This is a genomic window from Kitasatospora sp. NPDC008115 (assembly GCF_042957205.1).
Taxonomy (GTDB): Bacteria; Actinomycetota; Actinomycetes; order Streptomycetales; family Streptomycetaceae; genus Kitasatospora.
The window spans coordinates 171,819-285,612 of the sequence record NZ_JBIBHU010000001.1; the positions used below are offsets into that span (position 1 = coordinate 171,819).

A 113,794-nucleotide genomic window follows, 5' to 3' on the forward strand; every position below is an offset into this window, starting at 1 on the left:
CGGCGCCTTCCAGCGGACCGCGGCGTGCGCCAGCAGCGCGAGCACGCCGAGCGCGGCCCCGTACTGGGCAGCGTCGGCGGGCACCGTGCCGTCGACGGCCAGGCCCACCGCGGCGTAGCCGAGCACCGCGGTCAGCACGGCGGCCAGGACGAGCGCCAGTTCGGTGTTGCGCCGGGCCGGCACGGTCCGGCGCGGCCGGCCGGCGGTCCTCGTCACGGGGGGAGTCGCCACGGACCGTCCAGGGGGTCGGGGCTGCGGGGCGTCGTCGGGGTGACGACCGGGGCGGACGGGCGGCGGGCCCGTCCGCCCCGGTGTGAGCGGCTGTACTTCCGGCGGGATCCGGGCTGTCGGAGGAGGCCGGTTTCAGGCGGAGGCCGGGGCGGTGTGCGCCCGGGAGGCCTCGACGGTCGCCTTGAGGTCGGCCTCGGCGGCGGCGGAGAGCGAGGTCTGGATGATCTGGCCGCCGAAGCGGGCCAGCGCCGGGACGACCTTGTCCGCGGTGGCCGTGCGGACCAGCAGGAACACCGCGGCGGTGCCCGGTCGGAGGTGCTGACCGACCTGGCGCATGAAGTCGTCGTCCACCCCGATGTCCGTGGTGGCGCCGACCGCGGCACCGGCCGCGCCGCCGACCGCTGCGCCGAGGAACGGCATGAAGAACAGCAGGCCGATCACCCCGCCCCAGACGGCACCCGACGCGGCCCCGGCGCCGGTGGTGCTGACCTGCTGGTGCAGCTTGATCTTCCCGTCCTCGCGGCGCTCGACGACGACCGCGTCCTCCAGTTCGATCAGCCGCTGCTTCTGCAGGGCGACCGCTTCGTCGCGCACCGCCCTGGCGGTGGCCAGATCCGGATAGGCGATCGCGAAGAGGTTGCTCAACGTACGGGTCCTTCCCCTGAAGCGGACGTCTCTGCCGGGGCGGGCGCCGTACGGCCCCTCTCCCCTGCTCGTCACCCTAACGAGCAAATCCCTATCAATCGACTTTTCACCCGGTGTGTCCCGTATTGCCCGACGGACCGTCGGCCCGGGCGCACCACCGGCGCACCCCGGAGCACCCTCGTTCCGATCACCCACCAGCGCCCGCGAGTTCGCGCCGGAGCCCTGCCCGTTCGTGCACCATCGCACGTTGGCCACGGGGAACTGATGATCCCTAGGATCGGCGGGTGATTAAAGGACGACGACCGAAGGCCAGGCTCGGCAGCCTGCTGGCCGCCCTGGTGATAACGGGCGGGGCGCTGCTCAGCGGCCTGCCCGCCCATGCCGACGAACCATCAGCCGGCGCCGCCGGCCGGGAGGCCCCCCGGGTCGACCTCGTGCTGGATGTCAGCGGCTCCATGCGCGAGGCCGACATCCAGGGCAAGACCCGCATCTCGGTGGCCCAGCAGTCCCTGAACGACGTCATCGACGCGCTGCCCGCGGAGACCGACTTCGGCATCCGCACCCTCGGCGCCAACTACCCCGGCGACGACAAGGCCCAGGGCTGCCTGGACACCAAGCAGCTCTTCCCCGTCGGCAAGACCGACAAGGTGCAGGCCAAGACCGCCGTCGCCACCCTGCGCCCGACCGGGTGGACCCCGATCGGCCTGGCCCTGCGCGGCGCCGCCCAGGACCTCGGCAAGGGCGAGACCACCCGCCGGGTGGTGCTGATCACCGACGGCGAGGACTCCTGCGCCCCGCCGGACCCGTGCGACGTCGCCCGCGAGCTCGCCGCCCAGGGCATCCACCTGGTGATCGACACCCTCGGCCTGGCCCACGACGACAAGACCCGCCAGCAGCTGCTCTGCATCGCCAACGCCACCGGCGGCACCTACACCGACGTGCGCACCCAGGAGCAGCTCACCGAGAAGGTGAAGCAGCTGGTCGACCGCTCCAACGACACCTACGCGGTCGCCCCGGTCAAGACCGCCGGCACGGACAAGTGCGAGTCCGCACCCGTCCTCGCCCCCGGCGTCTACAGCGACCGCGAGAAGTTCTCCGAGCACCGCGTCTACCGCGTCCCGGTCAAGGCCGGCCAGGAGCTGCGCGCCTCGGTCAGCGTCTCGCTGGACCGCGCGGTCGCCCGTGACTACGGCGTCCTGCTGCAGGCCACCAGCACCACCGGCCAGGAGCTGGTCCGCGGCACCGACGCCGGCAGCGGCCGCACCGACGTCGTCTCCACCGGCCTGCGCTGGTCCGCCGACGCCTCCAAGGGCTACGCCACCGCCACCGCGTCCGCCTCCGCCTCGCCGAGCGGCAAGCCGGAGACCGTCGTCTGCCTGGTGGTCTCCAACTCGGCGGCCGGGCAGCCCGGCGTCGCGGCCGACCCCGGCCTGCCGCTGGAGCTGACGGTCGACCTGACCGCCGCCTCCCCCGCCCCGGACGGCCCGGCGATGGGCCTGGGCCGCGGCTGGATCCTGCTGCTCGTGCTCACCCTGGCGGGCCTGGTGACCGGCCTGCTGTTCGGCTGGATCGCCCGCTGGCGCATCGCTGTCTGGCAGGAGAACTGACCATGCGTACGTCCTTCCTCCGCACCGCCGCGGCCGCGCTGGCGCTGCTCCCGGCGCTCGCCCTGACGGCCCCGGCCGCCACCGCCGCCTCGCCCTCGCCGGGCGCTAGCGGCCGCCCGGCCCCGGCCAACAAGGCCGGCACCTCCTTCCTGACCGCCGTCAACCTGGCCCCCGGCCAGGACGCCGCGGTCTCCGTCTCCACCGGCGACTACCTGTACTGGTCGTTCGGCGCGGCCGAGGGCCAGACGCCCAGGCTGGACCTGACGGTCACCCTCGCCCCGTCCGCCGACCGGCACGACCCGCAGTCCTGGAGCGTCGAGGTGTTCGACGGGCTGCGCCGCCGCCAGTCCTGCACCGACGGCGTCCAGAACGCGACCGCCGAGCAGGCCGCCGCCTCGCTGGCGCTCAGCTGCACCCTGCGCGAGGTCCGCTCCTGGGCCGAGCCGTGGTCCGGCGACCCGCTGCCGGGCAGCTACTACGTCCGGCTCTCGGTCGCCGACGCCCCGCAGCCCGACCTCGGCCTGCCCGCCTCGGTGCAGCTGCGGGTGACCGCCAAGGGCGACGCCGACAACGCCCAGCCGGAGGGCGGCGAGCTCAAGGCCCCGCTGGTCCCGCCGGCCGGCGGCGGCGCCGCGACCGCCAAGGCGGCGGCCCCGGAGGAGCCCGAGGAGCACTGGTACAGCGGCTGGTTCTCCGGCTGGAACAGCCGCTGGTTCTGGACCCTGGCCGGCGGCGCCCTGGCCGCCCTGGCCGGCGTCGCGGGCTACACCCTCACCCGGCACCCGCGCGGCCGCCGTCCGGCCCGCTACGGCGCCGTCCCGCCGCAGTCCGGCGCCCCGCAGCCGGGCCCGCACGCGGGCTCCGGCCGGCCCTGACCCGTCCGCCCCGAGGGCCGGCCCCGGAGAACCGCTCCGGGGCCGGCCCCCGGCCGTTCGAACCCCGGTACCTGTGAGGCGCCCCACAACCCGCCGGAACACCCCCGGCTGACCCCCCGTCGGCCGACGCACCCCCACAACGCGAAAGTCCCGCCCGATCAACCGATCGGGCGGGACTTTCATTGGGTGGAGCTGAGGGGATTCGAACCCCTGACCCCCTCGATGCGAACGAGGTGCGCTACCGGACTGCGCCACAGCCCCAACGAGAAGAAACTCTAGCACCTTTCGGAGGGGGTCCGTGACCACCCTCCTGGTGGGGGCCACGGAGGCGGCCCCGGAAAGCGAAGAGGCCCCCGGGGAGGGGGCCTCGAAGCTACTCGTTGGCGGCGCGCGGCCGGGGTTCCGGAGCGGGCGGCTCGGCGTACTGGTCGAACAGCGGGGTCTTGCGGGCCTCGGCCGGGCGGCCGGCGGTCCAGGTGCCGGGGGCCGACAGGTCGAGCCCGCGGTTGACCCGGGGGGCCACCGGTGCCGTCACATAGGTCGGCAGCGGGACGGGCACCGGCTCCCAGGAGTCCGGGCCTGCCGCGCCGCGCTCCCGCATGCCGTCGACCCACTCCTCGTGCTCGGTGGCCTCCGCCACAGCCGAGGCCGAGACGGCGGCGGCGCTCTCGGAGGCGGCCCGGGCCGCGTCGGCCTCGGTGGCGAGCCGCAGGTGCGGGCGTCCGCGCCCGGCGGGCGCCCCGGCCGCCGGCTCGGCGGGCGCCGGGGCGGGCGCGGTGGTCGCGGCGGCGGCCTCCTCCCGGGCGGCCTCGGCGCGCTGCTGCTCGCGCTTGCGCAGCCGTTCGGCGGCCTGGGCCGCGCGGGCCCGGTCCAGCTTCACCGCGTACCGCTGGCGCTCCAGCCGGCGCAGGTGGCCGATGTAGAGGGTGAGCAGGACGGCCGGGAGCGCGGGCACCCAGAGGAAGGCCAGTCCGGCCACCGCCGCGACCACCGCGCCCAGCGCGAAGGCCAGGAAGAGGACGGTCACCATTCGGCGCCGGCGGGCCAGCAGCCGCGCCCGGCGCTCGGCCCCGCCGGCGGGGCCGGGGCGCGCCTCGGTCCGGACCGCGGGACGGGGGGGCACCGGTTCGTCGGCCGGGCCGCCGGGGACGGCCGCGGGGTCGTCTGAGGCGGCCGCGTCCCGCTCGGGGGGGCCGTCCTCACTCTGCTCGTCGTCACGCGGTTCGTCGCCCAGGGCCCGGGACGCCCGCCGCTCCAGCGCCGAACGCCCGGCCAGCAGGCGGATGGCGGTGCTGAAGCGTTCCGTCGGGCGCGCCTCGTTGAGCTCGTCCTGCCTGCGGAGCCACATCGGCACCAGATAGGCGGCCCAGGCCCCTACGATGACGGCGTAGATAAGGCCGCTACTGCTCACGATTCACACCGTACGGGCGTGGAGGAACGGCCGGTAGCAATTTGGTGCGGCGTGTCGTGTGATCAAGCTGATTCTCCGACTATTTTGCCGGCATTTGTGCCCCTCCGTCGCCGGGCCGATGCCATATCGATATTTTATTCGAACATGCATTCAATTCCTCGGACGACGCCCCGAGCTGAGTGAACGCCAGCGCTCCAGCATCCCCTCGGGGACCTCCTCGGCGGTGAGCGCGAACACCAGGTGGTCCCGCCAGTCGCCGTCGATGTGCAGATAACGCGGCCGCATTCCCTCCGAACGGAAGCCGAGCTTTTCCACCACCCGCCGGCTCGGACCGTTCTCCGGCCGGATGCACACCTCGATCCGGTGCAGCCCCAGGGTCGCGAAACAGTGGTCCACCGAGAGCGCCACCGCGGTCGGCATGATGCCCCGGCCGGCCACCCCCTCGTCGATCCAGTAGCCGACGTTGGCCGAGCACATCGAGCCCCAGGTGATCCCGCCGACGGTCAACTGCCCGACCAGCCGGCCCCGGTAGAGCACCACGAAGGGCAGCATCCGGCCGGCCGAGGCCTCGCCGCGCAGGTAGCGCACCATCTGCCGGTAGGTCGGGCGCGGGCCCGCCGCCAGGCCGGCCGGGCCGGGCGGCACGGTGGCCTCCCAGCGCCGCAGCCAGTCCCGGTTGCGGCGGCTGACCTCCTGCCACTCGCGTTGGTCGCGGGCCCGGATCGGGCGCAGCACGACGTCCCCCTCGTGGAGTTCTACCGGCCAGCCGGCGTTCAGTGCGCGCTCCCGGAAGCTGGTGCGTCGGGCCGGGGGTGGTCCCCGCCGCCGAGCTGGTCGACGGCGTGGGCGAGCAGCGGGGCCAGTACGGCCAGACCGTCCCGGACGCCGCCGGTCGAGCCCGGCAGGTTGACGACCAGGGTACGTCCGGCGACCCCGGCCAGCCCGCGGGAGAGCGCGGCGGTCGGGACCTTCTCCCGGCCGTACGCGCGGATCGCCTCGGGGATGCCGGGGATCTCCCGCTCCAGCACCCGGGCGGTCATCTCGGGGGTGAGGTCGGTCGGCGAGACACCGGTCCCGCCGGTGGTCAGCACCACGTCGTAGCCGGCCGCCACGGCCTCGCGCAGCACCGCCTCGACCGGCTCGCCGTCCGGGACGACCCGGGGGCCGTCGGCCGTGAAGCCCATCGCGCGCAGGCCCTCCACCAGCAGCGGGCCGCCCTTGTCGGCGTAGACCCCGGCCGAGGCGCGGTTGGAGACGGTGACCGCCAGCGCCCTCATGCGGTGGCCTCGGGAGCGGTGGCCTCGGCAGCGGTGGCCTCGGGAGCTGCGGCTTCCGGGGCGGTCCAGTCGCCGCTCCTGCCGCCGGTCTTGGCGAGCACCCGGACGGACTCGACGACGGCGCCCTTGTCGACCGCCTTGACCATGTCGATCACGGTCAGCGCGGCCACCGCGACGGCGGTCAGCGCCTCCATCTCGACGCCGGTCCGGTCGGTGGTCCGCACGGTGGCGGTGATCTCCACCGCGTCGTCGGCGACGGTCAGCTCGACCTTGACGCCGGAGACCGCGATCGGGTGGCAGAGCGGGATCAGCTCGGGGGTCCGCTTGGCGCCCATGATCCCGGCGATCCGGGCCACCGCCAGCGCGTCGCCCTTGGGCAGGCCCTCGCCGCGCAGCAGCTCGACCACGCGCGGGGAGACCCTGACCCGGCCGGCCGCGACGGCGGTCCGGGCGGTCACGGCCTTCCCGGAGACGTCGACCATCCGGGCCGCGCCCTGCTCGTCGACGTGGGTGAGGCGGTCGCCGGGGGGTGAGGTGGTCACGGTGGCTCCAGGGGCGCTCAGGTCGAGTACCGCGCTACCGTACCCCCCGGTCCGGCCGTGCGTGGGACGGGCCGCGTCGATGAGACCGCCCGTCCCGGACGGGAGTTCGCCCGGGCGCCCCGGTTGCTCAGCCGCCGAGCAGCACCACGTCGACCTCGCTGCCGGCGGGCAGCTCGGTGACGTCCTCGGGCACGGTGATCAGACAGTCCGCCCGGGCCAGCGCGCCGACCAGGTGCGAGCCCGCGCCGCCGACCGGCTCGACCAGGCCGTCCCGCTCCGAGTAGCGGCCGCGCAGGAACTGCCGGCGCCCGGCGGGCGAGCGCAGCGCCACCGGGCAGTGCGCCCGGACGACCGGGCGGTGGACGTCCTCGGCGCCGAGCATCGCGCGGATCACCGGGCGGACGAACAGCTCGAAGGAGATGTACGCGCTCACCGGGTTGCCGGGCAGGGCCATCAGCGGCACGCCCGCGCCGGGGCCGATCCGGCCGAAGCCCTGCGGCTTGCCGGGCTGCATCCGCAGCCGCCGGAAGTCGACCCCGCCGTACTCGGCGAAGACCTCCTTGACCACGTCGTACGCGCCGACGCTGACGCCGCCGCTGGTGACGACCAGGTCGGCCCGGCCGAGCTGGTCCTCCAGCACGGCGCGCAGCCGGGCCGCGTCGTCGGGGACCCCGCCGACCCGGTAGGCGATCGCTCCGGCGTCCAGGGCCGCGGCGGTGAGGGTGAAGCTGTTGGAGTCGGTGATCTGCCCGGGGCCGACCGGCTCGCCGGGCTGGACCAGCTCGCTGCCGGTGGAGAGCACCACGACCCGCGGGCGCGGGCGGACGGTGACGGTGGCCCGGCCGGTCGCGGCGAGCAGGCCGAGCTGGGCGGGGCCGAGCCGGGTGCCGGCGGCCAGCACCCGGGTGCCGGCGGCGACGTCGCTGCCGCGGCGGCGGATGTGGGCGCCCTCGGCGACCGGGCGCAGCACCCGGACCTCCCCGCCCCCGGCGGCGGCGGTCATCGCGTCGGCGGGGCGGCCCGTGCCGGTGCCGCCGTCGGTCCACTCGACCGGGGCGACGGCCTGGGCGCCGGGCGGGACGGGGGCGCCGGTCATGATCCGGGCGGCCTGGCCGGGGCCCACCACGGGCAGGTCGCCGGCGCCGGCGGCGATGTCGCCGACCACGGCGAGCACCGAGGGGTAGGCGGCGCCGGCGCCGACGGTGTCGGCGGTGCGCAGCGCGTAGCCGTCCATCGAACTGTTGTCGAAGGGCGGCAGGTCGCCGTCGGCGAGGACGTCCTCGGCCAGCCGGCAGCCCTGGGCGTCGAGCAGCTGGAGCTCGATCGCGGGCAGCGGGCCGACGGCGGCCAGGACGTCGGCGAGGTGCTCGTCCACGGTCCACAGACCGTCCGGACGGGCGGCGGAGCGGGCGGCCGGGGCCGGGTCCGCGGAGTCGTCGCAGCAGGCTGCGGGGGTGGTACCGCTCTCCGTGGACCCGGTCATCGGCGCGCTCGCTCTCTGTCGGTGTGTCAGTCCTGCAGCTCGGAGGCGACGAACTCGCGCAGCCAGCTGCGGAAGTCCGGGCCGAGGTCCTCGCGCTCGGAGGCCAGCCGGACGATGGCGCGCAGGTAGTCCGCGCGGTCGCCGGTGTCGTAGCGGCGGCCCTTGAAGAGCACGCCGTGGACCTGGCCGCCGGTGTCGGCCGGGCGGTTGGTCAGCTCGCGCAGGGCGTCGGTGAGCTGGATCTCGCCGCCGCGGCCCGGCTCGGTCTCGCGCAGCACGTCGAAGACGGACGGGTCGAGCACGTAGCGGCCGATGACCGCGTAGTTCGACGGCGCGTCGGCGGTGTCCGGCTTCTCGACCAGGTCGGTGACCTGGAAGACGTCCTCGCCGAAGCCGTTCGGCTTGACGGCGGCGCAGCCGTACAGGTGGATCTGGGAGGGGTCGACCTCCATCAGCGCGACGACGGAGCCGCCGAGCTCCTGCTGGACCTCGATCATGCGGGACAGCAGCGGGTCGCGCGGGTCGATCAGGTCGTCACCGAGGAGGACGGCGAAGGGCTGGCCGGCGACGTGCTGCTCGGCGACCGAGACGGCGTGGCCGAGGCCCTTCGGGTCGCCCTGGCGGACGTAGTGCATGTTGGCGAGCTCGACGGACTCGCGGACCCGGCGCAGCCGGTCCTGGTCGCCCTTGCGGGCGAGCAGCTCCTCCAGCTCGTAGGCGCGGTCGAAGTGGTCCTCCAGAGCGCGCTTGTTGCGGCCGGTGACCATCAGTATGTCGGACAGCCCGGCGGAGGCGGCCTCCTCGACGACGTACTGGATCGCCGGCTTGTCGACGACGGGCAGCATCTCCTTCGGAGTGGCCTTGGTGGCCGGCAGGAATCGGGTACCCAGACCGGCCGCGGGGACCACTGCCTTGGTGACCGGGGTACGGGAGTTCGTCGTCGTCATGCGTTTACCTTACTAAGGCACGTATTTCGCCTGACCGGGCGCAGTTGACCGATGCTTCGGCAGCACGTCGCCGGACCCGGCCGCGATGGCAGGCAGAGGGGACGTGGCGGGTGGGGCGAGGGGGTCCCCTCCGACACAGGGCGACAGACTACCCGCCTTTTCCGAACGGTCATGTTCGGCTGCGAAGACTCCCCCCGGCACCGCGGAACCGGCCCCTTGGACGCCCCCCGGAAGGTCCGCCGGAACGGCCCGGGGAGCCGCCGGGCGCCAGCAGTCGCCGCCGGCCGCGCGGGCCGCCGCGAGCGCCCGGTCCGCGGCCCGCAGCAGCACCGCGGCGTGGGCGCCGTCCTCGGGCAGCACGGCCAGTCCGGCCGCGGCGGTCAGGCCGTTGCCGTACGGGCGGCGGCCCTCCCGGTCCCCGGAGGACCAGTCCAGCAGCAGGTGGCGGCGGACCGACCAGACCAGCCGGTCGGCGACCTGGGCCGCGCCCTCGGCGCCGGTGTCCGGCAGCACCACCAGGAACTCCTCGCCGCTGTAGCGGCCCAGGGTGTCGGAGCGCCGGATCTCCATGCCGAGCCGCTGGGCGAGGTCGCGCAGCACCGTCCCGGCCCGGGCCCGGCCGTGCTCGGCGACCACCGCGTCGAACCCGCTGATCTCCAGCAGCAGGACGGCCAGCGGACGCGGCCCGTCCTGCTGCTCGTGCCGTTCGGCCCGGCGGGCCCGGTCGATCTCCCGGTCCAGGGTGAGCTGGAGGTGCCGGTAGTTCCAGACGCCGGTGACCGGGTCGCAGGAGGCGGTGCGCTCCAGCTCGGCGCAGCGGGACTCCAGCTCGGCGACGCGCTCGCGCAGGGCGCCCTCGCGCCGCGCCGAACGGGCCGAGCCGCGCCGCAGCCGACGGCCGAGGACGGCGGCGCCGGCCAGCGCGGGGGCGCTCAGCACGGCCAGGGCCTGGACCAGCAGCGGGGTGGACATCGGGGGGCGCCTTCCGCGTGTCAGGCTCTGGGCGTCCCGGTCACACGGGCGTCGGGCATCCAGAGCGGTCGTGGTCGGAACGGTCGAGGTCGAGCGGTGGAGGAGCGGTGGACCATCCCATGCACAACGAGAAGAGCGAGCTGAGGACACGGCTGTTGTCCGAACGGCGGGCACTGCCGCCCGGGGCCCGGGAACGGGCCGCCGAGGCGCTGGCCGGGCACGCCGGCGAGCTGGCGGCCGCGGCGGCCACGGTGGCGGCGTACGTCTCGGTGGGCGCCGAGCCGGGCACCCGACCGTTGCTGGACGCGCTGCGGGCGCGCGGGGTGCGGGTGCTGCTGCCGGTGCTGATGGCGGACAACGACCTGGACTGGGCGCCGTACGCGGGGCCCGAGGCGCTGGCCCCGGCCGGGCGCGGGCTGCTGGAGCCGGTCGGCGGACGGCTCGGGCCGCAGGCGGTGACCGAGGCGGGCCTGGTGCTGCTGCCGGGCCTCGCGGTGGACCGCCGGGGGCTGCGGCTGGGGCGCGGCGGCGGCTCGTACGACCGGGTGCTGGCCCGGCTGGAGCGGGCCGGCGCGCGGCCGGTGCTGGCGGTGCTGCTGTACGAGCACGAGCTGCTGGACCGGGTGCCGGCCGAGCCGCACGACCGGCCGGTGGACCTCGCGCTGACCCCCTCGGGCACCCACCGGCTGGGCTGAGGGGGCGGACGCCGACGGCCCCGCGCCCCGGGATTCCGGGGGGCGGGGCCGTCGGGACCGGGCGGCGTCAGCCGTTGGTCAGCGTCAGCTTGTGCTTGGTCGCCTTCTCGACCGCGTCCGGCGAGTAGGCCCAGGTGAGCAGATCACCCTTGAGCCAGACGTCGGTCTGGTCGTTGTAGTTCTCGTGGAACGCGTGCCCCGAGGCGCCGCCGACGTTGACCCAGCGGGAGGCGTCGAGGTCGTTCAGGTCGATCACCATGCGCATCGACGGGATCCAGTCGACCTGGTACCCGGCGGCCGCGTTCCAGCCCGCCGCGTCGACCGCCGCCGAGCCGCCGGAGAGGCGGTACGGGCCGCGGTTGAGCAGCTTGCGGACGGCGCCCGAGGCGATCGAGGAGTCGTCCGAGCCGAGGGTGCGCTCGCGCAGCTCCAGCTTGTGCAGCCGGCCCCAGCTCCAGGTGGTGATGTCCTTGGTGAGCAGCGAGGTGAGCTCCTGGCGGGCGTTGGTCATCGCCTCGCGCAGCAGGTTGTCCAGGCCCTTCTGCTCCTTGTGCTGGGAGTCGATGTACGTCCACCAGGAGCTGTCGGGCTTCTCCAGCTGCTGGCGGACCACCTCGGTCCAGCGGTCGCCGCCGTCCGGCTGGGCGCGGCCCGGGTCGCGGGTGCCGCACTCGGTGACGATCTTCGACTTGCTGTCCGGCTTGGTCGGGTCGGCCTGCTGGCGCACCAGCAGGCAGTTGCCCTCGGCCCGCAGGTCGGCCGGGAACTTCTGGCCGAAGGCGAGGGTGAGCAGCTGGCGCCAGACGCCGTTGTAGTAGGCGGCGGCGGCCGAGTCGGCGTCCTGGTGGTAGTTCCAGTCCTTCAGCAGGTCCTGGGCCTCGCGCACGTAGGGGTCGTCGATCTCGACCTTGAGCAGCATCGGGACCAGCGTCTTGGCCAGGATGCTGGTGTTGTCGAGCTGCATCTCCTGCATGTCGTCCGGCGAGATCTTGCCGTTGTTCTTCAGCCGGGCCTCGATCTGGTCGGTGATCTCCTTGGCCCGGGTGCCGTACTCCCAGTCGCTGGTCAGCGCGTACTTGTACGAGGGGTCGACCACGGCCTGGTTGGCGGTGACGATGTAGCCGCTGGCGGGGTTGAGGCTCCACGGCAGGGCGCTGAACGGGACCGGGTCCTTCTTCCACTGGTAGGCGGAGTCCCAGCCCGGCGCCGGGTAGCGGCCCTTGCCCTCGCCGCGCACCGGGATGTAGCCGGGGGCCTGGTAGCCGATGTTCTTGGCGTCGGCGTAGATGAGGTTCTGGGCCGGGACGGCGAAGTCCGCGGCGGCCTTCCGGAAGTCCTCCCAGCCCTTGGCGCGGTCGAGCGCGAAGACCGCGTCCATGGTCTTGCCCGGGATCAGCGCGGCCCACTGCAGGGCGACGCCGTAGCCGCCGGTGCCGCGGTCCGGGGCGGAGGTGCCGTTGGGCGCGTACTTTCCGACGTTCTGCTGCTCGGTGCTGGGGTCGGAGATCAGCGGGGCGCCGGTCGCCGTGGTGCGCACGGTGATGGTGCGGTCCTCGCCGCCGGCGACCTTGATGGTCTCCTTGCGGAGCTCGAACCGCTCCTCCTTGCCGTCCACCAGGTAGGTCTCCGGGCCGGTCACCTTCTCAAGGAAGAGGTCGGTGACATCGGCGCCGAGGTTGGTGAGGCCCCAGGCGATGTCCTTGTTGTGGCCGATGACCACCCCGGGCATGCCGGCGAAGGTGAAGCCGGAGACGTCGTACTGGCAGGTCGGCGAGACGGTGCGGCAGTGCAGGCCCATCTGGTACCAGACCGAGGGCAGGCCGGGGCCGAGGTGCGGGTCGTTGGCCAGCAGCGGCTTGCCGGTGGTGGTGTGGCTGCCGGCGACCACCCAGGAGTTGGAGCCGATGCCCTGGCCGTTGCGGCCGAGCATCTCGGGCAGCGCGTCGATCCGGTCGGTGACGTCCTTGAGCACCGCCTTGGTGGCGGCAGCGCCCTGGGCGGTGCCGGTACCGGTGCCGGTCGTGCCGGTGCCGCCGCCCGCCGGGGTGGAGCCGTCGGCCGGCTTGTAGGCGGTGCCGTTGACGGTGCCGGTCTTCACGATCGTGCCGTTGCGGGCGAACGGGTAGTCCGGGTACAGCTCGTCGATCTTCTCCGGGCTGAAGTCCTGGGCGAGCAGCGAGCGGTCGATCTCCTCCTGGAGGTTCCCGGAGAGGTCCCAGGCCATCGCCTTGAGCCAGGACACCGAGTCGACCGGGGTCCACTGCTCGGGCTCGTAGTCACCGTTGACGACACCGAGCAGGCCGTACTCCAGCGAGGCGGAGGAGCCGCCCGGGTGCTCGGCCAGCCAGGCGTTGACGCCGTCCGCGTACGCCTGGAGGTTCTTCTTGGTGTCGGCGCTCAGGACGGTGTCGAACTCCTTCTGCGCGACCTGGCGCCAGCCCATGGTGCGGATCATGGCGTCGGTCTCGACCTGGCTGTCGCCGAACATCTCGGAGAGCCGACCCGCGGTGATGTGCCGGCGGACGTCCATCTCCCAGAAGCGGTCCTGTGCCTGGACGTAGCCCTGGGCGCGGAAGAGGTCCTCGGAGGTGTCGGCGTAGAGCTGCGGGATGCCGTTGGCGTCGCGCTTGACGTCGACCGGCGCGCTCAGGCCCGCCAGCTTGACGGTGCCGTCGACCTCCGGGAAGGACGCACGGACCGCGGCCACCCCCCGGTAACCGCCGTAGCCGGCGCCGGCCACCAGCAGCACGACCAGCACGATCACGATCAGACGGGCGCGCCGGAACTTCTTGGAGCGGGGCATCTGGGTCCTTGCGGTCCTCACTGGGGGGCGGGCGGACATGTCAAGAGCACGTAGCCGTGACAGAGCACCACATTAGGCCGCCCCGGCTGGCGGCCGTGCACGGGGGACGCTCACGGTGGGATCGGAGGAGGCCGGAAACGGGAGGTGACGGAGCCGGTGAGAAGCAAACTTAAAGATATGGCAAAATGTTAGACTGAGTAACGATCCGCAAGGGGAGTAATCGGTGCTTCCCCGCGCCGCCCCTGTCGGTACCCCGTCCGCCCCCTGCCACGCCCGAGGTGCCCCTGCGTGAATGTCGACCACCTGAACCAGCTGCTCCTCGAGTTCTCCGTGATCCTGCTGGTCGCGGTGGTCGCCGTGCGGGTGTCCACGAAATCGGGCCTGCCAAGTCTGCTGATCTATCTCGGCATCGGCGTGGCGCTCGGCCAGAACGGCCTGGGCATCTCGTTCAACAACGCCGAGCTCACCCAGGTGCTGGGTTACGCGGCGCTGGTGGTGATCCTGGCCGAGGGCGGCCTCAAGACCAACTGGCGCGAGGCGAGACCGGTGATGCCGGCCGCCACGGTGCTGGCCACCGTCGGCGTCGGGATCAGCGTCGCCGTCACCGCGGCCGGCGCGCACTGGCTCGTCGGCCTGGACTGGCGGACCTCGCTGCTGCTCGGCGCGATCGTCTCCTCCACCGACGCCGCGGCCGTCTTCTCGGTCCTGCGGACGGTGCCGCTGCCGCGCCGGCTGACCGGCCTGCTGGAGGCCGAGTCCGGCTTCAACGACGCGCCCGTGGTCATCCTGGTCGTCGCCTTCGCGACCGTCGGCGCGCACGACTCCTGGTACGTCCTGCTCGGCACAATCGTCGCCGAACTGGCGGTCGGCCTGGCCATCGGCCTCGTGGTCGGAAAGCTGGGCGCGTACGGCGTCAAGCACGTCGCGCTGCCGTCCTCCGGCCTCTACCCGATCGCCGTGATGGCGCTCACCGTGCTCGCCTACGCCGGCGGCGCGCTGCTGCACGGCTCCGGCTTCCTCGCCGTCTACGTCAGCGCGGTGGTCCTCGGCAACGCCAAGCTGCCGCACGGTCCCGCCGTACGCGGCTTCGCCGACGGCCTGGCCTGGATCGGGCAGATCGGCATGTTCGTGCTGCTCGGCCTGCTCTGCACCCCCGAGTCGATGGGCTCGGCCGTGGTGCCCGCCCTGGTGATCGGCGCGGTGCTGGTCTTCCTCGCCCGGCCGCTCTCGGTGGTGCTGACCCTCACGCCGTTCAAGCTGCCGGCCCGCGAGCAGGCGCTGCTCAGCTGGGCCGGACTGCGCGGGGCGGTGCCCATCGTGCTGGCCACCATCCCGCTGGTCTCCGGCGCGCCGCTGGCGCAGGAGGTCTTCAACATCGTCTTCATCCTGGTCGTGGTCTTCACCCTGCTCCAGGGCCCGACCCTGCCCTGGGTCGCCAAGGCGCTGCGGATCGGCGAGGGCTCGATGGGCCAGGACCTCGACATCGAGTCCGCGCCGCTGGAGAAGCTGCACGGGCACCTGCTGTCGGTCGCGCTGGCGCCGGATTCGAGGATGTCCGGCGTCGAGGTCGGCGAGCTGCGGCTGCCGACCGGCGCGGCGGTGACCCTGGTGGTGCGCGAGGGGAGCAGCTTCGTGCCGGACAAGACCACCGTGCTGCGCGGCGGGGACGAGCTGCTGGTGGTGACCACGGACGAGGTCGGCGAGGCGGCCGAGCGGCGGCTGCGGGCCGTCGACAAGGGCGGCAAGCTGGCCGACTGGCTGAACGGGCGCGACGGCTGAGGGCCGCACCCGATGTTCACCCCGGCGTCACGGGACACGTTTGGACCGGTCCTGTAAGGTCGGGGTGAGCGCGTCTTCTACGCGCGTAAATGCTTTCATCGCTGACACACCAACCCCAGCATCTGCCTGATGCAGAGTTGGCGCGACCGCTCGGCGGCCGCGGTCCGGCCCCGGCTCACCGCCGGACCGGCCCGGTATCTACCCCGGTCGACGCGCGAGAGGACGACTCTCGGCGCCGTCGGGGCCACCCCATGCCCTGCCGCGCTACCAGGCAGCAGGAAGGACCGACCGTGACGGCCCGCCGAACGGTCGACGGCGTCCAGGACGCCCGCAGCACCACCGCGCCCGGGGAGGGCGCCGCGCCCGCCGCCGCACCCGTCCGCGTCGGTTACGGGACGCTGCTGCGCACGCCCGGCGCCTGGACGTTCCTGGCCCCCGCGTTCGTCGCGCGACTGCCCTACGCGATGCTCGGGATGGGCATCCTGCTGCTCGTCAAGGACACCCACGGCTCCTACGGCACCGCCAGCACCGTCGCGGCGGTGGCCGCCGTCGCCCAGGCGCTGATCGGCCCGCAGACCGGGCGGCTCGCCGACCGGTACGGCCAGGCCCCGGTGCTCGTCCCCACCGTGGTGGTGCACGCGGTCTCGGTCGGCGCGCTGATCGCGCTCGCGCTCGGGCACGCGCCGGCCTGGAGCCTCTTCCTGGCCGCCGCCCCCGCCGGGGCGAGCGTCCCGCAGATCGGCGCCATGGTCCGGGCCCGCTGGATCGCCACCTTCTCCGCCGAGGGCGCGTCCGCCGGCTCCGCCGCCAGGATGAGCACCGCCTTCGCCTTCGAGTCCGTGACGGACGAGTTCACCTTCGTGATCGGCCCGATCCTGGCCGCCGCCGTCGCCACCTCGGTCAGCCCCTCGGCCGGGCTGGCCGCCGAGGCCGCGCTGACCCTGGTCGGCGGCCTGGCCTTCGCCGCCCAGCGGCGCACCGCGCCCGCCCGGGTGGTGCGCGCGCCCGGCGTCCGGCAGGCCTCCGCGCTCGCCTCGCCCGGCGTCCGGCTGCTGGCCGGCACCTTCCTCGGCGTGGGCGCCGTCTTCGGCGGCCTCCAGGTCTCGGTGAACGCCTTCGCCGACTCGGTCGGGCGGCACGGCGCGGCCGGCACCGTGTACGGCGTCTTCGCGGGCGGCTCGATGGTCGCCGGCGTGCTGTACGGCATGGTCGCCTGGCGGCGCCCCGTCCAGCAGCGGATGATCATCAGCTACGGCCTGCTGGTGCTGGGCTGCTCGACCCTGTGGGCGATGCCGAACCTGGTCGCGCTCTCGGTCGCCGGACTGGTCTGCGGCCTGGCCATCGCGCCGACCCTGATCAGTGGCTACACCCTGGTCGAGACGCTGGTCGAGGACGGCGCCAAGACCGAGGCCTTCACCTGGCTGACCGGCGCCATCGGCCTGGGCCTGGCGACCGGCGCGACGGCGGCCGGGCGGCTGGTCGACGCGCACGGGCCGTCGGTCGGGTTCCTGGTGCCGGTGGCCGGGGCCGGGCTGGGCCTGGTCGCACTGGTCGCGCTGCGCGGGCTGCTGGTCCCCGGGGGCGCGCGCCCGACGCCGGCCGCGGGCTGCGCCGAGCGGGGTGCGCCGGGCCGGCTGGTGGGCGCGGCCGAGGGCTGAGCGCGGTGGCCGGATCGGACACCACGCCGGACTCATCTCACATTCGAGTCGCTGGACTGATCCACCGGAATGCCGCATCATTGACCATCGTTAGCACTCATCAGGCGAGAGTGCCAGGAGGAAGACAAGTGCCCACGTACCAGTACCAGTGCACCGAGTGCGGCAACGGCCTGGAGGCGGTGCAGAAGTTCACCGACGAGCCGCTGACCACGTGCCCCGACTGCCAGGGACGGCTCCGCAAGATCTTCTCGGCGGTGGGCGTGGTCTTCAAGGGCTCCGGCTTCTACCGGACCGACAGCCGCTCCTCCTCCAGCAGCTCGGTGGGCGGGGGCTCGTCCTCGACCTCCTCGTCGTCGGCGTCCGGCTCCTCGTCGTCGTCCTCGTCGGGCTCCTCGACCCCCGCCGCGAGCCCCGCCCCGGCGGCCGGCTGAGCTTCGGCCGGACACCGGCACCGGCTTTCCGAAAGGCCCGTCGTTCCCGCTTCCGAGCGGGTGCGGCGGGCCTTTCGTCGTCTCCGGGGCCCTCGGCTCACCCGTCCGGGTGATGGTCCTCGTCCACAGGCCCGGGTTTTCCACAGGCCGGGAAAAGCGGCTTCCGGCGGGAGCGCGGGCGGCCCAGAGTGTCGGTCACCGGAACCCGAAGCCGATCCCCTGGAGGTGCCCGTGCGCACCGGTTCGCCCGCCCTGTCCCCCCGTCCGCTGCCGCTGCCGATCCCGCCGCTGCCCGCGCCGAGCGTCCCGCCCCGGCAGCCGGTGCCGCCGTTCCCGCCGATCGGCGGCCGGGCGGGTCCGCGCTGCCGCCTCCGGCGGGTGCTGCGCTACCGCGCCCCGGTCCCCGCCGTGCTGCTGCTGGCGGCGGCGGCCGTACTCACCCTCGGCCCTTCCTGGACCGGCCCGCCCGTGCCTGGGGCGGCGCCGCCGGTGGGCCGAACGGGTTGTCCGTCGGAAGGGGGAGAAAATCACCCGTGACCGGCGAACGACTCCGTCGTTCACGCGGCATGAAAGGCTTCAAGGAATTCCTGCTGCGCGGAAACGTCGTCGAGCTGGCGGTCGCCGTGGTCATCGGCGCGGCCTTCACCAACATCGTCAACGCCTTCGTCAAGGGCGTGATCAACCCGATCGTCGGCGCGTTCGGAGCCAAGGACCTCGCGTCCTACAGCTCCTGCCTCAAGGGTCCCTGCGAGGTGTCCGCCACCGGCGAGGTCACGACCGGCATCCTCATCCTCTGGGGCAACGTGCTGAGCGCGGCCCTCCAGTTCCTGATCACCGCGGCCGTCGTCTACTTCTGCCTGATCCTGCCGATGACCAGGTTCACCGCCCGGCGCAAGACGCTGGCCGAGGTCCAGGCGGAGGCCGAGGCCAAGGAGGTGCTGCTGCTCACCGAGATCCGCGACGCCCTGGTCACCCGGGCCGGCTGAGGCCCGGCCGGGCCCGGCCGTCAGTCCCCGTGGTGCGGCGGGCGCTGGCTCAGGTACCAGTCCAGCCCCCGGCCGCCGCTCGCCCCCGTCCCGGGGCGCTCGCCCCAGCCGGCGTCGGTGTCGTCCCGGGACTGCCGCTCCAGCGGGTCGCCGAAGACCAGCCGGGCCTTCGCCGCCCTCTTCGCCCTGTCCGCCGCCGTCCCATCCACCGACTTCTCCTCGGCCGACTTCTCCTCAGCCATCTTCGCCTCCACCGCTCTCGACCTTCCCCCGCCGTCGTTTCCCGCCTGCTGCCACCAGCCTAGAAGGCCGCCCGGCACGACGGCGGGTCCGGTGCGGAGCGCTCCGCACCGGACCCGCCGGCCATCGTCATCCCCGGTTCCGCGTCACGCGGCCTCGAAGCCCGCGTGGTCGGCGATCTTCTTCAGCTCGGCCAGCGCGTGCTTCTCGATCTGGCGGATCCGCTCACGGGTCAGGCCGTGCTGCTTGCCCACCTCGGTCAGGGTGCGCTCGCGGCCGTCCTCCATGCCGTAGCGCGACCGGATGATCGAGGCCGTGCGGTCGTCCAGCCGCCCGATCAGGCCGTCCAGCTCCTCACGGCGCAGCATGACCATCACGGCGTCCTCCGGGGAGGTCGCCCCGGTGTCCTCGACCAGGTCGCCGAACTGGGTCTCGCCCTCGTCGTCGACCGACATGTTCAGGCTGACCGGGTCACGCGCCCAGTCCAGCACGTCCTTGATCCGGGCCTCGGTGGTGTCCAGCTCGGCCGCGATCTCGGCGGGCTCGGGCTCCCGGCCCAGCTCCTTCGACTTCTCCCGCTGCACCCGCCGGATCCGGCCGAGCTCCTCGACCAGGTGGACGGGCAGCCGGATGGTGCGCGACTGGTCGGCGATCGACCGGGTGATGGCCTGGCGGATCCACCACGTCGCGTAGGTGGAGAACTTGAAGCCCTTGGCGTAGTCGAACTTCTCCACCGCCCGGACCAGGCCGGCGTTGCCCTCCTGGATGAGGTCGAGCAGCGGCAGGCCGCTGCGCGGGTAGCGCCGGGCGACGGCGACCACGAGACGGAGGTTGGACCGGATGAAGACGTCCTTGGCGCGCTCGGCGTCCTCGGCTATCGCCTCCAGCTCCTCGCGTCGCACGCCCTCGGGAAGCCCGTCCTCGTCCAGCAGGTGCTGGGCGTACACGCCGGCCTCGATCCGCAGCGAGAGCTCGACCTCCTCGGCGGCATCGAGCAGGGGCGTCCTGGCGATCTCGTCGAGGTACATGCCGACCAGGTCACGGTCGGCCTCAAGGTTGGTCGGGCGGGCCGCGCGAGTCCGGTCGGCCCTGTCGCGAACGACGGCACGGGTGGCCATGCTTGCTCCCTTTGCTGGTGTTGCCGCGGTCTGGCTGCCTGCCCGGAGAGGGCAAGAAGTGCGGGCCCCGCGGGGCTCACACGTAACGATCCAACGAACAGAATCCGGACAACATTCCCAAGTCGCTCAGATTCTTCCGGCGATGCAGTATCCTGCCCGCTCCCGCCCCCGATTCGGACGCTGGGTGACCGCCCGGGGACCGACCGCCCTCACCGGCGCACCCCCGCGCGCGCCCCCGTTCCGCACAACCCCGCCGGGCCCGAGCGCGTTCCCGCGCAGGGCTCGCCCACACCCCGGCGCACGCAGGTCCTCCGCACAAAAGATGCCAAATCGCTATCGCCGCGGCGCACGATCGCCCCGGGCGGCTGGGAAGGTGTCAGCCATGCACCTGACCAACAGCTCGCCCTCCATCACCCCGCGTGATCGCCACCTGCTCCGGCACGCGGCTCTCGCGGTCTGCTGCGCCGTGCTGTTCGCCGTCCTCACGGCTCTGGTGCAGACCGGCTGGCGCCCGCTCTCCCGGCTCGACCACGAGCTGATCGACGACCTGCACCGCTTCGCGGCCGGTCACACCGCGTGGACCGCCTCGGTCCAGCTGTTCTCCGACGTCGGCGGACCGGCCACCATGCGCTCCGTGCTCGGTGCGGCCGCCGTCTGGCTCTGGCTGATCGGCGCCCGGACGCTCGGCGGCTGGGTCGCCGCCCAGACCCTGGTCGGCTGGGGCGGCCAGTGGGTGCTGAAACTGTCCTTCGGCCGTCAGCGCCCCACCTTCTCCGACCCCGTCGCGCACGCCGGCGGCCCGGCCCTCCCCTCCGGCCACGCGATGGCCTCCGCGATCGCCTGCGCCGTCCTGGTCGGCCTGCTCTGGCCCCGGGCCGGGCGGACCGGCCGGATCACCGCCTGCGCGGTCGCCGTGCTGACCGTCCTGGGCATCGGCGCCTCCCGGGTCTTCCTGGGCGTCCACTGGCCCAGCGACGTGATGGCCGGCTGGCTCGCGGCCGGCATGGTCCTCGGCAGCGTCACCGTCCTCGTCGAACTCGCCCGCCCCGGCGCGCTCGCCCGCGACTTCCGCCGGGTGAACTGGCGCACCCGCCCCCGCGTCCAACGGGTCCTGGCCTCCCCGCCCCGCCCGCCCAGGGACCCCGCCGCCCGCACCCCGGACCCCGCCGCCGACCACCCCGACGGCCTGCTGCGCTGACGCCCCCTCACCCCGGTGAGAACGCCGCGGGCCCCCTCGGTCGCAACCGAGGGGGCCCGCATTCACGTCATCCGCCGTGTCCGGCGTTGTGCCCCAGGCAGGATTCGAACCTGCGACACCGGCTTTAGGAGAGCCGTGCTCTATCCCCTGAGCTACTGAGGCGGGGACGACCGCTGACAGCCTAGCGGATCGGGGGCGGAGCGGTGGGCGGTACGGCCCCGGGCGCCCGCCCCGGGCCGGGGGTGCCCGAGTGGGCGAGCGACCGCCGACGGTGGGTCAGGCGGGGCAGGGGCGGGCGGCCCGACCTGAGCGGACGCGGCTAGCCTGGAGGAACGGAGCCCTCGGACCGACGGGCCCGGGGCCCCCGGCAAGGGGAGAGAACGGGGGCGGCAGATGGCGTCGGGTGACCGGTGGGACCGGGGCCCCGTCCGCCTCGCGCGGAAGGCGGCCGGGCCGGTGGTGTGGCTCGCGCCGGCACTGGTCATGCTGGCGGTGGGCGCCTACCGGCTGGGTACGCCCGCGCTGTGGCGGGACGAGGTGGCGAGCTGGGTCTCGGCCACCCGGCCGATCGGCGACCTCCTTCGGATGCTTCAGCACGTCGACGCCAGCAACGGCGCCTACTACGTCCTGCTGCACGGCTGGACCGCCCTGTTCGGCGACTCGGAGATCGCGCTGCGGCTGCCCTCCGTCCTGGCGATGGCGGGGGCGGCGGCGTTCACCGCGCTGACCGCCGAGCGGCTGTTCGGCGGCCGGGTCGCGGGCGTCTGCGCCGGACTGCTGTTCGCGATGGTGCCGCTGGTCTCCCGGTACGCCCAGGAGGCCCGCTCGTACGCCCTGGTGACCTGCGCCGTCGCCGCGGCGACCTGGTTCCTGCTGCGCGCGATGGAGCGGCCGGTGCTGCGCCGGTGGGTGCCGTACGCCCTGGCGATGGCGGTGGCGGGCGCGGCGCACCTGGTCTCGCTGAGCGCCCTGGCCGGCCAGGCGGCGCTGGTCGCGCCGTACCTGTGGCGGGCCACCGGTACGGCGCGGTGGCGACTGCTCGCCCGGCTCGCGCTGGTGCTCGCCGCGCTGGGCGCGGCGGTGCTGCCGGTGGCGCTGCTGGGCCGGGAGCAGTCCGAGCGGCAGCTGGGCTGGCTCGGCCGGCCGACCCTGGACCAGCTGTGGCACTTCGGCGAGCCGCTGTTCGGTTCGGCCCGGGTGTTCCACGTCTTCCTGGTGCTCTCGGCGATGGCCCTGGTACTGCCGGGCCGGCGCGGCCCGGCGCTGCGGCTGCTGCTGCTCGCGGTGCTGCCGGTGCTGGCCGTCTGGGGGTTCTCGTTCGGCCCGACCTCCTACTTCCTCGACCGGTACCTGCTGTTCACGGTGCCCGCCTGGGCCGCGCTGGCCGGCTGCGGGATAGGGGCGGGCTACGCGGCGGTCACCGCGGCGGCCCGCCCCGGCCGGACCCCTCCGGAGGTGCGGGCGGCGGGCCTGCTGCTCGCGGTCGGCGTGGTGGCGGTGGCCGGGGTGACGGCCCTGCCGACGCAGTCCCTGGTGCGCTACGCGGGCTCGCACGCGCAGTCCAAGGAGCCGTACCGGGAGGTGGCCCGGCTGATCGCGGCCGGCTACCGGCCGGGGGACGGGCTGGCCGTACCGCTCGGCAACCAGGCCTGGTCGATGGTCGGCCCCGGCGTCTCCTACTACCTGCCGTCCGGCGTGCGGCCGTATCCACTGTTCGAGGAGACCGACGCGGTCCGGGCCGAGGACCTCTTCCCGGTGCCGTGCCCGCGCCCGGCCGAGTGCACCGGCCAGGGCGGCCGCGTCTGGCTGGTCGTGCTGGGCAACACCCCCGACCCGCTGACCGCGCTGCCGCCCGCCCAGGCGGACGCGCTGCGGGCCCGGTTCGGAACACCGCGGCAGGTGACGCCACTGGGCGGGATGACGCTCTCCCTGCTGGACGGGACCGGCGCCGGGCGCTGAGCCGCCGCTCGGACGGCCCGGTCGTCCGGGGTGCGCCGGGCCGGGGGCCGGGCGACCATGGAGCCCGGCGACCACGGTCGGGAGGACGGCGGGTGAGCGAGCAGCCGGACGACCGGGGTCACCAGGACGACCGGGACCATCGGGACCACCGGGACGACTGGGGCGGCCGGGAGGAGCCGGACGACAACCGGGACGGGCGGCGGGCCACCCGGTGGCGGCACCGGTCGGCCGCCCTGGCCGGCTCCGCCCGCGGACTGCCCGAGCAGGTCCCGCTGGTGGGCCGGGCGCTGCGCCAGCTGCTCCGGGTCAACCTGCTGGACTCCGCGACCCGGCTGGCCGCGCAGGCCTTCCTCAGCGCGCTGCCCGCGCTCTTCGTGGTGGCGGTCTTCACCCCCGCGGCGGTCCGCGACGGCGTGGTGCACTCGCTGCGCAAGGAGCTGGGCCTGGAGGGCCCGGCCGCGCAGTCGGTGCAGCAGATGCTGGGGAGCGGGCACGAGCAGGAGACCGGCTTCGGGGTGGTCGGCGCAGTGGTGACCCTGCTCTCGGCGACGGCGCTCAGCCGGGCGATGCAGCGCGTCTGCGAGCGCTGCTGGGAGCTGCCCAAGGCGGGGACCAGGGTGGCCGCCTGGCGCTGGCTGGTCTGGCTGCTGGTCTGGCTGGTCTGCCTGGTGTTCCAGACCCCGGTCAAGGACGGCTTCGGGCTGGGCGCCTGGCTGGGCCTGCCGCTGACCTTCCTGCTCGCGACGGCGATGTGGTGGTGGACCCAGCACCTGCTGCTGGGCGCCCGGGTGCGCTGGCTGCCCCTGCTGCCCGGCGCGGTGCTCTGCGGCGTGGCGGTGGCGGGGATCGGGGTGGCCTCGCGGGTCTACCTGCCGGGCGCGATGAGCCGCAGCATCGGCCAGTTCGGCCCGTTCGGCGTGGTGTTCACCGGCCTGTCCTGGCTGATCGTGGTGTTCACCGCGCTGACCCTGGCGATCGCGCTGGGCAGGGTGGTCGCCGAGGAGGAGACGGTCGCGCGGCTGCTGGGCTCGCGCACCGCGCCCGGAGTGTGGGGCGGCCCGCGGTTCTGAACGCGGACCGCCCCCACCAGAGCCCAACGGACGGGGCTCAGCGGGCGCGCCTCACAGCGCGCGGGTCAGCCGGGAGGCGATGGACGGCGGGGCCAGGTCCGACTGGAGCACGACCGGCACCTCCACCCGGTTGTCGCCCTCGCCGGTGCGCAGCACGCCGACCTTGGTGCCGGCCGCCACCTGGTGGCCGACCTTCAGCGGGTCCAGCACCAGGGTGCCGGTGATGCCCGGGAAGCCGGCCACCGTGAGGTCCTGGGCGGCGACCACCGGGACGGTGCCGCCGAGGCCGTCCTCGATCCGGCCGACCACGTCGCCCTGCTTGGCCAGGGTCTGCCCGGTGATCCCGTTCTGCGCGGCCTGGATCTGCTTGGCGCTGACGTTCTGCACCATCTTGAGGATGCTCGGCTCGGCGGTGGTCGCCGGCTGGCCCAGGGTGACGCCGAGGATCAGCCGCCGCACACCGGCGATCTCCTTGTACGCGGCCCACATCAGGCAGCCGCCGGCCGGGGTGCTGGAGCCGGTCTTGACGCCGATGATGCCGTTCTTCGGGGAGATCAGGGTGTTGGTGTTGGAGATCTTCTGATTGTTGAAGGTGGTGTCCGGGGTGGAGACGATCTGCCGGAAGATCTCGTCCTCCATGACCTCCCCGGCCAGCTTCAGCTGGTCCTTGGCGGTGCTCTTGGTCTCCGCGTTGAAACCGGCCGGGTCGGTGTAGGTGGTGTTGGCCATCCCGAGCCTGGCGGCGGCGTCGTTCATCTTCCTGACGAACGCCTCCTCCGACCCGGCGTCCCAGCGGGCCAGCAGCCGGGCGACGTTGTTGGCGGAGGGCAGCATCAGCAGCTCCAGTGCCTGGTACTGGCTGATCTGCTGGCCCTCGGTCAGGGTGACCCGGGACTCGTCGACGTTGCCGGACTCCTGGGCGGCCTGCTTGTCGACGGTGATCTTCGGGCCGGCCTCCCCCTTCTTCAGCGGGTGCGCCTGGAGGATGAGGTAGGCGTTCATGACCTTGGTGACGCTGGCGATCGAGGCCGGCGTCTCCGGGCCGGAGCTGCCCAGGCTGCCGATGCCGACCACCTCGGCGGCCGACTGCCCCTTGGCCGGCCAGGCCAGGTCCAGCGGGTCGCCTGCGAAGCCGAAGCCGCCGTTGGCGGTCATCCGCACCTTGGCGTCCGGCAGCGGTCGCAGCAACTGGGCGGTGACCACGGCGCCGAGCACGACGGCGAGGAAGAGCGTCCAGATGGTGATCCGCTTGAGCGCGCGGCGCAGCGGCGAGACCGGCCGGCCGTTGAGCGCGGCCAGCACCTCCATCGCCTCGGAGGTGGATTCCGGGAAGGGCAGCGGCGCGGGCGCCGGGGCCGGCAGCGGCTCGGGCTGCGGCAGCGGGTCGGGCACGGGCAACGGCTCGGGGGCCGGGGCGGGCTTCGGCTTCGGCTTCGGGGCCGGCACGGGCAGCGGCTCCGGGCCGGGGACCGGCTCCGGCTCGGGCAGGGGCTTCGGTTCCGGGTGCGGCTCGGGGGCCGGCTCCGGGACGGTGTCCGTGTCGGGGGCGGCCGCCGCGGCTCCCGTCGCAGCGGCGGCGGGGAGGCGCAGGACGCGGGTCCGTTCGGCGTTCTCCCGCTTCTCGAACTTCTCGGCCCGCGCGGGCGCTTCGCCCTCCACGGCGGGGGCGTCGTCGGGGCCGGCCGGGCCTTCGCCATCGTCCGCGGGGGCTGTCCGGATGGCGAGACGGGGGTCGGGTCCCACGGGGCGGTCCGGCGTGCCGGGCCCGGCCGCGTCGGCGGGCTCGCGCACCTCTTCGGGCAGGCGAAGGGCGGTGGTCGCGTCGTCGGCGGGCACCCGCAGGGTGGTGGTGGCATGTTCGGCCGGCAGCCGCAGTGCGGTCGTCCGGTTGTCCGCATCCCGGACGCGCAGCTGCACGGTGGGCCCGGGGCGGGCCGCCTGCGCCGCCGTCGCGTCGCCGGCCGCGTCACCCGAGCCCTCGTCACCCGAGCCCTCGTCACCCGAGCCCTCGTCGGCGGCGTCCGCGGCGGCCTCGTTCGCGGGGCCCGAGGCGTCCGCCGGCTCCTCGCCGGCCGGGCCCGCGCCCGGGTCACCGGCGTCGGCGGCCACCCGGTCCTGCCCGGGCTCCCCCGCCCCCGAGTCCGCCACCGGGGCCTCCGACGGGACCGCCACCGGGACCGCCGACGGCGCGGCCGTCTCCTCGGCCGCCGGGGCGGCACCGGCCCGTTCGCCGTCCCGCTCCCGCGCCCGATCGCCGTCCCGCAGCACCCTGTCGGGGGACTCGCCCACGTAACCCAGCCTCCTCAACGCCCGGCGGGGCACCGGCCAACCCGTATTTCGGGAAGCCGGCACCCCGCCCCGTGTACCTGTACAGTCTCCGCCACCGGCGACCGGATCCGGTCGCCCACACCCCGCCCGACCGGCGGTTATTGCCGCGGCACGGCCGCACCGCGGCCTGTTCAACGGTCAGACGCCGGGCCCGGCACGGCCGGTTCCCCCGCCCGATCGCAAGGTCACGATTCGGAGGCGTACTCGACAAGCCCGTGTGAGAGGCGTCACGCTGTTTCCCATCCACGCGGGGAGGCTTGGATGGGCAAGAGCCGCAGAACTGTTCCCGAGGAGCTCTTGCTGCTCGCTTTGGACCCGGCCACGGGTACCACCGCGCAGCCGCAGACCCTCGACCTCGGACTCGCCGGGGCGCAGCTCGTCGAGCTGTCCCTGGCCGGACGGATCATTCCGGAGGGCGACCGGATCGCCGTGGTGCTGCCACGGCCGACGGGCGACCCGACACTCGACCACGCGCTGGAACTGCTGCGACGACGCGGCAGCCCGGTTCGCGCGGCGCACTGGATCGGCGGGCCCCGGCTGGGGCTGCGGCAGACCTACCTGGCGCACCTGGAGCGGTGCGGCATGGTCACCGCCGTGCCCGGCCAGGTGTGCGGGGTGCTGCCGACGACGCGCTACCAGGCGTCGGACGACTGCACCAACGCCGCGATCAAGCAACGGCTGGACACCGCGATCCGCACCGGCGTGCCGCCGGACCCGCGGACGGCGGCGCTCGCCGCGCTGGCGCACTCGGTCGGGCTGGGCAAGCACCTCTACCCGGGCAACGAGGGCCGTTCCTCGCGCTCCCGGCTGCGCGACCTGATCCGGTACGACCCGCTGGGCGGGATGGTCGCGCACGCCGTGATGGATGTGCAGAACGGCCTGCCGAGCCAGCAGAACCGTTCCGCCCAGGCCGGACCGGCCGCGCCGGGCGCGGGCGGTCGGGCCGGACAGCGCGCGGCGGCCGGGCGCGGCAGCGGCGGCGGACGGGTCGCGGCGTCCCGCGTCGGAGTCCGCTGACGGCTCCGCGGCCCCGCGGCCGACGGGACCGCGCGGCGCGCGGGACCCCGGGGCTCCGGGGCCGACGGGCCGGACGAAGCACTCCCGTACGCCGGGCGCGGACCGGCGCGCACAGCAGCGCACACCACACTGCTCGCGCCCTACGGCGGCGCCGAGCAACCGGCAGCACCCGGCAGTGAGAAGGGGCGGTCGCCCGCGACGGAAGTCGCCGGGCGACCGCCCCTCCGCCGTCCCCCAGCCGGTCCGGCCCCACCCGGACCCCCGGCCGCATACCGCCCCCGCACGTGCCACCAGCACCTGCGCGGTCCCGGGGCCGCACTCGCACCACATCCGTCACACCGCCGCACCACCACCGGACAGAATCGTGGCGCCTCTACCACTCGGGGGCGCTCGCTGTCTCACCGAAGCGCTTTTCCGATGATCTGTTCTACTGCGCTCCCGTGATTTCCCGGCGCCGACCTGATCCGGGGTGACATGCTGCTCACCATCAGGGGGTTGATCCAGATTTCCACCGTGTTCCGAGGACTTCCGTTCCGACGATCACCAGAGGTCCGACCGGAGGCCGACGTGTCCGCGAACATCAATCCCACGGTGCGCCGGCGCCGCCTCGGCGCGGAACTGCGCAGGCTCCGCGACCAGGCCGGGATGACCGCGGAGGAGGTGGCCGGCCGGCTGATGGTCTCCCAGTCCAAGATCAGCCGACTGGAGAACGGCCGCCGCAGCATCAGCCAGCGGGACGTCCGGGACCTCTGCGACGTCTACAACGTCGCCGACGAGGCGATGCGGGCCAGCCTGATGGAGATGGCCCGGGAGTCCCGGCAGCGCGGCTGGTGGCACGACTTCAACGACATGCCCACGCCCTACAGCGTGTACATCGGCCTGGAGGCCGAGGCCTCCTCGATCCGCGCCTACGAGTCCTCCTTCGTGCCCGGGCTGCTGCAGACCGAGCAGTACGCGCAGGCCGTGGTCGAGGGCACCCAGCCGGACACCGACGCGCTCGCCGTCCAGCGCCGCGTCCAGGTCCGGATGAAGCGTCAGGACCGGGTCAACGGCGACAGCCAGCTCGGCAGCCTGTGGACCGTGATAGACGAGGCGGTGCTCCGCCGGGAGGTCGGGAGCAAGGAGGTGATGGCCCACCAGCTGAAGCACATGCTGGAGCTGAGTCAGCGCCCCAACATCACCATCCAGGTCATCCCGTTCTCGCACGGCGCCCACCCCGGTATGACCGGGACATTCTCCCTGCTGGAGTTCCCCGAGTCAGCCGATTCCACAGTTGTCTACTTCGAAGGGGTGACGAGCGATCTCTACCTGGAGAAAGAGGCCGACGTGCGCCGCTATACCAGTCTCTACGACCACCTGCGGGCAGCCGCGCTCGGGGTGGCCGAGACCCGGACACTGATAGCCGACATTGAAGAGGGATACCACGGATGAGCACCACCTTCGAGAACGGGACGAGCTGGCGCAAGAGCAGTCACAGCGGCGGCAACGGCGCCTGTGTGGAGATCCGCGTGCCGGCCGCCGACCTGGTGGCGGTCCGCGACTCCAAGGACCCACAGGGTCCGCAACTGCGCTTCTCCGCCGAAGCCTGGAACGCGTTCGCCGCCGACGCGGGCACCGGGGTGTTCGGCGGGTTCTGATCCGCTCCGTACCGCTTCTCGGCCAGGTGCCCGTAGCGGTGTCCACCGCCCTTTCCGGGCGGCGGCCACCGCTACGGGCATCTTCGCGCCCATGGGCATGCCCACGTCAACAGAGTCTCAGCCGAGCACCGGGTAGCGGGCCGCCCAGGCCGCGCCCTCCGCGCTGTCGGCGCTGTGCAGCTCGGGCCCGTGCATCAGCTCCAGGACGAAGTCGTCCGCCAGTTCCAGCAGTGCCCCGCGCCCTTCGAGACCCGCCACCAGACCGGGCGGCAGCGCGGTGTCGCCGTGCAGCACCCCCAGCAGGTTCCCGCAGATCGCGCCGGTGGAGTCGCTGTCCCCCGAGTGGTTCACCGCCAGCAGCAGCCCGGAGCGGACGTCGTGCGCGACCAGCGCGCAGTACACCCCGATCGCCAGCGCCTCCTCGGCGACCCAGCCCTCCCCCAGCGCCTCGACCCGCTCGGCGGACGGCTCCCCCGCCCGCACCGCGTCCAGCGCCGCCCGCAGCGCCGCCGTGGTCTCCTCGTGCGCCGGCCGCTCGGAGAGCAGCGCGAGCGCCAGGTGCACCCCCTCCTCCAGGGTGCCGCCGCGGGCCGCGGTCTGGACGATCACCGCCAGCGCGCCGGCCGAGAGGTAGCCGGTGGGGTGACCGTGGGTCAGCACCGAGCACTCCACCGCCAGCTGGAACACCAGGCCCGGCTCCCAGGTGGTCAGCAGCCCGAACGGCGCCGCCCGCATCACCGTGCCGCAGCCCTTGGAGTGCGGGTTCTTCGGCGTCTCCAGAGTGCCGAGCCGCTCGGCGTCCGGACCGGAGAGGCCGGACAGACAGGCCTGGCCCGGCGCGCGCTGGGCGTACAGCCACTCCTCGCGGCCCAGCCAGCCGAGGTCGGCGCGCCGCTCGTCCGGGCCCCAGTCCCGCTGGGTGGCGGCCCAGCGCAGATAGGCGCGGTGGACGTCGGTGGGCGGGTGCCAACTCCCGGTGTCCCGGCGGATGTGCGCGCGGATCAGCCCGTCGAGGGTGAACAGCACCATCTGCGTGTCGTCGGTGACGGCGCCGAGCCGCCCGTACGCGGGGACGTACCCGGTGACGCCGAGCGGGCCGTGCGCGGCGCGGATCTTCTCCAGCGACTCGAACTCCACGCCCGCGCCGAGCGCGTCCCCGACCGCCCCGCCCAGCAGGCACCCCCGCACCCGGCTGCGGAAGTCCTGCTGCTGGGCGCGTGACCACAGTGGCATCACGACGGGCGCCTTTCGTCCGGGTTCGGGCAGGGTCGCGCGACGCACGGCCGGTCGCGCGCCCTCGCACTGTATTCGAATGCCCGAACGGCACGGCAGGGTTCCCGCTCCACCGGATCGCCACCGGATGTTCCGCCGTCCTTCGGGCGCCCCGGGTTTTGCCCGCTCACTCCACCAGCGGCAGCAGCTCCGGCAGATGCCCGTCCGAGGCCAGCGCGGCGGCGAGCCGTTCGGCCGGCACCTCGCCGTAGGTGGTGGTGCGCTGGCGGTGCGGACGCCCGGCCGCCTCGGCGATCGCCCGCAGCTCCCGGACCGACTTGTAGCTCCCGTACGCCGACCCGGCCATCCGCGAGATGGTCTCCTCCATCAGCGTGCCGCCCAGGTCGTTGGCGCCCGAGCGGAGCATCTCGGCGGCGCCCTCCGCGCCCAGCTTCACCCAGCTGGTCTGGATGTTGCGGATGTGCGGGTGGAGCAGCAGCCGGGCCATCGCGACCACCGCCCGGTTGTCCCGCGCGGTCGGGCCCGGCCGGGCGATCCCGGCCAGGTAGACGGGGGCGTTGGTGTGGATGAACGGCAGCGTCACGAACTCGGTGAAGCCGCCGGTGCGCTGCTGGATCCCGGCGAGCAGCCGCAGGTGGCCCACCCAGTGCCTGGGCGTGTCCACGTGCCCGTACATCATCGTGGACGAGGAGCGGATGCCCAGCTCGTGCGCGGTGGTGACGACCTCCACCCAGGTCGCGGCCGGCAGCTTGCCCTTGGTGAGCACCCAGCGGACCTCGTCGTCGAGGATCTCGGCGGCGGTGCCGGGGATGGAGTCCAGGCCGGACTCCTGGGCGCGCCGCAGCCAGTCCCGGATCGACATCCCGGTCCGGGTCGCGCCGTTGACCACCTCCATCGGCGAGAAGGCGTGCACATGGATGCCGGGCACCCGCTCCTTCACCGCGCGCGCGATGTCGAAGTAGGCGGTGCCGGGCAGGTCCGGGTGGATGCCGCCCTGCATGCAGACCTCGGTGGCGCCGACCTCCCAGGCCTGCGCGGCCCGGTCGGCGACCTGCTCCAGCGAGAGGCTGTAGGCGTCCGCGTCGGTGCGGCGCTGGGCGAAGGCGCAGAACCGGCAGCCGGTGTAGCAGACGTTGGTGAAGTTGATGTTCCGGGTGACGCAGTAGGTGACCTCGTCGCCGACCGCGTCCCGGCGCACCGCGTCGGCGATCCGGCAGAGCGCGTCCAGCGCCGGGCCGTCCGCCTGGAACAGCGCCAGCGCCTGCTCGTCGGTCAGCCGGACCGGGTCGTCGGCGGCCACCGCCAGGGCGGCCCGGACCTCGGCGTCCAGCCGCTCCGGCGCGCCGGCCGGGCCGGGGACGGCCGAGGCCGCCTGCTCGCGCAGCACCTCCCAGTCGCCGTAGACGTCCTCGAAGTCGGCCCGCCGGTCGCCGGTCCGGCCCTCGGTGTCGATGGTGCTGTGCAGATCGGTGCGGCCGTAGGAGGCCGGCAGGTCCTCCGGCTCCTGCCAGGGGTGTCCGGTGACCACCGCGTCGGGCCGGGCCAGGCCGGTCTCCGGGTCGGCGAGCGCCCGGACGTGCGGCAGCACCCGCGGGTCCAGCCAGGGCTCGCCGTGGCGGACGTACTCAGGGTAGACGGCGAGCCGCTCGCGCAGCTCGAAGCCGGCCGCGGCCGAGCGCTCGGCCAGCCTCTCGATCTGCGGCCAGGGGCGTTCGGGATTGACGTGGTCGGGGGTCAGCGGGGAGACCCCGCCCCAGTCGTCGATGCCGGCCGCGATCAGCCGCTCGTACTCGCCGTCCACCAGGTTCGGCGGCGCCTGGAGGCAGGCGGACGGGCCCATGATGTGCCGGGCCACCGCGACGGTGGCGACCAGCTCGTCCAGTTCCGCGTCCGGCATGCCGCGCATCGCGGTGTCCGGCTTGGCGCGGAAGTTCTGCAGGATCAGCTCCTGGACGCCGTGGTAGGCCCGGGAGACCTTGCGCAGCGCGAACAGCGACTCGGCGCGCTCCTCGTGGGTCTCGCCGATGCCGATCAGCAGACCGCTGGTGAACGGCACCGAGCTGCGGCCGGCGTCCTCCAGCACCCGCAGCCGGACGGCGGGCTCCTTGTCGGGCGAGCCGTAGTGCGGGCCGCCGGGCTCGCTCCACAGCCGGGTGGCGGTGGTCTCCAGCATCATGCCCATCGAGGCGGAGACCGGCTTGAGCCGCTGGAAGTCCGTCCAGCTCAGCACCCCGGGGTTGAGGTGCGGGAGCAGCCCGGTCTCCTCCAGGATGCGGATCGACATGGCGCGGACGTACGCGATGGTGTCGTCGTACCCGTGCGCGTCCAGCCACTCGCGGGCCTCCGGCCAGCGGTCCTCGGGCTTGTCCCCGAGCGTGATGAGCGCTTCCTTGCAGCCGAGTTCCGCGCCCCGGCGGGCGACCTCCAGCACCTCGTCCGGGGACATGAACATCCCGTGTCCCTCGCGGCGCAGTTTGCCGGGAACGGTGACGAAGGTGCAGTAGTGGCACTTGTCCCGGCAGAGCCGGGTGAGCGGGATGAACACGCTCTTGGAGTAGGTGATGACGCCGGGCCGGCCGGCCGCGTCGAGACCGGCGTCGCGGACCCGGGCGGCGCTCGCGCAGAGGTCGCGCAGGTCGTCCCCTCTCGCCCGGAGCAGTACCGCCGCCTCGGTCACGTCCAGCGCGACGCCGTCCCGGGCGCGGCGCAGGGCGCGCCGCATCGCGTTGGCGGTCGGGGTGTTGGTTGCGTCCATGCCGCGACCCTACGCCAGTCCACGTACCCTCCTCGTGCGTTCGGAGGAGCCGACCCTGAGGAGGACTCAGGGTCGGCTGCGCCGGGAGACCGACCCCGAACCCACCCTGCGGGGCGATGACGCGGGCGTCCCGGGACCGTCTAATGGATACCCAGGGACGGTCGTTGACTGACGGAGGGGTTGGAACCATGACGGACGAGAGGGCGACCGCGGGCGGCGGCCCGGCGGACGAGTGGCAGGACGAGGCTCCCTACCGGTCGCGGCGGCGCACCCTGGTGCGGGTGGCCGTGCCCCTGGCGGTGACCGCGGCGATCGCCGCCGGGGTGGGGCTGGTGCCGGCGCTGGCGGACTCCTCGCCGCCGGAGCTGCCCGCGCTGACGGCGGAGCAACTGGTCGCGAAGGTGCTCGGCTCGGAGGCCCAGACGCTCTCCGGCACGGTGTCGGTCTCGACCGACCTCGGCGTGCCGGGGCAGCTGCTGGGCGCCGCGGCCGGCGGGCTGTCGGGCGGCGGGGCGGCGCCCGGCGGCGGGGACGGGCCCTCGGGCGCCGCGCCCGGGTCGAAGCTGACCGGCCTGCTCGGCGGCGAGCACACCCTGCGGGTCGCGGTGGACGGGCCGGAGCGCCAGCGGATCGGCCTGCTGGAGAAGCTGTCCGGGTACGAGCTGATCCGCAACGGCGACCAGGTCTGGGCCTGGGACAGCAGCACCAACGAGGCCGTGCACCTGACCGGCGCCCGGCCGGACGCGGCGGCGGACGGCCACCGGGGCGGGGCGCCGCTGACCGGCGTGCCGGCCACCCCACAGGAGGCGGCCCGGCAGTTCCTGACCGCGAGCGCCGGGTCCACCGCCGTCACCGTGGACGGCACCGCGACCGTGGCCGGGCAGAAGGCCTACCGGCTGAGCGTGAAGCCCAGCCAACCCGGCTCGACGATCGGCGAGGTGCGGATCGCGGTGGCCGCCGACAACGGGGTGCCGCTGTCGGTCGTGGTCAAGGGCACGGACGGCGCCACCGTGCTGGACGTCCACTTCACCCAGGTCTCGTTCGCCCGGCCGGGTGCCAAGACCTTCGAGTTCACCGTGCCCAAGGGCGCCAAGGTGACCGAGCAGAAGGCGTCCGGGGCACCGCGCGGCGAGGTGACGCCGGAGGAGGCCAGGGCGGCCGCCGAGGGCCTGAACGTGATCGGCGAGGGCTGGACGACCGTGCTCTCGGTGAAGCTGCCCGCCGGCGACGTGTTCGTCCCGGCCGAGGGCAAGGGCCCGCGCGGCCACCACGGCCCGGGCGCCGGCGCCGGCACGTCGCAGAACCCGCTGGCGCTGGCCAAGTCGCTGGGCAAGCCGGTCGCCGGCGGCTCGCTGATCAGCACCAAGGTGGTCAATGTGCTGGTCACCGACGACGGCCGGGTCTTCGCGGGCGCGGTGACCCTGCCGGTGCTGCAGAGTGCGGCCGGGGTGAAGTAGTGGCCCAGGCTCCCGTCACGGGGGACGTTACGGAGCCGGCCGGGGGGCCGGGCGCGGTGGCGCGCCCGGCCCCCGGTGCCGCTTCGCCCTCCCGTACCTCCGACGACGTGATCAGGACCAGGGGTCTGACCAAGCGCTTCCGCGGCGGCCAGCTCGCCGTGGACGGGCTGGACCTGACCGTCCCCCGGGGCTCGGTCTTCGGCTTCCTCGGCCCCAACGGCTCCGGCAAGACCACCACCATCCGGATGCTGATGGGCCTGATCGCCCCCAGCGCCGGGGTGGCGACGGTGCTCGGCGAGCCGATGCCGCGGTCGGTGGCCTCGGTGCTGCCCCGGGTGGGCGCGCTGATCGAGGGGCCGGCGCTGTACGGCTTCCTCTCCGGCCGGGACAACCTGGCCCGGTTCGACGCCGCCGACCCCACCTCCGACCCGCGCACCCGGCAGCGCCGGGTCGCCGAGGCGCTGGACCGGGTCGGCCTGGCAGCCGCGGCCGGCAAGAAGGCCAGGGCCTACTCGCTGGGCATGAAGCAGCGGCTCGGCCTGGCCTCGGCACTGCTCCAGCCGCGCGAACTGCTCGTCCTGGACGAGCCCACCAACGGCCTGGACCCGCAGGGCATGCGGGAGATCCGGGCGCTGGTCCGGGAGGTCGCGGCCGAGGGCACCACGGTCTTCCTCTCCTCGCACCTGCTGGACGAGATCGAGCAGGTCTGCAGCCACGCCGCGGTGATGTCGCGCGGCCGGCTGGTGGTGCAGGGCACCGTCGCCGAACTGGCCGCCCGGGCCCGGGGCCGGCTGGTGGTGCGGACCCCGGACACCCACCGGGCCGGCGAGGTGCTGCTCGCCCACAAGGTCACCGAGGTGCGGATCGGCGACGGCCGGGTGGACGGCGACGTCGGCGCGCTGGCCGAGGAGGCCCTGCCCGGGCTGGTCGCGGCGCTGGTCGCGGCGGACGTCCGGGTGCACGGCTTCGGCGTGGAGCGGGGCACATTGGAGGACGCCTTCGTGGCGCTGACCGGGGAGGGCTTCGATGTCGCGGGCTGAGGCGGTGCCGGCGGTCGCGGCGGCCGGCGCGGAAACGGCGCACGGGCGGCGGCCGCAGACCGCGGCCGGCTTCCTGGCGCTGTTCCGCAACGAGCTGCTGCTGACCTTCCGCCGGATGCGGACGATCGTGCTGCTGGGCATCCTGGCGGTGCTGCCGGTGCTGATCGGCGTGGTGGTCCGGATCGAGACGGACGGGCCGCGCGGCGGCGAGGGCCCGGCGTTCATCGCCCAGGTCACCCAGAACGGTCTGTTCCTGGTGTTCACGGCGCTCGCGGTGGCGCTGCCGGTCTTCCTGCCGATGACGGTCGGTGTGGTCGCCGGGGACTCGGTGGCGGGCGAGTCGGCCACCGGCACGCTGCGCTACCTGCTGGTGGCACCGGCCGGGCGGACCAGGCTGCTGGCCGCCAAGTTCACCGCCGGGCTGGTGTTCTGCCTGGCGGCGACGGCGACCGTCGCGGTGGCGGCGGTGATCGCCGGAACGGCGCTGTTCCCGGTCGGGGACGTCACGCTGATCTCCGGCGAGACCATCGGCCTGGGCCAGGCGCTGCTGCGGGCGGTGCTGGTGGCCGCGGTGGTGGCCGCCTCGCTGGCCGGGCTGGTCGCGATCGGGCTGTTCGTCTCGACGCTCACCGGCAGCGGCATCGCGGCGATGGCGGCCACCGTCGGCCTGGTGATCACGGTGCAGATCCTGGACAGCTTCCCGCAGCTGCACGCGATCCAGCCGTTCCTCTTCACCCACCACTGGCTCACCTTCGGCGACCTGCTGCGGGAGCCGATGTACTGGGACGGGGTGCTGAAGAACCTCGGGCTGCAGGCCGCCTACGTGGCGGTGTTCGGCTCGGCGGCCTGGGCCCGGTTCACCTCGCGGGACATCACCGCCTGACCGGCACCGCGTCCGCGCCGACGCCGGGAACCGCGCCGGCAGCGGCGGCCGTCCGGGCCCGGACGGCCGCCCGGTCGGTCCGCAGCCGGCGCAGCGCGTCCCAGGTGAGCACCGCGAGCGCCGCCCACACCAGGGCGAAGCCGGCCCAGCGGGCGGGCGGCATCGACTCGTGGAAGACCGCGATGCCGATCAGGAACTGGAACACCGGCGCCAGGTACTGGAGCAGGCCGAGCATGCTCAGCGGCACCCGGACGGCGGAGGCGCCGAAGAGCAGCAGCGGAACGGCGGTGATCACGCCGCTGAGCAGCAGCAGCCCGGAGTGCCCCCAGCCGTACTCGCCGGCCACCGTGTGCCCGAAGGTGCCGCGGCCGGTGACCTCCAGGTAGACCAGGTAGCCGAGGGCGAAGGGGAACAGGAAGGCGGTCTCTGCGGCCAGGCTCTCCAGCCCGCTCAGCCCGACCGTCTTCTTCAGCAGCCCGTAGGTCGCGAAGGACAGGGCCAGGGTCAGCGCGATCCACGGCAGCCGCCCGTAGCCGACGGTCAGCACCGCGACCGCGACGGCGCCGATGCCCACCGCCACCCACTGGGCGGCGCGCAGCCGCTCCTTGAGCACCAGCACGCCGAAGGCGATGGTGACCAGCGGGTTGATGAAGTAGCCGAGGCTGGTCTCCACCACGTGCCCGGCGTTGACGCCCCAAATGTAGACGCCCCAGTTGACCGAGATCACGGTGGCGGCGGCGCCCAGCATGGCGAGTCGGCGGGGCTGGCGCAGCAGAGGGCGGATCCAGCCCCAGTGCCGCTGGGCGATCAGCAGCAGGACGACCGCGACCAGCGACCAGACCATCCGGTTGGCCAGGATGTCGTCGGCGGCGCCGGGCTCCAGCAGCGGCCAGAAGAGCGGGAACAGGCCCCATATGCCGTAGGCCGCGAAGCCGTACCAGAGGCCGCGTCCGGCCTCCCGCTGGGTTATCTCTGGCATGGACCGTCTGCCCTCCGCGCGCGCGAGTGTCGAGCCGACGGTAGCGGGCACGGCGGCGACTGTCATCTCCGTATTCGGTTTTTGGTCATGACATTGCCGGGCGGGAGCGCGCGCCACCGCCCGCGGCGGGTGCCGCGGGCGGTACCGGGGACCGGGGGTCAGGCACCCAGCGCGGCCTTCACGCTCTGCGCCAGCGGGACGGTCGGGCGGCCGATCAGCCGGGCCAGGTCGCCCGGGGTGCCGGCCAGCTCGCCGCGCGCGATGCCGGCGTCGACGTCGACCAGGATCTCCGCGAAGCCCTCCGGCAGGCCGGCGCCGACCAGGATCCGCAGGTGCTCCTCCGGCGTGACCGGGTGGAACGCGACCGGCCTGCCGGAGGCCAGGGCCAGCTCGGCGGCCAGCTCCGGCAGGGTCCAGGCGGCGTCGCCGCTCAGCTCGTACACCGCGCCCTCGTGACCCTCGCCGGTGAGCACGGCCACCGCCGCGTCGGCGTAGTCCCGGCGCGGGGCGGTGGCGATCCGGCCGTCCTGGCCGGCGCTGCCGACCACCGCGCCGCGCTCGACCGTGCCGGCCGCGTCGCCCAGGTAGTTCTCGGTGTACCAGCCGTTGCGGAGCAAAGCGAAGGGCAGCCCGGACTCGCGGATGACGGCCTCGGTGGCCTTGTGCTCGTCGGCCAGCTTGAAGGTGGCCACACCCGGGGCACTGGTGTACGCGAGCAGGGCGACCCCGGCGGCGCGCGCCGCCGCGACCACGGCGGTGTGCTGCGGCACCCGGCTGCCGATCTCGCTGCCCGAGACGAGCAGCACCCTGTCGCCGGCGGCGAAGACGCCCGCCAGGCTCTCCGGGCGGCTGTAATCGGCCACCCGGACGGCCACGCCGCGCTCGGCGAGGTCGGCAGCCTTCTCGGCGGAGCGGACGACCACGGCCACCTCGCTCGCGGGGACCTTGGCCAGCAGGCCCTCGACGACGAGGCGGCCGAGCTGTCCGGTGGCTCCGGTGACGACGTACATGGTGCTGCTCCCTGGGGTGGTTGTCCGTTGAACTTCCTGCTTCGGAACTCACCCTAGGGGTGGCACTAACCTTTCGAAAGTACGCACTTCAAAGTAGGGTACTGACATGCAGGTAATGAACACCGCGCCCGGGGCGGCCCCCGGCGCCCCGGTCGGCCCACTGCCGCCGCCCGACGTCTTCGACCGGATGTGCCCGTCCCGGGGCGTGCTGGAACACGTCACCAGCCGCTGGGGCGTGCTGGTGCTGGGCGCGCTGCACGAGCGCGGCTACCGCTTCAGCGAACTGCGCCGACGGATCACCGGGGTGAGCGAGAAGATGCTCGCCCAGACCCTGCAGACCCTGGAGCGCGACGGCTTCGTACTGCGCGAGGCCCACCCGGTCATCCCGCCCCGGGTCGACTACAGCCTCACCCCGCTCGGCCGGGAGGCCGCCCGGCTGGTCGCCGAACTGGCGCACTGGACCGAGGAGCGCGTCCCCGTCGTCATGGCCGCCCGCGACGAGTACGACTCCCGGGGGCGGTAGGCCTACCCCTGGTCCCGGTGCCGCTCGATGAGGGCGGCCAGGCCGTCCAGCACCCGGGCCAGGCCGAAGGCGTAGGCGTGGTCCGGGTCGTACGCGCCGCCGTGCGCCTCGCCGGCGGCGGCGCCGACCCGGGCCGCGACGGGGTGGCGCTCGGCGTCGAAGACCCGGGCGAGCAGTTCGGCGTTGGCGGCCCACCACTGGGCGTCGGTCATCGCGCTCTCCTGGCGGGCGGCGCGCTCGTCCGCCGCCATCCGGGCGCAGGTCTCCACGAAGCCCAGCAGATGGGTGAGCGCGGCGTCCAGCTCGACGTCCGGCAGCCCGGTGCCCTCCAGGGCGCGCAGCTCGTACTCGTACTTGGCCATCAGGCCCGGCCCCAGCGGCGGACGGCTGGTGGAGACCGCCACCGTCCACGGGTGGGCGCGGTGCAGGGCGCGGTTGTCGTCGGCGACGGCCGCCACCCGGGCCCGCCAGCCGTCACCGCCGGGGGCGCTGCGGGGCATCGCCGCGTAGACGGTGTCCAGCATCAGGTCGAGCAGCTCGGCCTTGCCGGGCACATAGGTGTAGAGCGCCATCGGCGAGAACCCGAGCTCCTGGGCGACCCGGCGCATGGTCACCGCGTCCACCCCCTCGGCGTCCGCGATCCGGATCGCGGCGGCGGCGATCTCCGTCGGGGACTTCGCCTGCCGGGGCCCGCGCCGGCCGGGCTTCTCCTGCGCCGACAGGCCCCAGAGCAGCGCGAGCGTGCGCGCCGGATCCCCGGCACTGCTGCGGTCATTGGCCATGGAGCCGATCCTTTCACGTCGCGCCCGCCGGTACGGTCGGGACCGTGAACGCCGCCGACCCCGACCCGCTGCCGGGCACCGACACCCGCGAGGCCGTCCGCCCCCGGGTGACCTGCCGCCGCTGCCACCGCCCGCTGCACGACCCGGAGTCGCGCATCCTCCGGCTGGGCCCCGAGTGCCGCGACCCGGCCGAGCGGGTGGCCCGCCACGACGTCGACCAGGACCCGCTCCCCGGCCTGGACTGAGAACGCGACCCCGTCGTGTGACCGAGATCACTGCCCCCAGATTCTCCGTACTATGTATAGTGTACTTCGTACGGGATAACCGCCGACGAGAGGTTCACCGAACATGCAGATCAACTCCTCCGCCGTCTCGCTCACCGTCGAGGACGTCGAGGCGTCCGCGTCGTTCCTGCGGGAGCACTTCGGCTTCGCCGAGCAGATGTCCGCGGACGGCTTCGTCTCCCTGGGGCACCCGAGCGCCGGGGTGAACGTGGTCTTCCTGAAGCGCGGGATCGAGGTCCTGCCGGAGGGCTTCCGCGACGAGGTCGCCGCCGGGCTGATCCTGGCCTTCGTGGTCGACGACGTCGCCGCCGAGGAGGCGCGCCTGCGGGCGGCCGGCGTGAAGATCACCATGGCGCTGCGCGCGGAGCCGTGGGGCGAGACGCTCTTCCAGGTCACCGACCCGAACGGGGTCGTGGTCCAGCTGGTGGAGTGGGCCGAGCAGCGGTAGCGGCACGGAGAACAGGCGGCGCCCCCGGCCGGGAAGGGCCGCGGGCGCCGCGCTTTCGTCGCACCGGACGGGCTCAGTCGACCGTCCAGGTGTCGCCGCCCGCGATCAGCGCGGCCAGGTCGCCCTCGCCGCGGTCGGTGGCGGCGGTGGCCAACTGGTCGGCCATCAGCTCGTCGTACACCGGCCTGCGGACGTCGCGCAGCACGCCGATCGGGGTGTGGTGCAGGGTGTCCGCGTCGGCGATCCGGGAGAGCGCGAACGCGGTGGACGGCCCGGCCGCGCGGGCGTCGTGGACCAGGACGGCCGACTCGTTCTCCGTGGTGACGTCGTCGACGAACAGCTCGCCGTCGGCGCCGCGGAAGACGCCCCGGGCGCGGTCCGCGCCGAAACGGACCGGCTGCCCGTGCTCCAGCCGGATCAGCGCCTCGTCCCGGGTCCCGGCCTCCTTCAGCACCTCGAAGGCGCCGTCGTTGAAGATGTTGCAGTTCTGGTAGATCTCCACCAGCGCGGTGCCCTCGTGCTCGGCCGCCGCCCGCAGCACCTCCTGGAGGTGCCGGCGGTCGGAGTCGATGGTCCGGGCGACGAAGGTGGCCTCCGCGCCGATGGCCAGCGAGAGCGGGTTGAACGGCGCGTCCAGCGAGCCCATCGGCGTGGACTTGGTGATCTTCCCGAGCTCGCTGGTCGGCGAGTACTGGCCCTTGGTCAGACCGTAGATGCGGTTGTTGAACAGCAGGATCTTCAGGTTCACATTGCGGCGCAGCGCGTGGATCAAGTGGTTTCCGCCGATCGACAGCGCGTCGCCGTCCCCGGTGACCACCCAGACGCTGAGGTCCCGCCGCGAGGTCGCCAGGCCGGTGGCGATCGCCGGGGCGCGGCCGTGGATGGAGTGCACCCCGTAGGTGTTCATGTAGTACGGGAACCGGGAGGAGCAGCCGATGCCGGAGACGAAGACGGTGTTCTCCCGTCTGATCCCCAACTCCGGCATGAACGCCTGCACCGCGGCCAGGATCGCGTAGTCACCGCAGCCGGGACACCAGCGCACCTCCTGGTCGGTCTTGAACTCCTTGGCACTCTGCGGCGACTCGGCCTTCGGCACCAGCCGCAACGAGGGGAAGCGCTCGCTCATCGGTTGTCCTCCTCGTCCAGGGTGCCGATCGCCGCCCACAGCACGTCCGCCAACTGCGCGGCCTTGAAGGGAAGTCCGCGCACCTGGTTGTAGGACTCCGCGTCCACCAGGTACTTGGCGCGCAGCAGCAGCGCCAGCTGGCCCAGGTTCATCTCGGGCACGATGACCTTGTCGTAACTGCGCAGCACCGTCCCGAGGTTGGCCGGGAAGGGGTTGAGGTTGCGCAGGTGGGCCTGGGCGATCTCGCCGCCGTCGGCCCGGACCCGGCGGACCGCGGCGGTGATCGGGCCGTACGTCGAGCCCCAGCCGAGCACCAGGACCCTGGCCTCGCCGGAGGGGTCGTCGACCTCGGTGTCGGGCACGGTGATGCCGTCCACCTTGGCCTGCCGGGTGCGGACCATGAAGTCGTGGTTGGCCGGGTCGTAGGAGATGTTGCCGGTGCCGTCCTGCTTCTCGATGCCGCCGATCCGGTGCTCCAGGCCGGGCGTGCCGGGCAGCGCCCAGGGGCGGGCCAGCGTCTGCGGGTCGCGCAGGTACGGCCAGTAGGAGCCGTCCTCGCGGTTCGGGTCGGTGGCGAAGTCCGGGTCGATCGCGGGCAGTTCGTCGACCGCCGGGATCCGCCAGGGCTCCGAGCCGTTGGCCAGGTAGCCGTCCGAGAGCAGGAAGACCGGGGTGCGGTAGGTGACCGCGATGCGGGCCGCCTCGAGCGCCGCGTCGAAGCACTCGGCCGGGGTGGCCGGGGCCACGATCGGCACCGGGGCCTCGCCGTTGCGGCCGAACATCGCCTGGAGCAGGTCGGCCTGCTCGGTCTTGGTCGGCAGGCCGGTGGAGGGGCCGCCGCGCTGGATGTCCACCACCAGCAGCGGGAGTTCGAGCGAGACGGCCAGGCCGATGGTCTCGCTCTTGAGCGCCACGCCGGGGCCGGAGGTGGTGGTGACGCCGAGCGCGCCGCCGAAGGCCGCGCCGAGCGCCGCGCCGATGCCGGCGATCTCGTCCTCGGCCTGGAAGGTGCGCACGCCGAAGTTCTTGTGCCGGCTGAGCTCGTGCAGGATGTCGGAGGCCGGGGTGATCGGGTAGGAGCCCAGGTAGAGCGGCAGTCCGGAGCGGCGGGCGGCGGCGATCAGGCCGTAGGAGAGCGCGAGGTTGCCGGAGATGTTGCGGTAGCGGCCCGGCGGCAGCTTGGCCGGTGGCACCTCGTAGGACACCGCGAAGGACTCGGTGGTCTCGCCGAAGTTCCAGCCGGCCCGGAAGGCGTTGATGTTGGCCTCGGCGATCAGCGGCTTCTTGGCGAACTTGGTGCGCAGGAAGGACTCGGTGCCGCGGGTCGGGCGGTGGTACATCCAGGAGAGCAGGCCCAGCGCGAACATGTTCTTGGCCCGCTCGGCGTCCTTGCGGGCCAGCCCGCTGTCCTTGAGCGCCTCCAGGGTCAGCGTGGTGAGCGGCACCTTGTGCAGGTGGTAGGCCTGCAGCGAGCCGTCCGCCAGCGGGTCCGCGGCGTAGCCGACCTTGGCCAGCGCGCGCTTGGTGAACTCGTCGGTGTTGACGATGATCTCCGCGCCGCGCGGCAGGTCGGGGAGGTTGGCCTTGAGGGCGGCCGGGTTCATCGCCACCAGGACGTTGGGCGCGTCCCCCGGGGTCAGGATGTCGTGGTCGGCGAAGTGGAGCTGGAAGGACGAGACGCCCGGCAGCGTTCCGGCGGGGGCGCGGATCTCGGCCGGGAAGTTGGGCAGGGTGGAGAGGTCGTTGCCGAAGGACGCCGTCTCCGAGGTGAAGCGGTCCCCGGTGAGCTGCATGCCGTCGCCGGAGTCCCCGGCGAACCTGATGATCACCCGGTCCAGCCTGCGGATCGGCTTGGCGCCCCGCTGCTGTGGACCGACCGGCACGGCAGGGCCGGAGCGGCCCCCGCCGGGCCCGGAGCGGCCCTCGTCGCCGTCCGAGCCGTCCACTGCTTCTGACTGATCGACCTGACTGGTCACTGCCGCGGACCTCCTCGTGGGCACCAGCCGCGGGCGTGAGCCGTGTGCCCCGTCCGCCTGGTGCACCTCTCGCATCCTATGCGGGTAAGGATTGCCTTGGACGGAACTCCCCGATGCGGCGGAAAATCACCGCCGCGCCCTCGAAAAACGCCGCGAACGACCGGTTTGGACCCGCGGATGGACGGTTCGGTTCGAGTGCGAACACCCTCTTCGAAGGGGGCTTCGGCGAGCCGGTCAGGAATTCAGATAAGTGAGCACCGCGAGGACCCGGCGGTGGTCCCCGGGGCTCTGCGCGAGCCCCAGCTTCAGGAAGATGTTGCTGACGTGCTTCTCCACCGCGCCCTCGGAGACCACCAGCTGCTTGGCCACCGCGGTGTTGGTCCGGCCCTCCGCCATCAGCCCCAGCACCTCGCGCTCGCGCGGGGTCAGCCCGGCCAGCACATCGCCCTTGCGGCTGCGGCTCAGCAGCTGCTGGACGACCTCCGGGTCCAGCGCGGTGCCGCCCTCGGCGACCCGGACCACCGCGTCCACGAACTCGCGGACCTCGGCGACCCGGTCCTTCAGCAGGTAGCCGACGCCCCGGGTGGAGCCGGCCAGTAGTTCGGAGGCGTAGCGCTCCTCGACGAACTGCGAGAGCACCAGCACGCCGAGCTCCGGGTAGCGGCCGCGCAGGGTGACGCAGGCCCGCAGGCCCTCGTCGGTGTGGGTGGGGGGCATCCGCACGTCGGAGACCACCACATCGGGCAGCGCGCCGTCGGCGGCCAGGTCGTGGATGGTCTTGATCAGCGCCTCGCCGTCCGCGACGCCGGCCACGACCTCCAGGCCGCGGTCGGTGAGCAGCCTGGTCAGGCCCTCCCGCAGCAGTACGGAGTCCTCGGCGATGACGACGCGAAGCATGGCGGCCTTCCGGGTGGGCGGAGGTGCGGACACGGTGCTGACGGGTGTCAGTCTCCCCCATCCGCGCGCCCCTCGGGACCACGGGCGGCGATTCGCCCCGCCCGCTCCGGGCGGGGCCGCCGGGCCGTCACATGGTGCGGATGGCCACCGAGTCGCAGAGCGCCTGGAGCGCGTCCTTGGCCGGGCCGCCCGGGAGCGGGTCCAGCAGCGCGCGGGCCTCCTCGGCGTGCCGCAGGGTCTCCCGGCGGGCGTGCTCCAGCGCCGGGTGGCGGCGCAGCAGCAGCAGCGCCTCGGCGTGCAGTTCGTCGTCGGAGAGGTCCTTGCGGAGCAGTTCGCGCAGCCGGGCGTCGGCCGGGTCGGCCGGGTCGGCGGGCATCTGGCGCAGCAGCAGGGTCGGCAGCGTCTCCACGCCCTCGCGCAGGTCGGTGCCGGGGGTCTTGCCGGACTCCTCGCCGTCGCTGGCGATGTCCAGCACGTCGTCGGCCAACTGGAAGGCGATGCCGATCCGCTCGCCGAAGGCGCTCAGGATGTCGATCACCCACGGCTCGGCGCCCGCGGCCAGCGCTCCTATCCGGCAGGAGACGGCGATCAGCGAGCCGGTCTTGCCGGCCAGCACGTTCAGGTAGTGGTCGAGCGGGTCGTCCTCCGGGCCGGGGCCGGCGGTCTCCAGGATCTGGCCGGTGACCAGCCGCTCGAACGCGTCGGCCTGCAGCCGGACGGCCTCCGGGCCGAGGTCGGCGAGCACCTGGGAGGCGCGGGAGAAGAGGAAGTCGCCGGTCAGGATGGCGACCGAGTTGTCCCACCGCGAGTTGGCGCTGGGGGCGCCGCGCCGCACCGGGGCCTCGTCCATGACGTCGTCGTGGTACAGCGTGGCGAGGTGGGTCAGCTCGACGACCACGGCCGCCGGGATCACCCCGGCCGCGCCGGCGTCGCCGAACTGGGCGGCGAGCAGCACCAGCAGCGGGCGGAAGCGCTTGCCGCCGGCCTCCATCAGATGGCTGGCCGTGACGGTGATGAACGGGACGTCACTCTTCACGGCGTCGGTGAGCGCGATCTCCACCGCGTCCATCCCGGCCTGGACGTCGCGGGTCAGATCGCGGTCCTGCACGCTGAGCCCAAAGGGTCCCACGACGGTCACGAAGACCACTCCTCTGTCCCTGGTCGATCTAGCGGCCCGGTCCCTGAGTGCCGCCGCTGGCCATACAGGCAGGGTATCCGGTCGCGAGTGGATCACTGCACGGGCGTGCGGCTCTGTCATGCCAGGGCGTCCCCGCTGGCCAGCACGGATGCCCGAACGCCAGGTCCGGGCCGCGCGCGGGGGCGCGACCCGGACGGTCGTGGGAGCGGCCGGCCCCGACCTCTCGGCGGGGCGGCCGGCCGGGCCGTGTGCGGATGGTCAGCCGACGAAGAACACGGCCTTCGAGGCGAGGTCCAGGAAGTACTGCGGCAGCAGCCCGAGGCCCACCGTGACCAGGACGCCCACGCCGATCGCGGTCGCCGTGAAGGCGCTCGGGATGGCGACGGTCGGGCCGCCCGGCTGCGGGTCGGAGAAGAACATCAGCACGATGACCCGGATGTAGAAGAACGCCGCCACCGCCGAGCTGAGCACGCCCACGATCACCAGCGGGGTGGCCCCGCCGGCCGCCGCGGCCTGGAACACCGCGAACTTGCCGGTGAACCCGGAGGTCAGCGGGATGCCCGCGAAGGCCAGCAGGAAGAGCGCGAACACCGCCGCGACCAGCGGGGAGCGCCGGCCCAGGCCGGCCCAGCTGGAGAGGTGGGTGGCCTCGCCCTTGGAGTCGCGCACCAGGGTGACCACGGCGAACGCGCCGAGCGTCACGAAGGAGTACGCCAGCAGGTAGAACAGCACCGAGCCGACGCCCTGCCGGTTGCTGGCGATCACGCCGGTGAGGATGAACCCGGCGTGCGCGATCGAGGAGTAGGCGAGCAGCCGCTTGACGTCCTGCTGGGTGACGGCGAGGACCGCGCCGACCACCATGGTGAGGATCGCCACACCCCAGAGCACCGGTCGCCAGTCCAGCCGCAGCGCCGGGAAGGCCACGTAGAACAGCCGCAGCACGGCGCCGAACGCGGCCACCTTGGTCGCCGCCGCCATGAAGCCGGTGACCGGGGTCGGCGCGCCCTGGTAGACGTCCGGGGTCCAGGAGTGGAACGGCACCGCGCCGACCTTGAAGAGCAGGCCGACCGAGAGCATCGCCAGGCCCACCAGCAGCAGCGCGTCGTTCTGGGTCGAGGAGACCAGCGCCGGGGTCGGCAGCGCGTTGCCGGAGACGACGTCGGCGATCTCGCCGAGCCGCACGGTGCCCGCGAAGCCGTACAGCAGCGCGGTGCCGAACAGGAAGAAGGCCGAGGCGAAGGCGCCGAGCAGGAAGTACTTGACCGCCGCCTCCTGGGAGAGCAGCCGGCGGCGCCGGGCCAGCGCGCAGAGCAGGTAGAGCGGGAGGGAGAAGACCTCCAGCGCCACGAACATGGTCAGCAGATCGTTGGCGGCGGGGAACAGCAGCATGCCGCCGACCGCGAACATGGTGAGCGGGAAGACCTCACTGGTGGCGAAACCGGCCCGGATCGCCCCGCGCTCCTGCTCGCCGCCGGGCGTGGCGGAGGCCTGGGCGGCGAACGCGTCGGCCGGCGCTCCCCCGGCCTTGGGCTCCAGCCGGCGCTCGGCGTAGGTCAGCACCGCGACCACCGAGACCAGCAGGATGACGCCCTGGAGGAACAGCGCCGGGCCGTCCAGGGCGATCGAGCCCATCGCGATCGCGTCGACCTTGGTGGTGCCGTAGCCCTGGGCGGCGAGCACCAGGACGGCGACGAAGGCGCCGGCCAGGCCGGTCAGCGCGGTCACCACCTGGGCCCAGTGCCGCGCCCGCCGGGGCAGGAAGGCCTCCAGCAGGATGCCGGTCACGGCGGCGCCGAACACCACCAGCATCGGCGAGAGTTGGCCGTACTCGATGTGCGGTGCGGGAATGCTCTGGGTGCCGCCGCCGGCGGCGGCGAGCCATCCGGTGCTCACTTGTGCTCACCTCCTGAGCGGGCGGTCCCGTCCTGGGCGGTTCCGTGGTCGGCGACCGGGTGGGCCGGTGCCGGGTCGGTCTGGTGGACCTGCGAGAGGGTCGCGTTCACCGAGGGGTTGACCAGGTCGGTGAGCGGCTTGGGGTAGACGCCGAGCAGTACGGTGAGCGCCACCAGCGGCGCCACCACGGCGAGTTCGCGGGCCTTGAGGTCCGGAATGCCGCCGACGCCCTCCTTGACCGGGCCGGTCATGGTGCGCTGGTAGAGCAGCAGGGCGTACAGCGCGGCGAGCACGATGCCGAAGGTGGCGACGATGCCGATCGCGGGGTACCGGGTGAAGGTGCCGACCAGGACGAGGAACTCACTGACGAAGGGCGCCAGCCCGGGCAGCGACAGGGTGGCCAGGCCGCCGATCAGGAAGGTGCCGGCGAGTACCGGGGCGACCTTCTGCACGCCGCCGTAGTCGGCGATCAGCCGGGAGCCGCGGCGGGAGATCAGGAAGCCGGCCACCAGCATCCACGCGGCGGTGGAGATGCCGTGGTTGACCATGTAGAGGGTGGCTCCGCTCTGGCCCTGGCTGGTCAGCGCGAAGATGCCCATGATGATGAAGCCGAAGTGCGAGATCGAGGCGTAGGCGACCAGCCGCTTGATGTCCTTCTGGCCGATCGCCAGCAGGGCACCGTAGATGATCCCGATCACCGAGAGGACCAGGATCGCCGGGGCGAAGGTCTTCGAGGCGTCCGGGAACAGCCCGATGCAGAAGCGGAGCATCGCGAAGGTGCCGACCTTGTCGACCACCGCGGTGATCAGCACGGCGGTGCCGGCGGTGGCCTCGCCCATCGCGTTCGGCAGCCAGGTGTGCAGCGGCCAGAGCGGGGCCTTGACCGCGAAGGCGAAGAAGAAGCCGAGGAACAGCGCCTTCTCGGCGGCGCCGCTGAACTCCAGTCGGCCGTCGGCGACCGCGCCGGTCAGCGTCTGCAGGTCGAAGGTGGCCAGGCCCTGGTCCTGCGCGATCACGTACAGGCCGATCACGGCGGCCAGCATGACCAGGCCGCCGAGCAGGTTGTAGAGCAGGAACTTGACCGCCGCGTAGGAGCGCTGGCGGGCGGATTCGGGACCGCCCGCCCGGTCGCCGAAGCCGCCGATGAGGAAGTACATCGGGATCAGCATGGCTTCGAAGAAGACGTAGAAGACGAAGACGTCGGTGGCGTAGAAGGAGACGATCACCATCGCCTCCACCGCCAGGACCAGGGCGAAGAAGCCCTGGGTGCGGCGCCGCGCCTCGAAGGTGTCGCGGTCGGCGGCCCCTTCGGCGGCGGGCGCGGGCCGGACCGGGTCGGCGTCGCGCCAGGAGGCGAGCAGCACGACCGGCACCAGGACGGCGGTGAGCAGGGCGAGGACGGCACCGATGCCGTCCACGCCGAGCGAGAAGGTGATGCCGAAGGAGCGGATCCAGCTGTAGGACTCGGTCAGCTGGTAGCGCGCGCCGTCCGGGTCGAACCGCACGGCGGCCGTGCCGGCCAGGGCCAGGGTGACGGCGGAGAAGACCAGCGCCACCGTCTTGGCGGTCCGCCGCCGGCTCTCGGTGGTCCCGGCCGGCAGGGCGGCGGTCACCACCGCGCCGGCCGCCGGAACCGCGCAGGTGGCGGTGAGGAGGACACTCATGCCTCGGCCTCCTGACGACGTGTGTAATCCGGGTGCATCAGACGGACCTCATCAGGAGAGTCGTGGCGACCAGCACCAGCGTGCCGCCGAACATGGAGAGCGCGTACGAGCGGACGTGGCCGTTCTGGATCCGCCGCAGCCGGCTGGAGACGCCGCCGATGGTGGCGGCCAGGCCGTTGACGAAGCCGTCCAGGCCGCGGCTGTCGAAGTAGACCAGGGCCGCCGTGAGCGCCGAGCCGGGGCGGACCAGGACGGCGTGGTTGAAGTCGTCCTGGAGCAGGTCCCGGCGGGCGGCCCGGGTGAGCGGGGAGCCGTAGGGCGGCACCACCGGGACGGCGGAGCGGCCGTACACCAGGTACGCGAGCGCGACGCCGGCCACCATGCAGGCGCTGGTGAGCAGGGTGACGGTGAGTGCGCCGAGCGGCGAGTGACCGTGCTCGTAGCCGGTGACCGGCTCCAGCCAGCGCAGGAAGGAGTCGTTGAAGGCGAACAGCCCGCCGGCGAACACCGAGCCGACCGCCAGCAGGATCATCGGGACGGTCATGGTGCGCGGCGACTCGTGCGGGTGCGGCTCATGGCCCTCGGCGTCCGGCTGCCAGCGCTTCTCGCCGAAGAAGGTCAGGATCATCACCCGGGTCATGTAGAACGCGGTGACCGCGGCGCCGGTCAGGGTGCACAGGCCGAGGATCCAGCCCTCGGTGCCGCCCTTGGCGAACGCCGCCTCGATGATCTTGTCCTTGGAGAAGAAGCCGGACAGGCCCGGGAAGCCGATGATGGCCAGGTAGCCGAGGCCGAAGGTCACGAAGGTGACCGGCATGTACTTCCGCAGGCCGCCGTAGTGACGCATGTTCACCTCGTCGTTCATGCCGTGCATGACCGACCCGGCGCCCAGGAACAGCCCGGCCTTGAAGAAGCCGTGGGTCACCAGGTGCATGATCGCGAAGGCGTAGCCGATCGGGCCGAGGCCGGCGGCGAGGATCATGTAGCCGATCTGCGACATGGTCGAGCCGGCCAGCGCCTTCTTGATGTCGTCCTTGGCGCAACCGACGATCGCACCGAAGAGCAGGGTGACCGCGCCGACCACCACGACGGCGGTCTGGGCGTCCGGCGCCAGGTTGAAGATCGCCCCGGAGCGGGTGATCAGGTAGACGCCGGCGGTGACCATGGTGGCCGCGTGGATCAGCGCGGAGACCGGGGTCGGGCCCTCCATCGCGTCCCCGAGCCAGGACTGCAGCGGCACCTGCGCGGACTTGCCGCAGGCGGCGAGCAGCAGCATCAGGCCGATCGCGGTCAGCTTGCCCTCGCTCGCGCTGTCCGCGGTGGCGAAGACCGGCTCGAAGGCGAAGGAGCCGAACTCGACGAACATCAGCATGATCGCGATGGACAGGCCCAGGTCGCCGACCCGGTTGACGATGAACGCCTTCTTGGCGGCCGTCGCGGCGCTCGGCTTGTGCTGCCAGAAGCCGATCAGCAGGTACGAGGCGAGGCCCACGCCCTCCCAGCCGAAGTACAGCAGCAGGTAGTTGTCGGCCACCACCAGCAGCAGCATGGCCGCCAGGAAGAGGTTCAGATAGGCGAAGAAGCGGCGCCGGCGCTCGTCCTGCGCCATGTAGCCCACCGAGTAGAGGTGGATCAGCGTGCCGACGCCGGTGATCAGCAGGACGAAGGTCATCGAGAGCTGGTCGAGCCGGAAGGCGACGGCGGCCTGGAAGCCGTTCACCGGGATCCAGCTGAACAGGTGCTCGGTGACGGCGCGTTCCTCGGCGTCCCGGCCCAGCATGGACGAGAACAGCGCGAGGCCGAAGCCGAAGGACAGTGCGGCGAGCGCGGTGGCCAGCCAGTGGCCGAAGCGGTCGAAGGCACGGCCGCCGAGCAGCAGCAGGGCGGCGCCGGCCAGCGGAGCCGCGACCAGCAGCGGAATGAGAGAGTTCACCGAGGCCCTCCGCCTACAGCTTCATCAGGTTGCTGTCGTCGACCGAAGCGGAGTGCCTGGTCCTGAAGATCGAGACGATGATCGCGAGGCCCACCACGACCTCGGCCGCCGCGACCACCATGGTGAAGAACGCGATGATCTGGCCGTCCAGGTTGCCGTGCATCCGGGAGAAGGTGACCAGCGCCAGGTTGGAGGCGTTGAGCATCAGCTCGACGCACATGAACAGGACGATCGCGTTCCGCCGGATCAGCACGCCGGAGGCGCCGATGGTGAACAACAGGGCGGAGAGATAGAGGTAGTTGACCGGATTCACTCCGCCCCCTCCTCGTCGTGGTCGGACGCCGGGCGGTTCGCCGGCGCCGTGTGGTTGGCGGCCACCGGCTCCAGCGCCTGGCGCGGGCCGGTCACCGGCGGGCGCTCGGACGGCGGGCGGCCCAGCCAGTCGGCGGTGGTGGACTCCAGCTCGGCCATCCGGGCCAGCATCTCCTGGCTGACGTCGCGGATCTGGCCGCGCTCGCGCAGGGTCGCCATCACCGAGTCCTCGGCGATCGAGCCGTCCGGCAGCAGGCCGGGGATGTCCACCGCGTTGTGCCGGGCGTAGACGCCGGGCGCGGGCAGCGGCGGGACCTGGAGGTTGTCGGCGACCCGCTGGGCGGCCAGCTCGCGCTGGGTCTTCGGGGCCTTCACGTGCTCGCGGTGGGTCAGCACCATGGCGCCGATCGCCGCCGTGATCAGCAGCGCGCCGGTGACCTCGAAGGACCACACGTACTTGGTGAAGATCAGCCGGGCCAAGCCCTGGACGTTGCCCTCGGCGTTGGCCTCCGAGAGGCCGGCGAAGGTGTCCAGTTTGGCGTTGGCGATCCCGGCGACCAGCAGCACGCCGAAGCCGAGCCCGCAGAGCAGGGCGGCGAACCGCTGGCCCTTCAGCTGCTCCTTCAGCGAGTCCGCGCTGGTCACACCGACCAGCATCACCACGAACAGGAAGAGCATCATGATCGCGCCGGTGTAGACGACGATCTGCACCACGCCCAGGAACACCGCGCCCTGGGCCATGTAACAGACCGCCAGGGCGAGCATGGTGGCGGCCAGGCAGAGCGCGCTGTGCACCGCCTTCCGCATCAGCAGCATGCCCAGCGCACCGCCGACGGCGATCACCGCGAGCACCCAGAACTGGACGGCCTCGCCGGTGGAGGCCGCGCCGGAGACGGCGGCGAGGGCGACGGGGGCGGCGGTCACGACTGCGCCTCCCTCTCCCGCTCGGTGCGCTCCTGGAGCTCGGTGCCGGGCGCCGCCGCGGTGATCTCGCCCCGGTAGTACGCGCCCTCGTCGGCGCCCGGGAAGATCGCGTGCGGGGTGTCGACCATGCCCTCGGAGAGGCCCACCAGCAGCTGCTCCTTGGTGAAGATGAGGTCCTTGCGGGAGGAGTCCGCGAGCTCGTACTCGTTGGTCATGGTGAGCGCCCGGGTCGGGCAGGCCTCGATGCACAGGCCGCACAGGATGCAGCGGGCGTAGTTGATCTGGTAGACCGCGCCGTACCGCTCACCGGGCGAGTAGCGCTCCTCCTCCCGGTTGTCCGCGCCCTCGACGTAGATGGCGTCGGCCGGGCAGGCCCAGGCGCAGAGCTCGCAGCCGACGCACTTCTCCAGGCCGTCCGGGTGCCGGTTCAGCTGGTGGCGGCCGTGGAAGCGCGGGGCGGTGGGCTTCTTCTGCTCCGGGTACTGCTCGGTGAGCCGCTTCTTGAACATGGCCTTGAAGGTCACGCCGAAGCCGGCGGCCGGTCCGAGGATGGACGGCTTCTCGGCCCGCTCGGGCCGGTCGGACCGGTCGGACCGGGGGTTCTGGTCGGACGACATCTCGGTTCAGCTCCCTTCGGAATGGTCGGCCCCGTTGAGGGCGTCCTGGAGTTGCTTCGGGGCGCGGCTGCGCCGGCGCGGGACCGGCGGGAGCTGCTGGCCGGGCAGCGGGGGCACCGGATAGCCGCCGGCCATCGGGTCGAACTCCCCGCTCGGCGCGCCGTCCTCGGTCTCCGGCCGCCGCTTGACGACGTCCCGCAGCAGACCGAGCAGCAGCAGCGCGCCGACCGGGGCGCCGACGTACAGCACCACCTCGCCGAAGCCGTAGCCCTCGTTGCGCAGCGCCCGGACGGCGGCCACCATCACCAGCCAGACCAGCGAGACCGGGATGAGCACCTTCCAGCCGAGCTTCATGAACTGGTCGTAGCGGAACCGGGGCAGGGTGCCGCGCAGCCAGATGAAGAAGAACAGCAGCAGCTGGATCTTGAGGGTGATCCAGAGCAGCGGCCACCAGCCGTGGTTGGCGCCCTCCCAGAAGGTGGAGACCGGCCAGGGGGCCCGCCAGCCGCCCAGGAACAGAGTGGAGGCGACGGCCGAGACGGTGACCATGTTGATGTACTCGGCCAGCATGAACATCGCGAACTTCAGCGAGGAGTACTCGGTGTTGAAGCCGCCGACCAGCTCGCCCTCGGCCTCCGGGAGGTCGAAGGGCGCGCGGTTGGTCTCGCCGACCATCGCCACGATGTAGACGATGAAGGACACCGGCAGCAGCACCGCGAACCAGGTCGGCTGTTGCGAGGAGACGATCTCCGAGGTGGACATCGAGCCGGAGTAGATGAACACCGCCGCGAAGGACAGGCCCATCGCGATCTCGTAGCTGATCATCTGGGCCGAGGAGCGCAGTCCGCCCAGCAGCGGGTAGGTCGAGCCGGAGGACCAGCCCGCCAGCACGATGCCGTAGATGCCGACCGAGGCGGTGGCCAGGATGTAGAGCAGCGCCACCGGGAAGTCGGTCAGCTGCATCGGCGTCCGGGTGCCGAACACCGAGATCTCGTCGCCGGCCGGGCCGAACGGGATCACCGCGAAGGCCATGAACGCCGGGATGGCGCAGACGATCGGGGCCAGGATGTAGACGACCTTGTCGGAGCCCTTGACCACCAGGTCTTCCTTGAGCGCCAGCTTCACGCCGTCGGCGAGCGACTGCAGCAGGCCCCAGGGACCGTGCCGGTTGGGCCCGATGCGCAGCTGCATCCAGGCGACCACCTTGCGCTCCCAGACGATCGCCACGAGCACCGTGCCGACCAGGAAGGCGAAGCAGAACACCGCCTTCAGCAGGACCAGCCACCAGGGGTCGCGGCCGAAGAAGCCGAGCGTCTCGTACGCGGCGAGGTCGTACCCGGCCAGTGGGTGCGAGGTGGGGTTCACTTCTCCTCCTCCTCGGGCTCGACGACGTCCTGCGCCGGGGCGATGGTGACCAGGTGGCCGGTGGTGGTGCCGAGCGCGCGGTGGGCGCCGCCCGGGGTGGAGTTGAGCGGGATCCAGACCGTCCGGTCCGGCATCTCCTTGCTGATCTCCAGCGGCAGGGCGAGCGAGCCGGCCGGGCCGGTGAGCCGCAGCGCGGGGGCGCCGAGGGCGCCGATCTCCTCGGCGGTGGTCGGCGAGATCCGGGCGACCGCGCGGTGCCGGGTGCCGGCCAGGTGCGGATCGCCCTGCTGGAGCGAGCCGTTGTCGAGCAGCAGGCGCCAGCCGGCCAGCACCGCCTGCCCGGTGGCCGGGCGGGGCAGCACACCGGGATGGCCGGCCGGGGCGGCCGGGCGCTCGCCGGCCCAGGGCGCGAACCGGTCCAGCTCCAGCCGGGCGGCGCGGACGTCGGGCAGGCCGAGCCGGTGGCCCAGCGATTCGGCCAGCATGTTCAGCACCCGCAGGTCCGGGTGCAGATGACGGCCCATCTGCTGGTCCGGCTTGAGCGCGGCCTCGAACATCCGCACCCGGCCCTCCCAGTCCAGGAAGGTGCCGGCCTTCTCGGCGACCGCGGCCACCGGCAGCACCACGTCGGCGTGCGCGGTGACGGCGGACGGGCGCAGTTCCAGCGAGACCACGAACGGGACGGCGGCCAGGGCCAGTTCGGCCCGCGCCGGGTCGGCGAGGTCCTCCGGGTCGAGGCCGCCGACCAGCAGCGCGCCGAGTTCACCGCCGACGGCCGCGGCGAGGATCTCCTCGGTGTCCCGGCCGGGCCGTACCGGCAGGCCGGGCACGCCCCAGGCGGCGGCGGCCTCGGCCCGGGCGGCCGCGGAGTTCACCGGGCGACCGCCCGGCAGCAGTCCGGGCAGCGCGCCCGCCTCGACCGCGCCGCGCTCGCCGGCCCGCCGGGGGATCCAGGCGAGCCGGGCGCCGGTGGCGTGCGCGAGGCGCAGCGCGGCGGAGAGCGCGCCCGGCGCGCCGGCCGCCCGCTCGCCGACCAGGATCACCGCGCCGGGGGTGCGGAGCAGTCCGGCGGCGCGGCCGGCCTCGTCGTTGAGCGGTTCGTCGGCGGCGAGCGCGGCCAGCCACTCGGCCTCGGTGCCGGGGGCGGCCGGCAGTAGCGCCCCGTGCAGCTTGGCCAGTCCCCGGGAGGCGTGCGCGGCGACCGAGAAGACCGCCAGGCCGCGGTTGCGGTTGGCCTTGCGCAGCCGCAGGAAGACGATCGGTGACTCCTCCTCCGGCTCCAGGGCCACCAGCAGCGCCACCGGCGCGACCTCCAGGTCCTGGTAGGTCACGCCCTCGCCGGTGAGGTCCACGCCCTGCCCGGCGACCGCGGCGGCCAGGAACTCCGCCTCCTCGGCGCTGTGCGGGCGGGCCCGGAAGTCCACGTCGTTGGTGCCGAGCACCACCCGGGCGAACTTGGCGTAGGCGTAGGCGTCCTCGACGGTGACCCGGCCACCGGTGAGCACGCCGGTGCGGGCCTCGCGCAGCCCCTCGGCGGCCGCGGCCAGCGCCTCCGGCCAGGAGACGGCGACGAGTTCGCCGTCCCGGCGGACCAGCGGGGCGGTGATCCGGTCACGCTGCTGGGCGTAGCGGAAGGCGAACCGGCCCTTGTCGCAGTTCCACTCCTCGTTGACCGCCGGGTCCTCGCCGGCCAGCCGGCGCAGCACCTTGCCGCGCCGGTGGTCGGTGCGCTGGGCGCAGCCGGAGGAGCAGTGCTCGCAGACGCTCGGCGAGGAGACCAGGTCGAACGGGCGGGAGCGGAAACGATAGGCCGCCGAGGTGAGGGCGCCGACCGGGCAGATCTGGATGGTGTTGCCGGAGAAGTACGACTCGAAGTCGTCGCCCTCGCCGGTGCCGACCTGCTGGAGGGCACCGCGCTCGACCAGGTCGATGAACGGGTCGCCGGCGATCTGCTGGGAGAACCGGGTGCAGCGGGCGCACAGTACGCAGCGCTCCCGGTCGAGCAGCACCTGGCTGCTGATCGGCACCGGCTTCTCGTAGGTGCGCTTCATCCCCTCGAAGCGGGAGTCCGTGTCGCCGGTGGACATCGCCTGGTTCTGCAGCGGGCACTCGCCGCCCTTGTCGCAGACCGGGCAGTCCAGCGGGTGGTTGATCAGCAGCAGCTCCATCACTCCGCGCTGGGCCTTCTCGGCGACCGGCGAGCTGAGCTGGGTGCGGACCACCATGCCCTCGGCGACCGGGATGGTGCACGAGGCGACCGGCTTGCGCTGGCCCTCGATCTCCACGATGCACTGCCGGCAGGCGCCGGCCGGGTCGAGCAGCGGGTGGTCGCAGAAGCGCGGGACCTGGGTGCCGATCTGCTCGGCGGCCCGGATCACCAGCGTCCCCTTGGGGACCTGCACTTCGACGCCGTCGATGGTGAGCGTGACCAGCTCGACCGCGGCCTGGCCGCCCTTGGAGGTGGAGGGTTCAGTGATCGTCACGCGTGCACCTCCCTTTCGGTGGCGGACTGGTGGCCGGGGCGGGGGCCGTCGGCCCAGACGGTGGAGGCGGCCGGGTCGAACGGGCAGCGGCGCTCGACGAGGTGCTGCTCGTACTCGGCCCGGAAGTGCTGGAGCGAGGAGACGATCGGGCTGGCCGCGCCGTCGCCCAGGGCGCAGAACGACTTGCCGTTGATGTTGTCGGCGATGTCCAGGAGCTTCTCGAGGTCGCCCTCGGTGCCCCCGCCGGCCTCGATCCGCTTGAGCAGCTGGACCAGCCAGTAGGTGCCCTCGCGGCAGGGGGTGCACTTGCCGCAGGACTCGTGGGCGTAGAACTCCGTCCAGCGGGTGACCGCGCGGACGACGCAGGTCGTCTCGTCGAAGATCTGCAGGGCCTTGGTGCCGAGCATCGAGCCGGCCGCGCCGACGCCCTCGTAGTCGAGCGGGACGTCGAGGTGCTCGTCGGTGAACATCGGGGTGGAGGAGCCGCCCGGGGTCCAGAACTTGAGCCGGTGGCCGGGGCGGATGCCGCCGCTGATGTCGAGCAGCTGGCGCAGCGTGATGCCGAGCGGGGCCTCGTACTGGCCGGGGTTGGTGACGTGGCCGGAGAGCGAGTAGAGCGTGAAGCCGGGGGACTTCTCGGTGCCCAGGCCCTTGAACCAGTCCTTGCCCCGGGCCAGGATCGGCGGCACCGAGGCGATCGACTCGACGTTGTTGACCACGGTCGGGCAGGCGTAGAGGCCGGCGATGGCCGGGAACGGCGGGCGCAGCCTGGGCTGGCCGCGGCGGCCCTCCAGCGAGTCGAGCAGCGCGGTCTCCTCGCCGCAGATGTACGCGCCGGCGCCGGCGTGGACGGTGATGTCCAGGTCGAGGCCGGAGCCGAGGGCGTCCTTGCCGAGCAGCCCGGCCCCGTAGGCCTCGGCGACGGCGGCCTGGAGCCTGCGCAGCACCGGGACGACCTCGCCGCGCAGGTAGATGAAGGCGTGGTCGCAGCGGATCGCGTAGGACGCGATGATCATGCCCTCGATCAGCGAGTGCGGGTTGGCGAACAGCAGCGGGATGTCCTTGCAGGTCCCCGGCTCGGACTCGTCCGCGTTGACCACCAGGTAGTGCGGCTTGCCGTCGTTCTGCGGGATGAACTGCCACTTCATCCCGGTCGGGAAGCCGGCGCCGCCGCGGCCGCGCAGTCCGGCGTCCTTGACCAGGGCGATCACGTCGTCCGGGGGCATGGCGAGGGCGGCCCGCAGGCCCTCGTACCCGGCGTGCCGGCGGTAGGTGGCCAGGCTCCAGGGGCGGGTGTCGTCCCAGGAGGCGGACAGCACGGGGGTGAGCAGCTTCTCGGCCGGCTCGGCGGAGGTCATCACGCTTCGTTCCCTTCCTGGCCGGTGCCCTCGTGGCGGGGGGAGACGACGCGGGTGCCGCCGGTGCCGGGCAGGGCCTCGCCGCGGGCCAGCCGCAGGCCGGCCAGCGAGGGGGCGCCGCCGGCGCCGGACTCGTCGACGGCGCCGGGGCGCTCGTCGGGGAAGCCGGCCAGGATCCGGGCGGTCTCCTTGAACGAGCAGAGCCGGGCGCCCCGGGTGGGGACGGCCTCGCGGCCCGCGCGCAGGTCGTCGACCAGCCGCTTGGCGCTCTCCGGCGTCTGGTTGTCGAAGAACTCCCAGTTGACCATCACCACGGGCGCGTAGTCGCAGGCCGCGTTGCACTCGATGTGCTCGATCGAGATCCGGCCGTCGCCGGTGGTCTCGTTGTTGGCGATCCCGAGGTGCTCCTGGAGCTCGGCGAAGATCTGGTCGCCGCCGAGCACCGCGCACAGGGTGTTGGTGCAAACCCCGACGTGGTACTCGCCGGCGGGCCGGCGCCGGTACATCGTGTAGAAGGTGGCGACGGCGGTGACCTCGGCCGTGGTGAGGTCCAGCTGCTCCGCGCAGAACCGGATGCCGGTGGGGCTGACGAAGCCCTCCTCGGCCTGCACCAGGTGCAGCAGCGGCAGCAGGGCGGACCGGGCCACCGGGTAGCGGCCGATCAGCTCCGCGGCGTCGGCGGCCAGCCGGGCGTGCACCTCCTCGGGGTACGGCCTGGCCGGCAGCGCCGGCATCCCCAGTTGGACGTCTGTCACCGGTCCACGCCTCCCATCACCGGGTCGATCCCGGCCACCGCGACGATGACGTCGGCCACCTGGCCGCCCTCGCACATCGCCGCCATCGTCTGCAGATTGGTGAACGACGGGTCCCGGAAGTGGACCCGGTACGGGCGGGTGCCGCCGTCGCTGACCACGTGCACGCCCAGCTCGCCCTTGGGCGACTCGACCGCCGTGTAGGCCTGGCCGACCGGGACCCGGAAGCCCTCGGTGACCAGCTTGAAGTGGTGGATCAGGGCCTCCATGGAGGTGCCCATGATCTTCCGGATGTGGTCGAGGGAGTTGCCCATCCCGTCCGGGCCGACGGCGAGTTGGGCCGGCCAGGCGATCTTCTTGTCGGCCACCATGACCGGACCGGGGCGCAGCCGGTCCAGGCACTGCTCGACGATCCGCAGCGACTGCTTCATCTCCTCCAGACGGATCAGGAAACGGCCGTAGGAGTCGGCGCTGTCGGCGATCGCGACCTCGAAGTCGTAGTTCTCGTAGCCGCAGTACGGGTCGGTCTTGCGCAGGTCGTGCGGCAGGCCGGTGGCGCGCAGGATCGGCCCGGTGGCGCCGAGGGCGAGGCAGCCGGGCAGGTCGAGGAAGCCGACGTCGACCAGGCGGGCCTTGAACACCGGGTTGCCGGTGGCGAGTTTGTCGTACTCGTGCATCCGGGAGCGGAAGGTCTTCACGGCCTCGCGGATCTGGTCGACCGCGCCGGGCGGGAGGTCCTGGGCGAGGCCGCCGGGGCGGACGTACGCGTGGTTCATCCGCAGGCCGGTGACCAGTTCGAAGACGTCCAAGATCAGCTCGCGGTCGCGGAAGCCGTAGATCATCAGCGTGGTGGAGCCGATCTCCATGCCGCCGGTGGCCAGGCAGACCAGGTGGGAGGAGATCCGGTTGAGCTCCATCATCAGCACCCGGATGACGTTGGCCCGCTCGGGGATGTCGTCGGTGATGCCGAGCAGCTTCTCGACCGCCAGGCAGTAGGCGGTCTCGTTGAACAGCGGGGTCAGGTAGTCCATCCGGGTCACGAAGGTGGTGCCCTGGACCCAGCTGCGGAACTCCATGTTCTTCTCGATGCCGGTGTGGAGGTAGCCGATGCCGCAGCGGGCCTCCGTCACCGTCTCGCCGTCGATCTCCAGGATCAGCCGCAGGACCCCGTGGGTGGAGGGGTGCTGCGGGCCCATGTTGACGATGATGCGCTCGTCGTCGGCGCGGCCGACGGCCTCGACCACCTCGCCCCAGTCACCGCCGGTGACCGTGAAGACCCGGCCCTCGGTGGTGTCCCGGGCGCCAGCCTCGGCGGTGCCGTCCTGGTTCGTCTCCTCGTAGTGCTGGGTGTTCATCAGCTGTACGACCTCCGCTGGTCGGGCGCCGGGATCTGGGCGCCCTTGTACTCGACGGGGATGCCGCCGAGCGGGTAGTCCTTGCGCTGCGGGTGCCCCAGCCAGTCGTCCGGCATCATGATCCGGGTGAGCGCCGGGTGGCCCTCGAAGACCAGGCCGAAGAAGTCGTAGGCCTCGCGCTCGTGCCAGTCGTTGGTCGGGTAGACGCTGACCACGGACGGGATGCGCGGGTCGTCGTCCGGCGCGGTGACCTCCAGCCGGATCAGCCGGCCGTGGGTGATCGAGCGCAGGTGGTAGACCGCGTGCAGTTCGCGGCCCCGGTCGCCCGGGTGGTGCACGCCGCTCACCCCGAGGCAGAGCTCGAAGCGCAGCGCCGGGTCGTCGCGCAGGGTGCGGGCGGTGCGCAGCAGGTGCTCGCGGGCCACGTGGAAGGTGAGCTCGGCGCGGTCGACGACGGTCTTCTCGATCACCTCGGCCGGGTCCAGGCCCTGTTCCTCCAGGGCGCCCTCCAGCTCGTCGGCGAGCTCGTCGAACCAACCGCCGTACGGGCGCTCGCTGGCCGGCGGCAGGGCGATCGGGGCGACCAGCCCGCCGAAGCCGGAGGTGTCGCCGGTGCCCTGGGCGCCGAACATGCCCTGCCGGCGGCCGACCACCTCGACCGGGATCTCGCGGCGCGGCTGCTCGCGACGGGTCTCGGGTACCTGGTCGTTCATCGCAGCAGCCCCCGCATCTCGCTGACCGGGGTCGCCTGCAGCGCGAGCGCCTCGCCCAGCTCCTCGGCGCGGCGCTTGTTCACGCCGAGCGGCTCGTGCTGGATCTTGTCGTGCAGCTTCAGGATGGCGTCCATCAGCATCTCCGGGCGGGGCGGGCAGCCGGGCAGGTAGATGTCCACCGGGACGATGTGGTCGACGCCCTGCACGATCGCGTAGTTGTTGAACATCCCGCCCGACGAGGCGCAGACGCCCATCGAGATGACCCACTTCGGATTGGGCATCTGGTCGTAAACCTGGCGCAGCACCGGGGCCATCTTCTGGCTCACCCGGCCCGCCACGATCATCAGGTCGGCCTGCCGGGGGGAGCCCCGGAACACCTCCATGCCGAACCGGGCCAGGTCGTAGCGGCCGGCGCCGGTGGTCATCATCTCGATCGCGCAGCAGGCCAGCCCGAAGGTGGCCGGGAAGAGCGACGCCTTGCGCACCCAGCCGGCGGCCGTCTCCACGGTCGTGAGCAGAAAGCCGCTCGGCAGCTTCTCCTCGATTCCCATCAGATCCCTCTCAATGCCCTCAAGTCCGTTGGCTTGTCCGCACGTTCACAAGGTCAGCGGTCAGTCCCACTCCAGACCGCCGCGGCGCCAGACGTAGGCGTAGGCGACGAAGACGGTGGCGATGAACAGGAGCATCTCGACCAGCCCGAAGATCCCCAGGGCGTCGAAGCTCACGGCCCACGGGTAGAGGAAGACGATCTCGATGTCGAAGACGATGAAGAGCATCGCCGTCAGGTAGTACTTGATCGGGAACCGACCGCCGCCCACGGGCTGCGGGGTCGGTTCGATGCCGCACTCGTACGCCTCCAGCTTGGCCCGGTTGTAGCGCTTCGGGCCGGTCAGTGAGGCCATCACGACGGAGCCGACCGCGAACGCCGCCGCGATGGCACCGAGTACGAGGATCGGCGCGTAGGCATTCATAGCCCCCGCTCCCTCCGTCCAGTCGTCCTTGACTGCAGATCGGAACCGACGGGTCACTCTGCGGTGAACCCGGCGTTCCAGTTCCCCGGATCCACCCCATGTGAGGCAGTTCACAAAGCCTGGAACGAGCGCATCCTATGCCCGTCCGCTTGTGATCTGCGACACGCAGTTCAGGACGATCTTTGTGATCTCCGCCACCTCGTGAATCATGGCGAAGGTGTGCATGACGAGATTTGTCAACGCAAAGAAGTCAAATGGTCACAAGCAGTCGCAATTATCTGCGAAGCGGCTGGTCAGAGCCGCGCACCTATATCAACTATGCCTCTGCCAGAGCAAATTTCTGGAGGCCATGTTGACGTGTTATAGCGGCTCACCCGCAGGGGTGGCGGCTCCGCGAACGCCCGCTTGACCCTTCGTTCACAAGCGCGCGAACGGTGCGCTCAGGCGCCGCTCTCCCACGCCCAGGCGGCGATGCCCACCCGGTTCCGGGCACCGAGCTTCCGCTGGACCGAGGCCAGGTGGTTCTTCACCGTCCCGGCGCTGATGAACAGCTCCGCCGCGATCTCCGCATTGGTCGCACCGTCCGCGACCAGCCGCGCGATCTCCTTCTCCCTCGCCGTGAGTTCCTCGACCGGGCCGGCCTGCGGGCGCTCCGCCGCCCGGCCGCCCGCCGCCCGCTGCGGTGCGCCGCCCGACAGCCGGCGGAGCAGCCGGACGGTGATCTGCGGGCTGATCAACGCGTCCCCCGCGACGGCCGAGCGGACAGCCTCCGTCAGCAGCGCCGGTCCGGAGCGCTTGAGCAGGAAGCCCGCCGCCCCCGCGCGGATCGCCTCGTGCACGTACTCGTCCAGGTCGAAGGTGGTCACCACGACCACCCGGAACTCCCCGCCCAGCCGCCTGGTCAGCTCCAGCCCGTCCAGTCGGGGCATCCGGATGTCGGCGAGGATCACGTCCGGCCGCAGCCGCTCGGCCAGGGCGAGCGCCGCCTCGCCGTCCGCCGCCTCGTTCACCACCTCGATGTCCGGCTGGGCGTCGAGGATGATCCGGTACGCGCTGCGGATCGCCTCGTCGTCGTCGGCGAGGAGCACCCTGATCGTCATCGGCCTACGCCTTCTTCCGCTCGTTCCGCACGTTCTGCTCGTTCCGCCCGCCGGGACGGCCCCGTGCCGTGCCTACCGCATCTGGTCCTCGTGCTGCTGCCGCCGGTCCGGTCGGTCACCAGGCCGTGAGCGGCAGGGTGACCGCCACCTGCCAGCCGCCGCCCTCCCGGCCGGCGGCCAGCGTGCCGCCCAGGGCCTCCACCCGGGCGGCCAGCCCCGCCAGTCCGCTGCCGCCGCCCCGGCGTGGCCCGGAGGGCTGCGGAGACGCGCCACCGTCGTCCCGCACCCGTACGGTCAACCGCCGCCCCTCACGGCGCACCCGGACCTCGACCGTGCGGGCGGCGGGCGCGTGCCGCCGCACATTGGTCAGCGCCTCGACCACGACCCGGTAGGCGGTGGCCGCCACCTCCCGGGGCACCGCCGGCTCCTCGGCCGAGGCGTCCAACCGCACCTCCACACCGCCCGAGTCCGCGAACCGCTCGGTGAGCTCGGCCAGTTCGGCCAGGCCGGGCTGCGGGCCGCGCTCCGGACCGTCGGCGTCCTCGCTGCGCAGCAGGTGGACGGTCCGGTCGAGCGAGGCCAGGGCCTGCAGCCCGGCCCGCTCTATCCGCTCGAACAGGGCCGCCGCGCGGACCGGGTCCGAGGCCGCCAGCACCGTGCCCGCCTGTGCCTGGGCGACCATCCCGCTGACGTCGTGGGCCACGAAGTCGTGCAGGTCGTGGGCGAGTTCGAGGCGCTGGGCGCGGCGGGCCGCCGCCACCGAGCGGCGCCGGGTGTCGTCCAGCCCCCGCAGGTAGAGCCCGACCAGGAGGGCCGGCAGGGAGAGCGTCGAGCCGAACCCGAAGAGGGTCAGCCCGTCCTGCGGGCCCGCGATCTCCTGGAACCGGGACGGCCAGAGCGCGACCGCGCCGCCGACCGTCCAGACCGCCACCGCCCCGCGCCGGCCTCCCTCGGCGCGCAGCGTGACGACCACCAGGGCGAGCAGGGCGACGAGTTCGAGCAGCCCGACCACACCCGTCCAGCGCTCGGCCTCGGTCCAGCGGGCGGTGGCCCAGACGCCCGCCGTGGCCCCGGCCGACACCGCGCCGGCCGCACCCGTCACCACCGCCGTCCCGAACCGGGACCGCAGCCACCACCCGCAGAGCACCGCCACCGGGGTGGCCAACGCCAGCATCTGACTCATCGTCGCCTCCTTCCTGCGGGAAGCCTACGGATCGCCGGAGCGCTCCGCCTGTGCCGATCGGCACATTTCCGCACCCGTTCCGAGCAGCGAAGACAGCCCGATCGGCACTGATGGCGACCCCGGCCCGAGGGCCACTCTTGATCCCGTCGGGCCGGCCACCGTGGTCGGCCGGAGGGGAGCCCGTCACCATGTCCACCACCACCGCCGGCGAGTCCGCCGCCTTCGCCGCTTCCACGGGAGCCGGTTCCGCGGGAGCCGGTTCCGCGGTACCGCGCAAGCGCGCCGTCCGGCCGGCCGGCACCCCGCGCTGGGCCGAGCTGGCCGCCCGCGCCACCGTCTGGACCACCGTGCCCTCCGGGCTCTGGCGGCTCGCCCTCGGCCTCGGCGTCCCGGTCGGCTTCAGCGGGGAGCTGGCCGCGGCGTTCGAGGGCAACACCCCGGGCTGGGGCACCGCGTACCTCGTCGCGCTGAGCGGGCTGGCCGAGGTGCTGGCCTTCCTCACCCTGGGGCTGGTCCGCCCCTGGGGCGAGGTGGTTCCCCGCTGGATCCCGTTCATCGGCGGCCGGGCCGTCCGGCCTCTCGCCGCGATCGTCCCCGCCGCACTCGGATCGGCCGTCCTGATCCTGCTCGCCACGAGTTCCCTGCTCGGCGGCTGGGCCCATGAGCTGAGCGATCCGGACGCGCCACAGGGCCTCGCCGGAGTGATCATGACCCTCTGCTACCTGCCGCTGGTCGCCTGGGGTCCGCTGGTCGCCGCCGTCACCGTCGCCTACGCCCGCCGCACCCTGGGGCGTCGCCGATGAGCAGGTCCGCCTCCTCCGGCCGTCAAGCCGGGACCGACGCCCGCTCCGCCGGTTCCGCCTCCTCCCGGCGGGGCACCGCGGCGGTCCGCCGGCCCCACTCGGTGCCGGCCAGGACGAGGGCGCCGCCCAGCAGGGCGAGCGGCCCGAGGTGATTGCCGGCCAGGGTGATCCCGAACACCGCCGCCCAGAGCGGTTCGGTGCCCAGCAGCAGGCTGACCCGGGAGGGCGAGGTGGCGCGGACGGCCCACATCTGCACGAAGAACGCGAACAGCGTGCAGAGCAGCGCCAGGTGCAGTAGCCAGCCCCACTGGGCCGGCCCGTAGGCGGCCGCGACCGACCAGGGCAGCGGGCCTGCGAACGGGGCGACGGCGGCGAACACCAGCGTCGCTGTCGCGAGCTGGACCCAGGTGACGGCCAGGGTGTCGCTCTCCCGGATCGCCCGGGTCCGGGCGGTGGCCAGCACGTTGACCGTCCGCACCACGGCGGCGCCGAGCACCAGCAGGTCGCCCGAGGCCGGGGCGCGCAGCCCGCCGTCCCCGGTGAGCAGTGCGATGCCCACCACCGCCAGGGTGGCCGCCGCGAGGAAGGAGCGCGGCAGCGGCGTCTTGGTCAGCACGCTCTCCGCGAGAGGAGTGAACACGATCGTGAGGCTGATGATCAGACCGGCGTTGGTCGCCGAGGTGTGCACCGCACCGAACGTCTCCAGGAGGAAGATCGCCCCGAGCACCAGTCCCAGTCCGGCCCCGGCCAGCCACTCGGCGCGCCGCAACCGCCGCAGCGAACTCCAGGCGGCCAGTCCCAGGACGGGCAGCACCAGGCCGAACCGCAGGACCAGCATCGCCACCACCGTCCCCGGTTCGGCCACCCGCTGCACCGCCAGGAAGCTCGACCCCCACACCACCGCCACCAGCAGCACCGGAAGATCACGCAACAGGGTGGAGGACGGAGCGCGCACGGCGGAGCCTCTCGGAACGAGCGGGGAGCGGCACACGAGAGTCACGCACGTCGTCGGACGGATCCCGGAGCTGAGCGGGGCCCGCCATCCTCGCGCACCGCCCCGCCGTGGATCAACGGCTTTCCGCCCCCTACCGGATCTCCATCCCGCCGTGGATGATGTCGCCATGCCAAGCGAGCCATCCCCCACCCATCGGAAGGCCAGTCAAGTGACGCGCACGCACTGGGCGTTGATCGCCGCCGCCACCGTCCTGCCGCTCGTCGCGAGCACCGGCACCGCCGTCGCGGACACCCCGTCGACCGGTTCCGGCACCGGCACCGCCGGGGTCACCTGCACCTACACCCCGGCCGTCCCCGCCGACAACTTCAAGGGCATCCCGGTCTTCGACGCCCGGAAGGCGGCCAAGCCGTACAAGGCGACCCTGAAGACCTCCCAGGGCGCGATCACCTTCCAGGCGCTCACCGACAAGGCCCCCTGTACCACCTTCTCGTTCCGGTTCCTCGCCGAGCGCGACTACTACGACCGCAGCCACTGCCACCGGCTCACCACCCAGCGGCTCTTCGTACTGCAGTGCGGCGACCCGACCGGGACCGGCAGCGGCGGCCCGGGCTACTCCTTCCCGGACGAGAACCTGGAGGGCGCCACCTACCCGGCCGGCACCGTCGCGATGGCCAACGCGGGGCCCAACACCAACGGCAGCCAGTTCTTCTTCGTCTGGAAGGACACCAAGCTGTCCCCCGCCTACACCCCGTTCGGCCGGGTCACCGAGGGCCTGGACGTACTGCAGAAGATCGCCGCCGGCGGCGAGGACGACCAGAACAGCCCCGGCGACGGCTTCCCGACCCTGCCGGTGAACATCCGCAATGTGAAGATCTCCGCCCGCTGACCGCCCGCTGACCACGCGCTGAGCCGTCCGTCGGACTCCCGTACGGTGGAGCAGGCCCACCGACAGGCCCCATCCACGAGCCCACCCACGGGCCACCGACACCGTACGGGAGCGGACCGCATGGACAGCAGGATCTGGGAAAGCGTCGACCACCTGGTCGCCTGGCTCGACGAGGAGACCCCGCTCCCCCCGCGGGAGGAGCGGCTCGCCCGCATCCTCAAGCTCACCGAGGAGGTCGGCGAGGTCAGCGCCGCGGTGATCGGCGCCACCGGCCAGAACCCGCGCAAGGGCGTCACCCACAGCTGGGAGGACGTCCAGCACGAACTGTGCGACGTGGTCTTCTCCGCCCTGGTCGCCCTGCGCACGCTCACCCCGGACGCGGCCCGGGTCTTCGCCGACCGCCTCGCCTACGTCGAGCAGCGCTCCGCCGCCGGCCGCACCCAGGGCGGCTGACGGCGGAACCGCCCGGTCAGGCGTCGGACATCAGGGGTCGGGCGTTCGGCGTCAGGCGTTCGGCGCGGCCTTGGCCAGGCCGTTGATGATGCGGTCCATGGCGTCACCGCCCTGCGGGTCGGTGAGGTTGGCGAGGAGCTTCAGGACGAACCGCATCAGCATCGGGTGGGTCAGCCCGCGCTGGGTGGCGAGCTGCATGACCTTCGGGTTGCCGATGAGCTTCACGAAGGCCCGGCCGAGCGTGTAGTAGCCGCCGTAGACGTCCTTGAGGATGCGCGGGTAGGCCTGGAGCGCGCGCTCCCGGCCGCCGTCGGTCACCCGTGCGAGGGCCTGGACGATCACCCCGGCGGCGATCTGACCGGATTCCATCGCGTAGGCGATGCCCTCGCCGTTGAACGGGTTGACCATGCCGCCCGCGTCGCCGACCAGCAGCAGGCCCCGGGTGTAGTGCGGCTGCCGGTTGAAGGCCATCGGCAGGGCCGCCCCGCGGATCGGGTCGGTCATGTTCTCCGGCGTGTAGCCCCACTCCTCCGGCATGCTCGCGCACCAGGCCTTGAGCACCTCGCGCCAGTCCAGCTCACCGAAGGCCGGCGAGGAGTTGAGGATGCCGAGGCCGACGTTGGAGGTGCCGTCGCCCATGCCGAAGACCCAGCCGTAGCCGGGCAGCAGCTTGCGCTCCCCGCCGCGGGTGTCCCACAGCTCCAGCCAGGACTCCAGGTAGTCGTCGTCGTGGCGCGGGGAGGTGAAGTAGGTGCGGTAGGCGACGCCCATCGGGCGGTCCTCCCGGCGGTGCAGGCCCATGGCGAGCGAGAGCCGGGTGGAGTTGCCGTCGGCGGCCACCACCAGCGGGGCCCGGAAGGTCACCGGCCGCTTCTCCTCGCCGAGCCTGGCGGTGACCCCGACGATCCGGCCGGTCCGCTCGTCCAGCACCGGGCCGCTGACGTTGCAGCGCTCGTAGAGCCGGGCCCCGGCCTTCTCCGCCTGACGGGCGAGCAGCTCGTCGAAGTCGGCGCGCTTGCGGACCAGGCCGTAGTCCGGGAAGGACGACAGCTCGGGCCAGTCCAGCTCCAGCCGGATCCCGCCGCCGATGATCCGCAGGCCCTTGTTGTGCAGCCAGCCGTTCTCGGTGGACACGTCGATGCCCATGTCCACCAGCTGCTTGGTGGCCCGCGGGGTGAGGCCGTCGCCGCAGACCTTCTCCCGGGGGAAGCTGGTCTTCTCCAGCAGCAGCACGTCCAGGCCCGCCTGCGCGAGGTGGTAGGCGGTGGTGGACCCGGCCGGGCCCGCGCCGACCACGATGACGTCCGCGGTGCTCTCCACAACGCCTGCGCTCAGGTCAACGGCGGTCTCGGACACGGTGGGCACACTCCTGCTGGGGGTCGGCCGGGCCGGCGGGGGCCGGCGCGGCTGGGCTTGGACGAGTCTATGAGCTGCGGACGGGGCCGCGGCCGGTCCGGCGGGGCCGGTCAGACCTTGTAGGCGCGGTGCAGCGCGACGATCCCGCCGGTCAGATTGCGCCAGGCCACCTTGGACCAGCCGGCCTCCTGGAGCTTGGCGGCCAGCGCCGGCTGGTCGGGCCACTCGCGGATCGACTCGGCGAGGTAGACGTACGCGTCCGGGTTGCTGCTGACCGCGGTGGCGACCGGCGGCAGCGCGCGCATCAGGTACTCGGTGTAGACCGTCCGGAACGGCGTCCAGGTCGGCGTGGAGAACTCGCAGATGACCAGCTTGCCGCCGGGCTTGGTGACCCGCAGCATCTCGCTCAGACCCGCCACGGTGTCATGGACGTTGCGCAGCGCGAAGGAGATCGTCACCGAGTCGAAGGTGTCGTCGGCGAACGGCAGCCTGGTGGCGTCCCCGGCGGTCAGCGCCAGCTCCGGGTGGCGGCGCTTGCCCTCGGCGAGCATGCCGACCGAGAAGTCGCACGGGACGACCCGCGCCCCGGCCTCCGCGAAGGGCAGCGAAGAGGTGCCGGTTCCGGCCCCGAGGTCGAGCACGACGTCCCCCGGCCCGGCGGCCACCGCCTCGGCCACCGCCCGGCGCCAGGCGCGGGCCTGGCCGAGCGAGAGAACGTCATTGGTGCGGTCGTACTTGGCCGCGACGTCGTCGAACATGGCGGCGACTTCGTGCGGCTGCTTGTCCAGGGAGGCTCGGGTCACGCCCCCCATTGTTCACCCTGGCCCCGACGATCCGGGCAAGGGGGCGCCTTCCGGGCGCTCCCGGCGAGCGGACCCGCCGCGCACCGCGGCTCAGTGCAGGCCGCGCCGCCCGCCCGCGCGGCGTCGGCGGCGCGAACGCTTGCCCTGCGTTATCGCCGGCATCCCGTCGGCCAGCGCCTCGGTCGCCAGGGCGACGGTGGTGGCGAAGCGGTTCTGCCCGCTCCGGACGGCCACCGCCCGCCGGTGCCGCCGGATCCGCAGCAGGCAGACGGCGAACATCAGCACCGCCACCGGCACGCTGAACCGGGCCAGACCGACGCCGACCGGCTGCGGGTAGGTGTCGCCGCAGATCCGCACGACCTTGGGCTCGTCGGCGGCGTGCTCCAGGCAGACGGTCTCCCCGACCGCGGTGCCCTCCGCCAGTGGCAGCGCGGTGGCGGTGTGGTGCTGGCCGGCCGCCTGGTAGCTGACGGTGCTGTAGGAGCCGCCGCCGTTCGGCAGTTGGGTCACCACTCCTTGGACCCGCACCGGGTGGGCCCCGATCCGGTCGGCCTGCTCGGCCTGACGCCACCCCAGCAGGCACATCCCGACGGCCAGCACGGCGCTGAGCACGGCGGTGAGGTACCAGCCACGGCCCAACCGCGGGGTGCGCTGCGGGGGGACGGTCGCGGATCGCATGGTTCCTGTCCTGGCTTGCGTTCGGGGCCTGGCACGGGGCCCCGCCGCCCGCGGGCACGGGCGAGGTGTGGTGAGGGTACGGACTGAGCTGAGCCGGATGCTATCCGCTGGCGGGCCCTCAGGTCACGACGAAGGGACAATCAGGCCACGGGGGCGAACACGCAGTTCAGTGGCACACGAAGCAAGTCCCGGTCGTCGCAAGGGAGTACGAGGGAACGCGGCCGGACCGTACGACTACCGACGAGTAGGGTACGACCGGGAACGAAGCGGGCAAGCGCACGCGCTCGGGCCCGGGCGCGCGCTCAGCGCCGCCGGAACACCAGCCGGCCGGCCAGCACCGTGGCCCGGCAGCCTCCTGCGGCACCCGGACCGTCCGCCGCGGACGCCCCGGGCACCCCTGACGCCCCGGACGCCCCGGACGCGAACACCGCGAAGTCCGCCCGGCCCCCGGCGGCCACCCGCCCGTGCACCGCCTCGGCGAGCGGCAGCACCGCCAGCGGGTCCAGCGGCCCGGCCCCCGCGCCCGCCCCGGGCCCGGGCGGCACGACCAGCCCGGACCGCGCCACCGCCGTCCGCACCGAGGCACGCTCGAACGGCCCGGCCACCGCCGTCACACCGAAGCCCAGCATCCGCTGCAGCCCGCGCCGGGCACTCGCCCCGCAGCGCGTCTCGTCCCGCTCCCCCGCCAGCCCGTCCGGCACCGGCTCGTCCCCGACCCCTTCGCGCGGGTCCGGGTGGTACGCCCGCTCCAGCAGCCAGTGCCCGTACGGGTTGCGCAGTCCCGGCGTGAGCAGCGCGTCGCCCCAGTCCCTGACCCGGGCCGCCGGGTGCGCCGCCGCCAGGCCGGCGTACGGGCCGACCGCCTCGACCAGCTCGTCACGCACCAGCACCGCCCCGTCGGCGTGGGACGGGGCGGTGGGATCGGCCGGGTCGGGCAGCACGAGGGCGGCCCGGTGCAGGGTCAGCACGGCGGGACGGTGCCTCAGCCGTTGTCGAGGATCTTCAGCTCGGGGTGCGCGGTGCCGCCCTCGATCGCGGTGGAGGCGATGTGCGAGGCGACCCGCGGGTCGACCGGGTCGTTGGCCGGGTCGTCCAGCACGCGCAGGTGCTCGTACGTGGTCGAGCGCTGCGCGGGGACGCGGTCGGCGGCCCGGATCAGGTGGATCAGCTCGGTGAGGTTGGAGCGGTGCTTGGCGCCGGCCGCCGAGACCACGTTCTCCTCCAGCATGACCGAGCCGAGGTCGTCCGCGCCGTAGTGCAGCGACAGCTGACCGGCCTCCTTGCCGGTGGTGAGCCAGGAGCCCTGGATGTGGGCGACGTTGTCGAGGAACAGGCGGGCGATGGCGATCATCCGCAGGTACTCGAAGACGGTCGCCTGGGTCGACCCCTTCAGGTGGTTGTTCTGCGGCTGGTAGGTGTACGGGATGAAGGCGCGGAAGCCGCCGGTGCGGTCCTGCACGTCGCGGATCATCCGCAGGTGCTCGATCCGCTCGGCGTTGGTCTCGCCCGTGCCCATCAGCATGGTGGAGGTGGACTCCACGCCCAGGCCGTGGGCGGCCTCCATGATCTCCAGCCAGCGCTCGCCGGACTCCTTGAGCGGCGCGATCGCCTTGCGCGGGCGCTCCGGCAGCAGCTCGGCGCCGGCGCCGGCGAAGGAGTCCAGGCCCGCCTTGTGGATCCGGGTGATGGCCTCCTCGATCGAGACGCCGGAGATCCGCGCCATGTGCTCGACCTCGGACGCGCCCAGCGAGTGGATCACCAGCTGCGGGAAGTCCGCCTTGATCGCCGAGAAGGCGCGCTCGTAGTACTCGACGCCGTAGTCCGGGTGGTGGCCACCCTGGAACATGATCTGGGTGCCGCCCAGCTCGACGGTCTCGGCGCAGCGGCGCAGGATCTCGTCGAGGTCGCGGGACCAGCCCTTGTCGCTCTTCGGCGGCACGTAGAAGGCGCAGAACTTGCAGGCCGTCACGCAGACGTTGGTGTAGTTGATGTTGCGCTCGATGATGTACGTCGCGATGTGCTCGGTACCCGCGTAGCGGCGGCGGCGCACCGCGTCGGCCGCCGAGCCGAGCGCGTGCAGCGGGGCGGAGCGGTAGAGCTCCAGCGCCTCCTCCGGGGTGATCCGGCCGCCGCCGGCCGCCCTGGCGAGCACGGCCTCCAGGTCGGTGCTGGGCGCATCGAGGGTGGTCGCTGCGAGCTCGGACACCTGGCGGCCTTCTCTCTCTCGGGTACTTCGGGTACTTCGGGTACTTCGCGTGCTACGACGTGCGACAACGCCCCGCCGGGGCACGGCCGCATCCGGATCAGCCTACGCCAGCGCTCTCCGGCCCCCGCGTCAGCCCGTCCGCCGCAACGTCCCGGACGGGTTGCCGGCGCTGGGGTCGGCGGAGGTGAAGCGGATCGTGCCGTCCTCCTGCAGCGCGAGCGTCTCGGCGTACGAGCCGCCGGTGCACGCCCCGGGCAGCGAGGAGCGGACCAACCGGGAGGCGAGGACCAGTTTCCGCGGCTCGGCCGTGGTGAGCGTCCAGGCGCCCTCGCAGGTGATCGAGAGCAGTCCGGTCAGCTCGTTGCGGCTGGTCACGGCGTCCTGCCCGACCGCCGCACGGCCGATGACCAGCGTGGTCGTGCCGGAGGGCACGCCCTTCTGCGTCGTCATCTCCCCGCGCCAGGTACCGAGGAACGACTCCGGCACGGCGTTCGGCCCGGTCGCCGTGCCCGAGGGCGCAGCCGTCCCCGAAGCCGCAGCCGTCCCCGAAGCCGCGGCCGTCGGCGTCGGCGTCGGGGACTGCGTCGGCGTCGGGGACGGCTGCAGCGGCAGCGCCTGCGTGGGGCTCCCGGTCGTCGCGGCGGTGGGCCCCGGCCCCGGTTCGCCCGGCCCCCACACCCGGTACGCCCCGTACCCGCCACCCGCGAGCGCCAGCAGCACCGCCCCGGCCGCCAGCCAGGCCGCGCCCCGCCGTCGGGGAGCGCCCCCGCCCGTCGGTGCTCCCCCGCCCGGCGCCTGGGTCGGCGTCCGCTCCTCCTGTGCCGGACCCGCCCCGAAGGAGGGCGCGGCGGCCCCGGCCTCCGCCTCCAGGTCCAGCAACTGCACCGCGCTGCGCCCGACGGTCTCCGCCAGCACCGGCGGCAGCCACCCTCCGCCGTCCCGCCCCAGCCGCCCGACGGCCGCGCCGTCCGGGTCCAGCCACTCCCCCAGCCGCCGTGGCGTCGGCCGGGCCGCCGGGTCCTTGGCCAGGCAGCCGAGCACGATCGAGCGCAGCGGCCCGTCCAGCCCGGCCAGGTCCGGTTCCTCGTGCACCACCCGGTACAGCAGGACGGCCGCGCTCACCCCCTCCCCGAACGGGTGCACCCCGGTGGCCGCGTAGGCGAGCACCGCGCCGAGCGAGAAGACGTCGCCGGGCGGCCCGACCGGCCGCCCGTTCGCCTGTTCGGGCGACATGAAGCCGGGCGACCCCACCACGAACCCGGACCGGGTCAGCCCGGTGGCCGCGTCGAGGGCCCGGGCGATGCCGAAGTCGATCAGCCGCGGGCCGTCCAGGGTGAGCAGCACATTGGACGGTTTGACGTCCCGGTGCACCAGCCCGAGCCCGTGCACGTGTTCCAGCGCCTGCGCCAGACCCGCCCCGAGGGTGCGCACGGCGGAGTCGGGCAGCGGCCCGTACCGCCGGACGGCGCCGCCCAGCGCGGGGCCGGCGATGTAGCCGGTGGCCACCCAGGGGTGCGCGCCCTCGGTGTCGGCGTCCAGTACGGGCGCCGTCCAGGCGCCGCCGACCCGGCGGGCCGCCTCGACCTCCTGCCGGAACCGGGCGCGGAACTCGGCGTCCTCGGCGAGTTCGCCGCGCACCACCTTGACCGCCACCGTGCGGCCGCCGGCCGTCCGGCCCAGGTAGACCCGGCCCATGCCGCCCGCGCCGAGCCGCCGCAGCAGCCGGTACCCGCCCACCGCGCCCGGGTCGTCCGTCTCCAGTGGTTGCATCCCGCGCACGCTCCCGTCGCCCCGCCCGCCCCGCCGCCGGGGCCGTCTCGCGTGCAGACGCTATCGGTCGGCGGGTACGCCACGGGGGCGCTACGCGGGCGGCAGGCGCGGGCTCGGACGCGGGCGTGCTCAGGCCACCGGCTGCGGCACCGGCTCCAGCAGCCGGACGGCCACGTCGGGGGCGAAGCCGCTGTCGTGCGCGACCCGCCGGGCGAACTCGGCGAGCCCGGCCAACTGCCGCTCACCGAGCGAGAAGTCCAGCGCCTCGCTGAAGTAGCGCTCCAGCACCCCGGCGTCGAAGGCCTCCCAGCGGGCCGCCTGCTCGGCCACCTCGCGGGACTCGACCAGCGAGAGGTCCCGGGACTCCAGGAAGGCGCGGTGGACGGCCGCGGTCAGCCCGGGGCGCCGCTCGGCGAAGTCGCGGCGGGCGGCCCAGACGGCGAAGACGAACGGCAGCCCGGTCCACTCCTTCCACATCTCGCCCAGGTCGTGCACGGCCAGGCCCTGTTCGGCCGCCTGCCCCAGGCAGGCGCGCAGCGCCGGGTCCCCGATCAGCACGGCCGCGTCGGCCTCGGCGAGCATCGCGTCCAGGTCGGGCGGGCAGCTGAAGTACTCCGGCCGCACCCCTTCGCGCTCCTCCAGCAGCAGCCGGGCGAGCCGGACGGAGGTGCGGCTGGTGGAGCCGAGCGCGACCCGCCGGCCGTCCAGTTCGGCCAGCGGCAGCTTGCTGACGATCACGCAGGACATCACCGGGCCGTCGCTGCCCACCGCGATGTCCGGGAGCACCAGCAGGTCGTCCGCGTGCCGCAGGTACTCCACGCAGGTGATCGGACCGATGTCCAGGGAACCGTCGACCAGCCGGTCGCTCAGCTTCTCCGGCGTGTCCTTGGTGAGGTCCAGATCGAGCAGATTGCCGGTCCTGGCCAGTCCCCAGTAGAGGGGTACGCAGTTGAGGAACTGAATATGCCCGACCCGGGGCCGGACCGGGGTGTTCTCCTGGGTCTCCCGCGCTTCCGCTTCCGGTACTGCCACTGCGCCGCTCCCTTGCTGTTCGTGCGCCTCCCCGCAGGGTATGCCCGCCGCCCCGGGAGCCCCGCACCGCCCTTCCGCGACGCACCGCAACAGACCGCACCGAGCGTCACAACGGCCTTACGACACGCGCTGTCCAGCCCGCAAGTCACCCCTGGTCGTCACAGCAGCCGCATGCTAGCGTTGCCCTCAGTTGCAGTTTGATTCCCCTTGCAGTACTTGAAGCCTGCGGAGCATGTAACCGCAGGCTTTTCGTAGTTTTTCAGCAATATCGAAAAACTCCGGACCCGTCCGGAGGCAGGGCGATCAGCGCAGCGGACCGGGTGCCACACGGTGTGGCCCCGACACGTCCCTCGCAAGGAGAACGGCATGGCTCAGGGAACCGTCAAGTGGTTCAACGCTGAGAAGGGCTTCGGCTTCATCGCCCAGGATGGCGGCGGCCCCGACGTCTTCGTCCACTACTCCGCCATCAACGCGAGCGGTTTCCGCTCGCTGGAGGAGAACCAGGCGGTCAGCTTCGACGTCACCCAGGGCCCGAAGGGCCCGCAGGCGGAGAACGTCACCGTCGTCTGACCATCCTCGATGATGATCTGATCGCTCGGGACCCGTCGGGTCCGCAGACGGCCGCCGGCCGTCACCGTGAGCACAAGAGCAGCAGTACCCAAGGGGGCCCGCCGTTCGGCGGGCCCCCTGCCTTGTTGCCCGGTGTCCCCGGGGGAACGTGAAGGGCCCTCCTCCCGTCGTGGGGAGGAGGGCCCTTCTCGTCGCCCGTTCCGAAGGGGCGTCAGGCCGCCGCGGTGGCCTGGGCCGGGACCTTCGCCTCGGCCGGGGCCGGGCTCTCGTCGTAGAGGTCGCCGGTCGGGTTGTTGTACGCGACCAGGTCGAGGGTCTTCTCTCGGGCCGCGACCACGATCGGCACCAGCGCCTGGCCGGCGACGTTGGTCGCGGTGCGCATCATGTCGAGGATCGGGTCGATGGCCAGCAGCAGGCCGACGCCCTCCAGCGGCAGACCCAGGGTGGAGAGGGTCAGCGTCAGCATGACGATCGCACCGGTGAGACCGGCGGTGGCCGCCGAGCCGATCACCGAGACGAAGGCGATCAGCAGGTAGTCCTTGATGCCGAGGTCGATGCCGTACACCTGGGCGACGAAGATCGCGGCCAGCGACGGGTAGATCGCGGCGCAGCCGTCCATCTTGGTGGTGGCGCCGAACGGCACGGCGAACGAGGCGTACTCGCTCGGGACGCCGAGGCGCTCGGTGACCCGGCGGGTGACCGGCAGGGTGCCGACCGAGGAGCGCGAGACGAAGGCCAGCTGGATTGCGGGCCAGGCGCCCTTGAAGAAGTTGACCGGGTTGAGGCCGGCGGCGAACTTCAGCAGCAGCGAGTAGACGCCGAACAGCACCAGCGCGCAACCGAGGTAGACGTCGACGGTCAGCGTCGCGAACGGCTCCAGCAGGTCCCAGCCGTACTTGGCGACGGACTTGCCGATCAGGCCGAGGGTGCCGAGCGGGGAGAGCCGGATGACCCACCAGAGGGCGGTCTGGATCAGTTCCAGCACCGACTCGCTGAGCTTGAGGATCGGCTCGGCCTTGGCGCCGAGCTTGATCACGGCGGCACCGGCCACGATCGCCAGGAAGACGATCTGCAGGACCTCGACCTCGGTGAACGCGGTGACGATGTTGGTCGGGAAGATCCCGGTCAGGAAGTCGATCCAGCTGCCGGTGGACTTCGGCGGCTTGAGGCCCTCGGTCTTGAGGTTGGTGCCCTCACCCGGGTTGGTCAGCAGGCCGAGGCCGAGGCCGATGGCCACCGCGATCAGCGAGGTGATCGCGAACCAGAGCAGGGTGCGGACGGCGAGGCGGGCCGCGTTGGTGACGTTCCGCAGGTTCGCCACGCTCACCAGGATCGCGGTGAACACCAGCGGCGGGACGGCGAGCTTCAGCAGCTGGACGAAGATCCGGCCGATCGTCTCCAGGGTGGTGGCCAGCCAGGAGATGTCGGCCGCGCGGGCCAGGTAGCCGAGGCCCACGCCGAGCACGAGGCCGGCGACGATCTGGGCCCAGAAGGGGGTCTTGCGGATTCTGGCGAGCACGGACGGCGACGAGGTCGCCTCGGGCGCTGTGGACATGACGGTGCGGCTCCGGGGGAGGCGTTGCTGGTGGTGAGGGGAGTGGGGACGGCGGCACGGCGTGCGGGCCGGACGGGGAGAGGACCGGCCCCGGTCAGGGGCGTGCCGCCTGAATACAGCTCATGGCGCGACAACGGCGCGGGCTGTCCACAGCACCGGACAGACGACACGCGCGGGCGGCGGCGGGCAGCGGGCCCGGGCCGAGCGGCGAACGTGCGTCTGAGGTGGTCACGGCGGACACGTTAGCAGTAAAGCTTTGAGATGTTCAAAGTAGTTGTTTGAGTTCCGGACACGGACCGATTGACCGGTCAACAGTTATACGTATAACTTGGACGGCATCCCCCGCCCGCCCGTTCCTCTGCCCAGACCGGAGAATCCCGCCCATGGGCTACCTCGCCCTGCTCCGCGCCCCGCACGTCGGCCGCCTCCTCCTCGGCACCCTGCTCGGCCGACTCCCGGCCGGCATGACCGCCCTGGTGATCGCCCTCGCGCTGCGCGAGGCCCACGCGCCGTTCAGCCGGATCGGCCTGGCCACCGCCGCGTACGCGATCGCGGCGGCCGTCGGCGGACCGGTGCTCGGCCGGATCGTGGACCGCACCGGGCAGCCGCGCGTCCTGCTGGTCTCCGCGGTGATCGCCGGCGGCGGGTACGCCCTGCTGGCACTGGCACCCGGCTCCGCGCTGGCCGCCCCGCTCGGCGCCGCGATCGCCGGACTGGCCATGCCCCCGCTCGAACCCTGCCTGCGCTCGCTCTGGCCGGACGTCGTCGAGGAGGAGCAGCTCGACACCGCCTACGCCTTCGACTCCGCCTCCCAGCAGATCCTCTACGTCGCCGGCCCGCTCGCGGTGGCCGGCATCGCGGGCGCGGTCAGCGCGGTCGCCGCGCTCTGGGTCGCCGCGGCGCTGGGCCTGCTCGGGGCGGCCGTCGTCGCCACCGCCGCACCGGCCCGGGCCTGGCAGGCCCCGCCGCGCGCGCACTCGGCGGGCCTGCTCGGACCGCTCCGCTCCCCCGGCCTGGTCCTGCTGCTGGTCGGCCTGGCCGGCGCCGGCTGGGCGGTCGGCGCGCAGAACGTGCTGTTCATCGCCTACGCCGAGGCCCACGCGGCGGACGGCCTGCCCGGCGGCGCGGGCACCCTGCTGGCGCTGGCGGCGCTCGGCGGACTGCTCGGCGCACTCGTCTACGGCGCGGTGCGGTGGCGCAGCTCGACGGCCACCCGCACCTGGCTGATGGCGCTCGGCATGGCCGTCAGCTACCTGCCGCTGGTCCTGCTCCCCGGACCGGCCGCGATGGCCGGACTCGCCTTCGTGTCCGGGATCGCACTGGCCCCGCTGCTGGCGGCGGCCTTCGTCCTGGTCGCCGAGCTGGCCCCGACCGGCACCGTGACCGAGGCGTTCGCCTGGCTGGTCACGCTCTTCGCGACCGGCAACTCGCTCGGCTACGCCGTCTCCGGCCACCTCGCCGAGGGCTCACTGCGACCGGTGGCGCTGTGCGCGGCGGGCGGGATCGCGCTGGGCGGGCTGCTGCTGTTCGGTGCCCGCCGCTGGTTCCGGCCGGCCACCGCGCCGGCCGGGGCACGGTCGCTGCCGGCCGAGCCGGTGCCGGTGGGCTGACGCCCACCTCCCCCTGGACGTGACTGCGCCCGTCGGACCGGGTGGTCTGGCCGACGGGCGCAGTCACTACTTCATCTCCTTCGCTTCACTCAGCTGTGGCGGCCTCGGCCTCCCCAGGCGATCAGAGCGAGCAGCAGGCCCACCCCGAGCGTCGCGGCGGCGATCACACCGATCAGCTTGCCCACCCCGGCACCGGTCCCGGGCAGCTCACCGCCGTGGCTCGGCGAGTGGGTCGGCTCCGGGTGGTGCGTCGACGGGTGGTGCGTCGGCGAGTGCGAGGCCGAGTGGGAGTGGCTCGGCGACGGCGTCGAGGTCTCCGTCGGCGACGGGGTCGGGGACGGGGTGACCGTCGGCGTCACGGTCGGCGACGGCGTGGGCGTGGGCGTGGGCGTCACCGTCGGTGTAGGAGTCGGCGTAGGCGTCACGGTCGGCGTCGGCGTGGGCGTCACGGTCGGCGTGGGCGTCGGCGTAGGCGTAGGCGTCACGGTCGGCGACGGCGTAGGCGTGGGCGTCGGCGTAGGCGTCACGGTCGGCGACGGCGTAGGCGTGGGCGTAGGCGTCGGCGTCGGCGTAGGCGTCGGCGTAGGCGTCGGCGTCGGCGTCGGCGTCGGCGTCGGCGTCACGGTCGGCGACGGGGTCGGCGTAGGCGTCGGGGTAGGCGTCGGGGTCGGGGTAGGCGTCGGGGTAGGCGTAGGCGACGGGCTCACCGTCGGCAGCACCAGTCCCAGGTCCAGCCCCAGGTCCTCCGCCCCGCCGGCCAGCGTGACGGTCTGCGTCACACCGGTCGCCGGGTCGGCGTCCGAGTCCAGCGTCCGGTCCGCCCCGGCCGCCCGCACGGTCACGGTGGCGCCCTCGGGCAGCGTGGCGAGGTCGAACCGCACCCCGTACACCCCGTCCGGCAGCCGCTCGAACCGGTAGTGCCCGTTGGCGTCGGTCACCGCCGTGACCGGGTTGCCGTCCTTGTCCCGGACCACCCGGCCCTCGCCGTCCAGCAGTTCGACCCGGACCCCGGGCACCCCGGGCTCGCCGGGCTGCTGGACGCCGTCCTTGTTGACGTCGCTCCAGACGAAGTCGCCGAGCACGTTGGCCGGCGGTACGGCCTGCTCGATGCCCACGCCGACCTTGGCCGGCTCGGCGGGCAACAGCGGATTGCCGGACGCGTCGGTCGCGGTGTAGCTGAAGCTGTTCCAGGCGAACTCGTCCGGGCCCGCGTCGAACGACGCGACCATCGGCCAGGTCAGCGTGAACAGCTCCCCGGGCGCGAGCGTGCCGGGGCGGTGCACCCGGAACCAGGTCGCGGTGCCCGGGCCGGGGAAGGCGGTGCTCCACTGCGCGGCGGCGTCGCACGGGCCGGGCACGGCGAACTCGCCGGGCAGGCAGGGGTCGGGCGAGGTGGTGTACTCGATCACCACGGTCGGGTCGCTGGAGGTCAGCGGCTCGACCAGCGAGGGCGTCCAGGCGGAGTTGCGCGGGACGTCCGGCCGCAGCACGTAGGAGTCGCCCGGGGTGGGCAGCTTGTCGTACGCGACGAACTCGGTGACCGGGTCGGCCGAGTCGTTGCGGACGGTCATCCGGTAGGAGATCCCGCCGCCGGGGCGGGTGGTGCCGGTGGTGGCGTAGTCGGGGTCGAGGTCGCCCCTGACCTCCTTGTACGACCGCAGCACGGCCGGGACCTGCACCTCGACCTGCGAGGAGGCGCGGCACACGGTCTCGGTGGTGTCGCCGTCCTTGTCGATGTCCTGGGTGTCCGGCGCCCCGCCGTCGCTGCCGAAGTAGAAGCAGGAGACCGGCGGTCCGGCGCCCTCGGCGGTGACGAACACGTCGTTGGTGAGCGTGCCGGGCCGGGCGCTGCCGGCCACCTGGACGTCGATCAGGGTGCGGTAGGCCAGGTGGTCGTTCAGGTACATCATGTCCGGCGCGCCGGCCGGCCAGGTCATCCTGAGCAACTGGCGGCCGTCCGGGCCGGGCAGCACGGTGACCGACTGCGGGGCCACCGACTCGGCGTAGGCCGGGTCCCGGCGGGCGCTGCCGTCGACGTACACCATGCCGGGCGGCAGCAGGTCGTAGAGGACGAGCGGCCGGTCGAGGGCGCGGCCGGTGCGGTTGTAGGGGATCACCTGGAAGGTGGCCACACCGCCCGGGGAGAGCACGGCGCCGGAGACGGTGGTCTTGGCGGCGCCCAGGTTGGTGGCGGCGGTGACGGTGTTGTCGGCGCAGGCACCGGCGGCGGCGGTGTCGCCGCCGGCGCCGGTGCCGACCGCGTCGAGGCAGTTGTGCAGCGGCACCGGCGCGGCGCGCCCGTCGTGGCCGGGGGTGATCACCTGGGCGAGCACCTGGACGGCGTTGCCGGGGCTCCAGCCGCCGGGGATCGGGCCGCTCCAGCTGAACCGCAGGCCGTCCAGGTGGCGGCCGGCCGGGATGCCGAGCACGTCGTTGGCCGGGTCCCCGGCGCCCTCGGCGAAGGTGATCCGGCGGGTGGTCGAGCCGTTCAGCGGCTGACCGGGCGTGAAGGCCCGCCAGGTGGGGTCACCGTCCAGCCGGTACTCCAGCACGAGGGTGATCGAGGTGGGGTTCCACGCCTCCAGCTGGATGGACTGCGCGATCAGCCAGTTGTAGAGGTCGGCGGTGGTACCGGTGCCCGGGTCGGTCATCACCAGGCCGGTGACCGGGTCGGCGTTGTTGGAGACGCGCAGGCTGAAGGAGGCGAGGTCGCCGGAGGCGGTGGTCTCCTGCCAGACCTTGGAGGCGCCGATCTGCACACCGGTGACCGGCGGCTGGAAGGTCGGGGTCTCGGCGGTGGCGGTGTCCAGGTCGCGCCGCGGTTCGGAACCGAGCGGGTCGCCCTGGAGCGTCACCACGTTGGTGGAGGTGGTGCCGCTGGGGAAGGCCGGGTCCGGGTAGTCGACCACCAGGACGCCGGGGATCCGGCAGCCGGCCTGGCCGTTGCCGGCCACGAACGCGCCGATGTCGTAGACCCAGGTGGTGGAGCCGGCCGGGTCGTTGACCCAGCCCGGCGAGCGGCTGGTGTCGACCACGGCGCCGGGCGGCAGGGTGTCGACCAGCCGGCTGCTCTCCAGGTCGACGTTGGGCACGCCGGCCGTGGAGCAGGCGCTGAACTGGTAGGTGACCGAGCGGCCGTCCTGACTGCTGGTCTGCACGCCCTTGGTCGTGGTGTAGCCGGGCTGGACCACGGCGGTGGTGGTGGCGCTACCGGTCTGCGGCGGCTCGCCGTCGGCGGTGAGGGTGGCCGCGTTGGTGCTCTGGGTCCCGTTGGGGGTGGTGAAGTTGGGGTACCGCAGCACCACGTTGATGGTGGCGGTGGTGCCCGGGGTGAGGGTCTGCAGCTTGACGGTGAGGGTGCCGCCCATGCTGCCGGCCGCCGGGACGGTGGAGTTGGGGACGTCGACCGTGGTGGCGTCCGGGGTCCAGCCGACGAACTCCATGTCGGCCGGGAGCACGTCGGTGATCTGCCCGTTGACGCAGTCGCTCACCGAGCAGGTGTACCGCAGGGTGTAGGTGACGTTCTCGCCCGGCGCCGCGCTGGGCTTGTCCACCGTCTTGGTGAAGGTGACGGCGGCCTGGGCGGGCGGGGCGGTCAGGGTGCCGGTGAGCAGGGTGCCGCCGATCAGGCCGAGCGCGGCGGCCAGGCGCGGCAGGCGGGACGGCCGGGAGAAGCGTGGGGGCCGTGAGGGTTTAGGTCGTGACGTCCACATGAGCGGAATCTCATCGCCCGCTAACCCGCCCGAGGCCGCGCCGCGAGGTGATTGGACGATCTTTCACCTGTTCGGCTTAGACCGAATGGTCGGTCGCACCCGAATGGGCGTTCAGCCGGGCCGTGTCGCCGCGGTGGTGGAGGAGCGCCGCACCAGCGCGGTGGCGAGCGGCGGCACCGGTGCGACCGCCTCGCCCCGGAGCAGTCCGGCGAGCGCCGCCACCCCGGCCCGGCCCAGTTCCTCGCCGGGCAGGTCGACGGTGGTCAGCGGCGGGGCGAGCAGCGCGGCCACCGGAACGTTGTCGATGCCGATCACCGAGAGGTCGGCGGGCACCCGCAGCCCGCGCTCGGCGGCGGCCTGGTAGACGCCGGAGGCGACCACGTCGTCGTCGCAGATCACCGCGTGCGGCCGGTCGGGGCGGTCGAGCAGCCGGTGGGCGACCTCGCGCGCGGCCGGCTGGCCCTCGTTCAGGCTGACGCCGAGTTCGACCACGTCCAGGCCGAGCGCCCGGGCCGTCTCCTCGAAGGCGGCCTGGCGGACCCGGAAGGTGTACGCGGCGTGGGTGGAGCGCAGCCGGCCGATCCGGCGGTGGCCGAGCCCGGCGAGGTGCTCGACGGCGGCCCGCATGCCGCCGGCCACGTCCAGCTCGACGGTCGGCCGGGTCCGGTCGGTGCCGGGGTCGGCGTCCAGGAAGACGACGGGGGTGTCGGCGGGCAGCTCGCCGAGCTGGCTGTCGTCCGGGGAGCAGATCAGCAGGCCGTCGAAGCGGCTGGTGGTGGCGGCCTCGGCGAGCGTGGCGCTCCCCCAACCCGAGCTGACCACCACCGCCAGGCCGTGCTTGCCGGCCTCCTCGTGGACGCCCTCCAGGACCCGGCCGAAGAACGGGCCGAGGATGTTGGGCACGGCCAGCAGGATCATGCCGCTGCGGCCCAGCCGCAGCTGCCGGCCGGCCGCCTGCGGGCGGTAGCCGAGGCTGCGGGCGGCCTCCCGGACGCGTTCGCGGGTGGCGTCGGAGACCCGGCGGCCGGCCTCGGAGCCGGAGAACACCAGCGAGACGGTGGCCTGCGAGACCCCGGCGAGCCGGGCGACGTCCCGGCCGGTGGGACGGCGGACCGGCGCGGGCCAGGTCCCGGCCGCGGGCCGCTCCCGCGGCGCGCTGTCCCCGGCCCCCTCCGGCACGGCGCTGCCCGGTGCGGCGTTCTCCGGCACGGCGGCGCGGGTCAGTTCTGCGGAGCCGAGGCGGCGGGGCCGGTCGTGGACGCCTTGGCGGCCGCGGCGCGGGCGGCGTCGTCCGCGGCGTCCTCCTCGGCGTTCTGCGCGGCGATCTTGGAGGCGGTCCGGGAGCGGATGCCGTCCACCTTGCCGGAGATCGCGGCCGACATCTCGTCGCGCTGCCGGCTCAGCAGGACGTAGCTGAGCGGGGCGGAGGCGACCGCGGCCAGCAGGAAGAGGAAGACCACGCCCGCCTCGCCGGAGACCGGGATGATCCGGAAGTGCCCGAGCAGCAGCGCGACCAGCAGGCAGCCGAGGAAGATGGAGACCCGCATCGAGGTGTACCGGAGCGTGGCGTGCGACTTCTTGCTCACATTGCTGCCCACCGGGGGACACATCCTTCACTGCGCTGGGAACCGGGCCGGTCTCCCAGTGAAGCATGCCCGACGCGCCCGGCGGGGAACGGGTCCCGCCGGGCACCGTCCGGCACCGGCGCGATCAGCGCAGGTCGAGCCACATGATGACGTCGTCGCGGTCGTCCCCGGGCGCGACCCGGATGGTGGCGGGCACCCGGCCGACCTCGACGTAGCCGCTGCGGGCGTAGAACGCCTCCAGGCCGAGCCCGCCCCGCACCTGGAGCTTCAGCCCGTCCAGGCCCCAGCCCCGGGCGATCCGCTCGGCCTCGGCCATCAGCGCCGCGCCGTGGCCGCGTCCCTGGAGCTCGGGGTGGACCATGACCTTGACGACCAGCCGCCAGTGGTCCATCGGCCCGAACCGCATCGACTCGAAGACCAGCAGCGCGGCCAGCCTCCCCGTCCCGGCCTCCCGGGCGATCAGCAGCCGGTCCGGCCCGTTCGGCGCCGTCCCGGCGAACTGCCGCTCCCCGGCGGCCCGGACCTCCTCCTCGGTCACCTGGTGGACGAAGCCGACGGCGCCGCCGGCGTTGCTGGCGGCCGTCCACAGGGCGGCGATCTCGGCGTGCAGCGCGGGGTCGGGTTCCGGGTCGAGGGTGAAGCTCAGCGTCATGCCCCCGGAGCCTAGTAGCCCCTTACGACAACGCGGGGGCGGTCCGCTCCGGGGCCGCGGTCCGCAGGGCCAGGCAGAGCAGCACCGCGACCGCGCAGAGGCCGCCGGCCGCGTACCAGGCGAGGTCGTAGTCGCCGAGCGCGTCCCGGGCGAAGCCGGCCAGGGAGGCCACCACGGCGGCGCCGATCTGGTGGCAGGCCAGCACCCAGCCGAAGACGATCGGCGCGTCCTCGCCGAAGTGGCGGCGGCAGAGCGCGACGGTCGGCGGCACGGTGGCCACCCAGTCCAGTCCGTAGAAGATGACGAACGCCAGGATCGGCGGCTCCAGCGAGCCCGCGAACAGCTGCGGCAGCACCAGCAGCGAGAGCCCGCGCAGGCCGTAGTAGACGATCAGCAGCCGCCCGGCGTCGAAGCGGTCGGTGAACCAGCCGCTCGCCACGGTGCCGATCACGTCGAACACGCCGATCAGCGCGAGCAGGCCCGCCGCCGCGGTGACCGGCAGGCCGTGGTCGTGGGCGGCCGGGATGAAGTGGGTGCCGACCAGGCCCGCGGTGGTCGCGCCGCAGATCGCGAAGGAGCCGGCCAGCAGCCAGAACGCCCGGGAGCGGGCGGCCTCCCGGAGCACCCGCAGCGAGCGGACCAGCGCCCCGCCCTCGGTGGCCGGGAGGGACGGCGGCTCGCTCGCGCCGTACGGGAGCAGCCCGAGGTCGGCGGGCCGCTCGCGCATCAGCAGCAGCACCGGGACGGCCACCGCGCTGGCCGCCAGCGAGACCACCACGACCGCCGAGCGCCAGCCGTGCTGCTCGACCAGCCAGGCGCCGACCGGCAGGAAGACCAGGTTGCCCGCCGCGCCGGCGGCCGTCAGCACGCCGGTGACCAGCCCCTGCCGGGCCCGGAACCAGCGCCCGGTGATCGTGGTGGCGAAGGCGCCGGCCATCGATCCGCTGCCGAGGCCGACCAGCACACCCCAGCAGAGCACCAGCTGCCAGGGCTCGCGCATCAGCATGGTGAGGCCGGCGCCGACCGAGATCGTCAGCAGCGCGCAGACCACCACCAGCCGCACGCCGAACCGGTCCATCAGGGCGGCGGCGAACGGCGCGGTGAGGCCGTAGAGGGTGAGGTTGACCGAGGTGGCGCTGGATATCGTGCCCATCGACCAGCCGAACTCGGTGTGCAGCGCGTCCATCATCAGACTGGGCGTGGAGCGGAATCCGGCCGAGCCGAGCAGCACCAGCAGCGAGACGCCGGCCACCACCCAGGCGTAGTGCACCCGGGGCGCGCGGGCGGGCGCGGGGAGCGTGTCGGCGGGGGCCGGGGCGGTGGGGGCCGGGGCGGTGGGGGCTTCGGTCTCGTTCACCCGGCGAGTCTCCCGACGACGCGGGGCGGGCCACGAGGGGCGGGGCTGCCAGCTTTCGCCGGAATCGGGCCAACCGGCGGCGGGAACCGGCCGGCCGCGAGCCGCGAGGCGACAGGGCGGGCCCGGTGGCCGAAACGGACCGCCCGCGGCGGGTGGATCGAATGGCGGCGGGCCGCGCGCACCCCGAGCACGGCACGGCCGGCCGCCATCCGACCTCGGCACACGGGCCCTGAACCCGTGCAACGCTCTCCGCACTCGCCGAGGAGCCAGCGCACGACCGTTCCACGGCCCCCCTGCTGACGTGGTCCCCCTGGACAGCAGCACCGCAGCGGCGTTCGGGTGTTCCCTCGGCGTCCCCTCGCGACGGAGCGCTGCACCCAAGCGTGATCAGTCGGATACGTCACGTCAATGGGTTGTCAGAAATTCGGAATGGTTGCGTCAGCTTTCGGCCCGGCCGCCGGAGGGGTCGTCAGGGGACTCGGTCAGGGCTGCGCGAGGGCCACCCAGTCGACGGCGGCGAGCGGGTCGGCGGGCCTGGCATCCGGGCCGATCTCGCACCAGACGCGTTTGCCCGCGCCGTCCGGGTACCAGCCCCAGCGGTCGCAGAGCAGTTCGACCAGCTCCAGGCCGCGGCCGTTGGTGGCGTCGACGTCCGCGCCCGCGTGCCGGGGGGCGGGGGCGACCTGGCTGGCGTCGGCGACCTCGACCCGCAGCGGGCCGACCGTCGCCGCCTCGCGCACTCCGCCGTGCCCGCCGCCGCCCGGGGAGGCGTCCGGCGCGGCGTCCCGGAGATCGCCCAGCGGGAAGCAGAGCCGCAGCACGGCCGGACAACCGGTGTGCACCACGGCGTTGGTGACCAGCTCGGAGACCACCAGCACCACCGTCTCGGCGATCGGCGCGTCCGGGTCCACCCCGTGGTTGAGCAGCCGCGAGCGGACCCACCGACGGGCCCGGCCGACTTCGGCGGGGTCCGCCTGCACCGCAAGCTGTACCTGAAGAACCTGCACCGCTCCACCACCCGCACTCGCAGTTCGGCCACCGTCTCGGCCGGGCCCCGGTCGCCCGGCCCGCCCGGGCGCGCGCCGGGCCCGCCGTCCGTCGGGCCGCCGCCCGGCGGGTGACCGCTGGTCGCACCCGCCGCCGCACACCCGCGTCACCTCGTCCGTCGCGCACCGGCCGCGACACGAATACGCCTCAGGATGAGTCGGCGGGCGGACCGCAGCAAGCGCTTCGGGCATATTCCAGCGATCGGGGGACAGGGCAGGGCATACTGTCCCGTTCACTCTGGCGAGCCACGGACCGGCGATCGCCCGGTCCGGGCCGGCCGGCCCGCGACGCAGAGGCGAACCTACCGCCGTCCGCCCCCCGCGCCCCGGGCGCCACTCGCGAACCACCCGTGCGACATATGTCCAACCGCCTTCGAACAGCGCAACCGCGGGATCGACGGCAGATCCCACGATCTGACGATCCGAAGCCCCGGCCTCCTGTTCTTCACCGAATCCACCCGCCGCCCGATTCACGCGGGATACCGTGGGACGTGTCAGCGGTCGGTCCGGCAGGAGGGTGGTGACCGGTGGCCACCACCGACGGCTCCCCGCGCCGGGACGAGCAGCTGCAGCGGCGCCTGGCCCGCGGCGAGGAGACCGCCCTCGGCGAGCTGTACGACCAACTCGCCCCGATGGTCCACGGGTTGGCGGGCCGGATACTTGCCGACCAGACCGCGGCGGCGCAACTCACCCGGGAGATATTCGCCCACGTCTGGGAACACCCCGAGGCCTTCGACCCGGCCCACGGTTCGCTCCGCGCCTGGCTCGGCGCGCTGACCCACCGCCGCGCCGTCGACCGGCTGCGGGCCCGCCGCGCCCAGGAGGCGGGCTACGCCGGGGACGCGGAGGACGAGATCCGCGCGGTGGCCACCGCCGCCCGCGTCCAGTACGTGGTCGCCGCCCTGCCGCAGCCGCTGCGTGAGACCATCGCCGAGTCCTACTACGACGGCCGCACCTACCAGGAGACGGCCCGCCGGCTGGGGATCAGCGAACAGGCCGCCAAGCAGCGGATGCGGCTCGGCCTGGAACTGCTCGCCACCGAACTGGAGCAGGAGCGCGCCCGGCACCGCGGCCCCGCCCCGGCGGACCCCGGACGGACGGACCCCGAACGGACGGACGCGGAACGGACGGACGCGGAACAGGGCGGCGGGCGGCGGAAGGAGGGCGGGGGGACGTGACGATCACCGACGAGCAGCACGAGGCCCTGCGATCGCTGCTCGGTGCCTGGGCGCTCGGCGCCGTCCCGTCCCGCGAGGCCGCCGGACTCGAAGCCCACCTGACCGGCTGTCCGCCGTGCGCCGACGAGGCCGAGCGGCTGCGCGAGGCGGCCGGCTGGCTCTCCGTCGAGGAGCCGCTGGACCAGCCCGCCGCGCTGCGCCAGCAGGTGCTCGACTGGTGCCTGGCCCGCCGGCCGGCCGAACTCCCGGTCCCCGCTTGGGGCGTGCCGTACGCCGCCGAGACCGCCAAGCTCGACGCACTGCTGCGCGACCTCGGCCCGGAGGAGTGGCAGGAGGTCGCCGAACTGCCCTGGCACGGCGGTACCGAGTACCTGCGCCCGGCCGAGGTGCTCTGCCACCTCGCCGCGGTGGACGGCTACCTGGCCGTCGCCCTCGGCCTGCCCGACCCCGTCCCGGGCGGCCCCGGCCACGAAGGCGCGGGTCCCGGCCGCACCGGACCGGCGGTAGAGCGCCGGGTCCCGCCGCAGGAGGCCGTCCTCCCGCCGCTCCCCCGGGTGCCGCCGCAGGCCGGCCGGCGCTGGGCCCAGATCACCGACCGCACCGCCCGGCTCACCGCCGAGCAGGCCGGCCAGCCGCCGCAGCGGATCCGCGCCCGTTGGCGCCGGCACTGCCACGAGCTGGTCCGCTCGGCCGCGCTCGCCCCGCAGGGCAACACCCCGGTGGACTTCGGCTTCGCGACCGTCCCGCTCCGGGACGCCTTCGTCGACCGGGCCTTCGAGTGCTACGTGCACGGCGAGGACGTCGCCCGCGCGGTCGCCTACCCGTACGACCCGCCCGCCCCACAGCACCTGCGGCAGATGATCGACCTGGCCGTGCGGATGCTGCCGCTGGCGCTGGCCGGGCAGCGGGCGGCCCGCCCCGAGCTCACCGGGGCGCCGCTCGGCGCAGCCGTGCGCGCGGACGGGGGCCGGGCCGGCCGCCGGATCCGGCTGGTGATCGACGGCCCGGCCTCCGGCGAGTGGCTGATACCGCTGGACGGCCCGGACGCGGGCCCGCCCGTCGGCGAGCCGGTGGCCGCGATGGTGCTGGACGGGCTGGAGTTCTGCCAGCTGGCCGCCGCGCACCGCGACCCGGACCGGCTGCCGGTCGGCGAGCACGGCGACCGGGCCGCGATCCGCGAGGTGCTGCACGCGGCGCCGCTGCTCTCCCGCCCGTAGCGACCGGGCCTCAGGGCGGGCCTCAGGGCAGGCCTCGAACCGGGCCTCAGAGCGGGCCGCAGACCGGGCCGGGGCGGTCAGGCGAAGACCACGGTCCGGGTGCCGTTCAGCAGCACCCGGTGCTCGCTGTGCCACTTCACCGCGCGGGCCAGCGCCTGGCACTCGACGTCCCGGCCGAGCGCGACCAGCTGGTCCGGGGTGATGTCGTGGGTCACCCGGGCCACCTCCTGCTCGATGATCGGGCCCTCGTCGAGGTCGGCGGTGACGTAGTGCGCGGTGGCGCCGATCAGCTTCACGCCCCGGGCGTGCGCCTGGTGGTACGGCTTGGCGCCCTTGAAGCTCGGCAGGAAGGAGTGGTGGATGTTGATCACCTTGCCGGAGAGCGCGGTGCACAGCTGGTCCGACAGCACCTGCATGTAGCGGGCCAGCACGACCAGCTCGACGTTCTCCTTGGCGACCAGGTCCAGCAGCTGCTGCTCGGCCTCGGCCTTGTTCTCCCTGGTCACCGGGATGTGGTGGAACGGGATGCCGTAGCCCTCGGTGAGGTCGCGGAAGTCGGTGTGGTTGGAGACCACCGCGGCGACCTCCACCGGCAACGCGCCGATCCGGGTGCGGAACAGCAGGTCGTTCAGGCAGTGCCCGAACCGGCTCACCATGAGGACGATCCGCAGCTTCTCGTCGCTCGGGTGGATCTGCCAGTCCATCCCGAACGAGGCACCGATCGCGGCGAAGCTCGCCCGCAGCTTGTCGACGGTCACCGGCTCGGCGGCGGAGAAGTGCACCCGCATGAAGAACAGACCGCTGTCCCCGTCACCGAACTGCTGGCTGTCGATGATGTTGCACCCGGTCATGAAGAGGTAGCTGGAGACCGCGTGCACGATGCCCTGCTTGTCGGGGCAGGACAGCGTGAGGACGTACTGGGCGCTGGCCGGCTGCTGTTCCACGGTGGGGGTATCCCGTCCTGAGCTCGTGCTGGTGTGAATGCTCCAGCGTGTCACACTCCGGGAGGCCCCCCTCCGGCTGCCCGCACTGCGGGACGGGCCGCCCAGGGCCTGGGCGCCGCCCCGCTCGGACCCGGATCCTGACCCGGGTCAGACCCGGGTCAGGATCCGCAGCACGTCCAGCGAGCGCGGCGGCGCGTCCGGGTCCTCGCCGTCGCTGACGGCCAGCTTGACGTGCGCCTCGCGGGCCGCCCTGACCGCCTCCGGCCACCCGTGGTGCTCCAGGTACGCGGAGGTCGGGGCGTCCGCGCCGACCTCGTGCAGGATCCGCACCACCCGCAGCACCGCGACGTCCACCAGGGTGGCCTCGGCGGAGTCCCGGAAGATCGTGCCGACGTACTTCTCGGCCGACCAGCGGTCCAGCCAGGTGTCCTCGACCAGACGGTAGACGGCGTCGGTGACGTCGCCGTACTCGTCGCGGCCGGCCAGCCAGGCGTCCCGCTGGAACCCGGGGTCGGAGAGCATGTGCAGCGCCGAGCGGAGTCGGGCCCGCCAGCGCCACCAGGGCAGGTCGTTGAGCGGCATGCCGCCCATCGTGCTGGAGCGGTGGCCCGGACGAGAAGGGTTTCGGGCAGACCGATACGAAGATTCTGTGCTGGCGGACATGGTGAACGATCGTACGTTCCCCCACCGTTCGTACTCCACTCCCGATCTACACGCGTTCCCCCTCGGAGTTCCGCCCCCGTTTGCCGGCTGTTGGCTGGACGGCCCTCTCGGCTTGCGGCGCCGGGGATTGGCTGGAACCGGTGCGCAGCACAGCGCCCAGGGAGGGAAAGACCGATGACCAGCCGTAGGGGCTCGTCCCAGGCCATGCACCCGATCGCGGGACGGCGCCGCCGGCGCCCGATCGCCGCAGCGGCGACCGTCGCCGCGTTGCTCCCAACCCTCTTCTCGGCCTCCGCGTGCGGCGGACCGGCCGATGCCGCCACCGGCAGCGGCGAACTCACCGTGATGACCTGGGCGCCGTCCGGCACCGGCTCGGCCGACCGCCCCGGGATGACCGACCTGGCCGAGGCCATCGGCCGGGACGTCAACGCCAAGGGCGGCCTGCACGGTCGCCAACTGCGGGTGATCACCTGCAACGAGCACAACACCGCCGACGGCGCCAAGGCCTGCGCGCAGCAGGCCGCGGACGCCAAGGCGGTCGCGGTGCTCGGCTCCTACAGCCAGTACGGCGACGACTTCATGCCCGTCCTGGAGCGGGCCGGGATCCCGCTGATCGGCGGCTACGGCCTGTCCCAGCTGGAGTTCAGCAGCCCGCTGTCCTACCCCGTGGGCGGCGGCATGCCGGCCCTGATCGGCGGCAGCGGCCGGCAGCTGGTGGAGGCCGGCTGCAAGGCGGTCTCACTGATCCGCCCGGACACCCCGGCCGGCGACAACCTGCTCGGCTACCTGGGCAACGCGCTCAAGCCGGCCGGGATCAAGCTGCTGGACGTCAAGGCCCCGGAGAAGTCCAACGACTACTCGCCGGTGGCCCGCAAGGCGATCGGCGGCGACCAGCCGGGCAACTGCGTCACCAGCGCGCTGGGCGCCGAGCCGACCGGCAACCTGCTCGACGCCTTCCGCCGGACCGGCGCCAAGAACACCCGGATCGCCTCGGTGATCGGCAGCGTGCAGCAGTCGGTGGTCGACTCCACCGGCGGCGACGCCGGCCCGCTCGCCGGCGCCTTCGTGACCGGCTGGTACCCGCCGGAGTCGGCCAAGATCTGGGACGGCCTGCGCGCGGTGATCCGCTCCAACACGGCCGGCCGGCACATCGACGCCGCCGACCCCGGGGTGCAGACCACCTGGGTGGCCTTCGAGGTGTTCCGCCAGGTCGCCGACCGGCTGGCCGCGGCCGGGCGCCCGCTCTCCAGCAAGACGATCACCGCGCTGCTGGACAGCGGCGAGCAGATCGACGTGGGGCTCACCCCGCCGCTGAACTGGGCGACCACCAACATGCTGGCGAGCACCGAGTCGCCCCGGCTGGTGAACACCTGGGTCACCTACCAGGAGGTGAAGGGCGGGCAGCTCACCCTGCAGCGGCCCGGCTTCGTGGACGTGCGCTGGGTGCTCACCGGGGGCAGGCCGCCGGCCTGATCCGCGGTTCCGAAGGGCCCGGCCGCACCGGTCGGGCCCTTCGCCGTGTCCCGTCAGCGTCTGTCCCCTGAGCGTCTGTCCCCTGAGCGTCTCTTCCGTCAGCGTCTGTCCCGGACCGTGCCGGGATCAGAGGTCGCCGTCGGTGCGGGTCGGCAGGCCGGTCTGGCCGGCGACGGTGTTCCAGAGCCCGGCCGCCTGCTTCTTGGCGGTGGTGGCGGTGCCGCTCGCGGCGACGGCGTTCTTGTAGTGCTGGTTGTCGTTCTTCTTCGGGTCGCAGCCGCCCTGGGCGTCCCCCGCCCAGGCCGCGTACTCGTCGTCGGCGGTCGCCGACGCCGTCCACGCCGCGTTCAGCTGCTCCACCAGCTGCGAGCCGTTGGGCAGCTTGTCGGTCTTCAGCCCGGCCAGCTTGGATTGGAGCTCCCTGCGCTGGCCGGCCGCGGCGGTCAGCGCCTGCTGCGACTCCGGCAGTCTGTCGCACTTCTGCACCGAGGCGACCGCGCCGATCACGGCCTGCCGGCTGTCGTTGGCGGTGCCGAGCAGGTCGGACAGCGCCTGGGCCTGGGCCTTGACCTCCGGGTTGACCGAGGCGGTGGTCGGGCCGGCGCTCTGCGTCGCGGTGGCGGCGGCGGCCGTACCGCTGCCGGTGGCAACGGGAGCGGCCTGCTTCTCGGTGCCGGCCTCGTCGTCGCCGTTCAGCAGCACCGCGACCAGGATGGCCGCCGCCACGCCGCCGGCCACCACACCGCCGATCAGCAGCCTGGACGAGGAACGGCCGCCGCGGCCGCCGTCCCGCCCGGCCGGGGCCTCGCCCGGGTGCTCCGGGTAGCCCGGCGCGGGCCGGTCGGCGTACCCCGGCTGCGCGGGCGGGTAGCCGCCGACCGCCTGCGGGTCCGCGGCCGGGTACGGCGGCAGGTACTGGGTCGCCTGGGCCGGGTCGCCCGGGTGGCCCGGCTGCGGGGCGCCGCCCCAGGACGGCTGGACCGGCATGGCCTGGGTGGGAAGCGCGCTGTCCCCGAGGTACTCCGGCTGCCCGGACGGCTGCCCCGGGTAAGGCCCGTACGGCTGTCCCTGCGGCGGCGGGCCGGGCTGCTGCTGCGGCTGGACCGGCTGCTGACCCTGCGGTGGGCCGGGCTGCTGACCGGGCTCGGGGCGGAACAGGTCGTCCAGGTTGAAGTCACCCGAGTTGGGGTACGAGCGGCGCTGGCTCAACGCGATTCCTCACCTGTGCACGACCGCGCGCTGACGGCGGACCACATCTCGTCGGTTCTTGGGAGCATCACAGTTCCTTGGACGTCGCGCCCACGCTACCGGTTCACCGAACCGGCCGACCACGTGGGCGGACCGTCCCTCACCGACCCTGCACGCTCCCCGCCGTCCTCCTCGACGGAATCCTCGACGGCCTCGTGCTCAGGCCGCCTCCGCCTCCGCCCTGGCCTGGAACTCGCGGACCACCCGCTGCTCCCGGTAGGGCTCCAGCCGCCGCCGGAACTCGTCCAGGTACTCCACGCCCCGGTTGGAGCGCAGCCCGCTCAGCAGCCGGACCGCCTGGGCCCCGGTCTCGCAGGCCCGTTCGACGTCGCGCTGCTGGAGCTGCGCCGTCGCCAGCAGCACGAGGTCCACCGCGCGGCGCCGCACCCGGGTCGGCGGGTGCAGGTCGAGCGCCCGCCGGGCGTAGTGCTCGGCCGGGCCGGCCTGCTCCAGGTCCCGGTGGCAGTGGGCCAGTTCGTCGGCGAGGTAGGCGTCGTCGAAGTGCACGATCCAGTCCGGGTCGTCCTCCGGGCGGCGCTTCTCCATCATCTCCAGCGCCTTGGCGGCCACCGCCTCGCAGGCCTTGGCGTCGCCGAGCAGGGCGTGCCCGCGCGCCTCGGCCGCGTAGAACATCGCCATCGCGGTCGGGGTGGCCACCGTCCGGGCGCCCTCCTGGGCGGCCCGGGCGAGCTGGGCGATCTCCCGGGGGTTGCCCAGGGTCGCCGCCAGGTGGCTCATCGAGGCCGCCAGCACGTACCCGCCGTAGCCCCGGTCGTCGGCGGCCTGGGCCAGGCGCAGCGCCTGGATGTAGTAGCGCTGGGCCAGGCCCGGCTGGCCGGTGTCCACCGCCATGTAGCCCGCCAGCTCGGTCAACCGCGCGACGGCGGCGAAGAGCTGACGTCCGGTCTCGTCCCGGTAGGAGCCGCCGAGCAGCCCGGAGACCACGCTGTTGAGGTAGTGCACCACCACCGGGCGGACGTGCCCGCTGCCGAACCGGTGGTCCAGGTCGACCAGCATCGCGGTGGTCGCCTTGACGGCCGCGACGTCGGTCGGGCCGACCCGGGTGCCGCCGGTGCGGGCCACCACCGGGTCGGGCGGGGTGATCAGCCAGTCCCGGCTGGGTTCGACCAGCGCGGAGGCCGCCACCGTCGCCCCGGTCAGGAAGTCCCGCCGGCCGACGTCGCTGCGCCACAGCTCGCAGACCTGCTCCAGCGCGGCGCCCAGCGTCGGCGCGAACTGCAGGCCGATGCCGGAGCTGAGGTTCTTGCCGTCGGCCATGCCGATCTCCTCGACCGACACGCCGCGCCCCAGCTTGCGCCCCAGCGCCTCGGCGATCACCGCCGGCGCCTGCCCCCTCGGCTGCTGGCCGCGAAGCCAACGCGCGACGGAGGTCTTGTCGTACCGCAGGTCCAGACCGTGCTCGGCACCGCAGAGGTTGACTCTCCGTGCCAGACCGGCGTTGGAGCAGCTGGCCTCCTGGATCAGCTGCTGGAGACGCTCGTTGGGCTGTCGTGCGACAAGTGGTCTCGCGGCCATTGGGCTTCGCCTCCCCACACCCTCCGGTCCCGGCCGGCGGGCGACGCTTTCTGCTGATCTCTGTTGCCGAGTTGCCGACTGTCCGACCGTTCAAGGAAACTGACACCAGGTTAGCGATCAGCAACGCCAGCGGGATACCCACGGTGACGATCCCCACCCCCCACGCGCCCGGCAGAATGCTCCCGTGCGCCCCCACTGCGCCCACCCCGCCTCCCCCCGGCGCGCTCCCGCACGGTCCGCCTCACCGGTTCGGGTGAATCACCCCCGGGTGGCCCAGCGGGCCCGGCCCGCCCGTAACCCGGCTCACGCACGGTAGTTGAGCACCCCGTGGACACCATCCCCGATCCCCCCGGCCAGGGTGCCGGCCCCGGAGTGCCGCCGCTGCTCGTCGCGGCCGTCGGCTACGCCGAGACCTGCCACTGGGAGGTCGCCCCGGGTGCCTGGCCGGTCGACTGCGACGGGCCCGCGCGCTGCTCCTGCGGCGACCGGCGCTGCGCCCTCCCCGGTGCCCACCCGATCGACACGGACTGGGCGCGCCGGGCGAGCGCGGGGCCGGGCGCGGTGCTGCGCTGGTGGACGGAGCACCCGCGGGCGTCGATCCTGCTGCCGACCGGCCGCTCCTTCGACGTGCTGGACGTCCCGGAGGTGGCCGGCTGCCTGGCGGTGGCGCGGATGGAGCGGATGGGGTTGCAGCTCGGCCCGGTGGTGGTGGTCCCGGCCGCACCCGGCCGTTCCGGCCGGCGGCTGCACTTCCTGGTGCTGCCCGGCGCGGCGGCCCGGCTGCCGGAGCTGCTCCGCAGGCTGGGGTGGCCGCCCGGCCGGCTGGACCTGGTGGCCCGCGGCGAGGGCGACTGGACGGTGGCCCCGCCGTCCCGGGTCGGCCCGGGCGGCTTCGCGCAGTGGGCCCGGCCGCCCGCCGCGCGGGGACGCTGGCTGCCGGACGCCGCCGAGCTGATCGGCCCGCTGGCCTACGCCTGCGGGCGCGACGCGCCGTCGTCCACGCCCTGGCCGGCCCTGCCCGAGGCGGTGCGCTGACCGCTTCCCCCGACTGCCGCCCTACGCCGATCGGGTGAGGGCGTGCCCCGCGCGACACCCCGCGCGCGAGTGACGGGCCTTGTCTCCCACCGGAGGCGGGGCCCGTCATACGCATGTGCGGATAAGGCTTCGGTGTACCCGCTGGTCAACGGCGAAAGCCCCTCGTACGAGTGACAGCGCTCAAGGATTGCCTTGATCGTCCGAGTGGGAGAACTCCCAGCGTGAGGGGACGCCGGACGGGGCGCTCGGTCGGGGAAGCCGGGCGAGGCGGACGGGAGGGACGGAGGGGAGACCGGAGGGGAACGGAGGGGACGGGAGGGACAGGGCGGGGCCGTGGTACCGGCCGGGTTCGGGGAGGCCGGTGCCACGGAAGGCGGGAGGGAACGGGAGGGGCCGGACGGGGCCGGGTGCGCGGGGAGCGCCCGGCCCCGTCCGGCGTTGCTCAACCGGTCGGTCGCCGCCGTGCCGTCCTCCCGTGCTCGGCCCCGCTCAGCCCTGCGCGACGAACACGTGCGCGGCGATGTCCTTGCCCAGCTCGGCGGCGTTGTCGCCGGTGCCCACCAGCACCCCGCCGACCCCGGCGCTCACCCGCACCGTCGACCCCGGCCGGACCCCGGCCCGGCGCAGCGTGCGCATCAGGTCGCCGTCGGTCTGGATCGGCTCGCCGATCCGGCGGACCACCACGTCGGCGCCGTCCGCGCCCGGCGTCACGGTGTCCAGCGGGACCAGCCCGGCGTCGAAGCCCTCGCCCTCGGCCTTGGCGTCGCCCAGCTCGTCCAGCCCCGGGATCGGGTTGCCGTACGGGGACTGGGTGGGGTGGCCGAGCATGGCGAGCACCTTGCGCTCGACCGTCTCGCTCATCACGTGCTCCCAGCGGCAGGCCTCCTCGTGGACCTGCTCCCACTCCAGGCCGATCACGTCGACCAGCAGGCACTCGGCGATGCGGTGCTTGCGCATCACCCGCACGGCGAGCCGGCGGCCCTCCTCGGTCAGCTCCAGGTGCCGGTCGCCCGCGACGCGCAGCAGTCCGTCGCGTTCCATCCGGCCGACCGTCTGGCTGACCGTGGGACCGCTCTGCTCCAGGCGCTCGGCGATCCGGGCGCGCATCGGGGTGATGCCCTCCTCCTCCAGCTCCAGGATGGTGCGAAGGTACATCTCAGTGGTGTCGATCAGCCCAGACATCGCCGCTGGCTCCGTTCCTCGGTGTCCTCATCGCCAATTCTGACCTACCGCACCGACTACCGGGCCCGTCGCAGGGCGCGGGGGGCGGGTTTTCCCGCCTGTTGACAGCGGCGCCGGTGAGGCAGCACGGTGCTGGCCGTAGCTTCCTCCCCCGCGGCCGGACCACCCCGGCCCGCCCCCACCCGGCCGGATCCCCCACCGGCAGAGAGCGAAGGCAACAGATGAGCGAGCTGGTCGGCCGGTACTTCGACGCCGCGATCGCGCACCTCCAGCGGGTCCGCACCGAGGAGGCGGAGAACATCGAGGCGGCCGCCGCCCTGCTGGCCGAGGCGATCACCGAAGGGCACAGGATCTTCACCTTCGGCGCCGGCCACTCCTCGCTCGCCGCCCAGGACGTCGTCTACCGGGCGGGAGGCCTGGTGCCGATGAACCTGCTGGAGGTCCCCGGGATGGCCGGGGTCACCGTGATGCCGGCGCCGCTGTCCAGCGCCCTGGAACGGGTCTCGGGACTCGCCACCGCCGCCCTCGACCACACCCCCGCCACCAGCGGTGACCTGCTGTTCCTCATCTCGCTCTCCGGCCGCCAGGTGATGCCGGTCGAGCTGGCCCAGCACGCCCGGGGCCGGGGCATGAAGGTGATCGGGCTGACCTCGCTCGCCTACCCCGGCGAGATCCCGTCCGGGCACCCGTCGGGCACCTACCTCAAGGACCACTGCGACGTCGTCCTGGACAACAAGATCGCGATCGGTGACGGCGAGCTGACCCACCCCGGCGCCGAGACCACCTTCGGCCCGGTCTCCACCATCGTCACCAGCGCCCTGATGCAGGCCGTGGTCGCCTCCGCGGTGGAGCGCCTGGCCGACGCCGCCCTGGCCGGCACCGGCGCCACCCCGCCCCTGTTCCGCTCCGGCAACGTGCCCGGCGGCACCGAGTGGAACGCCAAGCAGATGTCCGACAACGCGGAGCGGATCTTCTACACCTTCTGACCCCGCCCCGCCGTCCGCCGTACCCCGGCGCGGCCGACCGGTACCGGTCGGCCTACGCCAGCCGGCCGACCGGCGTGGACACCGCACCCGCCCACCCGGCGGCGGGGCCGACCGCGCCCCGCCGCCGAACCGCAGCACGCCCGGCCCGGCGCGCCCCACCCCGGGGCCACGCGCCCCGCGGCCCCACCCCGGCCCGATGGCCCCGATGATCCCGATGGCCCCGTCCCAGGCGTACCGGGGCCCCTCCCGGGGCAGGTACCGCCGGGGCGGGCGGAGCTGCGAGCGGGGGAACGGGATGACGTCGGGCACGGGCGGGACGGACCGGGTGGTGCGGGAGCGCGAGCTGCTGCCGGAACTCTTCTGGGCGGCCGACTCGGCCTCCCAGCAGGGGCAGACCAGGGCGGTGCGGCTGTCCGCCGCCGAACTGGTGCTGCTGGTCGCGGCCGCCACGGCCGGCTCCGCCGACGGCACGGTGTGGTCCTGGCTCGCCGCGGTGGCCTACCTCGGCGCGATCGCCCTGTCCGCCGTGACCAGCCGGCAGAACCCGCAGGGCCTCTGGTACGAGGGCCGGGCCGCCGCCGAGTCGGTGAAGACCCTCGCCTGGAAGTTCGCCGTCCGCGCCGACGCCGTCCAGCCGCCCCCGCGCCCGCTGCCGGACGCCGAGGGGCTGTACGGCCTCCAGCTCGGCCGGGTGCTGCACGCCTTCCGGGGCAGCCGCGCGGTCGGCGCCGGCCTGGCCGGCCGGCCGGCCGAGAGCCAGATAACCGCGGCGATGCGAGGCCTGCGCGAGCAGCCCCTCACCGTCCGCCGGGACGTCTACCTGCGCGAGCGGATCCAGGTGCAACAGGACTGGTACCGGTCGAAGTCCCGCTACTGCGCCCGCGCCGGGTTCTGGACCGGCGTGGCCGGCGTCGGGCTGCCGCTGCTCGGCCTGGTGCTCGCGGTGCTGCGGGCGATGGGCGAGTTCTCCTTCGACGCGCTCGGCACCGTCTCCGCCGTCGCCGCGTCGGTCACCGCCTGGGCCCAGCTGCGCCAGTACCGCCCGCTCGCCGCCGCCTACGGCCTGGCCGCCGACGAACTGGCCCAGATCCGCGCCCAGCTGGCCCGACTGGACGTCGGCTCCCCCGACGCCGAGGAGCTCTGGGCCCGCCTCTCCCGCGACGCCGAGGACGCCGTCTCCCGCGAGCACACCACCTGGCAGGCCCGCCGCGAGGTCAACGGCTCCGCCGAGCGCGACCACTGAACGGCGGGCCGGAGGGAGGCGGTCCAGGGCGGTCCAGGGCGGTCCTGCGCAGGCGGGTACGCCATCGACAACGGTCCCAGTAGGACGATCTGACCACCTGTTAGCGTGCTCGGATGGACAATCTGGGACCGGCGGCCTGGCCGCCTCAGCCGATCAGGACCGAGCGCCTCGTGCTCCGCGAGCCCGAGGCGAGGGACCGCGCGGCGTTCATCGACCTGCTGGCCTCACCGGAGGTGCACACCTACCTCGGCGGCCCGCGCCCGCGTGACGAGCTCGAACACGAGACGCCCGAGGTGCCCGAGCGGTGGCCGGGGAGCTTCGTCGTCGAGCTCGACGGGGCGATGATCGGCCAGATCCTGCTCAGGAGGGCGACCGGGCACCGCCGCCCGGCCGCCGCGGGGAAGGCCGACCTCGGCTACCTGTTCCTGCCCCGGGCATGGGGCTTCGGATACGCCGCCGAGGCGTGCGCGGCGGCGCTCGGCTGGCTCGACGACGCCCTCCCCGGCGAACCGGTGGTGCTCACCACCCAGTCCGCCAACCTCGCCTCGATGCGCCTCGCCGCGAAGCTGGGGTTCACCGAGGTGGAGCGCTTCGAGGCCTGGGGCGCCGAACAGTGGCTCGGCCTGCGGCCCCCGTCACGCCGTCCATGAGCGACCACTGCTGCGAGTCGATGACGGAGCAGCTGAACCAGCACTGCGGCCGGCACGACGACCCCTTCGACTGCCCGGACACGCTGATGCACTTCAGCGCCGGGTTCCGGGAGTACGGGCCGATCGTCCACGACGGCAGCACCGCGGTCATCGGGATCGCCTTCTGCCCCTGGTGCGGACGGCGCCTTCCCGAGTCCCGGCGGGACCGCTGGTTCGAGGAGCTGGAGCGGCGCGGGATCGACCCGTGGGAGGACGAGGTCCCCGCCGAGTTCGAGGACGGGACCTGGCTCGCCGATCCGGGCTCCTAACGGGCCACGGGGGTGACCGGGGCCTTGCCGGAGAGGACGGCGAGGACGTTGTCGACCGCGAGGTCGCCCATGGCCTGGCGGGTGCGGACGGTGGCGCTGCCCAGGTGCGGGGCGAGGACGGCGCGGTCCTGGGCGAGGAGGGCGGACGGGACGGCGGGCTCGTGCTCGAAGTTGTCGACGGCGGCGGCGAACAGCGCGCCGGACTCCAGTGCGGCGGCGAGCGCCACCTCGTCGACGACGCCGGCGGTCATCGAGACCACCACCGCGCCGGGCGGCAGCAGGGCGAGCCGGCGGGCGTCCAGCAGGTGGCGGGTGGCGTCGCCGAGCGGGCAGGTGACCACCAGGACGGGGGAGGTGGCGAGCAGGTCGTCCAGCGGCAGCCACTCGGCGCCGTCGGCCTGCTCGGGCGGGAGGGGAGTGCGGTTGTGGTAGCGGACCGGCATGTCGAAGCCGCGCGCCCGGCGGGCCACCGCCCGGCCGATCCGGCCCATGCCGAGGATGCCCAGCGGGGTGCCGGTCAGCTCCATGCCGAGCAGGAAGTTCGGCGCCCACGCCCAGGTCTCGCCCGAGCGCAGCAGGCGCTCGCCCTCGCCGAGGCGGCGGGTGGCGGCGAGGAGGAGGGCCCAGGCCATGTCGGCGGTGGCGGCGGTCAGCACGCCGGGGGTGTTGGTGACCGGGATGCCGCGATCGGCGCAGGCGGCCTTGTCGATGTTGTGGTGGCCCACGGCGTGGTTGGCGACGATCGCGAGACCGGGGCCGGCGGCGTCGAGGAGTTCGGCGTCCACCCGGTCGTCCAGGGTGGTGACCAGGGCCTTCCGGCCGCGAACGGCGGCCAGGAGGTCGGCGCGCGCCATCGGCAGGTCGGAGTCGTGCACGGTGGCGGCGTGGTGCGCGGTGAGCCGTTCGACGACACCGGGCGCGAGACGACGGGTGACCAGGACCGGGGGCTGCTCGTTCATGGCCCGAATCTACGCTCCGCCCCCTCACCGGGCCGGGCGAGGGGCCAGGTGCCATCTATGGCACCTGCGTTCGCCGGGCCTCGCCGGCCGTCACGCGGCCGAGTCCAGCTCGAACCAGACGAGCTTGCCTCTCTTCTGCGGATCCGCGCCCCACCGGTGGGTGAGCCCTTCGACGAGCTGGAGGCCCCGCCCGCACTCGGCGAGTTAGAGGGGTCCGCGCTGTTCGGGGAGGGTGTGGCTCTCGTCGCCGACCGAGACCCGGACGGTGTTGCCGATGATGACGACCAAGACGACGGGCGCGGCGGTGCAACCGTGCCGCCAGGCGTTGACGATCAGCTCGGCGAGCGCGAGCTCGGCGTCGAAGATACGGTCATCGCCCCACCCGGCGCGCGCCATCGCGTCGCGCAACGACTGCCGGGCGAGGGTGAGGGAGGGGGAGTTGAGGTTGGGGATACACACGGGGAAACTCCCTGCGGTGTAGAGGGGGCACACCTTGGGGTCTGTCGCCGTGAACAAGCCCGCAGCGGGACTGGAGGCGCCGCATGCGAGTGCTCTTCGGTGCCCGGGCAGCCGGTACCAACTGCCCTTGGGTTGGACGTTACTGACAACCCATTGGATGCTTGGCTGCCACGACTGTAATTGACCTCGATCCATTTTTGCAACACCCTCTGCGATCACCCCTACACTGCCTGTGAGCGACCAGCCATCCGGACGAGAGGTGACGAACATGGGACTCAGGGGCGTCATCAGCGAACGCCAACGCCGCTTCGGCGAGGAACTTCGTCGCGTACGCGAGGCCACTGGCATGTCCGGCCCGGAGATCGGCGAGCTGATGGGGATGAAGGGCCCTGCCGTCAGCCACACGGAGGCCGGGCGGTTGAGCCTCAACATCGAACGGTTGCACGTATGGCTCGACGTCTGCGGCATGACCGACCCCGACTACCGGGCCGGCATGGCCGCCATGTGCCAGAGCACCGGCAAAGGCTGGTGGAGCGAGTACCGGACCCATGTCGTACCGGGCGCCCTCGATCTGGCCGAGTTCGAGGCCGCCGCCGACTCGTTCAGCAACTACCAGACGCACCTGATCCCCGGCCTCCTCCAGACCAAGACATACAGCGAGGTGATCCACGAATACGCCGAGAAGAAGGTCGAGTTCCGGCGCCAACGCCAGCAGGTGCTCACCGGGGAGAACCCTCAGCCCTTCCACGCTGTGATCCACGAGGCGGCGCTGCACATGATGTACGGCGGTCCGGCCGTCATGCGAGACCAGTTGAACCACCTGGTCGAGATGGCCCATCTGCCCAACGTGACAGTCCAGATCCTCCCGTTCGACTGCACGGTCTATGCATCGACCGACACGGCGTTCATGCTGATGCACGGACCGCATTCCCGCTTGGACACCGTTGTACTGGAGGATCCACACGGCGGGACTTTCCTGGGAGATCCCGAGGGAGTGGCCGCGTTCCGCCGGAAGTTCGACCGGATCAAGGGCATGGCCCTCCCACCCCTGGACAGCAGCGCACCTGGGCCATCACCCGCCTTTCGGGACTCGTGGGGCATGATCCAGCACGTCCGTTACAAACTCCTGGGGAGGTAGCCGTGAAGCAGCTCAACTGGCAGAAGTCGACTTACAGCGGGGAGAACATGGACTGCGTGGAGATCGCCTCCGACGGCGACCTCGTCCACATCCGCGAGTCCGACGACCCCACCGCTGTCATAGCCATCATGAAGGCCCAGCTCGCCGCCTGCCTCCAGGCCACCAAGGCCGGCAGGTTCGACCACCACACCCGCTGACCGCCGACGCCCCCGGGCTGCCGCAACGCCCGTTCGGGTGATTCCACGGCTGATGTGCGCCTTGGCGGCGGGCCGGGGCGGCAGGCTGGGTCCGACCTCGACCTATCCCCGGAAGGGCAAGCCATGACCGAGAACCTCATCGCCACGCTCAAGACCAACCACGGCACCATCAAGGTCCGCCTGTTTCCCGACCACGCGCCCAAGACGGTCGAGAACTTCGTCGAACTCGCCGAAGGGACGCGGGAGTGGGTGCATCCCGAGAGCGGGGAGAAGACCACCGCCAAGCTGTACGACGGGACGATCTTCCACCGGGTGATCGAAGGGTTCATGATCCAGGGCGGGGACCCCCTCGGGCAGGGTGTCGGCGGGCCGGGGTACAAGTTCGACGACGAGATCCACCCGGACCTGGTCTTCAACCGGCCCTATCTGCTGGCCATGGCCAACGCCGGCATCCAAGCGGGCAAGGGCACCAACGGCTCCCAGTTCTTCATCACCGTCGCCCCCACCCCGCACCTCAACGGCAAGCACACGATCTTCGGCGAGGTCGTCCAGGGCGCGGGTGTCGTCGACGAGATCGCGAAGGTCGAAACCGGGCGCAACGACCGCCCCACCACAGATGTCGTCCTCGAATCCGTCATCATCGAGCGCGTCTGAGTGGACGCTCTCCTGGCTGCTCCCGCGACGCGTGCGGGAGCAGCCAGAGGTCGACCGACTGCCGCGCCCCGGCGGCGAATCGCTCTCCCAGTGGGGTCAGGGCTCCGCTGTCGGCGAGCAGGTCCACCGCCTCGTCGGTCAGGCCGCGCCAGTGCGCGAAACGGGCCCGGGCCGACGGTGGTCCGTCGGCCGCCCGGGTGCCCCAGAAGGCCGTGACCGCCAGGTGCGCGTACACGGCCTGGAACAGTGAGCCGATCGGTCTCGGCGAGAGCCCGAAGGCCTCGAACAGCCGGGTGTCGCCCCGGTCGTACAGCTCGACCCGGTCCAGCACCGCGCCCAGCTTCACGTGCTGGAACTCGTGCACCAGCAGCAGCGCCAGCGTCGACGCATCACGCGGGCGGGCGACGGCGACCGCGCCGAAGGCCTGCCGGGCCGCCGAGCTGAGGTCCCGGCCGTCCGGGCCGGGGCGCAGTGGTGTGACGGTGGTCAGGCCGGCCCGCAACCCGACTGCGTAGTCCGGTAGTTCAAGGTCCAGCAGGCGGGTGGCCGTCCGCAGGTCGTGCGCCCAGCCCGTGTATGCGGCCGAGGACAGCCGGTCCGCCACCGGCCAGCGGTGGACGGCCCGTTGCGGATCCACGTCCTCCAGCGCCATCGCCCCGATCCGGCGGACCGGCTGCCAGCGCGGATCACCCGGACCGGTGAGCGCACCGTCGTCGGTGCACGCTGTCCAGCCCGTCGGACCGCCGGTGATCAGTGCCTCCCGAACACCCCTGCCCAGTACGAGCCGGCCGAGGGTCGGCAGATGCAGGACCCCGTCGCGGACCGGCACCGTCACCGTGTCGCCGCGACCCGCCAGGACGGCGGCGGAAGCGGCCAGTTCGGCCAGCGGGCCGAGGCCCGCGCCCGGGTCGCCGCTCAGCCGTCGCGCCGCCCAGGCCCGGACGTACGGGTGGGCCAGCACCGCGTCCACAGCGGCGGGTTCGGCCGCGTCGAGCTCCGCCAGCAGCTCCCAGGCCGCCGAGCGCGCCAGCCCCGCCGAGCCGTGCACGGCGGCCAGCATCGCCCGGGTGAGCGCGAGTTGCGAACGGGCCAGCGCGCGGACGGTCTCCGGTCCGCCCAATCCGAGCGCCAGTTCGCCGAGTTGCGAATCGGTGAGCCCCGGCCCGGCTACGTCCACGGGCGGTGGAACAGCCCGTGCGGCGGTGCCCGCCCGCGCCGCCAGCCCGTCGATGAGTACCCGCAGGTCCGCGCAGTACACCGAGGGGTGGTCGAAGGAGCCCTCCCGGTAGCGGTGCGCGTACAGGCCACCGCCGCACGACCGCACCACCGGGCAGGCCCGGCAGACGGCGTTCAGCCCGGCCGGGCCCGCCTGCCGGGCGGCCATCCCCGGGTGCCGCAGGACGTCGTCGAGGCTGTGCCGGAAGACGTCCATCCCGGTGGCGGGCGCGCCGTCGTACGCCGTCCGCAGGCTGTCCGCCTGCTCGTACGCGCCGTCCGTCTCCAGCACCACCAGGTCCACCGGTTCGAGGCCGAGCGCCTCGCCCAGCCCGGGCAGCCCGGACAGGGTGCGGTGCACCGAGTCGAAGGTGCGGACGGCGAACGGGCGGCCGTCCGCCTCCCACCTCGCGTGCACGGCCAGCAGCCAGTCCGCGTACGAGGTCGGGCCGAGTTCGGCGGGCCGGGACGGCGGCCGCTCCCAGGTGGCGTGCGGGAGCAGGAAGTCGACGGCCGGGGGCTCCAGTTCGGCGAGCGCCCGGTAGACGGCCGCCGGGTCGTTCGCCACGTCGACGGTGCAGAGCAGCCCCGCGTACAGGTGCCGGAACCGGGGCTCTCGCAGCAGCCCGACCGCCCGCAGCACCTGCGGATGGCTGGAGCGCCCGTCCGCGAACCGCCGGTGGCGGTCGTTGGCGGCCCGGTCGCCGTCCAACGAGAGGCCGACCCGCACGCCGAGTTCGTCGAACAGCTCGCAGTACGCCGCGCTCAGCCGCACCCCGTTGGTGTGCACCCGCAGGTCCGGTTCGCAGACCTCCGGCAGCGCGGCCCGCAGCGCCTCCACCGCCCGCCGGATCACCGCCGGCCCCGCCAGCAGCGGCTCACCCCCGTGCAGGACGACGCGCACCGCCGTCAGCCCGTGCGCGACGGCGTGCTCCCCGATCCGCTCGGCGGCTCTCGCCAGCACGGCGTCCCCGACGACGCGCGGCCGGGACCGCCAGCCGGTGTCGGCGTGCTCGTAGACGTAGCAGTGGTCGCAGGCGAGGTCGCACCGGCTGTGGACCTTCAGCACGACCTGCGTGAACGGCGGCGGAGGAGACGTCATGACGGCACGTTTCCAAGGCCGGACGCCTACCAATCGTGTTCTCAGATACCTGAATTGAACGCCGCGACCGACCGGGCGCCCGCTCCCGGCAAGGCCAGTTCGAGCCCCCGGGCCAGTTCACCCGCGTCGACCTTCGCCAGCTCCGCCAGCGCGGGCCGCTCGGCGGCGCCGCGCGCCCCGTCCTGCTCCACCGGGATGTCCGGTTCCATGCCTCAACTCCCTCTCGGCCGATGCCCGTCGTGCTCCGTCACACCAGGGGTGGCTCCGTCTCCACGTCCACCCACTCCCCCACCCGGATCGCCTCGGTGAGCGGATGCCCGTCCCCCAGCTGCGGGACGGCCCGCGCCCGCGTCAGCGTCCGCACCCGCAGCTCCGCCGCCCTGGCGGTCTCGCCGACCGCCGCCAGCGCCAGGGCGACGTTCGCCGTCGCCGCCAGCGCCTCGGGGTGGTCGGTGCCGAACCGCTCGGTGAGCAGCTCGGCGGCCGCCTCCGCGAGCACCAGGGCCTCGGCGGACCGGCCGGCCCGGGCCAGGTCGTTGGCCCGGTTGAGCCGGGCGGTCCCGACGTATGGGTGGTGCTCGCCCAGCAGCTCCGTCAGGTCGTCCAGCACCTTGCCGGACAGCGCCCGTGACTCCTCGGTCCGCCCGGCGCGGCGCAGCGCCACAGCGAGGTTGCCCGCCACGACGCGCTCGATCGGGTGGTCGGAGCCGAGGTGGTCGCGGTGGTAGAGGTACGACTCCTCGGCGAGTTCCACGGCCTGGCCGGTGTCCCCGAGCGCGCTGAGCGTGGCGGACAGGCTCCCGGAGGCGGCGGCGGTGCCCGGGTGGTCCGCGCCGTAGCGCTCCATCAGCTGCCGGTGGACGTCCTCGATTTCCCCCAGGGCCTCCGGCAGCCGGCCGAGCCGGCGCAGCACGGCGCAGCGGAAGCGACGGGCCCTCAGGGTCTCGTCGTGCTCCTCGCCGAGCGCCTGCCGGCTGCGCCGCACGGCCTTGTCCAGCCGGGACAGCGCCTCCTCCAGCCGCCCCGCCTCGCACAGCGCCTGGCCGTAGACGACGCCCCCGAGGATCGTGTACGGGCTGCGTTTGCCGAGCACCTCCAGCTTCCGCGGGTAGAGCACCTCGTGGATGGCCAGCGCCCCGGCGAAGTCCCCCGCGAGCATGATGGAGACCGCCAGGTTGTTCTCCGCCATGAGGGTGCGGCGGCTGTCCGGGCCGAGCACCCGGCGGGCGACGGCCAGCGTCCCCTCGTCCAGTTCCCGCGCCTCGGCGTAGCGGCCCAGGTGGCGCAGGTCCCCGCCGAGGCTCATCGCGGCCGGGATGGTCTCCCGGTGCTCGCGCCCCAGCAGCTCGGTCAGCCGCTCGAAGGCGTCCCGGTCGGTCGCGTACGCCTCCCGGACCAGGCCCTGGGTGCGCTGGATGTTGGCGAGCTGGATGCGCAGCAACTGCACCTTCACATCGGGCCCGGTGCCCAGCGGCCCGGCCTCCCGCCAGCGGGCGAGGACCCGTTCGGCCAGTTCGCGGCCGGCGTCGTGCAGGCTGCGCTGCCACAGGTAGCGGACCGAGTTGACGATCCACTGCCGGACCGCCGGGTCGGCGGACTGGTCCGCGCCGGACGGGCGCAGGTGGGGCAGCAGTTCGGCGTACCGGGGCCAGTGGTGCGGGGCGTCGGGGTCACCGGGGTCGGCGAGGGCGAGCGCCCGGTGGGCCACGCCGCGGACCCGGTCCCGGTCGGCCTCGGCGACCTGCTCGCGCAGCAGTGCCTGGACGATCCGGTGCACCACCAGCGTCCCGGCGGCCTGGTCGTAGCGGGCGAGGTTGAACTGGTTGACGGTCCGCAGGATGTCGCCGATGGCGAGCCGGTGGTCGGAGGTGCCCGGGGGGAGCCCGATCACCTCGATCACCGGTGAGCTGTACAGCAGCCCGATCGGGATGGCGTCGGGGCCGAGGAAGCCGCAGATCTCCAGCAGCCGGGCGGCCGGGGCGTTGATCCGGCGCAGGTCGGAGCCGGCGATCCGCCAGGTGGCGGCGGTGGCGGTGGCGTTGGGGCCCTCCTCGCCGGCCCGCCCGGCGTCGGCGCCGAAGCCGGTCCCGGGCGCGGAGCCGTCGGAGGAGCCGGAGCCGACGCGCACCGAGCGGTCGAGGATGTCGGTGAGCGTCTCGTCGAGCAGGTCGGCGTAGGTGCCGGCCGGCATCGGCGTCTCCTGCAGCCAGGCGGCGGCCTGGCCGACGGCGAGCGGCAGGTCTCCGAGGAGTTCGGCGATCCGCTCCGCGTCCGCCCGTTCGACACCGGTGTTGAAGTGCCGGACGAGTTCGACGCTCTCCGCGCGGTCGAACACCTCGACCTCGGTGCGCCCGGGCCGGCGGGCCCAGCGCCGGTCGCGCGAGGTGACCAGGACGTGGCCGTCCGGCCCGGCGGCGGGCAGCCAGGGGTCCAGCAGCTCCGGGTCCTCGGCATTGTCGAAGATCAGCAGCCAGCGGCGGTAGGGGCGGCCGCTGCCGAGCGCCTCCAGCACCGCGCGGGCGGTGCGGGTGACGTCGCCGTCGGTCTCCAGGCCGAGACCGGGGGCGAGTTCGGCGAGCCGCTGCGGGATCACCGCGGACTGCTGGGAGGGCACCCACCAGAGCACGTCGTAGCCGGCCGCGAAGCGGTGCGCGTACTCGATCGCGGCCTGCGACTTGCCGACCCCGCCGATGCCGTAGAGCACCTGGACGGGCGCGGCGTCGGCGGTGAAGCCGTCGCGGACGGCCTCCAGCAGCCGCATCCGGCCGGTGAAGGTGGGCAGCCGGGGCGGCACCTTCTGGACGGCGGGGCGGCCGTCGGGGAAGCGCGGCAGGCGCGAGACGGTGAACTCGCCGGAGTCCATCCAGCGGCCGGCGCCGGGCGGCGGGCCGATCAGTTCGAACAGCTGCGCCTCGGCCTGCTCGGCGGAGCCGGTCGCCAGGTCCAGCACCCGGTGCCCGGCGAACTGCGGCGGCTCCGGCCGCTCCGGTGTGCCGATCCGCACCGCGAGCAGGCCGCCGGAGTCGCCCACCGGGCCCTGGGTGGTGAGCCGGCGCCAGATCTCCCGGGCACGCGGCAGGGCGGCGTAGTCCGCGGTGAGCAGGGCGAGCAGTCGGCCGTCGCCGTCCAGCGGCCCGGCGGCCTCGGACAGCGGGGCGGCCTGCGCCGGGCCGGGTTCGAGCGGGACGGCGGCGCTGTGCAGGGTGGCGAGGTAGCCGAAGCCGCGCAGGGTCCCGGCGATCCACTCGGCCCAGACCCGGTCCCTGGGGGCGTAGCTGACGTACACCTGGCGGGAGCGGGTGCGGCCCTGGCGCAGGTAGGCCGCGTACAGCCGGCGGCGGGCCTGGTCGGGGACCGGCCGCAGTTCGCGGACCCGGCCGCCGGTGAGCCAGTCGGCCAGCCGTTCGAAGGCGGCGAGCAGGGTGCGGCCCTGCTGCGGCCGGTCGACGATGGTGGCCGGCACCTCCTCGTAGGCGTAGAACGGCTTGTACGGCACCTCGACGTCGCGCCAGTACTCCGCGCGGCGCTCGGCGCCCAGCCAGCGGCCCAGGTAGGGGTCGAAGGCGTCGTGGGCGAGGTCGCGGCCGGCCGCGAGTCCGGCGCGTTCGGCGTCCTCGACGCGCATCGGGACGGGCAGCACCCGGATCTCGCGCTCGTCGGCGTCGACGATGGCGCGGGCCGCGTCGACGCCGCCGCGGATGCTCTGGGCGCCGAGGGTGAAGCAGTCCACGACGGTGTCCGGCATCAGCACCGTGCAGATGCCGGAGGTGTCGCTGACCCCGGTACGGCTGTCGATCAGCACGTAGTCGTAGGCGCCGGTCCACTGCTCGCGCAGCGCGTACAGGAACTCCGCGCCGCGGATGTCGGCGCGGGTGTAGAAGCTGCGCCAGTTGAAGCTGGTGACGGCGGCCGAGTAGGCGGCGTTCTGCCGCCCGGCGGGCATCAGGTCGAGCCGGCCGCCCTCCGGGAGGTCGAGCGCCAGGCCGCACAGGTACTGCTCCAGCCGGCCGGGGGCGGCCAGCCACTCCCGGGGGTCCGGTCCCGGCCCCGGGCGGTCGGGGCCGGGCAGCGCCTCGTCGACGTAGGCCCGCAGCATGTCGATCAGGCCGTCGGTGGCGTGGAGTTCGGGGTCGACCAGCAGCGGGTGGTAGTACCGGTGCAGGCCCGGGGCCTCCAGGTCCCAGTCCACCACCAGGACGCGCAGGCCCTGGCTGGCCAGGATCCAGCCCAGGTTGGCGAGCGCCATGGTGCGGCCGGTGCCGCCCTTGAACGAGTAGAAGGTGACGACGGTGCCGGTGTCGGGGGCCGCCAGGGCCGCGGACCCGTGGTCCGCGAGGGCGGCGTGCTCGGGGCTCATCGGTCCGCTTCTCCTTCACTGGACGCCCGGGTGGCCGGGGGCACGGTCTCCTCGCGCAGGACCGCCCGTGCCCCGGGGGCGGCCCCGTTCCCCGGGGTGTTCCCCGGGCGCGGCGGGGGTGGCCCCGCCTGGGCGGGCGGATCCGGTGGCGGCTCCGGCGGGCCCGACGGATTCGACGGATTCGACGGGTTCCGCGGGTTCGACGGGGCCGACGGCGCGGGCGGCGGCCAGGCCGGGATGGTCAGCCCGGGCATCGGCCGCGGGTCGGGGCCGAGCCCGAACTGGGCGCGGGCCGTCACCGGGTCGTCGTCGACCTGGTCCAGCAGCCGGTTCTGGGCCACCGTCACCGTCGACAGGAGCTCGCGTTCGAAGCGTTCCCGCCGGACGTGGATGCGAAAGAGCGGCTCGGGCCCGGACCGGTGCAACCAGGTGCGCGCGAACACCTCGCGCACCCCCTCCCAGAGCCGGGCGCGCGCCGGACCGGGCGGCGGGTCGTCGGAGCCGTCGGGCAGCAGCACGGCGGTGACCGGGTGGTTCTGCCGGTCGAAGTCGCGCAGCGCCTGCCGGTAGGGCTCCCCGGCGGCCGCCCACGGGTCCACCAGCAGGACGCTGACCTCGTTGTTCTCCCGGGCCCGGTCGAGCGCGTCGGCGAGGTCGGGGCCGACGGTCTCCAGGCTGGTGCTGTGCCCGGCCCGGGTGATCACCTGCTGGGCCTGGACCGCCAGTGAGGGCAGCCGCGGCGGGTGGTAGGGCGCCCAGTCGCGGGGGTGCGCCCCGTACCAGCCGCCGCGGTAGCGCTCGTCGGAGCCGCCCGCGCCGTCCGCCCCCGTCGCCGGCGGGCCCTCGGAGCGCTGCGGCGGGACGCGGTCACCGTTCGCGGCGGCGGCCCGGTCGGACCGGTCGCCGATCCAGCGGGCGGCGACGAAGAGGCGGACCAGGCTGCTGCGGGCGGCGACCGGGGCGATCTCCGGCACCGGGAAGCAGCCCTCCACCCGGCCGAGGTCGAGGTCCCGCAGCTCGGAGACCCGCCAGGCGGCGGCCTCCCGCACCCGCTCGGCGACCACCCGCACCACCAGCCGGTACGCCGTGCCGTGCGGGTCGGTGCGCAGCAGGTGGCGCAGCCCGCCGGTGGCGTACTCCGGGCCGAAGTCGTCCTGGACGTACTGGATCCGCCGCACCTCGGCGGGCAGGTCCCCGGGCGGCGGCTCCCACAGGACGGGGATGAGCGCCGGGACGCTCTCGCCGGTCTGCTCCTCGTGGCGCCGCGTCCGGTGGTCGAAGGCGGTCCACTCCTTGCCGCAGTAGGCGCTGGCGAAGTAGGCGGGCGAGTAGAGGGCGACCATGGTGCGGCTGGCGCCGACCATCCGGGAGAGCTGCCGTTCCCAGTCGTCGCCGACCCGCAGCCGCTCGGTGTCGCGGTAGGCCAGCTCGCCCGGTCCGGCCTCGGGCTCGATCCGGGCCAGTTCGTCCCGCAGGTCGGTGAAGAACTGGTCGACGAAGGCGCCTCCGACCAGATGGTCCCGCCGCGCGTAGCTGAAGAAGAAGTACGGCCGCACCCACAACCCCCCACCGACCCGGTGAACGTCCCCACCATACTGTCGGGGTGACGGCGGGTCAGCCGGCGGGCGAAGGAAGTTGTCGCGGTGTCGTCACAAGTGCGGCCCGGCGCCTCGACGTCCCTGGTCAGGGGCGCGCGGGCCGGGGGCGCGGACGGCCTCCCGGGCGGCCCCGGACCCGCCTCACGGGCAGAGCCGCTCCACCCGCCAGCCCGTCGGGGCGTCCGGGTCCGCGACGTAGCGCAGCCGGTCGTGCAGCCGGTTCTCGCGCCCCTGCCAGAACTCCACGCTCTCCGGCACCACCCGGTAGCCGCCCCAGAACGGCGGCACCGGCACCCCCTCGCCCTCCGGGTAGCGCCGCTCCAGCTCCGCGTAGCGCTGCTCCAGCACCTCGCGCGAGGCGACCGGGCTGGACTGCTCGCTGGCCCAGGCGCCGAGCTGGGAGCCGTGCGGGCGGGTGCGGAAGTAGGCGGCGGTCTCGTCCCGGCCGACCTTCTCCACCCGGCCCTGGACGATCACCTGGCGGGCCAGCGCGATCCACGGGAAGAGCAGCGCCGCGTGCGGGTTGACGGCCAGCTCGGTGCCCTTGCGGGAGCCGTAGTTGGTGAAGAAGGAGAAGCCGCGGGCGTCGAACGCCTTGAGCAGCACGGTGCGCGCGCTGGGCCGCCCCTCCGCGTCGGCCGTCGAGAGCACCATCGCGTTGGGCTCCACCACCCCCGCGTCGTCCGCGTCGTGGAACCACCGCGTGAACTGGCCGATCGGCTCGGCGGCGAGCTCCTCCTCGGCCAGGCCCTCGTGCGCGTAGTGCTTGCGCATCACGGTGAGGTCCGGTCCGGGTCGGGCCTCGTCGGCCAGGATCCGGGTGGCGGGGGTCAGGGGCGTCGACTGGGCGCGGTCCGGGGTCTGCACGTCAACATCATCCCGTACGACAAGCAACCGGCACCGCTACCTCCGGACAAACCCCGGTGGGAGATAAGGTGACTCGCCCCCGATCGGCCGCCCGTCGTACGGTGATTTGTCCGCAACCGCACCCTTGGGTCCGGCGATCCGCCGGGCACGACCGGCCGTCGGGCGAAAAGTCAAGCGGGCCCCGGGAAAACATCACCACCGTGGTGTATGGCGCAATGCACCCCGTGCCTGTCACCCTGGCACCGAGTGCCAACCACCATTCGGTCAGAGGCGTGCCTCCCCACCACGGCGGCCGCCGATCGCAGAACTGAAGGAGCCGTGCATGTCCGACTTCGTACCCGGGCTCGAAGGTGTCGTCGCGTTCGAGAGCGAGATCGCCGAACCCGACCGTGAAGGCGGCGCTCTGCGGTACCGGGGCGTCGACATCGACGACCTGGTCGGCAATGTCTCCTTCGGGCACGTCTGGGGCCTGCTGGTCGACGGCCGGTTCA

101 protein-coding genes and 2 tRNA genes (2 of these 103 only partly in view) are annotated in these 113,794 nt (G+C 73.6%); 36 read left to right on the forward strand and 67 right to left on the reverse strand.

Annotated elements, in window-relative coordinates; genetic code table 11:
* Together ACFZBX_RS00705 and ACFZBX_RS00710 are read right to left on the reverse strand one after the other, a co-directional pair.
* Positions 1-216: the 5' end (the start) of an FtsW/RodA/SpoVE family cell cycle protein gene (locus ACFZBX_RS00705; RefSeq protein WP_391530519.1), read on the reverse strand. It extends 1,131 nt beyond the left edge of the window; the window shows 216 of its 1,347 coding nt (coding positions 1-216); its start codon is at positions 214-216; its stop codon lies off the left edge, out of view.
* Between the two features lie 147 nt (positions 217-363).
* On the reverse strand, positions 364-876 hold the full coding sequence (locus ACFZBX_RS00710; protein WP_391530521.1) for a DUF1269 domain-containing protein: 513 nt from the start codon (positions 874-876) through the stop codon (positions 364-366).
* Between the two features lie 284 nt (positions 877-1,160).
* Here ACFZBX_RS00710 and ACFZBX_RS00715 point away from each other — a divergent pair, with 284 nt between their 5' ends.
* Entirely contained in the window at positions 1,161-2,483 is a 1,323-nt protein-coding gene (locus ACFZBX_RS00715) for a VWA domain-containing protein (protein ID WP_391530522.1), read from the forward strand.
* A 2-nt stretch (positions 2,484-2,485) separates the two neighbouring features.
* On the forward strand, positions 2,486-3,358 hold the full coding sequence (locus ACFZBX_RS00720) for a peptidase (RefSeq protein ID WP_391530524.1): 873 nt from the start codon (positions 2,486-2,488) through the stop codon (positions 3,356-3,358).
* Positions 3,359-3,545: 187 nt separating this feature from the next.
* On the opposite strand, the gene ACFZBX_RS00725 is transcribed toward ACFZBX_RS00720, so the two are convergent.
* The 8 genes from ACFZBX_RS00725 to ACFZBX_RS00760 all read right to left on the reverse strand — a co-directional run bounded on the left by ACFZBX_RS00725 (position 3,546) and on the right by ACFZBX_RS00760 (position 9,990).
* Positions 3,546-3,619, reverse strand: a tRNA-Ala gene (locus ACFZBX_RS00725).
* Positions 3,620-3,731: 112 nt separating this feature from the next.
* Positions 3,732-4,769: a hypothetical protein gene (locus ACFZBX_RS00730; protein ID WP_391530525.1), complete on the reverse strand. Its 1,038-nt coding sequence runs from the start codon at positions 4,767-4,769 to the stop codon at positions 3,732-3,734.
* Positions 4,770-4,919: 150 nt separating this feature from the next.
* Complete coding sequence (locus ACFZBX_RS00735; RefSeq protein ID WP_380758337.1) at positions 4,920-5,546, reverse strand: GNAT family N-acetyltransferase; 627 nt, start codon at positions 5,544-5,546, stop codon at positions 4,920-4,922.
* Positions 5,543-6,046 (reverse strand): molybdenum cofactor biosynthesis protein B, encoded by a 504-nt coding sequence (locus ACFZBX_RS00740; protein ID WP_391530527.1) that lies wholly within the window; start codon positions 6,044-6,046, stop codon positions 5,543-5,545. Before ACFZBX_RS00740 ends, ACFZBX_RS00735 begins: the two co-directional genes overlap by 4 nt.
* On the reverse strand, positions 6,043-6,528 hold the full coding sequence (gene moaC, locus ACFZBX_RS00745; protein ID WP_391531025.1) for a cyclic pyranopterin monophosphate synthase MoaC: 486 nt from the start codon (positions 6,526-6,528) through the stop codon (positions 6,043-6,045). The genes ACFZBX_RS00740 and moaC overlap by 4 nt, the downstream gene beginning before the upstream one ends.
* Before the next feature lie 187 nt (positions 6,529-6,715).
* Positions 6,716-8,071, reverse strand: a complete 1,356-nt coding sequence (gene glp, locus ACFZBX_RS00750; protein ID WP_391530528.1) for a gephyrin-like molybdotransferase Glp — start codon at positions 8,069-8,071, stop codon at positions 6,716-6,718.
* Positions 8,072-8,097: 26 nt separating this feature from the next.
* Positions 8,098-9,018: a UTP--glucose-1-phosphate uridylyltransferase GalU gene (galU, locus tag ACFZBX_RS00755; RefSeq protein ID WP_391530529.1), complete on the reverse strand. Its 921-nt coding sequence runs from the start codon at positions 9,016-9,018 to the stop codon at positions 8,098-8,100.
* Between the two features lie 12 nt (positions 9,019-9,030).
* Positions 9,031-9,990, reverse strand: a complete 960-nt coding sequence (locus tag ACFZBX_RS00760; RefSeq protein ID WP_391530531.1) for a GGDEF domain-containing protein — start codon at positions 9,988-9,990, stop codon at positions 9,031-9,033.
* A 119-nt stretch (positions 9,991-10,109) separates the two neighbouring features.
* Between ACFZBX_RS00760 and ACFZBX_RS00765 the strand changes: the two genes are divergently transcribed.
* A complete protein-coding gene (locus ACFZBX_RS00765; RefSeq protein ID WP_391531026.1) occupies positions 10,110-10,685 on the forward strand; it encodes a 5-formyltetrahydrofolate cyclo-ligase in 576 nt (191 codons plus the stop codon).
* A gap of 67 nt (positions 10,686-10,752) precedes the next feature.
* Here ACFZBX_RS00765 and ACFZBX_RS00770 read toward each other — a convergent pair whose 3' ends face one another.
* Complete coding sequence (locus ACFZBX_RS00770; protein WP_391530532.1) at positions 10,753-13,488, reverse strand: penicillin acylase family protein; 2,736 nt, start codon at positions 13,486-13,488, stop codon at positions 10,753-10,755.
* Between the two features lie 288 nt (positions 13,489-13,776).
* Here ACFZBX_RS00770 and ACFZBX_RS00775 point away from each other — a divergent pair, with 288 nt between their 5' ends.
* From ACFZBX_RS00775 to mscL, 4 genes are all read left to right on the forward strand, one after another.
* Positions 13,777-15,267, forward strand: coding sequence for a potassium/proton antiporter (locus tag ACFZBX_RS00775; protein ID WP_391530533.1), 1,491 nt, complete (start codon positions 13,777-13,779; stop codon positions 15,265-15,267).
* 290 nt (positions 15,268-15,557) lie between these two features.
* Positions 15,558-16,925 (forward strand): MFS transporter, encoded by a 1,368-nt coding sequence (locus tag ACFZBX_RS00780; RefSeq protein WP_391530535.1) that lies wholly within the window; start codon positions 15,558-15,560, stop codon positions 16,923-16,925.
* 128 nt (positions 16,926-17,053) lie between these two features.
* The gene (locus tag ACFZBX_RS00785; protein ID WP_391530536.1) at positions 17,054-17,356 is read left to right on the forward strand and encodes an FmdB family zinc ribbon protein; all 303 of its coding nucleotides are present in this window, start codon (positions 17,054-17,056) and stop codon (positions 17,354-17,356) included.
* A gap of 566 nt (positions 17,357-17,922) precedes the next feature.
* Positions 17,923-18,342 carry a large conductance mechanosensitive channel protein MscL gene (mscL, locus tag ACFZBX_RS00790; RefSeq protein WP_380758300.1) on the forward strand — a complete coding sequence of 140 codons (420 nt, stop codon included), beginning with the start codon at positions 17,923-17,925 and terminating at the stop codon, positions 18,340-18,342.
* Between the two features lie 20 nt (positions 18,343-18,362).
* On the opposite strand, the gene ACFZBX_RS00795 is transcribed toward mscL, so the two are convergent.
* Positions 18,363-18,584: a hypothetical protein gene (locus tag ACFZBX_RS00795; RefSeq protein ID WP_391530538.1), complete on the reverse strand. Its 222-nt coding sequence runs from the start codon at positions 18,582-18,584 to the stop codon at positions 18,363-18,365.
* 144 nt (positions 18,585-18,728) lie between these two features.
* Positions 18,729-19,700 carry a sigma-70 family RNA polymerase sigma factor gene (locus ACFZBX_RS00800; RefSeq protein WP_391530539.1) on the reverse strand — a complete coding sequence of 324 codons (972 nt, stop codon included), beginning with the start codon at positions 19,698-19,700 and terminating at the stop codon, positions 18,729-18,731.
* 382 nt (positions 19,701-20,082) lie between these two features.
* Between ACFZBX_RS00800 and ACFZBX_RS00805 the strand changes: the two genes are divergently transcribed.
* Positions 20,083-20,898 (forward strand): phosphatase PAP2 family protein, encoded by an 816-nt coding sequence (locus ACFZBX_RS00805; RefSeq protein ID WP_391530541.1) that lies wholly within the window; start codon positions 20,083-20,085, stop codon positions 20,896-20,898.
* 89 nt (positions 20,899-20,987) lie between these two features.
* Here ACFZBX_RS00805 and ACFZBX_RS00810 read toward each other — a convergent pair.
* Positions 20,988-21,060 (reverse strand) — tRNA-Arg (locus ACFZBX_RS00810).
* 231 nt (positions 21,061-21,291) lie between these two features.
* Between ACFZBX_RS00810 and ACFZBX_RS00815 the strand changes: the two genes are divergently transcribed.
* Positions 21,292-22,857: a glycosyltransferase family 39 protein gene (locus ACFZBX_RS00815; RefSeq protein ID WP_391530542.1), complete on the forward strand. Its 1,566-nt coding sequence runs from the start codon at positions 21,292-21,294 to the stop codon at positions 22,855-22,857.
* A gap of 92 nt (positions 22,858-22,949) precedes the next feature.
* The gene (locus ACFZBX_RS00820; protein WP_391530543.1) at positions 22,950-23,927 is read left to right on the forward strand and encodes a YhjD/YihY/BrkB family envelope integrity protein; all 978 of its coding nucleotides are present in this window, start codon (positions 22,950-22,952) and stop codon (positions 23,925-23,927) included.
* A gap of 51 nt (positions 23,928-23,978) precedes the next feature.
* Here ACFZBX_RS00820 and ACFZBX_RS00825 read toward each other — a convergent pair whose 3' ends face one another.
* Positions 23,979-26,216 (reverse strand): hypothetical protein, encoded by a 2,238-nt coding sequence (locus tag ACFZBX_RS00825; RefSeq protein WP_391530545.1) that lies wholly within the window; start codon positions 26,214-26,216, stop codon positions 23,979-23,981.
* Between the two features lie 300 nt (positions 26,217-26,516).
* Between ACFZBX_RS00825 and ACFZBX_RS00830 the strand changes: the two genes are divergently transcribed.
* The 3 genes from ACFZBX_RS00830 (at position 26,517) to ACFZBX_RS00840 (ending at position 28,909) form a co-directional block, all read left to right on the forward strand.
* A complete protein-coding gene (locus ACFZBX_RS00830) occupies positions 26,517-27,272 on the forward strand; it encodes a GPP34 family phosphoprotein (protein WP_391530546.1) in 756 nt (251 codons plus the stop codon).
* Positions 27,273-27,839: 567 nt separating this feature from the next.
* The gene (locus tag ACFZBX_RS00835; protein ID WP_391530548.1) at positions 27,840-28,703 is read left to right on the forward strand and encodes a helix-turn-helix domain-containing protein; all 864 of its coding nucleotides are present in this window, start codon (positions 27,840-27,842) and stop codon (positions 28,701-28,703) included.
* On the forward strand, positions 28,700-28,909 hold the full coding sequence (locus tag ACFZBX_RS00840) for a DUF397 domain-containing protein (RefSeq protein WP_391530549.1): 210 nt from the start codon (positions 28,700-28,702) through the stop codon (positions 28,907-28,909). Before ACFZBX_RS00835 ends, ACFZBX_RS00840 begins: the two co-directional genes overlap by 4 nt.
* A gap of 117 nt (positions 28,910-29,026) precedes the next feature.
* Here ACFZBX_RS00840 and ACFZBX_RS00845 read toward each other — a convergent pair whose 3' ends face one another.
* Positions 29,027-30,142, reverse strand: a complete 1,116-nt coding sequence (locus ACFZBX_RS00845; RefSeq protein ID WP_380763602.1) for an ADP-ribosylglycohydrolase family protein — start codon at positions 30,140-30,142, stop codon at positions 29,027-29,029.
* 166 nt (positions 30,143-30,308) lie between these two features.
* Entirely contained in the window at positions 30,309-32,897 is a 2,589-nt protein-coding gene (locus tag ACFZBX_RS00850) for a bifunctional FO biosynthesis protein CofGH (RefSeq protein WP_391530551.1), read from the reverse strand.
* Positions 32,898-33,085: 188 nt separating this feature from the next.
* On the opposite strand from ACFZBX_RS00850, the gene ACFZBX_RS00855 reads away from it, so the two are divergent.
* From ACFZBX_RS00855 to ACFZBX_RS00865, 3 genes are read left to right on the forward strand one after another with little or no spacing between them, the layout of a single operon-like run.
* The gene (locus tag ACFZBX_RS00855) at positions 33,086-34,354 is read left to right on the forward strand and encodes an outer membrane lipoprotein carrier protein LolA (protein ID WP_391530552.1); all 1,269 of its coding nucleotides are present in this window, start codon (positions 33,086-33,088) and stop codon (positions 34,352-34,354) included.
* 56 nt (positions 34,355-34,410) lie between these two features.
* Positions 34,411-35,394 (forward strand): ABC transporter ATP-binding protein, encoded by a 984-nt coding sequence (locus ACFZBX_RS00860; RefSeq protein WP_391530553.1) that lies wholly within the window; start codon positions 34,411-34,413, stop codon positions 35,392-35,394.
* Positions 35,381-36,277, forward strand: coding sequence for an ABC transporter permease (locus ACFZBX_RS00865; protein WP_391530555.1), 897 nt, complete (start codon positions 35,381-35,383; stop codon positions 36,275-36,277). Before ACFZBX_RS00860 ends, ACFZBX_RS00865 begins: the two co-directional genes overlap by 14 nt.
* On the opposite strand, the gene rarD is transcribed toward ACFZBX_RS00865, so the two are convergent.
* The gene (gene rarD / locus ACFZBX_RS00870) at positions 36,267-37,256 is read right to left on the reverse strand and encodes an EamA family transporter RarD (RefSeq protein WP_391530556.1); all 990 of its coding nucleotides are present in this window, start codon (positions 37,254-37,256) and stop codon (positions 36,267-36,269) included. The genes ACFZBX_RS00865 and rarD overlap by 11 nt on opposite strands.
* Positions 37,257-37,414: 158 nt before the next feature.
* Positions 37,415-38,266 carry an SDR family oxidoreductase gene (locus ACFZBX_RS00875; RefSeq protein WP_391530558.1) on the reverse strand — a complete coding sequence of 284 codons (852 nt, stop codon included), beginning with the start codon at positions 38,264-38,266 and terminating at the stop codon, positions 37,415-37,417.
* 115 nt (positions 38,267-38,381) lie between these two features.
* Between ACFZBX_RS00875 and ACFZBX_RS00880 the strand changes: the two genes are divergently transcribed.
* Positions 38,382-38,789 carry a winged helix-turn-helix transcriptional regulator gene (locus ACFZBX_RS00880; protein WP_391531028.1) on the forward strand — a complete coding sequence of 136 codons (408 nt, stop codon included), beginning with the start codon at positions 38,382-38,384 and terminating at the stop codon, positions 38,787-38,789.
* Positions 38,790-38,791: 2 nt separating this feature from the next.
* On the opposite strand, the gene ACFZBX_RS00885 is transcribed toward ACFZBX_RS00880, so the two are convergent.
* A complete protein-coding gene (locus tag ACFZBX_RS00885) occupies positions 38,792-39,571 on the reverse strand; it encodes a TetR/AcrR family transcriptional regulator C-terminal domain-containing protein (protein WP_391530560.1) in 780 nt (259 codons plus the stop codon).
* A gap of 44 nt (positions 39,572-39,615) precedes the next feature.
* On the opposite strand from ACFZBX_RS00885, the gene ACFZBX_RS00890 reads away from it, so the two are divergent.
* A complete protein-coding gene (locus ACFZBX_RS00890) occupies positions 39,616-39,816 on the forward strand; it encodes a DUF6011 domain-containing protein (RefSeq protein ID WP_391530562.1) in 201 nt (66 codons plus the stop codon).
* A 103-nt stretch (positions 39,817-39,919) separates the two neighbouring features.
* Complete coding sequence (locus ACFZBX_RS00895; RefSeq protein WP_391530564.1) at positions 39,920-40,303, forward strand: VOC family protein; 384 nt, start codon at positions 39,920-39,922, stop codon at positions 40,301-40,303.
* Between the two features lie 73 nt (positions 40,304-40,376).
* On the opposite strand, the gene ACFZBX_RS00900 is transcribed toward ACFZBX_RS00895, so the two are convergent.
* The 20 genes from ACFZBX_RS00900 to ACFZBX_RS00995 form a co-directional block, all read right to left on the reverse strand.
* Positions 40,377-41,429: a 2-oxoacid:ferredoxin oxidoreductase subunit beta gene (locus ACFZBX_RS00900; protein ID WP_391530566.1), complete on the reverse strand. Its 1,053-nt coding sequence runs from the start codon at positions 41,427-41,429 to the stop codon at positions 40,377-40,379.
* A complete protein-coding gene (locus ACFZBX_RS00905) occupies positions 41,426-43,405 on the reverse strand; it encodes a 2-oxoacid:acceptor oxidoreductase subunit alpha (RefSeq protein ID WP_391530567.1) in 1,980 nt (659 codons plus the stop codon). The genes ACFZBX_RS00900 and ACFZBX_RS00905 overlap by 4 nt, the downstream gene beginning before the upstream one ends.
* 234 nt (positions 43,406-43,639) lie before the next feature.
* On the reverse strand, positions 43,640-44,302 hold the full coding sequence (locus ACFZBX_RS00910) for a LuxR C-terminal-related transcriptional regulator (RefSeq protein ID WP_391530568.1): 663 nt from the start codon (positions 44,300-44,302) through the stop codon (positions 43,640-43,642).
* A 127-nt stretch (positions 44,303-44,429) separates the two neighbouring features.
* Positions 44,430-45,440 carry a polyprenyl synthetase family protein gene (locus ACFZBX_RS00915; protein WP_391530569.1) on the reverse strand — a complete coding sequence of 337 codons (1,011 nt, stop codon included), beginning with the start codon at positions 45,438-45,440 and terminating at the stop codon, positions 44,430-44,432.
* 258 nt (positions 45,441-45,698) lie between these two features.
* Positions 45,699-47,333: an NADH-quinone oxidoreductase subunit NuoN gene (gene nuoN / locus ACFZBX_RS00920; RefSeq protein WP_391530570.1), complete on the reverse strand. Its 1,635-nt coding sequence runs from the start codon at positions 47,331-47,333 to the stop codon at positions 45,699-45,701.
* Positions 47,330-48,997: an NADH-quinone oxidoreductase subunit M gene (locus ACFZBX_RS00925; RefSeq protein WP_391530572.1), complete on the reverse strand. Its 1,668-nt coding sequence runs from the start codon at positions 48,995-48,997 to the stop codon at positions 47,330-47,332. Before ACFZBX_RS00925 ends, nuoN begins: the two co-directional genes overlap by 4 nt.
* Before the next feature lie 37 nt (positions 48,998-49,034).
* On the reverse strand, positions 49,035-50,930 hold the full coding sequence (nuoL, locus tag ACFZBX_RS00930; protein WP_391530573.1) for an NADH-quinone oxidoreductase subunit L: 1,896 nt from the start codon (positions 50,928-50,930) through the stop codon (positions 49,035-49,037).
* 13 nt (positions 50,931-50,943) lie between these two features.
* Positions 50,944-51,243, reverse strand: coding sequence for an NADH-quinone oxidoreductase subunit NuoK (gene nuoK / locus ACFZBX_RS00935; protein ID WP_030300898.1), 300 nt, complete (start codon positions 51,241-51,243; stop codon positions 50,944-50,946).
* Positions 51,240-52,166 (reverse strand): NADH-quinone oxidoreductase subunit J, encoded by a 927-nt coding sequence (locus tag ACFZBX_RS00940; protein ID WP_380757221.1) that lies wholly within the window; start codon positions 52,164-52,166, stop codon positions 51,240-51,242. Before ACFZBX_RS00940 ends, nuoK begins: the two co-directional genes overlap by 4 nt.
* On the reverse strand, positions 52,163-52,783 hold the full coding sequence (gene nuoI / locus ACFZBX_RS00945) for an NADH-quinone oxidoreductase subunit NuoI (protein ID WP_391530575.1): 621 nt from the start codon (positions 52,781-52,783) through the stop codon (positions 52,163-52,165). The genes ACFZBX_RS00940 and nuoI overlap by 4 nt, the downstream gene beginning before the upstream one ends.
* 6 nt (positions 52,784-52,789) lie before the next feature.
* On the reverse strand, positions 52,790-54,148 hold the full coding sequence (nuoH, locus tag ACFZBX_RS00950) for an NADH-quinone oxidoreductase subunit NuoH (protein ID WP_380757225.1): 1,359 nt from the start codon (positions 54,146-54,148) through the stop codon (positions 52,790-52,792).
* Complete coding sequence (locus ACFZBX_RS00955) at positions 54,145-56,631, reverse strand: NADH-quinone oxidoreductase subunit G (RefSeq protein WP_391530576.1); 2,487 nt, start codon at positions 56,629-56,631, stop codon at positions 54,145-54,147. The genes nuoH and ACFZBX_RS00955 overlap by 4 nt, the downstream gene beginning before the upstream one ends.
* A complete protein-coding gene (gene nuoF / locus ACFZBX_RS00960) occupies positions 56,628-57,989 on the reverse strand; it encodes an NADH-quinone oxidoreductase subunit NuoF (protein WP_380757229.1) in 1,362 nt (453 codons plus the stop codon). Before nuoF ends, ACFZBX_RS00955 begins: the two co-directional genes overlap by 4 nt.
* The gene (gene nuoE, locus ACFZBX_RS00965) at positions 57,989-58,723 is read right to left on the reverse strand and encodes an NADH-quinone oxidoreductase subunit NuoE (protein WP_350553871.1); all 735 of its coding nucleotides are present in this window, start codon (positions 58,721-58,723) and stop codon (positions 57,989-57,991) included. Before nuoE ends, nuoF begins: the two co-directional genes overlap by 1 nt.
* A gap of 17 nt (positions 58,724-58,740) precedes the next feature.
* A complete protein-coding gene (locus tag ACFZBX_RS00970) occupies positions 58,741-60,096 on the reverse strand; it encodes an NADH-quinone oxidoreductase subunit D (RefSeq protein WP_391530577.1) in 1,356 nt (451 codons plus the stop codon).
* Positions 60,096-60,809, reverse strand: a complete 714-nt coding sequence (locus tag ACFZBX_RS00975; protein WP_391530579.1) for an NADH-quinone oxidoreductase subunit C — start codon at positions 60,807-60,809, stop codon at positions 60,096-60,098. Before ACFZBX_RS00975 ends, ACFZBX_RS00970 begins: the two co-directional genes overlap by 1 nt.
* Positions 60,806-61,360: a NuoB/complex I 20 kDa subunit family protein gene (locus tag ACFZBX_RS00980; protein WP_380757235.1), complete on the reverse strand. Its 555-nt coding sequence runs from the start codon at positions 61,358-61,360 to the stop codon at positions 60,806-60,808. The genes ACFZBX_RS00975 and ACFZBX_RS00980 overlap by 4 nt, the downstream gene beginning before the upstream one ends.
* Positions 61,361-61,420: 60 nt before the next feature.
* On the reverse strand, positions 61,421-61,780 hold the full coding sequence (locus ACFZBX_RS00985) for an NADH-quinone oxidoreductase subunit A (RefSeq protein ID WP_014137597.1): 360 nt from the start codon (positions 61,778-61,780) through the stop codon (positions 61,421-61,423).
* A 440-nt stretch (positions 61,781-62,220) separates the two neighbouring features.
* Positions 62,221-62,880, reverse strand: a complete 660-nt coding sequence (locus ACFZBX_RS00990; RefSeq protein ID WP_391530581.1) for a response regulator — start codon at positions 62,878-62,880, stop codon at positions 62,221-62,223.
* A 115-nt stretch (positions 62,881-62,995) separates the two neighbouring features.
* Entirely contained in the window at positions 62,996-64,063 is a 1,068-nt protein-coding gene (locus ACFZBX_RS00995; protein ID WP_391530583.1) for a sensor histidine kinase, read from the reverse strand.
* A 188-nt stretch (positions 64,064-64,251) separates the two neighbouring features.
* Between ACFZBX_RS00995 and ACFZBX_RS01000 the strand changes: the two genes are divergently transcribed.
* Complete coding sequence (locus tag ACFZBX_RS01000; protein WP_391530584.1) at positions 64,252-64,866, forward strand: hypothetical protein; 615 nt, start codon at positions 64,252-64,254, stop codon at positions 64,864-64,866.
* 22 nt (positions 64,867-64,888) lie between these two features.
* Here ACFZBX_RS01000 and ACFZBX_RS01005 read toward each other — a convergent pair whose 3' ends face one another.
* Positions 64,889-65,821: a DMT family transporter gene (locus ACFZBX_RS01005; protein WP_391530586.1), complete on the reverse strand. Its 933-nt coding sequence runs from the start codon at positions 65,819-65,821 to the stop codon at positions 64,889-64,891.
* A gap of 208 nt (positions 65,822-66,029) precedes the next feature.
* Between ACFZBX_RS01005 and ACFZBX_RS01010 the strand changes: the two genes are divergently transcribed.
* Together ACFZBX_RS01010 and ACFZBX_RS01015 are read left to right on the forward strand one after the other, a co-directional pair.
* Positions 66,030-66,707 carry a peptidylprolyl isomerase gene (locus ACFZBX_RS01010; protein WP_391530588.1) on the forward strand — a complete coding sequence of 226 codons (678 nt, stop codon included), beginning with the start codon at positions 66,030-66,032 and terminating at the stop codon, positions 66,705-66,707.
* A gap of 120 nt (positions 66,708-66,827) precedes the next feature.
* Entirely contained in the window at positions 66,828-67,160 is a 333-nt protein-coding gene (locus ACFZBX_RS01015) for a MazG-like family protein (RefSeq protein WP_391530589.1), read from the forward strand.
* Between the two features lie 51 nt (positions 67,161-67,211).
* Here the strand turns inward: ACFZBX_RS01015 and ACFZBX_RS01020 are convergent, their stop codons facing one another.
* The 7 genes from ACFZBX_RS01020 to ACFZBX_RS01050 all read right to left on the reverse strand — a co-directional run bounded on the left by ACFZBX_RS01020 (position 67,212) and on the right by ACFZBX_RS01050 (position 75,005).
* Positions 67,212-68,495, reverse strand: a complete 1,284-nt coding sequence (locus ACFZBX_RS01020) for a geranylgeranyl reductase family protein (protein ID WP_391531030.1) — start codon at positions 68,493-68,495, stop codon at positions 67,212-67,214.
* 131 nt (positions 68,496-68,626) lie between these two features.
* The gene (locus ACFZBX_RS01025) at positions 68,627-69,319 is read right to left on the reverse strand and encodes a demethylmenaquinone methyltransferase (RefSeq protein WP_391530591.1); all 693 of its coding nucleotides are present in this window, start codon (positions 69,317-69,319) and stop codon (positions 68,627-68,629) included.
* Positions 69,320-69,409: 90 nt separating this feature from the next.
* Entirely contained in the window at positions 69,410-69,997 is a 588-nt protein-coding gene (locus ACFZBX_RS01030; protein WP_391530593.1) for a hypothetical protein, read from the reverse strand.
* Positions 69,998-70,299: 302 nt separating this feature from the next.
* Positions 70,300-70,965, reverse strand: coding sequence for a hypothetical protein (locus tag ACFZBX_RS01035; RefSeq protein WP_391530595.1), 666 nt, complete (start codon positions 70,963-70,965; stop codon positions 70,300-70,302).
* Positions 70,966-70,979: 14 nt separating this feature from the next.
* Complete coding sequence (mqnC, locus tag ACFZBX_RS01040; RefSeq protein ID WP_391530596.1) at positions 70,980-72,203, reverse strand: cyclic dehypoxanthinyl futalosine synthase; 1,224 nt, start codon at positions 72,201-72,203, stop codon at positions 70,980-70,982.
* A gap of 129 nt (positions 72,204-72,332) precedes the next feature.
* Positions 72,333-73,973 (reverse strand): serine/threonine-protein kinase, encoded by a 1,641-nt coding sequence (locus ACFZBX_RS01045; RefSeq protein ID WP_391530598.1) that lies wholly within the window; start codon positions 73,971-73,973, stop codon positions 72,333-72,335.
* A 129-nt stretch (positions 73,974-74,102) separates the two neighbouring features.
* Entirely contained in the window at positions 74,103-75,005 is a 903-nt protein-coding gene (locus ACFZBX_RS01050) for a menaquinone biosynthetic enzyme MqnA/MqnD family protein (protein WP_391530600.1), read from the reverse strand.
* 366 nt (positions 75,006-75,371) lie between these two features.
* Here ACFZBX_RS01050 and ACFZBX_RS01055 point away from each other — a divergent pair, with 366 nt between their 5' ends.
* Complete coding sequence (locus ACFZBX_RS01055; RefSeq protein WP_030300853.1) at positions 75,372-75,575, forward strand: cold-shock protein; 204 nt, start codon at positions 75,372-75,374, stop codon at positions 75,573-75,575.
* Between the two features lie 211 nt (positions 75,576-75,786).
* On the opposite strand, the gene ACFZBX_RS01060 is transcribed toward ACFZBX_RS01055, so the two are convergent.
* Positions 75,787-77,130 (reverse strand): dicarboxylate/amino acid:cation symporter, encoded by a 1,344-nt coding sequence (locus ACFZBX_RS01060; RefSeq protein WP_391530601.1) that lies wholly within the window; start codon positions 77,128-77,130, stop codon positions 75,787-75,789.
* 383 nt (positions 77,131-77,513) lie between these two features.
* Here ACFZBX_RS01060 and ACFZBX_RS01065 point away from each other — a divergent pair, with 383 nt between their 5' ends.
* Entirely contained in the window at positions 77,514-78,740 is a 1,227-nt protein-coding gene (locus tag ACFZBX_RS01065; protein ID WP_391530603.1) for an MFS transporter, read from the forward strand.
* Positions 78,741-78,829: 89 nt separating this feature from the next.
* On the opposite strand, the gene ACFZBX_RS01070 is transcribed toward ACFZBX_RS01065, so the two are convergent.
* From ACFZBX_RS01070 to ACFZBX_RS01095, 6 genes are all read right to left on the reverse strand, one after another.
* Positions 78,830-82,453 (reverse strand): SdrD B-like domain-containing protein, encoded by a 3,624-nt coding sequence (locus ACFZBX_RS01070; protein ID WP_391530604.1) that lies wholly within the window; start codon positions 82,451-82,453, stop codon positions 78,830-78,832.
* 111 nt (positions 82,454-82,564) lie between these two features.
* A complete protein-coding gene (locus ACFZBX_RS01075; RefSeq protein ID WP_391530606.1) occupies positions 82,565-83,662 on the reverse strand; it encodes a LacI family DNA-binding transcriptional regulator in 1,098 nt (365 codons plus the stop codon).
* A gap of 11 nt (positions 83,663-83,673) precedes the next feature.
* Positions 83,674-84,051, reverse strand: a complete 378-nt coding sequence (locus tag ACFZBX_RS01080) for a DUF4229 domain-containing protein (protein ID WP_391530608.1) — start codon at positions 84,049-84,051, stop codon at positions 83,674-83,676.
* A 112-nt stretch (positions 84,052-84,163) separates the two neighbouring features.
* Positions 84,164-84,691 (reverse strand): GNAT family N-acetyltransferase, encoded by a 528-nt coding sequence (locus tag ACFZBX_RS01085; RefSeq protein ID WP_391530610.1) that lies wholly within the window; start codon positions 84,689-84,691, stop codon positions 84,164-84,166.
* A gap of 22 nt (positions 84,692-84,713) precedes the next feature.
* On the reverse strand, positions 84,714-86,048 hold the full coding sequence (locus ACFZBX_RS01090) for an MFS transporter (protein WP_391530611.1): 1,335 nt from the start codon (positions 86,046-86,048) through the stop codon (positions 84,714-84,716).
* A gap of 482 nt (positions 86,049-86,530) precedes the next feature.
* The gene (locus tag ACFZBX_RS01095) at positions 86,531-87,055 is read right to left on the reverse strand and encodes an ATP-binding protein (RefSeq protein ID WP_391530613.1); all 525 of its coding nucleotides are present in this window, start codon (positions 87,053-87,055) and stop codon (positions 86,531-86,533) included.
* Between the two features lie 566 nt (positions 87,056-87,621).
* On the opposite strand from ACFZBX_RS01095, the gene ACFZBX_RS01100 reads away from it, so the two are divergent.
* Both ACFZBX_RS01100 and ACFZBX_RS01105 read left to right on the forward strand, forming a co-directional pair.
* A complete protein-coding gene (locus ACFZBX_RS01100; protein ID WP_391530615.1) occupies positions 87,622-88,272 on the forward strand; it encodes a sigma-70 family RNA polymerase sigma factor in 651 nt (216 codons plus the stop codon).
* Positions 88,269-89,489 (forward strand): zf-HC2 domain-containing protein, encoded by a 1,221-nt coding sequence (locus ACFZBX_RS01105; RefSeq protein WP_391530616.1) that lies wholly within the window; start codon positions 88,269-88,271, stop codon positions 89,487-89,489. The genes ACFZBX_RS01100 and ACFZBX_RS01105 overlap by 4 nt, the downstream gene beginning before the upstream one ends.
* Before the next feature lie 77 nt (positions 89,490-89,566).
* On the opposite strand, the gene purU is transcribed toward ACFZBX_RS01105, so the two are convergent.
* Entirely contained in the window at positions 89,567-90,433 is an 867-nt protein-coding gene (purU, locus tag ACFZBX_RS01110; protein ID WP_391530618.1) for a formyltetrahydrofolate deformylase, read from the reverse strand.
* Between the two features lie 147 nt (positions 90,434-90,580).
* Complete coding sequence (locus tag ACFZBX_RS01115; protein ID WP_391530619.1) at positions 90,581-91,096, reverse strand: hypothetical protein; 516 nt, start codon at positions 91,094-91,096, stop codon at positions 90,581-90,583.
* 174 nt (positions 91,097-91,270) lie between these two features.
* Here ACFZBX_RS01115 and ACFZBX_RS01120 point away from each other — a divergent pair, with 174 nt between their 5' ends.
* The gene (locus ACFZBX_RS01120; protein WP_391530621.1) at positions 91,271-92,569 is read left to right on the forward strand and encodes an ABC transporter substrate-binding protein; all 1,299 of its coding nucleotides are present in this window, start codon (positions 91,271-91,273) and stop codon (positions 92,567-92,569) included.
* Between the two features lie 126 nt (positions 92,570-92,695).
* Here the strand turns inward: ACFZBX_RS01120 and ACFZBX_RS01125 are convergent, their stop codons facing one another.
* Together ACFZBX_RS01125 and ACFZBX_RS01130 are read right to left on the reverse strand one after the other, a co-directional pair.
* Positions 92,696-93,778 (reverse strand): hypothetical protein, encoded by a 1,083-nt coding sequence (locus ACFZBX_RS01125; RefSeq protein ID WP_391530622.1) that lies wholly within the window; start codon positions 93,776-93,778, stop codon positions 92,696-92,698.
* Between the two features lie 198 nt (positions 93,779-93,976).
* Entirely contained in the window at positions 93,977-95,353 is a 1,377-nt protein-coding gene (locus ACFZBX_RS01130) for a transcriptional regulator (protein ID WP_380756585.1), read from the reverse strand.
* A 336-nt stretch (positions 95,354-95,689) separates the two neighbouring features.
* Here ACFZBX_RS01130 and ACFZBX_RS01135 point away from each other — a divergent pair, with 336 nt between their 5' ends.
* Positions 95,690-96,388: a bifunctional DNA primase/polymerase gene (locus tag ACFZBX_RS01135; RefSeq protein WP_391531032.1), complete on the forward strand. Its 699-nt coding sequence runs from the start codon at positions 95,690-95,692 to the stop codon at positions 96,386-96,388.
* Between the two features lie 489 nt (positions 96,389-96,877).
* On the opposite strand, the gene ACFZBX_RS01140 is transcribed toward ACFZBX_RS01135, so the two are convergent.
* Positions 96,878-97,570, reverse strand: a complete 693-nt coding sequence (locus ACFZBX_RS01140; RefSeq protein ID WP_391530624.1) for a metal-dependent transcriptional regulator — start codon at positions 97,568-97,570, stop codon at positions 96,878-96,880.
* Positions 97,571-97,791: 221 nt separating this feature from the next.
* Here ACFZBX_RS01140 and ACFZBX_RS01145 point away from each other — a divergent pair, with 221 nt between their 5' ends.
* The 4 genes from ACFZBX_RS01145 (at position 97,792) to ACFZBX_RS01160 (ending at position 100,757) form a co-directional block, all read left to right on the forward strand.
* Positions 97,792-98,556 carry an SIS domain-containing protein gene (locus ACFZBX_RS01145; protein WP_391530625.1) on the forward strand — a complete coding sequence of 255 codons (765 nt, stop codon included), beginning with the start codon at positions 97,792-97,794 and terminating at the stop codon, positions 98,554-98,556.
* A gap of 295 nt (positions 98,557-98,851) precedes the next feature.
* Complete coding sequence (locus ACFZBX_RS01150; protein WP_391530627.1) at positions 98,852-99,799, forward strand: DUF4231 domain-containing protein; 948 nt, start codon at positions 98,852-98,854, stop codon at positions 99,797-99,799.
* A 113-nt stretch (positions 99,800-99,912) separates the two neighbouring features.
* Positions 99,913-100,449: a GNAT family N-acetyltransferase gene (locus tag ACFZBX_RS01155; protein WP_391530629.1), complete on the forward strand. Its 537-nt coding sequence runs from the start codon at positions 99,913-99,915 to the stop codon at positions 100,447-100,449.
* Entirely contained in the window at positions 100,446-100,757 is a 312-nt protein-coding gene (locus tag ACFZBX_RS01160; protein WP_391530630.1) for a DUF6980 family protein, read from the forward strand. The genes ACFZBX_RS01155 and ACFZBX_RS01160 overlap by 4 nt, the downstream gene beginning before the upstream one ends.
* Here the strand turns inward: ACFZBX_RS01160 and ACFZBX_RS01165 are convergent.
* Together ACFZBX_RS01165 and ACFZBX_RS01170 are read right to left on the reverse strand one after the other, a co-directional pair.
* Positions 100,754-101,716 (reverse strand): 2-hydroxyacid dehydrogenase, encoded by a 963-nt coding sequence (locus tag ACFZBX_RS01165; RefSeq protein WP_391530632.1) that lies wholly within the window; start codon positions 101,714-101,716, stop codon positions 100,754-100,756. The two genes, ACFZBX_RS01160 and ACFZBX_RS01165, sit on opposite strands and share 4 nt — an antisense overlap.
* Positions 101,717-101,920: 204 nt before the next feature.
* Entirely contained in the window at positions 101,921-102,175 is a 255-nt protein-coding gene (locus ACFZBX_RS01170; protein ID WP_391530634.1) for an ATP-binding protein, read from the reverse strand.
* A gap of 232 nt (positions 102,176-102,407) precedes the next feature.
* Between ACFZBX_RS01170 and ACFZBX_RS01175 the strand changes: the two genes are divergently transcribed.
* The 3 genes from ACFZBX_RS01175 (at position 102,408) to ACFZBX_RS01185 (ending at position 104,164) form a co-directional block, all read left to right on the forward strand.
* Positions 102,408-103,313 carry a helix-turn-helix domain-containing protein gene (locus ACFZBX_RS01175; protein WP_391530635.1) on the forward strand — a complete coding sequence of 302 codons (906 nt, stop codon included), beginning with the start codon at positions 102,408-102,410 and terminating at the stop codon, positions 103,311-103,313.
* A 2-nt stretch (positions 103,314-103,315) separates the two neighbouring features.
* Complete coding sequence (locus ACFZBX_RS01180) at positions 103,316-103,510, forward strand: DUF397 domain-containing protein (RefSeq protein ID WP_391530637.1); 195 nt, start codon at positions 103,316-103,318, stop codon at positions 103,508-103,510.
* A gap of 123 nt (positions 103,511-103,633) precedes the next feature.
* Positions 103,634-104,164, forward strand: a complete 531-nt coding sequence (locus ACFZBX_RS01185; protein WP_391530639.1) for a peptidylprolyl isomerase — start codon at positions 103,634-103,636, stop codon at positions 104,162-104,164.
* Here the strand turns inward: ACFZBX_RS01185 and ACFZBX_RS01190 are convergent.
* The 5 genes from ACFZBX_RS01190 to pdxH all read right to left on the reverse strand — a co-directional run bounded on the left by ACFZBX_RS01190 (position 104,148) and on the right by pdxH (position 113,210).
* Positions 104,148-106,481: an FxsB family cyclophane-forming radical SAM/SPASM peptide maturase gene (locus ACFZBX_RS01190; protein ID WP_391530641.1), complete on the reverse strand. Its 2,334-nt coding sequence runs from the start codon at positions 106,479-106,481 to the stop codon at positions 104,148-104,150. The two genes, ACFZBX_RS01185 and ACFZBX_RS01190, sit on opposite strands and share 17 nt — an antisense overlap.
* Positions 106,482-106,522: 41 nt before the next feature.
* The gene (locus ACFZBX_RS01195) at positions 106,523-106,690 is read right to left on the reverse strand and encodes a hypothetical protein (protein ID WP_391530643.1); all 168 of its coding nucleotides are present in this window, start codon (positions 106,688-106,690) and stop codon (positions 106,523-106,525) included.
* 38 nt (positions 106,691-106,728) lie between these two features.
* Positions 106,729-110,838 carry an FxSxx-COOH system tetratricopeptide repeat protein gene (gene fxsT, locus ACFZBX_RS01200; RefSeq protein ID WP_391530645.1) on the reverse strand — a complete coding sequence of 1,370 codons (4,110 nt, stop codon included), beginning with the start codon at positions 110,836-110,838 and terminating at the stop codon, positions 106,729-106,731.
* Positions 110,835-112,394 (reverse strand): TIR-like protein FxsC, encoded by a 1,560-nt coding sequence (locus tag ACFZBX_RS01205; RefSeq protein ID WP_391530647.1) that lies wholly within the window; start codon positions 112,392-112,394, stop codon positions 110,835-110,837. Before ACFZBX_RS01205 ends, fxsT begins: the two co-directional genes overlap by 4 nt.
* A gap of 183 nt (positions 112,395-112,577) precedes the next feature.
* Positions 112,578-113,210 (reverse strand): pyridoxamine 5'-phosphate oxidase, encoded by a 633-nt coding sequence (gene pdxH, locus ACFZBX_RS01210; RefSeq protein ID WP_380756616.1) that lies wholly within the window; start codon positions 113,208-113,210, stop codon positions 112,578-112,580.
* Positions 113,211-113,625: 415 nt separating this feature from the next.
* Here pdxH and ACFZBX_RS01215 point away from each other — a divergent pair, with 415 nt between their 5' ends.
* Positions 113,626-113,794 carry the beginning of a citrate synthase 2 gene (locus ACFZBX_RS01215; protein WP_391530648.1) on the forward strand. The gene runs 932 nt beyond the window's last position, so the window shows 169 of its 1,101 coding nt (coding positions 1-169); it begins with the start codon at positions 113,626-113,628; the stop codon falls past the right edge of the window.

Coding starts and splice junctions, on each gene's coding strand:
- ACFZBX_RS00720 (WP_391530524.1), top strand. CDS start 2,486: ATGCGTACGTCCTTCCTCCGCACCGCCGCGGCCGCGCTGGCGCTGCTC.
- ACFZBX_RS00740 (WP_391530527.1), bottom strand. CDS start 6,046: ATGAGGGCGCTGGCGGTCACCGTCTCCAACCGCGCCTCGGCCGGGGTC.
- moaC (WP_391531025.1), bottom strand. CDS start 6,528: ATGGTCGACGTCTCCGGGAAGGCCGTGACCGCCCGGACCGCCGTCGCG.
- glp (WP_391530528.1), bottom strand. CDS start 8,071: ATGACCGGGTCCACGGAGAGCGGTACCACCCCCGCAGCCTGCTGCGAC.
- galU (WP_391530529.1), bottom strand. CDS start 9,018: ATGACGACGACGAACTCCCGTACCCCGGTCACCAAGGCAGTGGTCCCC.
- ACFZBX_RS00760 (WP_391530531.1), bottom strand. CDS start 9,990: ATGTCCACCCCGCTGCTGGTCCAGGCCCTGGCCGTGCTGAGCGCCCCC.
- ACFZBX_RS00765 (WP_391531026.1), top strand. CDS start 10,110: ATGCACAACGAGAAGAGCGAGCTGAGGACACGGCTGTTGTCCGAACGG.
- ACFZBX_RS00770 (WP_391530532.1), bottom strand. CDS start 13,488: ATGCCCCGCTCCAAGAAGTTCCGGCGCGCCCGTCTGATCGTGATCGTG.
- mscL (WP_380758300.1), top strand. CDS start 17,923: ATGAAAGGCTTCAAGGAATTCCTGCTGCGCGGAAACGTCGTCGAGCTG.
- ACFZBX_RS00795 (WP_391530538.1), bottom strand. CDS start 18,584: ATGGCTGAGGAGAAGTCGGCCGAGGAGAAGTCGGTGGATGGGACGGCG.
- ACFZBX_RS00800 (WP_391530539.1), bottom strand. CDS start 19,700: ATGGCCACCCGTGCCGTCGTTCGCGACAGGGCCGACCGGACTCGCGCG.
- ACFZBX_RS00805 (WP_391530541.1), top strand. CDS start 20,083: ATGCACCTGACCAACAGCTCGCCCTCCATCACCCCGCGTGATCGCCAC.
- ACFZBX_RS00815 (WP_391530542.1), top strand. CDS start 21,292: ATGGCGTCGGGTGACCGGTGGGACCGGGGCCCCGTCCGCCTCGCGCGG.
- ACFZBX_RS00830 (WP_391530546.1), top strand. CDS start 26,517: ATGGGCAAGAGCCGCAGAACTGTTCCCGAGGAGCTCTTGCTGCTCGCT.
- ACFZBX_RS00840 (WP_391530549.1), top strand. CDS start 28,700: ATGAGCACCACCTTCGAGAACGGGACGAGCTGGCGCAAGAGCAGTCAC.
- ACFZBX_RS00845 (WP_380763602.1), bottom strand. CDS start 30,142: ATGCCACTGTGGTCACGCGCCCAGCAGCAGGACTTCCGCAGCCGGGTG.
- ACFZBX_RS00850 (WP_391530551.1), bottom strand. CDS start 32,897: ATGGACGCAACCAACACCCCGACCGCCAACGCGATGCGGCGCGCCCTG.
- ACFZBX_RS00855 (WP_391530552.1), top strand. CDS start 33,086: ATGACGGACGAGAGGGCGACCGCGGGCGGCGGCCCGGCGGACGAGTGG.
- ACFZBX_RS00865 (WP_391530555.1), top strand. CDS start 35,381: ATGTCGCGGGCTGAGGCGGTGCCGGCGGTCGCGGCGGCCGGCGCGGAA.
- rarD (WP_391530556.1), bottom strand. CDS start 37,256: ATGCCAGAGATAACCCAGCGGGAGGCCGGACGCGGCCTCTGGTACGGC.
- ACFZBX_RS00875 (WP_391530558.1), bottom strand. CDS start 38,266: ATGTACGTCGTCACCGGAGCCACCGGACAGCTCGGCCGCCTCGTCGTC.
- ACFZBX_RS00880 (WP_391531028.1), top strand. CDS start 38,382: ATGAACACCGCGCCCGGGGCGGCCCCCGGCGCCCCGGTCGGCCCACTG.
- ACFZBX_RS00885 (WP_391530560.1), bottom strand. CDS start 39,571: ATGGCCAATGACCGCAGCAGTGCCGGGGATCCGGCGCGCACGCTCGCG.
- ACFZBX_RS00895 (WP_391530564.1), top strand. CDS start 39,920: ATGCAGATCAACTCCTCCGCCGTCTCGCTCACCGTCGAGGACGTCGAG.
- ACFZBX_RS00900 (WP_391530566.1), bottom strand. CDS start 41,429: ATGAGCGAGCGCTTCCCCTCGTTGCGGCTGGTGCCGAAGGCCGAGTCG.
- ACFZBX_RS00910 (WP_391530568.1), bottom strand. CDS start 44,302: ATGCTTCGCGTCGTCATCGCCGAGGACTCCGTACTGCTGCGGGAGGGC.
- ACFZBX_RS00925 (WP_391530572.1), bottom strand. CDS start 48,997: ATGAGTGTCCTCCTCACCGCCACCTGCGCGGTTCCGGCGGCCGGCGCG.
- nuoI (WP_391530575.1), bottom strand. CDS start 52,783: ATGTCGTCCGACCAGAACCCCCGGTCCGACCGGTCCGACCGGCCCGAG.
- nuoF (WP_380757229.1), bottom strand. CDS start 57,989: ATGACCTCCGCCGAGCCGGCCGAGAAGCTGCTCACCCCCGTGCTGTCC.
- nuoE (WP_350553871.1), bottom strand. CDS start 58,723: ATGCCGGCGCTGCCGGCCAGGCCGTACCCCGAGGAGGTGCACGCCCGG.
- ACFZBX_RS00970 (WP_391530577.1), bottom strand. CDS start 60,096: ATGAACACCCAGCACTACGAGGAGACGAACCAGGACGGCACCGCCGAG.
- ACFZBX_RS00975 (WP_391530579.1), bottom strand. CDS start 60,809: ATGAACGACCAGGTACCCGAGACCCGTCGCGAGCAGCCGCGCCGCGAG.
- ACFZBX_RS00980 (WP_380757235.1), bottom strand. CDS start 61,360: ATGGGAATCGAGGAGAAGCTGCCGAGCGGCTTTCTGCTCACGACCGTG.
- ACFZBX_RS00985 (WP_014137597.1), bottom strand. CDS start 61,780: ATGAATGCCTACGCGCCGATCCTCGTACTCGGTGCCATCGCGGCGGCG.
- ACFZBX_RS00990 (WP_391530581.1), bottom strand. CDS start 62,880: ATGACGATCAGGGTGCTCCTCGCCGACGACGACGAGGCGATCCGCAGC.
- ACFZBX_RS00995 (WP_391530583.1), bottom strand. CDS start 64,063: ATGAGTCAGATGCTGGCGTTGGCCACCCCGGTGGCGGTGCTCTGCGGG.
- ACFZBX_RS01000 (WP_391530584.1), top strand. CDS start 64,252: ATGTCCACCACCACCGCCGGCGAGTCCGCCGCCTTCGCCGCTTCCACG.
- ACFZBX_RS01015 (WP_391530589.1), top strand. CDS start 66,828: ATGGACAGCAGGATCTGGGAAAGCGTCGACCACCTGGTCGCCTGGCTC.
- ACFZBX_RS01030 (WP_391530593.1), bottom strand. CDS start 69,997: ATGCGATCCGCGACCGTCCCCCCGCAGCGCACCCCGCGGTTGGGCCGT.
- ACFZBX_RS01045 (WP_391530598.1), bottom strand. CDS start 73,973: ATGCAACCACTGGAGACGGACGACCCGGGCGCGGTGGGCGGGTACCGG.
- ACFZBX_RS01055 (WP_030300853.1), top strand. CDS start 75,372: ATGGCTCAGGGAACCGTCAAGTGGTTCAACGCTGAGAAGGGCTTCGGC.
- ACFZBX_RS01060 (WP_391530601.1), bottom strand. CDS start 77,130: ATGTCCACAGCGCCCGAGGCGACCTCGTCGCCGTCCGTGCTCGCCAGA.
- ACFZBX_RS01065 (WP_391530603.1), top strand. CDS start 77,514: ATGGGCTACCTCGCCCTGCTCCGCGCCCCGCACGTCGGCCGCCTCCTC.
- ACFZBX_RS01070 (WP_391530604.1), bottom strand. CDS start 82,453: ATGTGGACGTCACGACCTAAACCCTCACGGCCCCCACGCTTCTCCCGG.
- ACFZBX_RS01085 (WP_391530610.1), bottom strand. CDS start 84,691: ATGACGCTGAGCTTCACCCTCGACCCGGAACCCGACCCCGCGCTGCAC.
- ACFZBX_RS01115 (WP_391530619.1), bottom strand. CDS start 91,096: ATGTCCGCCAGCACAGAATCTTCGTATCGGTCTGCCCGAAACCCTTCT.
- ACFZBX_RS01120 (WP_391530621.1), top strand. CDS start 91,271: ATGACCAGCCGTAGGGGCTCGTCCCAGGCCATGCACCCGATCGCGGGA.
- ACFZBX_RS01130 (WP_380756585.1), bottom strand. CDS start 95,353: ATGGCCGCGAGACCACTTGTCGCACGACAGCCCAACGAGCGTCTCCAG.
- ACFZBX_RS01140 (WP_391530624.1), bottom strand. CDS start 97,570: ATGTCTGGGCTGATCGACACCACTGAGATGTACCTTCGCACCATCCTG.
- ACFZBX_RS01145 (WP_391530625.1), top strand. CDS start 97,792: ATGAGCGAGCTGGTCGGCCGGTACTTCGACGCCGCGATCGCGCACCTC.
- ACFZBX_RS01150 (WP_391530627.1), top strand. CDS start 98,852: ATGACGTCGGGCACGGGCGGGACGGACCGGGTGGTGCGGGAGCGCGAG.
- ACFZBX_RS01155 (WP_391530629.1), top strand. CDS start 99,913: ATGGACAATCTGGGACCGGCGGCCTGGCCGCCTCAGCCGATCAGGACC.
- ACFZBX_RS01160 (WP_391530630.1), top strand. CDS start 100,446: ATGAGCGACCACTGCTGCGAGTCGATGACGGAGCAGCTGAACCAGCAC.
- ACFZBX_RS01165 (WP_391530632.1), bottom strand. CDS start 101,716: ATGAACGAGCAGCCCCCGGTCCTGGTCACCCGTCGTCTCGCGCCCGGT.
- ACFZBX_RS01185 (WP_391530639.1), top strand. CDS start 103,634: ATGACCGAGAACCTCATCGCCACGCTCAAGACCAACCACGGCACCATC.
- ACFZBX_RS01190 (WP_391530641.1), bottom strand. CDS start 106,481: ATGACGTCTCCTCCGCCGCCGTTCACGCAGGTCGTGCTGAAGGTCCAC.
- ACFZBX_RS01195 (WP_391530643.1), bottom strand. CDS start 106,690: ATGGAACCGGACATCCCGGTGGAGCAGGACGGGGCGCGCGGCGCCGCC.
- fxsT (WP_391530645.1), bottom strand. CDS start 110,838: ATGAGCCCCGAGCACGCCGCCCTCGCGGACCACGGGTCCGCGGCCCTG.
- pdxH (WP_380756616.1), bottom strand. CDS start 113,210: ATGCGCAAGCACTACGCGCACGAGGGCCTGGCCGAGGAGGAGCTCGCC.